The sequence below is a fragment of the Prescottella equi genome (assembly GCF_020171745.1).
Taxonomy (GTDB): Bacteria; Actinomycetota; Actinomycetes; order Mycobacteriales; family Mycobacteriaceae; genus Prescottella; species Prescottella equi_A.
The window spans coordinates 1-112,018 of sequence record NZ_JAIVAH010000012.1 but is presented as its reverse complement, the minus strand read 5'-3'; the positions used below and the strand labels follow the sequence as shown (position 1 = coordinate 112,018).

Below are 112,018 nucleotides of genomic sequence, written 5' to 3'. Positions count from 1 at the left end.
TGCGGTCTGCTCACGATGATCGTCGGCATCCTCGGTGCCATTGCGCAGAGCGACATCAAACGTCTGCTGTCGTTCACGCTGGTCAGTCACATCGGCTACATGATCTTCGGTGTCGCGTTGTCGACGCAGTCCGGCCTGTCCGGCGCCGTCTACTACGTGGCGCACCACATCGTCGTGCAGACGACGCTGTTCCTGGTGGTCGGTCTCATCGAGCGGCAGGCCGGCAGCTCGTCGCTGCGTCGCCTCGGTGGTCTCGCGGCCGCCAGCCCGGTGCTGGCGATCGTGTTCCTGGTGCCGGCGCTCAACCTGGGCGGCATCCCGCCGTTCTCCGGGTTCATCGGCAAGATCGCGCTGCTGCAGGCCGGTGTCGCGCACCCGAGCGCGCTGTCGTGGATGCTGGTCGCGGGCGGCACCGTCACGAGCTTGCTGACCCTGTACGTGGTGGCCCGCGTGTGGACCAAGGCGTTCTGGCGGGCCCGCGCCGACGCCCCCGAGGGCGACCTGGCCGACGTCAGCCCGTCGGCGCTCATCGACGAGTCCGAGGAGGACATCGCCTTCGTCGACCGCAAGGACGTCGGACGGATTCCGGTGTTCATGCTGCTGCCGACGATCGGACTGGTCGGCGTCGGCCTGGCGCTGACGATCTTCGCCGGACCGATGATCGGGATCAGTGACCGCGCCGCGCAGGACCTGCAGAATCGAGACGTCTACATCACTGCCGTCCTCGGCGAGGGAGGTGACCGATGACCCGCGAACGCGTACTCCGCGTCGGCATCCTCGCGTGGCTGACGGTGGTGTGGATCCTGCTGTGGGGCACGTTCAGCATCGCGAATCTGTTGGGCGGCATCGTCGTCGGACTGCTCATCATGTGGCTGCTGCCGCTGCCGCGGGTGCCCGTCGAGGGCCGCGTGCACGTGCTGTCGATGGTCAAGCTGGTGTGGATGATCATCTTCTACGCCGCGCAGTCCAGTGCGCAGGTGGCGTGGCTGGCCGTCCGGCCGGGGCCGCCGCCGGTCACCGGGGTGCTGCGCTGCAAGCTCGGCATCAAGTCCGACCTGGTGCTGACGCTGTGCGTCGACGTCCTCAATCTGATCCCCGGCACGATGGTGCTCGAGGTGGACCAGGCACGCCGCGCGGTGTACGTGCACGTCCTCGACGTCGGGACCACCAAGGCCGTCGACCAGTTCTACCGGACCACACGACAGCTCGAACGATTGTTCATCGCGGCGTTCGAACGGGATTCGGAGTGGCAGCCGGCGCCGTGGCATCTGCGCGACTACGAGTACCACGAAGAGGGCAGGGAGGATCGCGCATGACCGCCGTGCTGATCATCGCCGGAGTGATGCTGGTGGTGGCCGCGCTGCTCACCACCTACCGGCTGCTGGCCGGGCCGGGCAGCCTCGACCGTCTGGTCGCGATGGACACCCTCATCGCCACCGCGATCTGCGGGCTGTCGGTGTGGGCGGCCTACAGCGGCGACACCACGATCGTGCCCGCCATCGTCGCGCTCGCCCTGGTCGGCTTCGTCGGCTCGGTGAGTGTGGCCCGATTCCGGGTGAGTGACGACTCGTGAACACCTTCCTCGACGTCCTCGCCGCGATCTGCATCCTCGTCGGATCGTTCCTCGCGCTCACCGCCGCGATCGGCATCGTCCGCTTCCCCGACACCCTCTCCCGCATGCACGCGGCCACCAAACCGCAGGTCGTCGGCCTGGTGCTGGTGCTGATCGGTGCAGTGATCCGGCTGCACGGCAACGTCGACATCTGGATGCTCGTGCTCGTCGGCCTGTTCACGCTGCTGACCGCGCCCGTCATCGCGCACAGCGTCGGCCGCGTCGCCTACCGCGAGCAGCGCGGACGCGACGGGCTGCTGATGAACCACGACGACGATCCGGGCACCTTCCGCTGACCCGCCTTCCCCACCCCCGCGTTTTGCGCACTTAGCGCGCCGACGCGGCCCTCACCCCCGCGTTTTGCGCACTTAGCGCGCGGTCGGGGCGTCCTCCGGGAGCGCTAAGTGCGCAAAACGCGAGGAGGCCGGGGCACGGTAGAACGTGCGCCAGTACGCGTAGGCGAAGAGGGCCGGGACACCGAGGAGCAGCGGCGCGGAGACGATCGGGTACTCGGCGATCTCCACGGCCAGGAACCGGTAGCTCAGCAGCAGTGCGGCCAGCAGCACCGCGCCGCCGGCGACAAGGCGCACCCGGAACGCACCCCAGCCGCGCTCGGGGGCGCGCAGGGCGGACTCGAGCGTCAGCGTCAGGACGACACCGGCGATGAGGTCGACGCCGTAGTGGTAGCCGAAGCCGAGGGTCGCGCTGAGCGTGCACACCAGCCAGAACGTGCCGCCCCAGCGCAGCCAGCGCGGTCCCTGCCGCGAGTGCAGGAACAGCGCGAGCGCCCACGCGGTGTGCAGGCTGGGCATGCAGTTGCGGGGGGTGGCGTCGTCGAACGGCATGGCCGACGGCGTCAGGTCGAACGGCACGACGGACGGCCAGAAGTCGCCCACTTGGAAGCCGTTGCCGTCGGCGCCGAACGCGAAGATCGGCCCCACCACGGGGAACAGGATGTAGAACACCGGCCCGATCAGCCCGATCAGCAGGAACGTGCGGACCAGATGGTGCGACGGCCAGCCCTTGCGCAGCTGGTACAGCGCGACGACGATCGCGGCCACGGGCAGCTCGATGTACACCCAGTGCAGGACGGCGTAGCCGACCGACCCCGTCGCGTCGACGATGTTGCCCATCACCCACGACGGGTTGCCGAGCGCGTGGTCGGCGAGCTGGACGTACTGGTCGAGGACCTCCGGGCCGGCGAGGACGGTGATGTGCAGCCACACGTCGCCGAACTTGGTGGCGACGATGAGCAACGCGCCCAGTCCGACGCCCATGAGTGCGTTGCGGCGCTGCTCGCCGGACCATTTCCAACCGGCCCAGACGCCGATCGCGGTCAGCACGATCACCGCGCCGTTGCCGACGGTGAGCGGCCCGCCCGCGAGGTAGCGGATTGCGGCGATCACGACGTCGATGCCCACCGCGCTCGACAGCGCCAGCACCCGCTGCCGGTTGGTGAGCCCCACCATCGCGAGCGCGAGCCCGGCCCACGGCACGGATGCCGACTTGGGGGTCCCGACGAAATCGTTGAGCAGACTCGTCAGAGGTCCCTCGAAACCGTGGGACGACGCGAACATCTGCAGCGCGATCAGGATTGCGACACCGGCCGCGACGACGCCGCCGATCAGGTAATTGCGGGTCCGGTCGGAGAGCCGCACCGGCTCCGTCCGCGCACCACCGTCCACCAACACGCCGTTCATAGTAAACGGCGGGTGAATTCGAACTTACGTGTCCAGTTCGTCGACGAGGGAGCCGACGACGGCGCGCAGGTCGCCGCCGGTCGCGGCGGCCACCTTGCGCTGACGCTGATACGACGCCCCGCGGCGCGGGATGTCGGCGACGCGGGCCAGTTCGTCGGCGCAACCCAACCGGACGGCGGTGGGGGTGAGCTTCTCGAGGAGGTCGTGGAGGTCGTCGGTGACGAGCCGTTCGCGGTTGTCGGCGCCCAGGATCACCTCGGCGTCGATGCCGTAGCGGGCGGCGCGCCACTTGTTTTCCTGCACGTGCCACGGCGGCATCGACGGCAGCGTCTCCCCCGCCTCGAGCCGCTCGTCGAGGTGCACGATGAGGCAGTGGATGAGGGCGACGAGCGCGGACAGTTCGGTGCGGGAGGAGATGCCGTCGCACACCCGCACCTCGATGGTGCCCCAGCGCGGCGCGGGCCGGATGTCCCAGTGCAGGCCGCCGAGGTTGTCGATGACGCCGGTGGTGAGCTGGTCGTCGACGTAGCCCTCGAACTGCGTCCAGTTCTCGAACTGGAACGGCAGCCCTGCGGTGGGCAGCTGCTGGAACATCAGTGCCCGGTTGCTGGCGTATCCGGTGTCGACCCCGGTCCACATCGGCGACGACGCCGAAAGTGCAAGCAGGTGAGGATATTTCAGCAGCAACGCGTTGAGGATCGGGAAGACTCTCTCCTTCGACGAGATCCCGACGTGCACGTGCACGCCCCAGATCAGCATCTGCCGCCCCCACCACTGGGTGCGTTCGATGAGTTCGTCGTAGTGCGGGGTACGGGTGATCAACTGGGTGGACCACTGCGCGAACGGATGGGTGCCCGCGCACATGAGGTCGACGCCGAGCGGATCGGCGGCCCGGCGCACCAGCGACATGGTCTCCGACAGGTCGTCCATCGCCTCGCCGACGTTGTCGCAGATGCCCGTCACGAGTTCGACGGTGTTGCGCAGCAACTCCTTGGTGACTCGGGGTTTGTCGGCCAGACCACCGACGGCGTCGAGCACCTCGGCGGCGGTGTTGGACAGATCGCGGGTGGTCCGGTCGACCAGCGCGATCTCCCATTCCACCCCGATGGTCGGACGCGGTGAACCTGCGAAGGGTACTCCCACAGAACCGATCCAACCACAGCGATCTGGAGCCCGCACGACTCCGGAAAAGGCCTGGCAGACGCGGAACGGCGGGGCCGTGATGGCCCCGCCGTTCCGGTGGTTCTCGTGTTGGCGTCAGCCGCCGATGACGCCGCAGGCGACGCGTCCGCCCGCATCACCGGTGGACAGCGTCTGCTGGTCCGGCACGGCCGCGTTGTCGGGCAGCGTGTAGCGGGTGGGGATGTTGCCGAAGTTGTCGGCGTCCGCGTGGATCATCAGCGCGGTGCCCTTGCCACCGTTCTTCAGATCCTCGAGGGTGAAGGCGTCGGTGGTGGTGACGAGGTAGCCCTTGCCGTCCTCGCGGACCTCGAGCGAGGTGAGGTCGCCGCTGGCCGGGTGACCGGTATGGCCCTGGACCTGGAAGTGGCCGCCGGCGGAGAGGAAGTTGCCGGGCTCGCCGCCGGTGGGGGCGACGGAGTTGGGCTCGCACTTGCCGACCGAGTGCACGTGCAGGCCGTGGAAGCCGGGCTTCAGGCCCTGCGCGTCGACGGTGATCTGGACGAAGCCACCGTTCTCGGCGAGGGTCGCGGTGCCGACCTGGGCGCCCTTGGCGTCCTTCAGCGTCACCGAGACGTTGTCGGCGGATGCGGTGGTGGTGGCGTGCTCGGAGCCGCTCTCACCGTGCTCGCCTGCGGGAGCGGGGGCACCGGTCCACACCGGCGGGGTGGTGCCGGGGACGTCGGTGGGCTCCTCGTTGTTCGAGCACGCGGTCAGGCCCAGCGCGGCGATCGCGACCAACGGGGTCACGACACGCCAGGACTTGCGACGGGAGAATTGCGAGGCCATCGAACCGCTCCTTCGAGGTGGTTGAAATCTGCTGATGATCATAACCAGCGGGTCCCGCGGAACTATCCGGAGGTGACGATCACGATCACGCCGGGCGACGCACTGTCGATGCCGGCGAAACGGGGTTCGGCCTTGACGCCGAGTTCGGCGGCGATGGCCTGCGCGGCGGCCTTCTCGGATGCGCTACTGCCGTAGTAGACCGTGGTGGTCTGGATCTGCCCGTAGCTGTAGTTGCCGGTCTCGGAGACGTTCCAGCCGCCGGACGTCAGCTCGTTGGCGGTCTGCGCGGCCAGGCCCGAGACGGTGCTGTTGTTGAACACCCGCACCGGGACGGACTTGTCGACGCGTGCGGACGTGGTGGCCGAGGCACTGGTGGTCGACGGGGTGCTGGTCGCGGCCGTGGTGGTCGTGGGCGCCGGAGCCGTCGTCGTGCGCGCTGCCGCGGGCGCGGCGGCCGCCGACGTGGTCGTGGTGGCGGACGCCTCGGTGGCCGTCTCGTCCGAATCGGAGCCCCCCAGGGAGGCCGCGCCGAGGCCTGCGAACAGGATCGCGAGGGCGATCAGCACCATCGCGATCGCGCGCAGCGGGGGGCCTGACGACTCTGGATTCGGGGTGGTCACGACTCACGACCTTAATCGGCGCGCCGGGCGCGGGGCTAGGAGGTGAGGGCTACGTGCTGAGATCGAAGCCCAGACGGCGGGCCGCGCGGGCCTTCTGGCGGCTGGCACGCAGGCGGCGCAGGCGCTTGACCAGCATGGGGTCGGCCGCCAGCGCCTCGGGGCGATCGACGAGCGCGTTGAGAACCTGGTAGTAGCGAGTGGCCGACATCGCGAAGAGTTCCTTGATGGCCTCTTCCTTGGCCCCGGCGTACTTCCACCACTGCCGCTCGAAGGACAGGATGTCGTGCTCGCGGCGAGACAGACCGTCCTCGCCCACTTCGTTCCCCGACGTGCTGTCGGGCCGCTCAGATTGGTTCCGCGCTACTGCGCCGTCCATCTCACTCCTCGACTGCTCGATGACTTCCGGTTCCGCCCGACGTCAGCGCACCCTCCGCGCCCCGTTGGACCCGGCAGGATCAGGCCGAGCGGCGTGCCCGGCCACTGAGACATCGCTGGAGACCGGTCACGAATTACATCTGTGTTCTTCCTGGTCAATTGAACCACGGTCACGACTGCACCGTCGGGCTTCCGGGGGGACGCGCCGCGGATATCACGCCCACTATCCTTGGTGACCATGGCAATTCTTCCGATCCGCATCGTCGGCGATCCCGTCCTGCACGAGCCGACCAAGCCCGTGACCGAGTCGCCCGCCGAACTCGCCGATCTGATCCGCGACATGTACGAGACGATGGACGCCGCGAACGGTGTGGGTCTGGCCGCGAACCAGGTGGGCGTCGCCAAGCGCCTGTTCGTGTACGACTGCCCCGACGTCGACGAGAACGGCAAGTCTGCCCGCCGCCGCGGCTGCGTGGTCAACCCGGTGCTCGAGACGTCGGAGATCCCGGAGACCATGCCGGACGAGGACGACGACGTCGAGGGCTGCCTGTCGGTTCCCGGTGAGCAGTTCCCCACCGGCCGCGCCGACTGGGCCAAGGTCACCGGCACCGACGAGGACGGCAATCCGGTCGAGATCGAGGGCCACGGCTTCTTCGCACGGATGCTGCAGCACGAGACCGGTCACCTGGACGGCTTCCTGTACGTGGACGTGCTGATCGGCCGCAACAAGCGCGCGGCGAAGAAGACGATCAAGCGCGAGGGTTGGGGCGTGCCGGGCCTGAGCTGGACGCCGGGCACCATGGACGACCCGTTCGGTCACGACGAGGACGATGACGAGGACTGACCCACCGCCGGGTCCGCCGGTGATCGGCGGCCGGGTGGTGGTGCGGTATCGCCTGCCACCCGGGGGCTCGCATCCGCTCACCGACGTGATCGGAACGCTCGAGCAGCTCGAGCCGACGGTGGTGGTCCGCACCGCCGACGACCGCGTGGTGGAGATCGGGCGCGCCGACGTGGTGCGGCTCAAGGCGCTGGGCCCCAAGCCGGTGCGCCGGTCCGACGGCCGGGTTCGGTGACTGTCGGAGTAGCTGACTACCCTCTCCGGTGTGCGTATCGCGACGTGGAATGTGAACTCGGTCCGTGCCCGAACCGACCGGATCGTGGACTGGCTGGCCCGCACCGACACCGATGTGTTGGCGATGCAGGAAACCAAGTGCAAGGACGAGCAGTTCCCGTACGAACGGTTCACCGAGGCCGGCTACGAGGTGGCGCACGTGGGCCTGAGCCAGTGGAACGGCGTCGCGATCGCGTCGCGCATCGGGCTCGAGGACGTGCAGGTCGGGTTCGCGGACCAGCCCGGGTTCAACAAGGATCCGGAGGCGGAGGCCACGCGGGAGGCCCGCGCGATCGGCGCGACGGTGGGCGCGGTTCGGGTGTGGAGCCTGTACGTGCCCAACGGCCGTGAGCTGACGGATCCGCACTACGTCTACAAGCTGGAATGGCTCGCGAAGCTGCGCGCGGACGCGGAGGGCTGGCTGGCCGGCAACCCGGACGCACAGATCGCACTGATGGGCGACTGGAATGTGGCCCCCACCGACGAGGACGTGTGGGATCCGGCGTTCTTCGAGGGCAAGACGCACACGTCGCAGCCGGAGCGGGACGCGTTCGACGCGTTCGCCGACGCCGGTTTCGCAGATGTGGTGCGCCCGCTCGCGCCGGGCCCCGGCGTCTACACCTACTGGGACTACACGCAGCTGCGGTTCCCCAAGCGGCAGGGCATGCGCATCGACTACGTGCTGGGCTCCCCCGCGCTTGCGGCGCGGGTCACCGGCGCGCACATCGACCGGGACGAGCGCAAGGGCAAGGGCGCAAGCGATCACGCGCCGGTCGTGGTGGATCTGGCCTGATCAGGGTCGCTGCTCGTCGAGCAGGTCCAGGCACTCGGTGTGCGCGCCGAGGAACCGCGTGACGTAGGTGCACACCGGGCGGATCCGGGTGCCCTCGCTGCGGGCCCGGTCGAGCACGGCCCGGACCAGTACCGCTGCCCAGCCGCGGCCGCTTCGATCCTCACGGACGACGGTGTGCAGCAGGGTGAGCACGTCCCCGGACGGCCCGGCACTGTCGCGGCGGTAGCCGAGGATGCCGACGAGGTCGTCGCGCACCCACAGTTCGTAGCGCTCGTGCGGCGGGCTGTCGACGATACGGACGGCATCGGCGACGGCGCCCGCGGTCCGGGGCGATTCGGTGTTCACGTTCCCCATGAAACCGGCCGAACCGCCGGCACCGGGTCCGTTTCGGGACGGGTGGGGCGGTTCGATGCCGATCCTTGACCGCGGCGTGGCCGCGCGGCGATCAGTTCAGCGAGATCGCGTCGGACGCCTCGGGCGGCGCCATGAGATCCAGGTACTCCGGATTGGCCTCCACGAACCGCTGCACGTACGTGCACACCGGGCGCACGCGCCAACCGTAGTCCCGGGCCCGGTCCAGGGAGCGCCGCACCATGACGGCGGCGAGCCCACGGTGGCCGAAGTCCTCGACGACGACGGTGTGCATGAACGACACGACCGGAGTGGGTTTCCGCGCGCCGCGACGACGGGCCGGTGAGGTGTCGTAGTAGCCGACGATTCCCACCAGGTCTCCGTTGAGCCGCAACTCGAAGCGGTTCTGGTCGGTATTGTCGGTCACGTCGGCACTGGGCGAATCGGCGAACACGACACCTCCTCGGGACGCTTTCGATGCAACAATGTGATCCACGCCACTATTAGTACAGGCGTTCGGGGCAACCTGTCAGGCATTTGACCGAATCCGTTCGACGCGAATTCCGGGCCCCTTCAGATCGCATACATAAGCACCGGAGACGCATCCCGGATACAGCGCGGAATCCAATACCACCCGACCGGTTCTTCTTGCAGTCGGCACAATCGATTCACCCGGCCATCCGATACAGATAGGCAAACACATCAGAGCCACCCGGCCGATCCCCTGCACCACCAAAGCGCACCACCGAACGGTCGCTTCTCGAAAAGCCTTCAGCTGAATACTTTTCGAACTACGACAGCTCCCATCCCGCGGCGTTGTAGACGGAACTGGTGGTGGAGAGGGAATTGCCCGCACCACCCGACGGCAGGCCGGCCCGTTGATTGACGGCCCAGTTCAGCGAGCCGAAGAGCCCACATCCGGTGGCTCCGGGCACCGAAAAGTTGGTGGCCTTGTGTGTTGCCTGGGGCCAGACCCCGCCCGGAACGCCGGGAACCGTATCCGAAATCCACTGCGCAGCACCAGCATCTTGGAGCGCCAGCGAAAGCCGAATCGGATTGGAGGCAGAACCGATGTAGCAGTTGTTCCCCAGCAACGAGTTGGAGAGCTTCAACCGAACCGGAAGTTGCACACCGAGGTTGTAGGGATCGACCACAGGCAGCGCCACAGCCTCCACGGTCGCCTGGATGGCGGTCGGGCCGAAGTCCTCGGCCGAACTGGTCCCGAGTGCGCCGCCGGGGACGCTGAGCGACTTCGAATACACACCGAACTTGCCATCATTGGCAGCGGGAACAAAGACCTGATCCTGCGCGACACCGCCGGCAATCATCAGGCTTCCGTCCGGAATCTGGACGTTGAGGCTGCCCACTCGCATCGTGCCATCCCGAATCACGACCGTCATACAGGTACCCACGCCGGTATCGGGGTCGTAAACCTTGTCCAGCTGACAGGTGTCCCAATTCTTGAAGTCATACTTCGCCCCCGATACCGGGGCGGCCGCGTTCGCCACACCACCCCCCACCAGAGCCAAAGTTGTTGCCGCGCCAAGGATCACGGAGCGGGTCATGAGTTTTCTCACGTAGAACCCCCATTCGGGTACTCACCCGGCCAGATTCGATTCGAGCAGGACTCGACATCGCCGGTCGAGTGCATTTCTCACGGAAGCGCATCGGCTCGATATGCACTGCACCTCGAGCACGATGCATGACGTTGGGGTGAGTCGGGTGCGCTGCTGGCGTAAGTCCGGAACGAGCGGGGTTGTGCCCGTTCCTGATCTCCCCCGAGATTCCCCATCCTGAGCCGGACCTGATGTCGGCCCGACTGCGTGCGCGTAACAGATCGTCACACGCACGATGCCCTTGCGTGACAGTTTCGACGATTCCCACGGCCGTCGCCAAGTACGGCCCCAGCTGGACGGTCGTTCAGTATATGTTGCGTCCCTTACCATTTCCGGGTTCACACGGGTCGACAGTCCGAGATACCGGTCAGCCGATATTCGACCGGGCGCACGACTTCCCGCTGGGGTCTGGCCCTGGCCGTGACGACACCCGGCCGTTCAGGTCACCTCTTGGGTCAATGCCAAAGTTTGTACTGCAGTACAGTTTCGGTGTACCGCAGATAGATTTCGCCGATCCTCCCGAAACCGGCACACGACATCCGCTGTGTGTGTGACGATCTGTTACACGCTCGCAGTCGGACTGCAACAAGGTCCGGCTCTGGACGGGGAAAATCGGGGGATTCGGATGAGCGCATCTGCGCCCCATCTCGATCCGGGGCACGCCCGACTCACCCCGACGCCAGGCGTCGCATAGGCCCATGCCAGGGCGGCGCCACTCTGTCAGTCGTGCACTCGGGCAGTCACAGCTGGGTTCGACCGAACCTCCTGGCCGAGTCGAAATCCATATGGGGGTATTACGTGCGAAAGAACACCACCCGCTCCGCCGTGCTGGCGGCCACCGCCGCGCTGGCCCTGGTCGGCGGCGGCGTCGCGAACGCCGCCGGATCGGCCGAAGGCAGCTCCGGTAGCAGCGGCAGCCTGTCCAGCTCCGAAGGCAGCAGCGGCTCGTCCGGCAGCAGCGGCTCCTCGACCGGATCGTCGGCCGCACCCGGCACGCCGTACGAGTTCGAGAACTGGGACACCTGCCAGCTCGATCTGGTCTACGACGTCGAAATCGGCGGCACCTGTATGACGGTGATCATCCGGGACGGCAACATGCGCATCGGAAACCTCGACGTCGCAGTCCCCGACGGCAGCCTGATGATCGCCGGCGGCGTGACGGGCGAGCAGGTCTTCGTCCCCGCCGCCGACGACGGCAAGTTCGGCGTATACGCCAACCCGATCACCGTTCCCGGCGGAGCATTCGGCGCCGCGTCGGCGGAGAACTTCGGCCCCACCGCCATCCAGGCGACCGTGGAGGCCGTCGCCCTGCCCGACGTCGATCCCTACAACCTCGCCGTGCAGCTTCCCGTGCGGCTCAAGCTCTCCAATCCGCTCCTCGGCGACAACTGCTACATCGGCTCCGCCGCCACCCCGATCAACCTGTCCCTCGCACTCGTGGGCAGCGCCGGACCGGCCGAATGGATCTCGACCAACGGACCCGATGTCCCGGGTGGCGTCTGGACCCAGGCACCCCACACGGCCACCGACTTCGCCGTCCCCGGAGCCTCCGGTTGCGGCCCGCTCGGATCGCTGAACTGGGCCGTCAACCTGCGGGCGGGCCTGCCCTCCGCCGGCGCCGGTAACTCCCTGTCCACCACCAGCGCCGTCTACAACGTCGCCGGCTGGGAGCTGGACGAGTACCTGAACACCCCCACCCCCTGATCCACCGCTGACCTCGTCCCGGTGCCGGTATCCCGCCGGCACCGGGACGAGTCACGCCGTGACGTCCCAGCACTCGAGCTCACCGCGCCCCTCACACCACCGTCCGTCGCACCCGATCACATGGGTAGGCTCGAGGCCGTGAACTACCTGCCCTTGACGCCGACCGGCCAGACCCCGATCCGCGCCCTCACCATCGCCGGCACCGACTCCGGCGGCGGCGCCGGCATCCAGGCCGATTCGCGCACCATGGCGATGTGCGGGGTGCACGCGTGCGTCGCGGTCGCCGCGGTGACGGTGCAGAACTCGGTGGGCGTCAGCGGATTTCACGAGATCCCGCCCGAGACGGTGGCCGCGCAGGTGCGCTGCGTGGTCGAGGACATCGGCGTGTCCGCCGCCAAGACCGGCATGCTCGCGTCCACTGCGATCATCGAGGCCGTCGCGCAGGTGTGCGGAGAGGTGGGCATCGGCCGCGACGGCTCCATCCCGCTGGTGGTGGACCCGGTGTGCGCGTCCATGCACGGCGATCCGCTGCTGCACGCCGAGGCACTCGACGCCGTCCGCAACACCCTCATCCCCATTGCGTCGCTGGTGACGCCGAACCTCGACGAGGTGCGCCTCATCACCGGCATCGAGGTGGTAGACGACGCCACCGCCCGCCGCGCCGCCGAGGCCCTGCACGAACTCGGCGCGCAGTGGTCGATGGTCAAGGGCGGGCACCTGCGCTCGTCGACGTCGAGCACCGACCTGCTGTTCGACGGCGACACCTTCCACGAGTTCACCAGCCCGCGGATCGACACCGGCAACGATCACGGCGGCGGCGATACCCTGGCCGCGGCCGTGACATGCGCGCTCGCCAACGGCTACGCGATGCCCGACGCGGTCGCGTTCGGCAAGGAATGGGTCACCAAGTGCCTCGAGGCGGCGTACGACCTGGGCGCCGGACACGGTCCCGTGTCGCCGCTGTGGCGACTGGATCCGAAAAACGCCTGATCAGCGCGAATAGTCGCGCAGGGTCATGACGAAACCGACCGCCACCACCGGCACCGCGAGGATGTAGACGGTAATCCGGAACCACGTGGGCCCGTAGTAGCTCACCGCGATCGCGGCCGCCAGCGCCGCGATGATCATCAGCACCCCGTAGAAGGGTGTGCGCTGCGGATGCCCGGACTCGGTCATGGTCCCCAGTGTGCGCGCCGGGCATCGGGGGCGGCAACGGTTTCCCGAAGTCGTCCGAATGGTCCGCTACGGCGCTCCGGAACTCGCGATGCGCCCTCGGTCGTCGGGCACGTCGCCATCGCGGAGTCGCGCCCACGCCGCGCGTACTTCCCCGAGCGCGCTCGCCGCAGTGACGTCACCGAGTCGGGTTTGACCGGCGAGCTGGGACCGCCACTCATCCTCTCCGGGTGCGGCCGCGAAGTCATGCGCCGCAGGAAGCTTGTTTGTCGGTCCGTGACGCCGATACAGCGCGGCCGCGTCGGTGTCGATAGCGCCGATTCGATTGAGCGCCCACAGGTCCCACAAGTCTCGCGGTGCACGCCTGTTCTGCCACGTCGCTGTCTTGGATGCGGCGAAAGCTGCGCGAATGGGCACATGTAGCCGGGCTGGTGGCGCATCGCCGTAGCGCTGTTCGAGTTCGCGCAACTCTGTCGGCCACCGCGGATATCCATTGGAGGCGAGCAACTGGATCTTGATCGCCAGGCCCTCACCGGTTGTGAGGTACGCGGCCGTCGTGTCGGGCACGTCGCTGAGCGCGTCGACCCATGTGAGGCGGCCGTGAGTGCGCTGCAACGCACGTGGAATCAGACGGTCGAGATCCGCCGCGACAGCGTTTCGCCTGTCGAGCGCAATGAGGTCGATGTCTTCGCTCAACCTGCCTTCAGGCAGATGAGTACGTGCGAGCGCGGTACCGCCGATGAACACCACCCGCTCACGAAAGTTCTCGCTGAGAAGGGCGAGCAGATAGGAGATCAGGTGATCACGCTCCACCTGGGAATCGGCGACGCCGAAACGCTCCGCAATGGCAGCGAGCTCGTCAGCGTTCACGTCCGCACTCCCACCCAAGCCTCCGCGCGGTGCAGTGCTGCGACGAGTCGTTGCTCAGCGGCGATCTCTGCCAGACGCTCGGGATCGCTGTGCCGATAGAGCACCTCGACAGCGGACGGCACGTCGCCTTCGGCCCGGCCCAACGACGGGCGGCGCGCAAGGTCGAGAAGGGTCTGCTCCGGTGTCGTGACCAGGGCAGGACCCAATGGTGTCTCGATCCTCTCGGCGTCGAGACGCGCGGTGTCACGTTTCACGAACTGCACGACGGCGGTCCGATCCGCCAGTTCGATCGGTTGATGCTGCCGGGGCACCGCGACCACGGCTGTGGCCAGCGCACGAGGAATCGCGTGATGAACTCGGGCAGCGCTGACCCCCATCAGAATGGCGTTGTCAGGCCCGTAGATGGCGGAAGCAATTCCACAGGCGGCGGCTTCGAGATTCGGCAGCCATGGCCGGCCGACGTGTTCCTGCGGCACAGCCACGTAGTAGCCGTTGGCGACACGGTGCAGCACGCCTCGCTCGGTGAGGCGTGCGAATTCGGGGCGCGGATGCGCGTAGGTGTCCGCGGCGTCCTGTGGGCGTACGGTACGCAGTGGTCGACGCGCGAGGCTCGCCGGCAATGCGGTAGTCCGACTGTCCGACATCCCACCCCCGAGGCGTCAAGTATGCGTTCCGTAGGCTTGTAACCTACGAAACACATACTTTATCTCGAGATGGCATGCCTGCACGGGAGTTCGACTGCGATAGGCGGCCCGGGGACCGAGAGGTCCGAGCTCACCGCGGTGCCGGCGCCGGGCGCAGCACGTAGACCCGCAGGTCCTCGGGCACCCCGCGCTGCGGCGCCGCCAGCAGCCCGCGCCGGTAGCGCCGCGCGACCAGGCCCAGTTCGGCGAGGCGCTCCTCGCCGATCGCGTCGTGCGTGTTGCCGGAGACGACGACGTTGCCGTTCCCGCCGAGCTCCATCATGCGCGCGGCCACGTTGACGTCGACGCCGAACCAGTCCGCACCGATGGGCTGCGGGGCGCCGGTGTGCAGGCCGACGCGCATCCGGGGGCGGTAGCCGGTGTGGTCGAGGGTCGCGAGCGCCGCACGCGCCGCGAACACCGCCTCGACGGCCCGGTCCGGGTGATCGAACACCACCATCAGCCCGTCGCCCAGACGTTTGACCACCTGGCCGCCGCGCTCGATCATCGGCGGCTCGATCGTGGCCGCGACCTCCCGCAGCAGCGACAGCGTCGCGCCGTCGCCCACCTGCAGCGACCAGCTGGAGAAGCCGACCAAGTCTGTGAACACGATGGTGACCTCGCCGTCCGCGGGGCTGCCCCACGTCTTCTCGAGCACCGCCTGCAGCACCTGCAGCGCCGCCATGCTCACCTCGCGCGACGCCCCCGAACCGGTTGATCCGGTGTCGATCATGCGCGCCGCGGCCCGGGCGCCGCCGGGACCGGTGGTCGAGAGGGGGTCACCGAACGCGGGATCACCGGGCAGTGAGCGCCTGATCCGCCGCACGGCGTCGACCAACTGGGGTTGCCGGTCCGCGTCGCGTACCCACTTCGCCACCGAACCGGTGACCTTGGCGTAGCCGCCCTCCGTGCCGGAATCCGTGGGGGCCGGTTCCGGTGTGGCGTCGCCCTCCGGGTCGTCACTCACCCCGGCAAGAGTAATCGTGGCCGGGTCGTCTCGCAGAAGTGCCGCGTGACGCCGGTTTCGGCGCCTACTTCCCCACATCGGCCCGCGCCGCGCTCCGGGCGTCGCCCGCGGGCGGCACCCCGTTCACGCCGTCGGTCGACTGCGCGTAGTGCCCGATGCCGTACCCGATCGCTTCTGCATTCAGGGCCAGCGCGGTGCGGTCGACGTTGCCGACGGTGTCCTGCGCGGTGTGGTAGTTCGGGTCCAGCATCGCGTCGGCCTCGCCACCCCACTGCCCCGCCTGAGCAGGTGTCTTCTTCTCCTCGGCCCCGGTGAACAGGCCGCCCGCCGGGATGCCGGCCGCGATGAACGGGCCGTAGTCCGAGCGCCCATCGAAGTCCGTTCCCCCTGGCGTCACCCCCAACTGCAACACGATCGCCGCGAACGTGCGCTCGATCCCGGCCGACCCCTCCGGCCCCGGCCCTTCGCCCACGTTGTCGGAGTTGTCGCCGTCGTAGACGAAGTAGCCGGCGTTGTGCGAGCCCACCATGTCGAAGTTGAGGTACAGCGCGATGTCGGCGCGGGCCGCGTCGTCGAGGCCGTCGACGTACGCCGTCGATCCGTTCAGCCCCTCCTCCTCGGCACCCCAGAAGGCGAACCGCACCGCGTTCGCCGTGTTCGGCTTCGCGCCGAGCTGCCGGGCCGTTTCGAGCAGCGACGCGACACCCGAGCCGTCGTCGTTGATGCCGGGGCCGTCCGGCACCGAGTCCAGGTGCGCACCCGCCATCACCACGTTGCCGGAATCGCCGGTCTTGGTCTGCGCGATCACGTTGCGGGACTTGACCGTTTCGACGGTGGTGTCGAGTGTGAGGGTCACGTCGCCGCCCTGTCGCAGCGCGACGCCGTCGGCCTTGCTGACGCCGCCGGTGGGGATTCGCGCGTCCGCCTTCGCTCCCAGTGTGCCGCCGGGAAGGCCTTCGTCCTCGTTGTCGGCGACGAGCACGGCCACCGCGCCCCGATCGGCCGCGACCTGCTGCTTCTGCGCGAAGGGGCACGCGCCGCGATCGACCAGTACCACCGCCCCCGTGACGTCCAGGCCGTCGTAGTCGGTGGCCTCGCAACCCGGGGTGTCGTCCGACGGCGCCGGAACCAGCCGGGCGGTGAGCCCGCCCTGCGGTGTCGCCGGCGAATACGTGAGAGCCTCGACCGGCACGTCGCGGCCACCGAACGCGAGTGTCTGGGTGTGCGCGTCGAATCTGTCGACGTCGAATTCCGGTGTCTCGACGTCGAATCCGGCGCCCTCGAGCTGTCCGACGACGTAGTCGACGCTGGCGTCGTAGCCGGGGGTGCCGACGGAGCGGTTACCGCCGTTCGCGTCCGCGATCCGCTGCAATTGCTCGAGATCGCCCATCACCGCGTCGGCGTCGATCGCCGCGGCCAGGCCCGGACCGTCCACGGGTGGGCTGCCCTCGTCGGGATCGCTGCATCCCGCGAGCAGCAGCGCACCGGACAGACCCGCGACCAACCCCACCCTCACCCGCATGCGGGCAGAGTACCCCGATCGGACCCGGCTCCTCAGTCCCTCAGCCGCATGGCGAGGAAGGTGAGGATCTCGTCCCGCGCCGCGACGGTGGGCTGGCCGGCCTCGTCGATCAGGTGCGCCGTGACGACGCTGTGCGGACTCGCGATCGCGTGCTCGAAGAACGGCGACGTCTCCGGGTTGGCGGCGCTGTCGGGCAACACCCGCGCCTCGAACCGGTCGCCGAGCGCCTGCTCGTACGCCGCGAACCGCTGTGCGCGGCAGAACTTGTCGCCCTGGAACCGGTAGGCCAGCACCGTCAGGTCGTCCTTCTCGAGACGTTTGCGCACCGACGCGAGTTCCTCGGGGCCGCTGTCGATTCCGTCCGGATCGTCGAGCGGCAGCGACGGCTGCGAGAGCACCGGCGCCAGCATCGCGGGCTCGAGCATCATCGACAGCGCGAAGTTGCCCGTGAAACACATGCCGATCGCCCCGACGCCCGGTCCGCCGCACTCCCCGTGTGCGCGGCGGGCGAGCGCGCGCAGCCACGCGACGGCCGGGGTGGTGCCGTCGGCGCCGAGCGCCCGGAACTCCGCGCTCACACACGCCCGGCGGAGCACCGCCACCCCCTCCTCGACGCCGGGCACAGCGCCGTCCCGGCCGAACAACGACGGCAGGTACACGGTGAATCCGGCGTCGCGCACCCACCGCCCGAACCGGGCGACGTGCGGGCTGATCCCCGGCATCTCCGGCATGACGATCACCGCCGAGCCGGCGCCCGCGACGTACACGGTCTTGGTGACGCCGTTCTCCTCGATGCTGCGCCGCTCGAAGTCGTCGAGCGGATCGTCCTCGTGCAGGCTGCGTTGGGGCACTTGTGTCCTCCGTGACCGATCGATGGTGGTCCGGTCAGTCTGTCCGGGCCCCGCCACGTCGGGGAGAGGCGACATCGCCACCATTGGTGGCTACATCGCCACGGAGCTTGCGTCGCCATGGAACTTCCGGCGGTAGTCGGCCGGATTCATCCCCACCTGCTCGACGAACAGGCGCCGGAACGTGCCGGCGTCCCGGTACCCGACGCGTTCGATGACCCGGGCCAGCGGCAGGTCGGTGGTCTCGAGCAGGTTCCGCGCCGCCCGCACCCGGGCCCGGCGGAGGAAGTCGAGCGGCGACTCCCCCGTCTCGGCTCGGAACCGTCGCAGTAGCGTCCGGGTGCTCACGTGGAACGCGTCGGCGAGGCGGCCCAGGTCGTAGGGTTCGGCGAGTCGCTCCACGAGCCATGCCGCCACGTCGTCCGCGAACGGACCGCGCGCCGACGGCAACATGGCGTCGACGACGTACGGCGCCTGGCTGGTCCGGTTCTCGGCCGCCAGCGTGATCCGCGCCGTGGCGCGGGCGATGTCGTCGCCGAGGTGTTCCCGGACCAGTGCGGTCGCAAGGTCCAGCGCGGCACTGAAGGCGGCCGTCGTCGTGATCGTCCCGTCGGTGACGATCAGCGCCTCGGGGCACACGGTCGTCCGCGGATAGCGCCGGGCCAGGCGGGACGCGAACAGCCACGACGTAGTCGCCCGCCGCCCGTCGAGCAGACCGGCCTCCCCCAGCAGGAACGCGCCGACGCACACCGACGCGACGCGGCTTCCCCGGTCTTCCGCCGCCCGCAGGAACGTCGTCTCCCGCCGAAGAGAGTCCAACCGCACGGCGACATCCTCGGACGGCACCAGTTCGAAGCCGGGGACGATCACCCGATCGAACCGGTGGTGCCAGCGCTTCGCACCGATCGGAAAGCCGCCCGCTGCCGCGACCGGTTCGGCGGACGCCGCGATCACCGACACCCGGAACGGATCCTCGGTGGCCGCACCCGTCTCCCGCGCAACGCGATTGGCGATCCGTAGCAGATCGGTGAACACGAAGATCTCCGCCGCCAGACAGCCCTCGTACGCCAGCACCCCGATCCGCATCGCGTCACCCTTCTGTCGTCAGGGCCGAAGATAGCCGAAGCGCCCGGCCGAAAAACTTCGACCGGGCGCTTCGAGAGCGGTACTCAGGCGTCGCGCTTGTTCACCACGAACAGGCTGGCGCCGAACACGATCGCGACGAACGCCGCGAAGTAGAGCAGCGCGCCCCACGGACCCCAGTGGAAGTCGTACATGCCATTGTTGCCGAGGAAGTACGTCACGTTGTTGAACGGACCGAACTCGCCGATGTACTTGCCCACCTTGGGGATCATCGTCGCGAGGCTCTCGATCACCAGCGGCCACAGCAGCAGCAGCGAGATAGCACCCGCCGACTGACGGATCAGCGTACCCACACCGACCGCGAGCACGGCCAGAAGCGCGAAGTAGATCGGGATGCCGAACAGGATGCGCGCGTTGTCACCACTGATCGACAACGACACCCCCGACATCGCCTGTGCCACGAGGAAGGACGCGAGTGCGATTACGAGGCCGAGGACGGCCGCGACCACCGCGAGCAGCAGCGCCTTGCCACCGATCACCTGCGTGCGATTGGGGATGGCCTGGAACGTGGTGCGGATGACGCCGAACCGGTACTCGGTGGTGACCGCGAGCGCCGACATGATCATGACCAGCATCGCGCCGAACTGGGCGGCGCCCGCCTGGGTCAGGGACATCGAGAACTCGCCGAACGAGTTGTCACCCGACGACTCGGCGGCCTTGTACGCGGCACCGATGATGGCAGCGAACCCGACGCTGACCACGACAGCGATGAGACTGCACCACATCGGCGACTTGGTGGACGTGAGCTTGATGCGCTCGGCATTCAACACGCTCATCGGAGCGCACCTCCCATGTTCTGCGCGGCGTCGGCCGGCTGTCCGCCGATCTGCGCCTGGTACTGCACGTCGTGGCCGGTGAGCTTCATGAACGCTTCCTCGAGCGAGCCCTGCTTCGACGCCAGCTCGTGCAGCACGATGCCGTTGGCACCGGCGAGGGCGCCGACGTCGTCGGTGCGGACGCCCGCGACCAGCAGCGCCGGCTGATGATCGGTGCCCGGGTCCTCCTGGACCGCGAAACCCTGCGCGGTGAGCACGCCGCGCAGCGCGTCGAGCTGCGGGCTGCGCACCCGCACCGACGCACCCGAGGCGCGGTCGACGAAGTCCTTGACGCTGGTGTCGGCGATGAGGCGACCGCGGCCGATCACGACGAGGTGCTCGGCGGTCTGCGCCATCTCCGACAGCAGGTGGCTCGACACGAGGACCGTGCGGCCTTCGGCGGCCAGGCTCTGCATGAACTTGCGGATCCAGACGATGCCCTCGGGGTCGAGGCCGTTGACCGGCTCGTCGAACAGCAGCACCTTCGGGTCACCGAGCAGCGCGCCGGCCAGACCGAGTCGCTGCGACATGCCGAGCGAGAAGCCACCGGCCTTCTTGCCGGCAACCTCGGACAGGCCCACCAGGCGCAGCACCTCGTCGACGCGCGACATCGGCAGCGAGTTGGCCGCGGCCATCCACTGCAGGTGCGCCTTCGCGGAGCGGTTGGGGTGCACCCACTTGGCGTCGAGCAGCGCGCCGACCGTGCGCAGCGGCTGCTTGAGCTGGTGGTACGGCACACCCTCGACCAGTGCGGTTCCCGACGTCGGTGCGTCGAGGCCGAGGATCATTCGCATGGTCGTCGACTTGCCGGCACCGTTCGGGCCGAGGAAGCCGGTGACGATTCCCGGCTTCACGGAGAACGTGAGATCGTCCACCGCTCTCGTCGACCCGTAGGTCTTCGTCAGTCCCCTCACTTCAATCATGGGCACCACTCTGCCCGAAACGTCCCTACCTGCGCATCGGTCTCGGGTCTACTCGCGTGTCATACCCAGGGATGACACGCACCCCGAGGCGTGTGGGGGATCACCCGGAGTCAGTCCCTGACGGCGCCGTCCGGCATCGTCACGTCGGTCATATCCGCGCCGCTGACGTCGGCGGTGGACAGCCGCGCCCCGGTCAGATCGGCGTGCGCGAGGTACGCGCCCGTGAGCCGCGCCCCGGTGAGATCGGCGTCCTCGAGATGCGCGCCGGTCATGTACGCGCCGGACAGATCCGCGCCGGTCAGGTTGGCATGCGCCAGGTACGTCGACGTCAGGAACGACAGCGTGAGCACCGCCCCGTTGAGCTTGGCGTTGGTGAGGTACGCCTTGCTGAAGTCGGCGTCCGCGGCGACGGCGCCGGAGAGGTTCGCACCCGTGAGGTTCGCGCCGCCGAGCTCCGCGAACGTCAGGTCCGCCCCGGAGAGATCCGTGCCCTCCATGTTGGCACCTGTGAGATTGGCCCCAGCGAGGTCCGCACCCGACAGATCGAGGCCGTGGAGGTCGGGCGCATCGGGCAGTTGGTCGCGTCGGGCGTTCCACGCCACGACGTCCGAGCGGAGCAGATCCAGAAGGTCGGTACTCAACGTCGTCATGGCATGCCCTCCAGGCACTCGAACCAACGGAGCAAGTTGTTCTCGAGCCTAGCCTGAATCCGCGCCGGGCCTGGGATTTCGATCAACCCGTGACCCGCGGCGTGCCGCACCTACATCGGCGACGACGCCTGCGCCCAGAACCGCTTGGGGATGCGTCCGGCATGCCGGGCCTCGAAGCCGGCGGTGACCGCGCCGCGCATCGCCGACGCCATGAGCACCGGATCCTTCGCGCGGGTGACGGCCGTCGCGAGCAGCACCGCGTCGCAGCCCAGTTCCATCGCGAGCGTCGCATCGCTCGCGGTGCCGATGCCGGCGTCGAGGATGACGGGCACGTTCGCGGCGTCGACGATCATCTCGATGTTGTGCGGATTCGAGATACCCAGGCCGGTGCCGATCGGCGAACCCAGCGGCATCACCGCGGCGCAGCCGACGTCCTCGAGCCGCTTCGCGAGCACCGGGTCGTCGGTGGTGTACGGCAGCACGGTGAAGCCGTCGTCCACCAACTGCTCTGCTGCGGAAACCAATTCGATGGCGTCGGGCAGCAGGGTGCGCTCGTCGGCGATCACCTCGAGCTTCACCCAGTCGGTTTCGAGCGCCTCGCGCGCGAGCTGCGCTGTGAGCACGGCCTCGGCGGCGCCGCGGCAGCCGGCAGTGTTCGGCAGCGGTGCGATGTCGAGGCGGCGCAGCAGGTCCAGCACGCCCGTGCCGCCCGCGGCGTCGACGCGGCGCATCGCGACGGTGGTCAGTTCCGTGCCCGACGCGACCAGCGCCTCCTCGAGCACCGCGAGGTTGGCGGCGCCGCCGGTGCCCATGATCAGGCGCGAGCCGAAGGTGCGGTCGGCGATTGTCAGCTTGCCCATGTCAGCCACCCTGCACCGCCGTGAGGATCTCGATCTCCCAGCCGCGGCCCACCGACTCGGCCCAGCGACCGCGCGGGAACACCGCGCCGTCCACCGCGACGGCGATGCCGCGCTGCGGCAGCTCCAGCCGCTCGAGCAGCTCCGTCACCGTCAGGGGCCCGTCGAATTCGCGGTCCTCACCGTTGACGGTGATCCCGATCAACTCACTCATCCAAACCTCACTCATGCCTTCGCGGGTGAAAATCGTTCGGCGGTGGCACTTTCCGCCTCCGCCAGGGGGTTGCCGTCCAGGATCGCGACCGTCGCGTCCGCGGTGACCGGGGTCATCAGGATGCCGTTGCGGCCGTGCCCGGTCGCCAGCACCACGCGGTCCGAGACGCGTCCGATGATCGGCAGGTTGTCCGGACTCATCGGGCGCAGACCGGCTTTCGCCTCGTACAGCTCGTACTCGCCGATCGCGGGCATCAGAGCCTCGGCGTCGGCGATGAGGTCGCGCACCCCGGCGACGGTGACCTGGGTGTCGTGTCCGGACTCGTACTGCGTGGCGCCCACGACGATGCCGTCGGCGCGCGGCACCAGGTACGACGGCCGCCCGTGCACGCTGCCACGGATGGTGCGCAGCGGCGCCGGCGTCACACCCGGCCGGGCCCGCAGCCGCAGGATCTCGCCCTTCACCGGGCGCACCGGCAGGTCCGGCCACAGCTGCGCCGAGTTCGATCCGGCCGCCAGCACCACCTGATCGGTGGTGAGCTCGCCGAGGTCGGTCACGGCGCGTTCGATCAGCTCGACGCCGGCCGCCACCGCCGCGGTCCGCAATGCCTGCACCAGCAGCCGGTTGTCGACGGCCAGTTCGGTGGGCGCCTGCAACGCCAGCCGGATGCCGCGGCCCAGCGACGGCTCGAGCTCGCGGATCTGCGCCCGGTTCAGGATGCGCAGCTCGTGGCCCTGCTCGGCCACCCAGTCCGCGATCGTGTGCAGGTCGGCGGCGTCGGCGGCGTCGAGCGCGACGGTCAGCGAGTCGTCGGAGGTGAACAGCTCCAGGTCCGCGATGCGCTCGAGTTCGGCGCCGAAGCCCGGCCACCGCTGCAACGACGCCGCGCCCAGCGCGAGCGCCTTCTCCTCACCGGGCCAGCCCTCGGACAGCGGGGCCAGCATGCCGCCGGCCACCCACGACGCACCGCTGCCGGGCGCCGGGTCGTACAGCCGCACCGCCCAGCCGCTCTGCGCGGCACGCCACGCGACGGACAGGCCGATGACACCGCCTCCGACGACGGAAACCGATCGGGTCACTTCTCTCCACCTCACTCCCTGCGCCGGCATGATCCGGGTCAGGTATGACGGTCGGGGCCGGCAGGCCCCCTCTCAGCCCCGTATCCCTCGGGACTCCCGTGTTGATTCGTCCGCATTAGAGACTACCGTTCGAGGTGTGCATGCTTCCCAGTCCGTCAAGCACCTCACCCCGCGCGAACGCCTCGCCGACGCGCGCCTGTACCTGTGCACCGACGCCCGCCGCGACAAGGGCGATCTGGCCCAGTTCGTCGACGCCGCCCTCGCCGGGGGTGTCGACATCGTCCAGCTCCGCGACAAGGGCTCGGCCGGCGAGCGCGCGCTCGGGCCGATGGAGGTCAAGGAGGAGCTTGCGGCGCTGGCTGTGATCGGCGCCGCGGCCCGCCGGCACGGTGCGCTGCTCGCCGTCAACGACCGCGCCGACCTCGCGCTCGCCGCGGGCGCCGACGTCCTGCACCTGGGCCAGAACGACCTGCCCGTGCACTACGCGCGGCAGATCGTCGGACCCGACGTCGTGATCGGCCGCTCCACGAACAACCGCGCGCAGGCCAGCCTCGCCGCGATCGAAGAGGACGTCGACTACTTCTGCACCGGTCCGGTGTGGGCCACCCCCACCAAGCCGGGCCGGGCCGCGTCGGGCATCGAACTGGTCCGCAGCACGGCCGAGGCGCAGCCGTCCCGCCCGTGGTTCGCGATCGGTGGCGTCGACCAGGAGCGGCTGCCGCAGATCCTCGAGGCCGGGGCCACCCGCATCGTCGTGGTCCGCGCCATCACCGCGGCCGACGACCCGGAGGCCGCCGCGCGGGCGCTGTCCGACGCCCTGCGCGGCTGAGAGCCGTCAGCAGCTCCCGGCGATACCGGACTCCACCGACTGCTCGATGAGCTCACGGGCCTCGGCCGGCACGTCCTCCCACGTCGCGGTCGCCGGGTCGAGCGTCGGCTCACCGGCCGCCGCGGCCTGCTCGTTGTACGCCGCCACGACGGTTCCGCCGTTCGCCTTCAGCGTGTCGAGGAACTCCGCGCCCTTCGCCTCCCGGTCGAACGGCTGACCGGCCATTTCGGCCTGCTGCGCGGTGGCGTCGAGGTAGGCGACCACCTGCGCGCACATCACCGAGACCGCGGTGTCCTGCGCGTCGGCGCCGGCCTCGGCGGTGATGGTCGTCTTGCCCGCGTCCTTCGTGTCCTTCGAGTCGGAGTCGCCACCGTCACTGCAACCGGTGAGAACCAGCAGGGCGACGGGGACGGCGGCGATCAGATGTCGAATGCGCATGCCCCGATGGTGGCATCACACCGGTTCGGGCTCGCGCACGGGTGTCGACTCCTCGATCGCCGGCCCGGGTGCGCCGCGGAAGGCGATCACCGCCGCCCCGGCGAGAACGGCGACGTAGACGAGCAGATAGATGTTCATGAGGACGTCCGCGATCGTCCACCACGGCGGGAACAGGAACAGCCCCACGACGACGACCTCCTCGTCCCAGCGGTAGGGCCACGCCCCGGCCGCGAGGTAGACGACGGCCGCGGCGAGCCACCACCACCGGTTGGTCATCGCGCGGTGCACGATGTAGACGAGCAGCGGGACGAACCACACCCAGTGGTGGCTCCACGAGAAGGGCGAGACCGCGGCGGCGGTGAGCCCGGCGACCGTGATGGCGAGCAGTTTCTCCCCGCGCCGGTGCAGGCGCACGACGATCCACATGCTCACCGCGACCGCGCACAGCGCGAGCATCAGCCACAGCGCCGTCGGCGCGGGATCGCCGCCGAGGTGCGCGATCACTCCGCGGATCGACTGGTTCGACGGGTGCGAATCCAGCGCGATGCGAGTGGACTCGAAGAACGTCTCGGTCCAGTACTGCCACGAATCGTCCGGCAGCACCAGCCAACTGACGGCGATCGTGGCGACGCCGGTGCCGACCGCGACGGCGGCCGCGCGCCACTTCCGCAGCACCAGGTAGTAGAGGACGAAGTAGGCGGGCGTGAGCTTGATACCCGCCGCGATGCCGACGCCGATGCCCTTGAGCCGGCTCGCGTCACCGCGCGAGGCGTCCCACAGCACCAGCGCCATCAGCACCAGATTGATCTGTCCGTAGAACAGTGTGGTCCGGACCGGCTCGAGGAACGTGCACGACGCGGCCACCAGCGCCGACACCCCGACCACGTACGGCGTGATGCGGTAACCGAGGATCCGCCAGCACAGTGCGACGATCGCGATCAGCAGCGCGACGTTGACCGCCATCCACAGATACTTGTCGACGCCGCCGGGCAGCAGTCCGAACGGGATGAAGGTCAACGTCGAGAACGGCGTGTACGTGTAGAGCAGACCGTGGATCACCGGCTCGGTGTAGAGCGGAAGATCCGCCATGACGTGGCGAGCGCCATCTCGGTACACATCGAGGTCCGCCCCGCCCGCGAACAGCCCGATCGTCGGCATCCACGGCCGCACAGTCGTGAAGAGCAGCACCACGGATGCGACAGCCCACAGCGCAAGGATCACCAAAAACCCTGTCCGACGCGGCATCTCGCGTCCGCGGACAAGAATGTTCCTCAGCACGGCCAGCCCTCCCGATCGCGGTCCCACCCCAGAACCTCGCAGCCTCGATACCCAGCCTAAGCAATTTCGCCGGTTCGGACGAACCCAGCACCCGCTCACCGAGACTCCCCACGTGGTGTCGTCGGCGTACCGCCCACCCGTTACCGCGACCCCGCAACACGGCCGGAATCGCGCCTGCACGTCCGCGGGCGCCTCGCTGGTTAGACTCCGCCGAGGTCGACGATCCGACTCCCCGAGATCGCGCCCCGCGGTCGACACGAAAGGCCCCGAACATGATTCGTTTCCTCATCCGGACGGCAATCTTCCTCGGGTCTGCCGCGATCGGGATCCTGGCCGCCGTGTGGTTGCTGCCGGACGTGCACGTCACCGCCACCGGGTTCGTCACCGCGGCCATCGTGTTCGCGATCGCGCAGAGCCTGCTGTCGCCGTTCATCATGAAGGTCGCGGCCCGCAACGCCCCCGCCTTCCTCGGCGGCATCGGCCTGGTGTCGACGTTCGTCGCGCTCGTCGTCGCGTCGCTCATCACCGGGCTGTCGATCACCGGGTGGCAGACCTGGATTCTCGCGTCGCTCGTCGTGTGGCTCGTGACCGCCCTCGCGACGGTGCTGCTGCCGATGTTCCTCCTCAAGGACGAGATCGCGGACCGCAAGGAGAAGAAGAACTCCGGCGCCTGACCCTCTCGCCTCTCCCTCTCCCTTCTCCCCCTCTTCTCCCCTTCCCCCGCGCCCTCCCTTCCCCCGCGTTTTGCGCACTTATCGCGGAATTCGAGGCCCTCGGAGCGCGATAAGTGCGCAAACCGCGAGTGGGGGGGGTGGGCGTCAGGCCCGGCGCATGGCGCGGCGGGCCTGCTCCTCGGTGACGTTCGGGATCACCCGCAGCTCCTCCAGCGGCACCTGACGTCCCGATTCGCTGCGCACCTCGACGTGCACGGGTTCGCCCGACGTGTCGTCCGCGAGGTCGAGCGGACCACCGCGGTCGCCCTGCAGATACTTGTCGCCCCACTGCATCAGCGCGAGGACCGCCGGCAACAGGTCACGCCCCTTCTCGGTGAGCACGTACTCGTGCCGCGTGCGCAGTAAGTTTCGCCCCCGCGTTTTGCGCACTTATCGCGGAAATCGGGGCCTCCCGAGCGCGATAAGTGCGCAAAACGCGAGGGGTGGGGGGACGCGGGACGCGCGGACGCGCGGGGACGAACCGAACAGCCGTGCAGCGCAACTCACACCACTGGTGTCTGGCACGAGCGTCCGGCAAGGGGCAGAGTCGGAGGTGACACTCACCGAGGATCGGAGGAGACATGCCGGACCGGACCGCACCTGTCACGACGCTCACCGAACAGGAATGCCTGGACCTGCTGGCCACCGAGCGCCTCGGACGGCTGATCCTCGTGGTCGACGACCGCCCCGACATCTACCCCGTCAACTATGTGGTCCACGACGGCAAGATCTACTTCCGTTCCGCGGAGGGCGACAAGCTCACCGAACTCACGCTCCGGCCAATGACGACGTTCCAGGTCGACCACGCCGACGCCACCGCCGGCTGGAGCATCGTGATCCGCGGCATCGCGCGCACCCTCACGAGGTTCGACGAGATCAACGCCGCCGAGGAACTGGACCTGCAGTCCTGGATTCCGACGGAGAAGTTCAACTTCGTGGAGATCCGGCCCACCGAGAGTCACGGTCGGCGGTTCGTCCTCGATCGGGGCTGACGGCGGCCGTCAGTCAAGCCAGGACAGCACGGTCGACGGCGACAGCGCCAGCACCGACGTCGGCAGCCGGCCGCGCAGTCCGCGGTCGGCGGTCACCACCGCGGTGAGCGTGTCGGCGGCGGACGCCAGACGGGCCAGCTCGTCGTCGCCGCTGCCGTCGGCGACGTGCACCGGCACGCGCGCGTCGGCGTGGTCGACGGCCCGTGCCTGACCCTCGAGCACGGCTTCGATCCGCGGCAACCAGCCGAATCCGCCGTCGGGCAGTTCGACGGTGCGCGGCAGCACCTGGGCGATCCGGTCGAGCAGTTCTCCGGTCGCGCCCGCGCGGTCCCGCCACCAACCGGTCGGTCGTGAGCCGAGCACGTTGGCGGTGTCGAGCAGCACGCGGATCTCGGTCGTGCGCAACGCCGGCCACGCGTCCGCGAATCCCGGGTGCAGCGGCATGTGCTCCACCTCGAACTCCGGCACCCAGCGCAGCTCGGTGCTCTCCCCGTTGGGCACCAGGGCCAGGGTCTTCTCGGCGTCGGCGACCACGGTCGTGTACGTCCAGCCGCCGTCGACGCTGGCCGTGACCCGTTCGGTCCGCACCCGCACGGCGCCGGCGTCGATACCGGTCTCCTCCTGCGCCTCGCGGACCGCGGCGTGGATCGTGGTCTCGTGGCTGTCCCGGGCACCGCCGGGCAGCGCCCACGTCCCACCCTGGTGGCTCCACGCGGCGCGATGCTGCAGCAGGACCGCCGGCGACCCGTCCTCGAGCGGGGCGCGCAGGAGCAGGCCCGCCGCGCCGTGCCGGCCCCAATGCCGCACCCCGTCGGGCGTCGTCGCCCAGCCGTCACCGTCACCGCGCATGGAGTACCTCTCACCTGCCCTGTCCGCCGAGCCGCTCACCTGTCCCCACAGTATTCCCCGCGGCATCGCAAAACGGCGGAACATCCCCGCGGTGCTGCTTATATGCTCGAAACTGCGGAACGGCGAACCATTCCGGACGGCGAACCGAGGTACCAGCCCGTGGCAATGCCGGAAACGAAAACGGCGGACGAAGGCGAGGCGACGCCCACCACCACCGCTCGCAGGATCTGGAGCGGCCTGGCGACCAACGGCGCCGGTACGCGGCCGCGCCAGATCACCGGTCACGACCTGCTGCGCTCCACACCGGCCCGGCTCCTCGCGATCGGGGTGGCGCTGCTGCTCGGCACGCTCGCGGTCGGCATGATCGCCTCGATGGTGGCGGGCGACCGCAAGCAGGACATCGACACCCTGCTGTCGACCACCGAACCGCTGGCCCGATCGTCCCAGAACCTCTACGCGTCGCTGTCGGTCGCCGACGCCGCCGCGGCCACCGCGTTCCTGTCCGGAGGTGTCGAACCCAGCGAGGCCCGCGACCGGTACGCGCAGGCGATCGGGACCGCGTCGGCCGAGATGGTCGCGACGTCGGACGGGCTGCCCGGCGACGACCCCAGCCGACGGCTGCTCACCGAGATCGCGACGAAGCTGCCCGTGTACACGGGACTCGTCGAGACGGCGCGCACCAACAACCGGGTCGGCAATCCGGTCGGCACCGCCTATCTCGCCGAGGCGTCGGCGCTGATGCAGACCGATATCCTTCCGGCCGCGCAGGCGCTGCACACCGAACGTTCCGCGGCCGCGCTCGCCCCGCAGTCGGGATTCGGCCGGCCGCCGTGGCTCGCGATCGGACTGCTCGTGACGCTGATCGTGGGGCTGGTCGCCACGCAGGTGGTGCTGTCGCGACGAACGCGGCGCACGCTGAACCCCGGCCTGCTGTTCACGACGGCCGCGATGGTGGCGCTGCTGGTGTGGATGCTGATCGCCGGAATCATCTCCGCCACGAGCGCGCACCGCGCGATCCGGGACGGGTCGGAACCGCTGTCGACGTTCGCGACCGCGAGGATCCTCGCCCAGCAGGCCCGCACCCAGGAGATCCTGCAGTTGGTGCGCCGCGAGGAGAAGGCCGAGCACGCGCAGCTGTACCAGGACGACACCGGCGAACTGCGGCAACTGCTGGCCGGCTATTCGGGCCAGGTGGGCCGCGACGACACCGCCCGGGCGTCGCAGGCGATGGACAACTGGACCACCTCGCACCAGCGGATGCTCGACTCGCTCGCCACCGGCGACTGGATGGCAGCCGCGATGACGACCGTCGGGTCCGACCCGGACGGGTCGTCCGCCCAGTTCGACACGGTGGACGCCGCACTGGCCGCGGGTGCGGACACTGCGCGGACCGAGCTGCGGGACGACGTCGCGCAGTCGTCGCGGGTGCTGTCCGCGCTCGGACCCGGAGCCGCCGTCCTCACCACGCTGGCCGTCATAGGGATCCCGGTCGGCCTGTGGCCCAGGCTGCGGGAATACCAGTGACCACGACCGCGACACTCGGCGCGGCGGTCACCGCGATCGGCGTCGTCGCGGCGACGGCCACCGGATGCTCGGCCCCACCGGAGCCGTACACCGTGCCGCCGACCGAGACGTACAGCCTGGCCCCGCTCCCCGAGGGTGCCACCGTCATCGCGCCCACCTCCCTGCCCCCACCCGCCGAGTGCGGCGACCCCACCGCGAGCCTGCGACCGTTCCCGGCCGGGCAGGTTCCCGACAGCGCCTCGCTCGACGCGATCCGGGCACGTGGCCGCCTGATCGTCGGGCTGGACACCGGTAGCAATCTGATGAGTTTCCGCAATCCGGCGAACGGTCAGATCGAGGGGTTCGACGTCGACATCGCGCGGGAGGTCGCCCGCGATCTGCTCGGCGATTCGGACAAGGTGGAGTTCCGTGTCCTCAACTACGACGAGCGCGAGCAGGCCCTCGAGGACGGGAAGGTCGACATCGTCGCCAAGACGATGGCGGTCACGTGCGAGCGGCGGCAGCGGATCGACTTCTCCACGGTGTACTACGACGCGTACCAGCGGATCCTGGTGATGGCCGGCTCCCCGATCCGCGACGTCTCCGACCTCGCGGGACGACGCGTCTGCGTCGGCGAGGGCACGACGTCGCTGGAACGAGTGGAACGCCAGCAGCCCGACGCGACGGCGGTGACGGTCCCGCTGTGGTCGGACTGCCTGGTGATGCTGCAGCAGAACCAGGTCGATGCCATCAGCACCGACGACACGCTGCTGCTGGGACTGGCCACGCAGGACCCGCACTCGCGACTCGTGGGGCCGAGCATGGGCGACGAGCGATACGGCATCGGGATCGCCCAGGGCAACGACGATCTGGTCCGGTTCGTGAACGGCACGCTGGAAAGGATCCGCCGCGACGGCAGGTGGGAGAGGATCTACGACAGATGGCTCACCGGCCTGGGGCCGCCCCCTGCTCCGCCCCCGGCCACCTACCGGGACTGACTCTGCACACGAACGGAGGATCATGACGGGAGAGGTTGCGGGAGAGAACAATACGGAGGACGCCGGCGAGGTCGCCCAGACGCGCGCAGCGCCACCGCCCGACGACGAACCGATGCCGACGCGCGAGAGCATGCCCACCACGGGCAGGCGCGCGCGGACGCAACGCACTCGCACGATCTCCCGCCGACGCCTCGCCGACGGCCTGGTAGAGGTGCCGCCTGTCCCCAAGCGCGAGCCTCAGGACGCCGTCCTCACCGATCCGCATGTGCCCGAACGGAAACGGTTCTGCTGGAGATGCGGCAGGCCGGTGGGCCGAACCACCGAGGCGGGCCCCGGCGCCCCGTCCGGCATCTGCCCGCACTGCGGCGCCAGCTACGAATTCTCCCCGCTGCTCTCCCCCGGCCAGGTGGTCGCCGGGCAGTACGAGGTCCAGGGCTGCATCGCGCACGGCGGGCTGGGCTGGATCTACCTCGCGATCGACCGCAACGTCGACAACCGCTGGGTGGTGCTGAAAGGACTGCTCCAATTGGGTGATGCCGAGGCGCAGGCCGTCGCGGCGGCAGAGCGCCAGTTCCTCGCCGAGGTGGAGCATCCGAGCATCGTGAGGATCTACAACTTCGTCGAGTACCGGAAGGAAGGCCATCCGCCGGCCGGCTATCTCGTGATGGAGTACGTCGGCGGAAACTCGTTGCGCGACATCCTCAAGGCGTGCCGACCCGACCGCCTGCCCCTCGAACAGGCCATCGCCTACATCCTCGAGGTGCTGCCGGCGCTCGAGTACCTCCACTCGCTGGGGCTGGCCTACAACGACCTCAAGCCGGACAACGTCATGGTCACCGACGAGCAGGTCAAACTCATCGACCTCGGTGCCGTCGCGCCGCTGGAGAGCTATGGATACCTTTACGGCACGCCCGGTTTCCAGGCCCCCGAGATCACCGAGACCGGACCCACCATCGCGTCGGACATCTACACCGTCGGACGCACCCTCGCTGCCCTCACGCTCGATCTCCCGTCGGAGAACGGCCGCTACGTCGACGGGCTCCCCACCCCCGAACAGGCCCCGCTACTCGCCGAGAACGAGTCGTATCGGCGACTGCTACTGCGTGCCATCGAGCCCGACCCGGATCGCCGCTTCCGGTCCGCGCCCGAACTCGCGGCGCAACTGACCGGGGTGCTGCACGAGATCGTGTCCCGCGACTCGGAGCGCGAACACCCCTACCTGTCCACCGTGTTCGGGCGTCAGCGTGCGACGTTCGGCGCCGACGAGTTCGTCGAGCAGACCGACGTGTTCGCGGACGGCGTGGAGCGGGAACGGAAACTGAATCCGCGCAGCGTCGCCCAGTCGCTCGCGGTCCCGCTCGTCGACGTCGACGATCCGGGTGCCGCCCTCGTCAATGCGACCGCGCACAGCGATCCGCAACTCATGCTCGACGTCCTCGAACGTGCCCGGGACAGTCCCGAGCGCAGTGTTCCCGACTCACTCGAGCTGGGGCTCGCGGAGATCCGCGCGCACCTGGATCTCGGTGACGCGGGCAAGGGACGGCAGCTGCTGCGCGCGCTGGCGTCGGCGCACCCCTTCGAGTGGCGGATCGACTGGTACCGCGGCCTCGCCGCGCTGCTGTCCGACGAACTCACCACCGCGTACGCGGCGTTCGATGCCGTCTACTCGGCGATGCCCGGCGAGGTCTCCCCCAAGCTGGCGCTCGCCGCCACCGCGGAACTCCTGCTCGAGCATCGTAGCGAGAGCGGCACGGACCGCTGGCGGCTGCCGTCCCGCGAGTACTACCGCACGGTGTGGCGGATCGACCGCAACGTCGTCACGGCCGCGTTCGGGCTCGCCCGCCGACTGGCCGCGGACGGTGACGTGAACGCGGCCGTCACCGCCCTCGACCAGGTTCCGGCCGGGTCGCGCAGCTACGGCGCCGCACGGATGACCGCGGTCCTGACGTATCTGTCGGTGCGTCCCATCGGGGCCATCGACGAGGCGACGCTCCGTGAGTCGGCCCGCCGTGTCGAAGCCCTGCCCCGCACCGAGATTCGTGAACCACAGATGCGAACCGTCGTGCTCGGCACCGCGCTCGAATGGGTTCTCTCCGGGAACACCGCCACAACCGCACGCGAGCCGCTACTCGGTGTGCCGTTCACCGAGCGCGGCCTGCGTGCGGGTACCGAATCGTCCCTACGAGCTATGGCGCGGGGCGCACCTACGCCCACCCATCGCTATACGCTCGTCGACCTCGCGAACGCGGTGCGTCCGCAGAGCCTGTTCTGAGCGTCCCCCCGGCGGAACGGATGTCGCTGCCGCTCTCCTGGATTCGCGAGCCGAACCAGGCCAGGGCGGCGAGGATCAGGACGACGGCCACGGGCACCGGCAACGCCAGCGGGGTGGCCAGTGTCAGCGCCACGGTGAGCAGCGGCGCCAGCAGCCGGCCGGGCTCGGGCCGGTGTTCCGGCTCGGCCGTGGCGTCGACCATCCAGTTCCGGGACCTCGTGCCGTCGTCCATGATCAGACCTTCGTCTCGGTGAGTTCGGCGGCCTTGTCCTTGCCGTGGCCGAGCCCGACGTGCGCTTCCTCGCGCATGCGCTCCACCATGTGCGGGTAGTGCAGCTCGAATGCCGGACGCTCCGAACGGATCCGGGGCAGCTCGGTGAAGTTGTGCCGCGGCGGCGGGCAGGAGGTGGCCCACTCGAGCGAGTTGCCGTAGCCCCACGGGTCGTCGACCTTGACCACGGGCCCGTAGCGGTAGCTCTTGAAGACGTTCCACAGGAACGGCAGCGTCGAGGCGCCCAGGATGAACGAGCCGACCGTCGAGATCGTGTTCAGCGTGGTGAACCCGTCGGTGGGCAGGTAGTCCGCGTAGCGACGCGGCATGCCCGAGGCGCCGAGCCAGTGCTGCACCAGGAAGGTGGCGTGGAAGCCGATCAGCGTGGTCCAGAAGTGCCACTTCGCGAGGCGCTCGTCCATCATGCGGCCGGTCATCTTCGGGAACCAGAAGTAGATACCCGCGTAGGTGGCGAACACGATGGTGCCGAAGAGCACGTAGTGGAAGTGCGCAACCACGAAATAGGTGTCGGTGACGTGGAAGTCGAGCGGCGGGCTCGCGAGGAGGACGCCGGACAGACCGCCGAAGAGGAAGGTCACGAGGAAGCCGACCGAGAACAGCATCGGCGACTCGAACGTCAGCTGGCCGCGCCACAGGGTGCCGATCCAGTTGAAGAACTTCACGCCGGTCGGGACCGCGATGAGGAACGTCATGAACGAGAAGAACGGCAGCAGCACCGCGCCGGTCGCGTACATATGGTGCGCCCACACGGCGATCGACAGGGCCGCGATGCCCATGGTGGCATACACCAGGCCGCTGTAGCCGAAGATCGGCTTACGCGAGAAGACCGGGAAGATCTCCGAGACGATGCCGAAGAACGGCAGCGCGATGACGTACACCTCCGGATGGCCGAAGAACCAGAACAGGTGCTGCCACAACATCACTCCGCCGGTCGCGGGGTCGAAGATGTGCGCACCGAGGTTCCGATCCACCCACAGACCGATCAGCGCGGCGGCGAGCAGCGGGAACACCAGCAGGATCAGCAGCGACGTGATGAAGATGTTCCACACGAAGATCGGCATCCGGAACATGGTCATGCCGGGGGCACGCAGGCACACGATGGTGGTGATGAAGTTGACCGCGCCGAGGATCGTGCCGACACCGCCGAGCGCCAGGCCGATGATCCACAGGTCCGCGCCGACACCCGGGCTGTGCAGGCCGTTCGACAACGGCACGTACGCCGTCCAACCGAAGTCGGCCGCGCCACCCGGGGTGATGAAGCCGGCCGTCGCGATCAGACCGCCGAACAGGTAGAACCAGTAGCTCAGCGCGTTCAGACGCGGGAAGCTCACGTCCGGCGCACCGATCTGCAGCGGAACGATGTAGTTGGCGAAGCCGAACACGACCGGCGTCGCGTACAGCAGCAGCATGATCGTGCCGTGCATCGTGAACAGCTGGTTGAACTGCTCGTTCGACAGGAACTGCAGACCCGGGATCGCCAGCTCGGTACGCATCAGCAGCGCCATGAGGCCACCGATGAGGAAGAACGCGAACGCCGTGACCAGGTACATGATCCCGAGCACCTTGGGGTCGGTGGTCGTGATCATCTTGTAGATGAACGAACCTTTCGACCCGGTGCGGGCGGGGGCCGGTCGCGACGCTGTCAGCGTTCGTGGTGGAGCTAGTTCGATCTCGGGGTTGGCAACCATACCGACATGGTCGGACGTCCGAGGGTTCCGTCGCGAGGGCCGAAGGTCCCGACAGTTCCCGCCGACGGACACCAATTCTCCCGATCCCGGCTCGTGCCGGATCTCGGTGTGCTGCGCCCGTGCGGCCGTCAGGCCAGCGCCACCGCCTTGCGCGCGATCGCGAGTTCCTCGTTGGTGGGGACGACGAGCACCTCGACCGCGGAACCCTCCGCGCTGATCCGTCGCTCGCCCCGCTGCGGCGACTCGTTGCGGGTGGCGTCCACCACAATACCCAGACTCCCCAGTCCCGCAAGGGCATCGCGCCGGACGTCGACGTTGTTCTCCCCCACCCCGCCGGTGAAGGTGATGACGTCGACGCCGCCGAGTTCGACGAGATACGCACCGATGTAACGGCGCAGCCGGTGCACGTACACGTCGTACGCGAGCTTCGCGTCCGGGTTGCCGTCCGCGACCATTCCCAGGACCGACCGGAAGTCGTTCTCCCCGCACAGCCCCTTGAGCCCGGAGTGCCGGTTGAGCAGGTCGTCGATCTGGTCGACGTCCAGTCCCGCGTTCCGGTTGAGGTACAGCAGGATTCCCGGGTCGAGGTCACCGCTGCGGGTGCCCATCACCAGCCCCTCGAGTGGCGTCATGCCCATCGAGGTGTCGACCGCCCGGCCGCCGCGGATCGCCGACGCCGACGCCCCGTTGCCCAGGTGCAGCACGATCTGGTTCAGGTCCCCGGGGTCGCGGCCGAGGAACGCGGCGGCCCGGCCGCTCACGTACTCGTGCGAGGTCCCGTGGAAACCGTAGCGGCGCACCCGGTTCGCGCGCGCCACCTCGGCATCGATCGCATACGTCGCCGCGGCCTCGGGCAGCGTGTGGAAGAACGCCGTGTCGAACACCGCGACGTGCGGGACGTCGGGCAGCTGGGCCATCGCCACCTCGATGCCCACGACGTTCGGCGGGTTGTGCAGCGGCGCCAGCGTCGACAGCCGGCGCAGTTCGCGCAGGACGCCGTCGTCGATGATCGTCGGTTCGTGGAACACCGCGCCGCCGTGGACCACGCGGTGCCCGACGGCCACGATGCCGCGCTCACGCAGCGGCGGGCCGGTCTCGGCGATCACGTCCTCGGCGGCGTGCAGTCCGGCGGTGTGGTCGGCGATGTGCAGTTCGCGGTCGATCTCCCCGCCCGGGTAGCGGTACACGATGCGCCCGGCGGCCTCGCCGATCCGTTCCACCAGGCCGGTGCCCACCGATTCCCCGGCCGCGGGGTGCACCAGCTGGAACTTGATCGACGACGATCCCGAGTTGATTACCAGCACAACGGGTTCGGTCACGGAAGCTCCTCCTGCGCCTGGATCGCAGTGATCGCGACGGTGTTGACGATGTCCTGGACCAACGCGCCGCGCGACAGGTCGTTCACCGGCTTGTTCAGGCCCTGCAGCACCGGCCCCACCGCCACCGCACCGGCGCTGCGCTGCACGGCCTTGTAGGTGTTGTTGCCGGTGTTGAGGTCCGGGAACACGAACACCGTGGCCCGGCCGGCCACCTCCGAGCCGGGCAGCTTCGCGTCCGCCACCGAGGGCTCCACCGCCGCGTCGTACTGGATCGGACCCTCCACCAACAGGTCCGGTCGCCGATCGCGGACCAGTGCGGTCGCGGTGCGGACCTTGTCGACGTCGGCGCCGGTTCCGGAATCGCCCGTCGAGTACGACAGCATCGCCACCCGCGGCTCGATGCCGAACCGGGCCGCGGTCTCGGCCGACGACACCGCGATGTCCGCGAGTTGCTCCGCGGTCGGGTCCGGCACGACGGCGCAGTCGCCGTACGCGAGCACCCGGTCCGACAGGCACATCAGGAAGATGCTCGACACCGTCGACACCCCCGGCCGGGTCTTGATGATCTCGAGCGACGGGCGGATGGTGTGCGCCGTGGTGTGCGCGGCGCCGGACACCATGCCGTCGGCAATCCCTCTGTGCACCATCATGGTTCCGAAGTACGAGATGTCGGTCATGATCTCGCGGGCTCGGTCGACGGTCATGCCCTTGTGCGCCCGCAGTTTCGCGTACTCGACCGCGAACTCGGTCACGTAGTCCGACCGGCGCGGGTCCAGCACCACGGCCGTCGACAGGTCCACGCCCAGTTCGGCGGCGCGCCCGCGCACCTTCGCCTCGTCGCCGAGGATCGTCAGGTCCACCACCCGCCGGCGGAGCAGGCGTCCGGCCGCCCGCAGGATCCGGTCGTCCTCGCCCTCGGGCAACACGATGTGCTTGCGGTCCGCGCGGGCCCGGTCGATCAACTGGTACTCGAACATCTGCGGCGTCGTGACCGACGGGATCTGCAGGCGCAGGCGCTCGATCAGCGTCGGCGCGTCCACCCGGCGCTCCACCAGGCTCAGCGCGGTATCGACCTTGCGCAGCGAACCCACCGCGACCCGGCCGCGGGTCTGCGCCGCCGTGTGCGCGGTGTCGAAGGTGCCCATCTCGGTGGTGAGGATCGGCAGCCGCGGGTTCAGTCCCGCCATGAGCTTCGCGATCGCCGGGTGCGGCGCGATCCCACCGTTCATGATGATGCCCGCCAGCGACGGGAATCCCTGCGCCTCATGTGCGCTCACCATCGCGAGCAGGACGTCGGAGCGGTCACCCGGCACGATGACGACGGTGCCCTCGGCGAGCCGTTCGAGGATGTGCTCGGCGGTCATGCCGCCCACCATCACCTTCAGCGCCTCCCGCTGCAGCAGCGCCGTGTCCCCGCTGTACAGCTCACCGTCGACGGCCACCAGCAGTTCCGCCATCGTCGGCGCCACCAGCAGCGGGACCTCCGGCAGACTCCACGCCGGCACCCCCAGCGGTTCGAGGGCCGCGGCGTACTCGTCGAGCATCTCCGGCGCGCAGCGGTTCGCGACGATCGCCACCAGGTGCGCGTGCTGCGACGCCAGTTCCACCGCGCACATCTGCGCCAGCTGCCGCACCTCGTCGGGGCTGCGGTGCTGGCCGCGCAGGGTCAGCAGCACCGGCGCCTCGAGGTTGGCGGCGATGCGGGCGTTGTAGCCGAGTTCGCTGGGGCTCGCGACGTCGGTGTAGTCGCTGCCGACGATCACCACGGCATCGCACTCGGCCGCCACGTCGTGGTACCGGGAGACGATGTCGCTCAGCGCGCCGTCCGGGTCGGCGTGCACCTGCTCGTACGTCACGCCCAGGCACTGCTCGTAGCTGAGGTCCGCCGTCGTGTGGTCGATCAGCAGTTCGAGGATGTGGTCGGTCTCGTCGGCGGCGCGGGCGATGGGGCGGAACACGCCCACCCTCGCCGTCGACGCGCACAGCATCTGCAGCACTCCCAGCGCAACCGTCGACTTGCCGGTGTCCCCCTCCGGGGAGGCGATGTAGACGCTCGACACGGTGCCCGAAACAGCCATGCGCCACAGCCTAGTGACGATCGCGCATAATCGGCGTCCATGAGCGACTCAGTGAGCGATACGGGATTCCCGGACGTCCGGTGGGGATCGGAGAACAGCGTGCTGCGCGGGCCGGCCACCGCCTTCGCGTCCACCAAGCTGGGGTCGTGGACCATCCGTCGGATGGCCCCGTTGGACCGTCGGCTACTCGAACGCAGCAAGGGCCGCTTCACGGCCCTCGGTCCCATCGGCGCCCCCACCGTGCTGCTGAACACGATCGGCCGCAAGTCCGGGCAGCGCCGCACCAGCCCGCTGCTCTACGTCCGCGACGCCGACCGCCTGGTGGTGGTCGGTAGCAACTTCGGGCAGGAGCACCACCCGGCGTGGACGTCGAACCTGCTCGCGCAGCCCGAGGCCAGCGTGACGATGGCCGGACGCGACATCCCCGTGCTGGCGACCCGGGTCACCGGCGACGAGAAGGACCGGTTGTACAAGCAGTTCATCGAGCTGGCCGGCGTCTACGCCGTTTACCAGGGTCGCACGGACCGCGACATCCGGATGTTCGCGCTCACCCGCCGCTGATCGTCCCCCCTTGATGGCCGAATGTCACACACGTCCACTCCAACTGAACGTATGTGACATTCGGCCAGAGCAGACGGGCGGTCAGACCACCGACGCGCGGTCGATGTCGGACACGTCGGCGCCCGCCGATTCGAGTCGCTTGAACAACTCGTCGGTGCCGTACTTCGAGGCGAACTGCAGTTCCGAGTCGGTGATCGGTACCGCCTGCAGCCACGTGGTCACGTCCTCGTCGCGGTCGACGAGGATCTCGAGCGTGGCCCAGATGAACGGGACCACGAGCAGCACGTGCCGGGTCGACCGACCCGGGTCCGCCGCGTGAACGGCGTTGGGAACGACGGTGTTCGGGGTGACGTGCAGCGAGCCGGACGCCACCTGGAAAGCACACTGCGCCAGGACGTCGGACAGCAGGCGGTAGTCGGCGCGGCCGACGGTGATCAGTTCGGTGCGGATCGGGCGGCCGTCCTCGGTGGTGACGTTCGTCGGGAACCGGGACATGTCGAGGGTCGCGTAGGACGCGTAGCCCGGGCCGGGGCAGCCGTCGCCGACCGCGATCGACACCTCCGCCGGCTCCTCGCCGTCACCGTCCTCGTCCACGGGCGCGCGGAACCGCAACACCTGCGGCGACACACCGAAAACTTCACCGATTCGGTGTGCCGCCGCCCGGACTTCTTCACTCGCTTCCATGGGAACGAGCCTAGAGGCCCATTGCCGTGGAACCCGCGTCAGGCCAGTGCGCGCAGACGCGGTGCGAGGTCGCGCTCGAACAGGTCGAGGAATCGCTTCTGATCATGGCCCGGCGCGTGGAACACCAGGTGGTTGAGGCCCGCGTCGAGGTACGGCTTGATCTGCGCGACGGCCTCGTCCGGATCGGACGCGACGATCCAGCGCTTGGCGACCTGCTCGATCGGCAGGGCGTCGGCCGCCGCCTCCATCTCGATCGGATCCTCGATGCTGTGCTTCTGCTCCGGCGTCAGCGACAGCGGCGCCCAGAAGCGGGTGTTCTCCAGCGCCGCCGCAGGATCGGTGTCGTACGAGATCTTGATCTCGATCATCCGGTCGATGTCGGCGAAGTTGCGCGCCGTCTTCTCCGCACCCTCCTTCACCGCCGGGATCAGCTTCTCGGTGTACAGGTCCATGCCCTTGCCGGACGTGCAGATGAAGCCGTCACCCGCGCGGCCCGCGTAGCGCGCGACGACCGGGCCGCCGGCCGCGATGTAGACCGGGATGCCGCCCTCGGGGACGTCGTAGATCGACGCGCCCTTGGTGCGGTAGTACTCGCCCTCGAAGTCGACGCGGTCGCCGGTCCACAGGTCGCGCATCAGCTGCACCGACTCGCGCAGCCGCGCGAAACGCTCCTTGAACTCCGGCCATTCACCCGTGAAACCGGTCGCGATCTCGTTGAGCGCCTCACCGGTGCCGACACCGAGCATGACGCGTCCCGGGTACAGGCAGCCCATCGTCGCGAACGCCTGCGCCACGACCGCCGGGTTGTAGCGGAACGTCGGGGTCAGCACCGACGTACCGAGCTGCAGCCGCTGGGTGCGCTCACCGACCGCCGTCATCCACGCGATCGAGAACGGCGCGTGTCCGCCGTTGTGCCGCCAGGGCTGGAAGTGGTCGCTGACGGTGACGCTGTCGAGGCCGTGTTCCTCGGCCATCACGCCCAGCTCGACCAGATCGCGCGGCCCGAACTGCTCCGCGGACGCCTTCAATCCCAACTTCAGTCCCTGTGCCACCGGTTCTCCGATCGTCTACCTGATTCGATTGGGTTCGAGTATGCCCCGCGTCACCCTCGCGCTGTAGCCCTGTCTCACCCGTCGACGTCGGTGGGGCGTCCGATTTCGTGTTCGACGAGGTCCGGGGACGGCGTCCAGTCGTAGACGACCGACGTCCGCAGCAGGATGTCCTGCAGCGAGCGCCGGCGCCCGTCGAACGCCGCCCAGAACAGGCCGAACCCGAACAGCACACACAGCACCGCACGGGCCGCGCACCGGGGGAACCGGACGAGGCGGCCGTTGCGGCTGACGAGACGCAACCCCATCGCGACCGCCCCGACGGTGCGGCCGCTGGTGGACCAGCACACCGTGAGATACAGGACGGACAGCGCGACGAACGTCGTGGCGGACAGCAGGAACTGCGCCTGCGGGAACCGAAACTCCTGCGGCGAGAACAACAACCGGGTGAACATGAGCCCCAGGTAGATCATGCACATCAGGAACAGCACGACGCCGATGTCGATCAGCGCGGCCAGACCACGCGTGACGATCCCGGCCGGGCGATGCTCGGGATCCGCGTGCCGGACATCGGTCATGCCTCACCGCCTTCGCGACCCTCGCGACCGAACAGACGACCGACGAAACCGGCGACGGCGTCGTCGGCCGCCATGCCCTGCGACCGGGCACCGCGCACCGCCTCGGTCGACATCGTGCTGGTCGATTCCCGGATGATCCGGGGCAGGTCGACGCCCTCGATGACCTCGTTGGACAGCCCGACCAGGTCGACGCGTCCGATCACGGCGTCCACGTCCACCTCCGCGGCGATCTTGTCCACATCCACCTTCGCGGCGATCGCGTTCACGTCGACCCGGTCGATGATCCGCTCGATGTCCACGCGCGCGGCCACGTCGTCGACATCCACCCGGTCCAGAATCGGCGCGATGTCCACCTTCGCGGCGATCGCGTCGACGTCGACGCGGTCGATGATCCGCTCGATGTCGATGCCCTCGGCGATCGCGTCGAGGTCGACGTGATCCCGGACCACGGCCGTGATGTCCACTTCCGCGAGCGCGGCCGCCACCACGCGTCGCACGACCTCCCGCAGCACGCGTTCGGTAAGGGCGTCCGCCGCCCGCAACGTCTCCGCACCGCGCGACTCGAGCGCCGCCAGACCGGCATCCACCCCGGGCACGCGGCGCGCGAGATCCAGCGTGGTGCCCGCCGCGAAGCGCAGTGCGTCGCCGAGGAATGCGACGGATCCGGCCACGACGCGGGCCGGATCGGGTGTTCGGTTGCCGTCCATACAGAACATCCAAGACCGAACGGGCGCAAAATGCACGCACCGGGTCCCGACGGCGCTCGGAAGCGCCACCCCAGCACCTCCGCCGCGGATATGCTGGCGTGAGCTTCATTCAGCCAGAAAGCAATTCAGGCCATCAGGCCGGAGGTGCGCGATGCGAAGCTCTGGGGCGACGGCCGGTGCCCGGCACCGGATCCTCCACTCACTCACCCTCGTCGGGATACTGGTTGCCTCGCTGCTCGGCGGGACACTCACCGCGCGTGCGGCCCCGTCGGGCGCCGCCTACGTGGCCGGCATGGTCCAGGTGAGCGACCGGGTGACCCGCATCTCGGTGTACTCACCGTCGATGGACCGGGTGGTCACCAGTGACGTCATCCACCCGACCGGAGGCGGCCCGGCGCCCACGTTCTATCTGCTCACCGGCATCACCGGCGGCGAGGACGGCGTCTCCTGGTACAACAACACCGACGTCACGAACTTCTTCGCGGACAAGCACGTCAACGTGGTGCTGCCGGTGGGTGGCAAGTACTCGATGTACACCGACTGGGACAACGACGACCCCGTGCTGGGCCGCAACAAGTGGCAGACGTTCCTCACGCGGGAGCTGCCGCCGGTGATCGATCGTCAGTTCGGGACCACCGGTGTCAATGCACTGGGCGGGGTGTCCATGGCGGCCGGCCCGGTGCTGGACCTCGCGATCCAGGCACCCGACGTCTACCGCGCCATCGGCTCGTACAGCGGGTGCGCGGGGACCAGCGACTTCAACGGGCAGGCGATGGTCCGCTCGATGGTCGAAGTGCGCGGCGGCGGCAACGTCAACAACATGTGGGGTCCCGGCGGCGGGCCACAGTGGATCGAGCACGACCCGGTGGTGCAGGCAGAACGGTTGCGCGGCAAGGTGTTGTTCCTGTCCGCCGCATCCGGAATGCCCGGCGCCATCGACCGCCTCGATCCGCTGATCGCGATCCCGCAGGGCTTCGTGGGCGGTCTGCTCGAATCGATCACGATGCGCTGCACCGCGGTGATGGACGCCCGGCTGCGGTCGCTCGGCATCCCCGCGACCGTCGTCTACCGCGACGTCGGCAGCCACACGTGGGGCGTGTTCGAGGCCGAGATGCGCGATTCGTGGGCGGTGATCGGTCCGGCCATCGGAGCATGACGGATACTGGAGCCGTGAGCACCGAAGAGCGGAACCCCGGCTGGACGTACCTCATGGACATGGACGGGGTTCTCGTCCACGAAGAACACATCATTCCCGGCGCCGACGACTTCCTCGCCGAACTCCAGGAGGCCGGCACGCCCTTCATCGTGCTGACCAACAACTCGATTCGGACACCCCGCGACCTGCGGGCGCGGCTGTTGCGCAGCGGACTCGACATCCCCGAGAAGTCGATCTGGACCTCGGCGCTGGCGACGGCGACGTTCCTGAAGAACCAGCGACCCGGCGGAAGTGCCTACGTGGTGGGCGAATCCGGGCTCACCACCGCGCTGCACGAGATCGGCTACGTGCTCACCGACAACGACCCGGACTACGTCGTGCTCGGTGAGACCCGCACCTACTCGTTCGAGGCGATCACCACCGCGATCCGGCTCGTCGAACGCGGCGCGCGGTTCATCGCGACCAACCCGGACGCCACCGGACCTTCCCGCGAAGGTTCCCTTCCCGCAACGGGTTCGGTCGCGGCGCTGATCACTCGCGCGACCGGCCGCGAACCGTACTACGTGGGCAAGCCGAACCCGCTGATGATGCGCTCGGCGCTGCGCGCGATCGGGGCGCACTCGGAGAACACGCTGATGATCGGCGACCGGATGGACACCGACGTCGTGTCGGGCCTCGAGGCCGGCCTGCAGACCATCCTGGTGCTCAGCGGCATCTCCACCCGAGCATCCGTCGGGACGTTCCCCTACCGCCCGACGCTGGTGCTCGAGTCGGTCGCCGACCTGGTGGGGCGCACGGCGGACCCGTTCTGAACCCGGCGTCTCACGCGATCGCCGCGTAGGCGGCGTCGACGAGCCGGTGCGCCCGACGGTCGCCGGCGAAGTAGTCGCGCTTGAGATTCGGGACGAACGCGATCGCGAGGCCGCTGTCGGGATCACCCAGCCCGACGGCGCCGCCCGCACCCGGGTGCCCGAACGCGCCGACGGCCACATCCGGAAGCTCGAAACTCTGGGCGGGCCGCATGAAACCGAGCCCGTACGCACTGTCGGTGAGGAGCACCCGGTCCCGGCCGCGCACCCGCACCCGGATCGCGTCGTCCAGCGTCCGGTGGCTCAGTGTCACCCCGTGCACGAGGTCGCGGTAGAACCGCGCGAGTGCGCGCGCCGTGGTGACCATTCCCGCCGCGGGCCAGCCGCCGCCCAGCAGTGCCGGGTCGTTGTACGACGCGGCAGGATTGGCGGTGGCCCGGAAGATGAGCGAACCCGGTTCCGCGTACGCCGCGCCGATCCGAGTCTGCGTCGCGATGTCGGTCAGCGCCGATTTCGGTTCGCCGCGCTTCGGGACGCTGATCCGCGCGGCCCGCGCGATGGTCCCCGCCGGGGCCCCGATCCACAGGTCCGAGCCGAACTCCTCGTGCACGAACTGCCCCACCGACCCGCCGGTGTGCCGTCGGACCAGTTCGCCGAGCAGCCACCCGAACGTGAGCGCGTGGTAGCCGAAGTCGGTACCGGGTTCCCATTCCGGGCGCTGCCGGGCCAGCCGGTCCGCCATCGCGACCGGGTCCGAAGCCTGCGCCACTGTCACGTGCCCGTCGAAGGCCGGCAGCCCGGCCCGGTGGGTCAACAGATGTTCGACGGTGGCGCCGCCCTTGCCGTGCTGCGCGAACTCCGGCCACCAGTCGGCGACGGGGTCGTCGAGGCTCATGTAGCCGCGATCGACGAGCAGCAGCGCCGCCGCCGACGTCACCGCCTTGGTGCACGAGAACACCACGCACGGGGTATCCCACGACCACTCCCGACCGGTCCGCCGATCGGCGATGCCGCCCCACAGGTCCACGACGGGCCGGCCGTCGGCGTACACGGCCACCGCGGCGCCCAGATTCTGCCCGTTTGCGAAGCTCTCCTCGAACACTTCGCGGACACTGTCGAACGCCGAATCACATTGACCCTGAACAGATGCCATGAATGCCTCTAATCGGTCGCGCCCCACTGCGGTCCCGGTTGCCAGGCTAGGACGCACCCCGCGTGTGCTGCGCCGGTTCTCCCGATCGAGCCCAGAATGCGTGGTGCGCGGCGGCATCGGGTCGACGACTCGTACCTCGAGCGTCGGGGAGACGCCTCCAAGGATTTCACCCGGTGTGAGCCAAGGCCGCGGGAACAGGGTGAGGACGGCGCGAGAGCCCTCGTGCCGTCCCACGAGACACCGAGGACACCCGATGCCGGTCGAGACAAGTCCCCCGAAGAGCGCCGCAACGCGACGCGCAACCCTGATCGTCGTCTGCGTGACCACGGCGATGTTGATGCTCGACATCGCCGTGGTCAACACCGCCCTGCCCTCCATCGCGGTCGATCTCGACACCGGCGTGGGCGGACTGCAGTGGGTCGTCGACGCCTACACGCTGGCGTTGGCGACCGTGGTCCTCAGCGCCGGATCCTGGGCTGACCGGCGAGGGCGGCGCTACGTGTTCGAGGTCGGCATCGTACTGTTCACCGTCGCCTCGCTGATCTGCACGGTGGCACCGGGCATCTGGGTGCTCGACCTCGCACGCACCGTGCAGGGAGTCGGTGCCGCCGTCCTGTTCGCGTGCTCGCTCGCCCTTCTCGCGGACGTGTTCGAGAAGGGACCCGCGCGGGCGACCGCGCTGGCCGCGTACGGAGCCACGATCGGCGGAGCGTTCGCGATCGGTCCGCTGGTCGGCGGGCTGCTGACCGAGCTGCTGCACTGGCGGGCCATCTTCCTGATCAACGTCCCGATCGGACTGATCACGCTCGCCGTCACCGTCCGGTGGGTGCCGGAATCGCGGGACCCGAACCCTCGCGGCACCGACGTGATCGGACAGATCCTCGTCTGTGTCGGGTTGGGTGCGCTCGTCTTCGGACTGTTGCGCGGCAACGAGGTCGGATGGACGTCGCCGGCGACGGTCGCCGCCCTCGTGGTCGGCGCCGTCGCGCTGATCGGATTCATCGGATGCGAACTGCGGACGCGGGAGCCGATGCTGCCGCCCCAGCTGCTGAAGAACCGGGCATTCGCGGGCGCACAGGTCGCGGCCTTCGCGATCTCGGCGTCCTTGTTCGCGGTGTTCGTCTACACCACGATCTACCTGCAGAACATCCTGCACCTGTCGCCCACCTCGGCGGGGTTGGTGTATCTGCCCGCAACGGTCGCCATGTTCGTCGTCGCGGGCGCCACCGCGAAGCTCGACGGCCGAATCCCGGTGTCGGTCACGCTGACCGCGTCACTGGCGTTGGTGGCTGCGGGGCTGGTGATGATGACCGTGGTGGACGTTTCCAGCTCGAAGTACGCGATCCTGCCCGGGTTCGCCGTCGCTCTGATCGGCGCCGGAGTGTTCAATCCGGTCATGAGCGGGCTCGTACTCGGGGAGAGCACTGCCGACCACGTCGGGTTGGCCGCCGGCATCAACGACGCGTTCCGCCAGACCGGGATCGCGGTGGGCGTCGCCGCTCTCGGCGCCCTCCTGCCCGCGCAATCGATGCTGCCGGGAGGATCACCGGAGGACTTCGTCGCCGGCCTGCGCGCCGCGCTGATGGTCGCCGCACTCGTCGCGGCGCTGGGGGCGCTGGTCTGCGCGGCAACCTTGCCCGCGCGACGTTCTGTGCGCCGGACCGTCGACGGTGCCGGTGAGGTCGTGTCGGCACTGCGATGATCGGTTCGTCGTACATCGACGCCTCTCGGTCCTTACACTCGTGCCGTCCTCAGTCACCAGGCACGAGGAGTCCACGGATGATCTATCGGCTGCTGGGACCGCTGGAGGTGGCCCACACCGACTCCGGTGACGAGATCCTCGATCTGGGGCCGCGCAAGCAACGCGCGGTCCTGGCTGTCCTGCTGCTCGGTCGGGGGCGGGTGGTGTCCATCGCCCGCCTCGTCGACGCCCTCTGGGGCGACGATGCACCCACGAGTGCCATGGCGAGCATCCAGGCGTACATCTCGAACCTGCGCCGGGTGCTCCGCGGCGAGACCGGAGCCACGTCGCCGATCGTGCGGCAACCGCCGGGTTACGTCCTCGACATCTCGGCCGACGAGGTCGATCTGGTGAGTTTCCTCGACGACGCCGAGGACGCGCGGAGTCTCGCTGAGGACGGGGCGTGGGAACCAGCGCTGAAGACCGCCGACCGAGCGCTCGCGGCAGTCCGGGGGCCGTTGCTCGAGGACCTGGCCGACGAACCGTGGGTTCAGCTGGAGGCCGCGGGATTCGACGAGGTACGGACCGAATGCAGGGAGACTCGGATCACCGCGCTGCTCGCGTTGGGGCGGATCCCGCCCGCCCTCGTGGAGACAGCCCAGTTGTGCAGCGAATTCCCGTACCGGGACCGAACCTGCTGGCTCCGGATGCTCGCGCTGCACCGGGCAGGCAGGTCGTCGGAGGCGCTGGATGGATTCCGGATGCACGTCGATCGGCTCGACGCCGAGTTGGGGCTCGAGCCCGGGACCGAGCTGCGCGCACTCCAGAGCGCGATCCTGCGCCACGATCCAGGTCTCGCAGCCTGGCCCCGAACACCGGGATGGACTGGTGCGGAGCAGGTTCCACTACCCGACTCCCCGGCGTCGGGCGTCGCAGCACCCGGGGCGGCCGACGCGGTCGGCGAGGTGAAACCGGGCCGCGTGTTCGTCGGGCGCCGAAGCGAAACCCTCGTGATCGAGCAGATGCTCGACGACGTCCTCGACGGGTCGACGCGGTGGCTTGCACTCACCGGCCCCGCCGGGATCGGGAAGACACGGTTGGCCGAGGAGTGTGCTGCGCGGACGGTGGCTGCCGGTGGGACGGCGGTGTGGGCGCGGTGTCCGGAGGACGACGGCGCACCGGCCTGGTGGCCGATCCGCCGACTGGTGCGTGAACTCGGCGGCGACGCGGACGCTGTGTTGATTCCGCCGACCGGCGTCGACTCGGACGAGGCGCGGTTCGCCGTGTACGAACGGGTGCGGGAAGTGATCGAGGCAGCGGTCGCGGGCAAACCCGCTCTGACTGTCGTCGTCGACGACATACAGTGGGCCGACCCGACTTCGCTGCGGTGCCTGTCGTACCTGGTGGGCGCGCTCGTCCACCGCCCGGTGTGTTTCGTGTTGACGCTGCGTGACACCGGAATCGGAACGGTCGGCGCGCTCGTCGATGCGGTGCTGCGCGGGGAAGGCAACCGGCACGTCACGGTGCCGCCGCTGGAACCAGCCGAGGTCGAGGAGCTGGCCAGCCACGTCGCCGGTGAGCGGATCGGTCCGGCCCAGGTCCAGGTCCTGACTGACCGGACCGGGGGAAACCCGCTGTTCGTCTCGGAATACGCGCGGTTGCCGCGCGACGAGCGACTCGGCGACGAGATACCGATGGCCGTCCGGTCTGTGCTGGGCAGACGACTCGCAGCCGTGAAACCGGCGGTGTTGCAAGTACTTCGAGTTGCGGCCGTGCTCGGCGACGCCATCGAGATCGACCTCCTGGCCGCGGCGTCCCGTCTCGACCTGGACACACTCGCCGACTGTCTGGACGAGGCAGCGGACGAACGGATCATCGTGACCGCGCCCGGGGCCCGCGGGTACGTCTTCGCGCATGGACTGCTGCGGCACGAGGTCCTCGAGGACATGCCCGCGTTGCGGCGTCAGCGCATGCACGCCCGGGTCGCCGAGATCCTGGCGGAGTCCTCCGACGCGGACCGCGCCAGCCGACGTGCGCAACACCTGTGTGCCGCACTGCCGCTGGTGGATCCACGCGAGGTAGTCGACGCGTGCACCGTCGCGGCCCGGGAGGCGACGGAGCGATGGAGTTCGGAGACCGCCGCGCACTGGTGGGAGACCGCAGTGCAGATCTTCGATCGGCTACCCGCGTCGGAACGCTCGCCCGACGAGCGTGACGACCTGCTGGTGGCCCGGGTGGAGGCACTGGCCCGCGCCGGTCGCGGACAGACCGTTCTCGACGTCGTGTGCGCCGGTCTGCTCGACGCGGTGCGCGAAGAACGTACCTCGGGTGCCGGGCGACTGGCAGCGGCACTTCTGCGGGCCGCCGGCGGGTGGCCGTGGGTGTCGTACGGTCGTGATCCCGGGCCGCTGCTCGAACGCCTCGTGGCACTGGAGCCGTTCGTCGCTTCGGACCCCGTCGCGCACTCTCGGGTCCTGTCCGCGCTCGCGGTCGGCAGCTGCTACCACCCGGATTCCGCGGTACCCGACGACATGAGCCGGCGCGCGCTCCAACTGGCTCGCGCCCAGGGTGATCCGGACGTGATCGCCGACGCACTGCTGGGCCGGATCCTCCTCTTCTCCGGGGTGGCGCGGCACGGTCGGGAATCGCTCGACCTGCTGACCGAGCTTCTCGAACTGCCGCACCAGCAGTCGCGGGTCGACAACGTCATCGTGCACACGGTCGCGAGTATGACGCAGATGAATCTCGCGAACGTCGAAGCCGCCGCCGCGCACGTGCGCCAAGGGATCATCGGGTGCGACCTGTTGCGACTACCCGTGGTCCGAGTCCAGCTCCGGTGGATGGAAGGCACGCTCGCGGAGTGGCGTGGGGACCTCGAACAGGCTGCGCGGCAATACGACACGGCACGGCAGATCCATCTGCAAACCGAGTTGTACACAGCGGGCAGCGCCGACCTCGCGCAGAACACTCTGAAGTGGGAGCAGGGCGAGCTGGCCGGCACGACACCCGGTTTCGTCGAGCCGCGGGCGTGGAGTATCGCGATCGCGGCGGCGCGGGGCGACCGACGTGCCGCGGTAGACGGCATCGCGCGCTGGACGTCGGACCCGGGGCCGGACGTGTGGACCACGCTGGGGCACCAGACGCTGCTCGCCCATATCGTCGCCGATCTGTCGTTGGTCGAGTACGCCGACATGTTCCGCGACCTCCTCGCGCCCTTTACGGACCGGATCGCGACCGTGGGGCAGGTGGGGGTCGTCGGTACGGTCGCCGAGGCCTCCGCACGCCTGCACGCCATGTCGGGGCAGACCGATCAGGCCTCGGCCATGCTGGAGCAGGCGGAGCGGATCGCCCACCGATCGTCGGGCACGCCGACGCTGCTGCGGTGCAGACTGCTTCGCGCGCAACTCGAGCCCGACTCGACCGGTCGCGCCGGTGAGCTGTCCGCCGTCGCCGAGGAATCGGAACGCCGCGGGATGCACGGGCTGGCGGCGCAGGCACGGTCGCTGCTCGTCTGAGTCCCGGCCCCGTCGTCGACGGGTCTCGCGCTTGGCGAAACCTTGGAGCCACGGCCTCGCGGCGCACAAGAACCACCCAAGCGGGTCCGGACATTCTTTCTTTCACGCCCCGAAAGCGGACGACGAAAGGAAGTTTCCATGAATCTCCAGACCCAGGTCAGCGACGAGACGATCGCGTCACTCCGTGCATGCCTGACCGGATCGGTTGCCCTTCCCGGCGAACCGGGATACGAACTGACGACGCCGTGGAACCTGGCGGTCCCGGTCACCCCCCGCGCGGTCGTCTCGGCCGCGAATGCGGAGGATGTGGCGACCACGGTCCGCTTCGCGGGGCAGCACGGACTCAGGGTTGCCGTGCAGCGCACCGGACACGGAGCGGTTGCCGTCAGCGGTGACGTCCTGTTGGTGCACACCGGGCGACTGAACGAATGCGTCGTCGATCCCGACGCCCGCACCGCGCGCATCGGCGCCGGCGTGATCTGGCAGGACGTCCTCGACGCGGCGGCACCGCACGGCTTGGCGCCACTGACGGGCTCCTCCGCCACGGTCGGAGTGGCAGGCTTTCTCACCGGCGCGGGTATCGGCCCGTTGGTGCGAACCTACGGGCTGTCCTCCGACCGCGTACGGGCATTCGATGTCGTCACCGGTGGCGGTGAACAGTTGCACGTCACCCCGGACGAGCACGCCGAGCTGTTCTGGGGCCTGCGCGGCGGCAAGGCGACACTGGGAATCGTCACGGCGGTGGAGATCGATCTGCTACCGGTCTCTGAAATCTACGGTGGTGCTCTCTATTTCGACAGCGTGGACGCCGCGGTGGTTGTGCACGCCTGGCTCGACTGGTGCCACGACCTGCCCGAGCACAGCTCGACGTCGATCGCGATCCTGCAGCTCCCTCCGCTGCCACAGATCCCACCTCCACTCGCGGGACGACTCACTGTTTCCGTCCGATTCGCCAGTGTCGCAGACGAGCCCGAGGCCGAGTCGCTGATCGCGAGACTGCGCGCGGTGGCCACGCCGCTGATCGACGCCGTGGGTCCGATGCCGTACGCGGCGCTGCCCGCGATCCACGCCGATCCGGTCGACCCGATGCCGACCCACGAGTTCAGCGCGCTCACCCATGCGTTGTCACACGAGGCCGTCGACGCCCTGCTCGCGGTCGCCGGACCGGGTTCCGGATCGCCGCAGACAATGGTCGAGCTCCGACTGCTCGGCGGTGCGCTGGCCCAGGAGCCTCGCCATCGCAGCGCCTTCTGCCACCGCGACGCCTCGTTCGCGCTGATGACCGTGGGTGTCCTCGCGCCGCCACTCGCCGGAGCGGTCGTCGAGCACGCTCGCGCCGTCGAGCAGGCTGTGGCCGCCTGGGCCACCGGAGGCACGCTCCCCAATTTCGCCGCCAGCGCCGACCCGGACCGGATCGCCCGGTCCTACGACGAGGACACCTGGCATTGGCTCGCGGCACTGGCGAACGACCTCGATCCGCACGGTGTCCTGCACGTCGGTCAGGTCGTGCGCATCCCGACGTAGGAGCGCCCCAGCGGACGACTCGAACTGAGAACCGAAACGAAAGGACCCACAAATGAGGATGATTCGGACCACCACCTGCGCGATCGCGGCGTGCGCCACGCTCACGCTGGCCGCCTGCAATACACCCGCACACTCGCTCGGGCACGGCGGGTTCAGCAGCTCGAGTGGATCGAGTGGATCGAGCGGCTCGAGCGGCTCGAGCGATGGCCCGGGGATCCAGTCGGGCGAACCGCGCCCGCTCGGCAACGGAACGTCCCGAACCTACGTCATGCGCGACGAGGCCGGCGAGCCCACCGAGGTCGGCATCCGGATCTCCGCGTCCGCGCTCGACGGGTTGCCGGACGGACCCGACGCGCAGATGCAGATGGTGATGCTCGACCTGCCCGCCGGTGCACAGGACACCGGGTTCGACAACGTCATGCTCGACTGGAACCCGCACGGGCACGAGCCGGAGGTGCTGTTCGGCGATCCGCACTTCGACATGCACTTCTACATGGACGACGTTCAGCACGACATCGACCCTGCCTCAACGGATTTCGCACAGCGGGCCGCGCGACTCCCGGATGCGAAGTACATTCCGGAGGGCTACGTGCCACCGCCCGGTCCCGCCGAGGCGAACACGGTTCCGTTCATGGGTCTGCACTGGACCGACAGCGCGGACAACGTCGTTCCCGGGGAGTTCGACTTCACCGAGGTGCTCCTCAACGGATCATGGGACGGAAAGTTCACCTTCATCGAACCGATGATGACCCGGGAATGGCTCGAGGCCCGGCCCACCCTGAGGGAAGAGATGAAGCAGCCACAGTCCTATCAGCGCACCGGGTACTACCCGAGCGTCTACTCCGTCCACTTCGACGAGACCGCACAGGAGTACGTCATCGCTCTCGGCGGCATGACGATGCGCCAGGCGTCGTGAGGTCAGGCAGTAAGGCCCGACCGCAGCGGCGTCGCCACGCCCGCGACCACCAGCACGACGGATTCGGACTCGGCGGCGACGGCCGAGTTCACCCTGCCGAGCAGGTCCCGGAACCGGCGACCCGCGGGGGTCGGCGGCACCACGCCGCTGCCCACCTCGTTGCTGACCACGACCACGGGCACAGTCGCGCCGCGCAGCGCCGCGAGCAGGTCGGTGACGTCGGCGTCGACGGCCGCCCAGTCGCCGCCGGTCCAGACGCCGTGATGGTCCAGCCGCGCGGTGAGCCAGGTGCCGAGACAGTCCAGCAGCACCGGCTCGCGGACGTCCCGCAGCAGCGCCGCCGCCTCCGACGTCTCGACGGTGGTCCACCCGGACGGGCGCCGGGCCCGGTGCAGCGCGATCCGTTCCGCCCACTCCCGATCGCCCTCCCGGACGCCCCCGGTGGCCAGGTAGGTGACGCGCGGTTCGGCGGCCAGCAGCGCCTCGGCGTACGTCGACTTGCCGGCGCGGGCGCCGCCGAGGACCAGCGTGCGCGATGCCTGTCCCGATCGCACGATCGGTTCGCCGACGCACACCGCCGTACCGTCGGCCACGACGCGAGCACCCCACGGCGCCAGGCGTTCCGACAGTTCGGGCGTCGGCGGGTTGTAGTGGCTCAGGTGCACCGCGACGACGTCGGTGGTCGCGGTGACCGCGCCCGCGTCGCGCAGCGCGGCGAGGGTGCGCGGGAACGTCGTCAGATCGTGGTGTCCGGCACCGAGATCGGTGCGGGTGCCGAAGGTCTCCTCGAGGAACACCGCGTCGTAGCGGGCAGCCCGGACCGCGTCCAGCGTGGACGCCGGCAGCGGCCCGGTGTCGGTGGCCCACAGCAGCCGTCCGCCGTCCGGACCGGTGACGTCGTAGAGCACGCTGTCGCCGTCGCGGAACACTCGGTGCGCGGCCTCGAGCACCCGGATCTCGTACCCGTCCAGCACAATTCGCTCGCCGGGGACGACCGGGACGAACCGCACCGGATCGTCCGGGCCCACCCAGTCGCGGCACAGGTCGAGCGCGTCGGCCGGGCCGACGACGTCGAGCGGCTGGTCGCGCCGCACCCACGACCGGAACAGCAGCGCCGCCGGATTCAGGTGGTCGGGGTGGGCGTGGGTGAGCAGGAGGTGCCGCACACCGGCCAGCGAACGTCCGGCACGCACGGCCGCGCGCGGCACGTCCGGGCCGCAGTCGAGCAGGATCGCGTCGTCGATCAGGGCCGCGGTCTGCCCGCGGATCTCACCGCGCTCGGCGGCGATACGGCACGACGCGCACACGCAGAAGGGGTTGGGCCACCCGTCGGCACTGCCGGTGCCCAGCAGTACGACCTCGATGGTCCAACCCCTTCCGTGCGTGTCAGCGCAGCGCCTGCGCCAGGTCCTCCAGCAGATCCTCGGGATCCTCGAGGCCCACCGACAGGCGCACGACGCCGTCGGACAGGCCGATCGCGGCACGCCCCTCCGGTCCCATCGCGCGGTGCGTGGTGGTGGCCGGGTGCGTGATGAGCGACTTGGCGTCGCCGAGGTTGTTCGAGATGTCGATGACGCGCAGCTTGTTCAGCAGCTCGAAGGCCCGCTTCTTGCCCTCACCGTCGGCCGAGTCCAGCTCGAACGTCACGACCGTGCCGCCGCCGCTCATCTGCGACTTGGCCAGCTCGTACTGCGGGTGCGACTCGAGGAACGGGTACTTGACCCAGCGCACCGACGGCTCGGCCTCGAGGAACCGCGCGATGCGCAGTGCGCTGTCCACCGAGTGGCCGACGCGCAGCGGCATCGTCTCGAGCCCCTTGAGCAGGGTGTGCGCGTTGAACGGGCTCAGCGCCGGACCGGTGTGCCGGATCAGCTGCTGCACCGGGCCGTCGATGTAGTCCTGCGGGCCCAGGATCGCGCCGCCGAGGACGCGGCCCTGACCGTCGATGTGCTTGGTGCCCGAGTACACGATGACGTCGGCGCCCAGGTCGAGGCTGCGCTGCAGGATCGGCGTCGCGAAGACGTTGTCGATGACCACCTTCGCGCCCGCCGCGTGCGCCATCTCCGACACCCTGCGGACGTCGACGAGGGTCTGCATCGGGTTGGACGGCGTCTCGAAGAACACGGCCGTGGTCGGCACCGACAGCGCCTGCTCCCACTGGTCGAGGTCCTCGCCGTCAACGAAGACGGTCTCGACGCCCCAGCGCGGCAGGATCTCGTTGCACACCACGAAGCACGAGCCGAACAGGCTGCGGGCCGCGACCAGGCGGTCACCCTTGGCGAGCAGCGCACCCAGCGCGGTGAACACCGCGGACATACCGGACGCGGTCGCGTAGCAGCCCTCGGCGCCGTCGAGCAGCCGCAGCCGCTCTTCGAACATCTTGACGGTGGGGTTGCCGTAGCGGGAGTAGACGAAGTGATCGACCTCGCCGGTGAACGCCTGCTCGGCGGCCTCGGCGGACTCGTACACGAAGCCCGAGTTGAGGTAGATCGCCTCGGACGTCTCCTCGAAACCGGAGCGCAGCGTGCCGCCGCGGACACCTAGGGTGGCCGGACGGACGGACTCGGGAAGCTGCTTACGGAACGATCCGCCCTGCGGAATCGCGCTCACGACTGCGTCCAGGGCAGGCCCACGGCCCGCCAGCCCGAGGTGCCGCGACGGCCGTCGCCGCCGAGTCCACCCTCGAAGCCGTCCAGCACGTTGTACGACGGCCCGATGCCGGCGGCGGTCGCGGCCTCGGCCGCGCCGATGGAGCGCTGACCCGAGCGACACAGGAAGATCACCGGTCGCGAGGCCTCCTCGCCGGCACCGCCGACGATTCCGGCCTCGACGAGCTGGTCGACGAAGGACTCGTTGCGCGCACCCGTGGGGTAGCTCACCCATTCGAGGAGCACGGTCCGGCGGTCGATGGTCGACGTGTCGGGCACCCCGACGTATCGCCATTCCGCGTCGGTCCGCACATCCACGAGCACGGCTTCCGGATGCTCGCGCAGCAGCTCCCAGGCTTGCTGCGGCGTTATGTCACCTGCGTAGCTCACCGCACCAGCTTTCCACAGAGTCCGATCGGACGTAGCACGCGGATGGCGCGATACGCGCGAGCCGCACCGGCTGGCGCGTCAGTTGCAGACGAGCCAGCGGTCGTCGCCCTGCACGAACGTCCACGTCGACGTCGCCGCGCCCTTGTCGTCGCCGGCGGAGATCCGGACATCGGCGGTCGCGGCGTCGCCGTTCACGACGGCGTTGTCGAGTCCCTCGACAACCACCTCGCCCTCGCGCCCGGCGAGCGGCGAGCGGTCCTCGGCGAACCCGTCGCACACCATGCGGTCGAGGGCCTGGGCGTCGTCGTTGTTGCTCGCGCGGACGAAGTCGGTGGCGGACGCGTTCAGTCGATCGGCGTCGGACCGGCTCTCGTCGGCGGGCCGCAGCATCGCCGAGACGACAATTCCGATCATCAGGATCGCAACTATTGACACCGCGAGGATGAACGGCTTAGCCGTGGTCCGCGAGGGATCGTCGACAGGTGCGTGTTCGTCGCTCATACCTGCGATTTTCGCCTGTCCGCCCGCGCTCCGCGCACCCGGGTCCCACACAACGCGGGGCACAAATTCTGTTTGTGACCCCTCAATTCGGAGCGTAGTACCCTGCGCACCCCAACCCGCCAAGCATGAGGTGTGAGTGGTCTCCGGGTTCTAGCATGAAGGCGGGGACACCGTGAATTCCTGGGAATTCGCACCCGCCCCCACTCTGTGGCACACCAGGTCAGGTGGGGCTCAGTTTAAGCTGGAGCCTCACGCATCCGTGTCGCAAGCACACGTACGTCCGTCCAATCGAAAAGGTAGTTCGCCTCAGATGACTGACCAGACTCGTCCACTGCGCGTGGCCATCGTCGGTGCCGGCCCGGCCGGAATCTATGCCGCCGATGCGCTCATGAAGTCCGACACCGAGGTGAGCATCGACCTGTTCGAGCGGATGCCGGCGCCGTTCGGTCTCATCCGGTACGGCGTCGCGCCCGACCACCCGCGGATCAAGGGCATCATCACCGCCCTCCACAAGGTGCTCGACAAGGATCCGGTCCGCCTGCTCGGCAACATCGACTACGGCACCGACATCACCCTCGAGGACCTGCGCCGCTTCTACGACGCGGTGATCTTCTCGACCGGCGCCAACGCCGATCGCGCGCTGAACATCCCGGGCATCGACCTGGACGGCTCGTACGGCGCAGCGGACTTCGTGTCCTGGTACGACGGCCACCCGGACGTCCCGCGCACCTGGCCGCTCGAGGCCGAGAAGGTCGCGGTGCTCGGTGTCGGCAACGTCGCGCTGGACATCGCCCGCGTGCTCGCCAAGACCGGCGACGAGCTGCTGCCCACCGAGATCCCGGCGAACGTCTACGAGGGCCTGAAGAACAACAAGGCCGTCGAGGTCCACGTCTTCGGCCGCCGCGGCCCCGCGCAGGCCAAGTTCACGCCGCTCGAGCTGCGCGAGCTGGACCACTCCCCCACGATCGAGGTCATCGTCGACCCCGAGGACATCGACTACGACGAGGGCTCCGAGATCGCCCGCCGCAGCTCCAAGCAGGTCGACATGGTCGCCAACACCCTGCAGGACTGGGCCATCCGCGACCAGGGCGACCGCCCGCACAAGCTGTTCCTGCACTTCTTCGAGTCGCCCACCGAGGTGCTCGGCGAGGACGGCAAGGTCGTCGGCCTGCGCACCGAGCGCACCGAACTGGACGGGACCGGCAACGTCCGCGGCACCGGCAAGTTCAACGACTGGGACGTCCAGGCCGTCTACCGCGCCGTCGGCTACCTGTCGCAGAACATCCCGTCGATCCCGTTCGACGAGCAGGCCGGCACCGTGCCCAACGAGGCCGGACGTGTCATCGGCGACGACGGCAAGCACATCGACGGCACGTACGTCACCGGCTGGATCAAGCGCGGACCCGTCGGCCTGATCGGCCACACCAAGGGCGACGCCAACGAGACCATCGCGTGCCTGCTCGAGGACGCCCCGAACTTCGCGGGTGCGGCCGAGCCGAGCACCGACGCGGTGATCGAGTTCCTCGAGGGCAAGGGTGTCCCGTACACCACGTGGCAGGGCTGGTACCGCCTCGACGCCCACGAGCGTTCGCTGGGCGAGCCCGAGGGCCGCGAGCGCATCAAGGTCGTCGAGCGCGAGGACATGCTCCGCGCCAGCGAGCCGAACAAGGGCTGACGCCCGGCTTCCGATCTTCCGGCCGAATGTCACATCGGTTCAGTCCAACTGACCGAATGTGACATTCGGCCGGTGTCGTTCTGGCCGGCCGGGGCATGATGAGAAGCGTGTTTGACGCGCACGTGCACATCATCGACCCGCGGTTCCCGCTGGTGGAGAACAACGGCTACCTGCCCGACCCGTTCACGATCGACGACTACCGCGCCCGGATGGCGGGGTTCGGGGTGGACGGCGGGGCGGTGGTGACGGCGTCGTACCAGGGCACGCTCGGCGGGCCGCAGTTGCTGGCGGCGCTGCGCGAACTCGGTGACGGCTGGGTGGGCGTCACCCATCTCGATCCCGACGCCACCGACGACGACATCCTCGAGCTCGACCGGGCCGGGGTGCGCGGCATCCGGTTCAACCTCCGGCGCAGCGCCACCGACGTGCAGATCCTGACGACGCAGGCCCTGCGCGCCTACGAGCTGGCCGGCTGGCACGCCGAGTTCTACGTGGACGCGACGCTGCTGCTCTCGCTCGAACCGGTGTTCGCGAAACTGCCCGCCGTCAGCATCGACCACCTGGGGATGTCGACGCGCGGGCTGCGCTACCTGCTCAATCTCGTCGACCGCGGCGCCAAGGTGAAGGCCACCGGCTTCGGGCGGACCTCGATCGACGACGTCGGTGACGTCATCCGGCAGATCCACGCGGTCAACCCGAAGGCGCTGATGTTCGGCACCGACCTGCCCGGCACCCGCGCCCGCCGCGCGTTCGAGGCCGCCGACGTCGACATCATCGCCGACGCCGTCGGGGACGACCTCGAGGCCGTCCTCGGCGGCAACGCGCGCGAGTGGTATCGCTGCAACTCCTGAGTCAGAGCGCGAGCACCGCGCCCAGCCACAACCCGACGGCGAGCAGCGCGCCGAACAGTTCGACGAGGATCGACAGCCCAACCGCCTTGGTGGCGTGCACCGTCGACGCCCACGCGTCCCGGTGCGTGCGATGCCGGGCGGCCTCGGCGGCGTAGGTGCCGAGCAGGAAACCGAGCAGCAGTCCGACGACGGGGACGACGAAGAACCCGACGATCCCCACCAGTCCGCCGAACACCACCGACCGGTTGGGGACGCCGGCGTCGCGCATCCGACGGCCCGGCCACGTGTACTTGACGACGCCCGACGCCACGAGCAGCAGCAGCGCCACCGCGAACACGCCCCATCCGGCGGCGGTGGCGTCGAGGATCGCCCACACCAGCAGCGCCCCGGCGATCAGCAGCGTGCCGGGCAGGATCGGCACCACGATGCCGACCAGCCCGACGAGCATCACCAGGCCGAGCAGAACCTCGACGCCGGCGCTCACGTCACTCCGGTACGACGACGCGCACCCGGGAGGCCGCCTCGCGGGCGCGCTCGCGGGCCGTCTCGACGTCGGGTCCGGTGGACACCGCGACCCCCATCCGACGACGCGCGAACGCCTCGGGCTTGCCGAACAGTCGCAGATCGGTCTCCGGCACCGCCAGTGCGTCGGCGACGCCCTCGAACGCGACGCCGACGGACTCGACACCGCCGTAGATCACCGCGGACGCGCCCGGCGCGGCGAGCGTGGTATCGACGGGCAGGCCGAGGATCGCGCGGGCGTGCAGTTCGAACTCGGAGAACCGCTGCGAGCGCAGCGTCACCAGGCCGGTGTCGTGCGGGCGCGGGCTCACCTCGGAGAAGTAGACGTCATCACCCTTGACGAACAGTTCGACGCCGAAGATGCCGCGGCCACCGAGCGCGGTGGTGACCTTCTCGGCGACATCGCGGGCAGCAGCCAGCGCGGCCGGCGTCATGGCCTGCGGCTGCCACGACTCGATGTAGTCACCGGAGTCCTGCAGGTGCCCGATCGGCTCGCAGAAGTGGGTGCCGTCGACGGCACGCACGGTGAGCAGAGTGATCTCGTAGTCGAAGTCGACGAAGCCCTCGACGATGACACGACCCTTGTTCACCCGGCCACCGGAAAGCGCGTATTCCCAAGACTTTTCGAGGTCGTCGACGCAGCGGGCCACGGACTGACCCTTGCCGGACGACGACATCACCGGCTTGATCACGCACGGGAACCCGATCCGCTCGGCGGCGGCACGCACCTCGTCGAGCGAGTCGGCGAACGCGTACGGCGACGTCGGCAGCCCCAACTCCTCCGCGGCGAGGCGGCGGATGCCCTCGCGGTTCATCGTCAGCTGCGTCGCACGCGCGGTCGGGATGACGACGGCGGTGCCGTTCGACTCGACCTCGGCGAGCGCCTCGGTGGCGATGGCCTCGATCTCGGGCACCACGAAGTGCGGGCGCTCGGCCTCGATGACGCGCAGCAGTTCGGCGGCATCGCCCATGTCGATGGTGTGCGCGCGGTGCGCCACCTGGTGCCCGGGGGCGTCGGCGTAGCGGTCGACGGCGATCACCTCGACGCCGAGTCTCTGCAGCGCGATGATCACCTCCTTGCCCAGTTCGCCGGAGCCGAGCAGCATCACGCGGGTGGCGCTGGGGCTCAGCGGGGTGCCGATGCGGGCGGGGACGTCTGCGGGGGTGTCGGGGCGCATGGATCGGACTATATGCGGTCGTCACTGGCCATACTGTCGCGATGACCCTGGGACTCGACACCCGCCTGACCCTGCTCGCCGCGGGGCTGATCTTCCTGCTGGCCCTGCTCCTCGGGGTGTGGAAGTACCGGCAGATGGCGACGTCACCGGATCATCTGGCGCACCCGTACGTCGACATCGCGCACCGCTCGGCGCTGCTGTACTCGTTTGCGACGCTGCTCGTTTCGGTGTTCGTCGAGCTCAGCGACTGGCCGACGGCCGTGAACGCGACGTGCGCGGGGATCCTGGTGTTCTTTTTCGTCGCGGCGATCGGCAGCTACATCGCGCACGGCGCCCGCCGCGACACCACCAACCAGTTCGAACGCCCCGACGCGGCGCTGCGTGTGGCGATGATCGCACTGATCATCGGCGAGGTGGGCGCGTTCGCGGTGCTGCTCGCGGGCTTCACCGCGGCGCAACTGTTGTAGCCGTCAGTCGTGCGCCTCGATGTGCGCGAGGAAGTCGAGAACGGCCGCGTTGAACACGTCGGGTCGCTGCTCGGCGCACGCGTGCCCGGCGTCCGGCACGTACATCAGCTCGGCGTCGGGGATCGAACGCGCGATCAGTTCGGTGTGCCGTCGCGGGATCGCGTCACGCTCCCCGACGATCACCAGCGTCGGCACGGCGATCGAGGCCAGGTCCGCGGCCGGGATGTGCGGGTGCCGGACCATCAGCTCGAGCAATTCGTGTTGCCGGCGCACCTTCGCGGACAGCGGCGCGACGACGCCGCCGACGAGCCACGCGAACGTCGCCGGAACCCGGAACCGGGCACCGAGTCCGTGCGGATCGAGGTTGGCGCCGTTGACGATCAGCGACCGCACCCGGCCCGGGTCGCGCAGCGCCAGGGTGAGCGCGGTGTTGCCGCCGTCGCTGTAGCCGAGGACGTGCGCGCTCTCGACCCCGACGGCGTCGAGCACCGCGCACACGTCGTCGGACAGGCGCGCGAAGTCGAGCGGACCGTCGCCCCGGGTCGATTCACCGTGCGCGCGGGTGTCGAGCGCGAGTACCCGATAGCGCTCGGCGAAGACGGGTATCTGCTTCGCGAAATAGCCGAGGTTCTCGCTGTTGCCGTGCAGCAGCACCAGCGGTTCCCCGTCGCCGTGCTCCTCGTAGTGCAGCCGCGCGCCGGCGGCCTCGACGAATCCCACCCGATCAGCTCGGCGGCTGGTGGATCGAGAGCACGTTGCCGTGCGGATCGTGGAACCACGCGACCCGGGTGCCGTCCGGCGCGGTCCACGCGGCGTGATCGTCCTGATCCATGCCCTGGTAGCGCAGGAAGTCGACGCCCTTCTCCCGCAGCTCGTCGACCGTGCCGGACAGGTCTGCCGTGCGCCAGCCCAGCACCGTGTAGCCGGTGTCGGCCTTCGACTGCACGAGGGTGATGCGCAATTCCGTTCCGCCGCCCCCGTCGACGACGAGTGCGAACGGGGTTCGCTCGGTGACCGTCAGACCCAGGGTGTCGACGTAGAACATCGACGACACATCCAGGTCGGTACTGGCCAGGAACGCGACGAGTTCTCCGGGGAAGGCCATGCCGTCAACTGTGCGCCTCGACCGCGGTCGGCGACAAGTCACCGCAGCCCAGTGACCCGGACCACATCAGACGTAAGGGACGGGTTACCGTCACAGGAACGGAGGTTCGACCATCACCCAGGAGGAATTACGTGACTACTGCCGGAGCTGAGCGGAAGGGCCCGTTGACGGGCGTCCGCGTCGTCGAATTCGCCGGAATCGGACCGGGCCCGCACGCCACGACGCTACTCGCCGACCTGGGCGCCGACGTGGTGCGCATCCAGCGGGCGGGACTGATCCCCGCGGAGGGCACGGTGGGCGACCAGACCGCGCGCAACCGGCGCGTCGTCGAGGCCGACCTGAAGAACCCCGACGACGTCGAGAAGGTGCTCGACCTGCTGGGCCGCGCCGACATCCTGATCGAGGGCTTCCGTCCCGGCGTCATGGAGCGCATGGGCCTGGGCCCCGACGTCGTCCTGGAACGCTGCCCGCGCCTGGTGTACGGCCGCATGACCGGCTGGGGCCAGGACGGCCCGCTCGCGCAGTCCGCCGGCCACGACCTCAACTACATCTCCCTGACCGGCGTGCTGCACGCGATCGGACGCAAGGGCGAGCGGCCGGTCCCGCCGCTGAACATGGTCGGCGACTTCGGCGGCGGCTCTATGTTCCTGCTCTTCGGCCTCCTCGCCGCGCTCGTCGAGCGGCAGACGTCGGGCAAGGGTCAGGTCATCGACGCCGCGATGATCGACGGCACCCTCGCGCTCTCGCACATCATCTGGAACTTCCGCCGCATCGGCATGTGGTCCGACGAGCGCGGCGTGAACTTCCTCGACGGCGGCGCCCCGTACTACGACACCTACGAGACCTCCGACGGCAAGTACATGGCGGTCGGTGCGATCGAGCCCCAGTTCTACGCCGTGCTGCTGAAGGGCCTCGAACTGGACCCGGAGACCCTGCCCGGCCAGCAGGACGCGGGCCGCTGGCCCGAACTGCGCCAGATCCTCACCGACAAGTTCCTGAGCAAGACCCGTGACGAGTGGACCAAGATCTTCGACGGCACCGACGCCTGCACCACGCCGGTCCTGACGTTCTCGGAGGCTCCGAACGATCCGCACATCGCGGCGCGCGGCGGCATCATCGAACTCGAGGGCGTGCCGCAGCACGCACCGGCGCCGCGCTTCTCACGCACGCCGACGACCACGCCGCAGCCGCCCGCCCGGGTGGCCACGGATGTCGACAGCCTCTGGCGCTGAGCATCTTTCACAACTGAACATCGATCTTCCACGGGCCGGACACCACCTGGTGTCCGGCCCGTCGGCATTTCCAAGACGGGCCGCCACATCCACGCGATCGCGCCACGACCACCCGGGAAAACTGGGCTGTTCACCCAGTTTTATGAAACAGGTTCTCGACCCCGATTCGGTAGCGCAACCGGGGCAATTCGACGCCCCCACCTCGACGCCGGACCGATTTCCTACTCTCGAGTCATGTACCTGCACAGTCGATTTCAGGCCAAAACGAGCCGGACGGTCGTTCAGTTTTGCTCTTGATCGATCAAGCGTCAATTCCGCTTATGCCCGGTTTCAAATGCGTGTTAGGTGAAACACGTTCCACTCCAAAATCGAGAACGCTCGCATTCCGAATCCAGGAGTCTCACCTATGACGAACCGATGGCGCCGAACAGCGCTCACGACAGTGGCCGCCGCAGCCGGCACCCTGCTCTTCTTCACGGGCAGCGCCACCGCAGAACCCGCACCGAACGTCCAGACCGGCTCACCGACCCTCCTCGCCGACGAACCCGGACCGACCGAGTTCGCGACCCGCGTCGATCTGACCATGCCGACCCAGATCAAGACCGGCATCGAGATCGACCTCAAGTCACAGACATTCGGTGTCGACGCCAACAAGGGCGTCAACGGCGGCATGGTCCAGTTCCTGGTCGACGGCGCCCCGACCGGTGCGCAGATCAAGGCCGGAAGCACCGGACTCGCCACGCTCAAGCACACGTTCACGACGGCCGGACCGCACACTGTCACCGTCCAGTACCTGGGTGGCGGCAAGATCACCGGCGTCACCGAAACCGCCGCGACGAGCAGCACCCAGGGGACCATCACCGCCGTCGACCAGGACGTGGCCACGGTCGTCGAGGTCCTGCCGGTCGACGGCGTCGTCGAGACCGGTGTCCAGGCCACCCTCAAGGCCAAGGTGTCCCTGCAGTCCGGCGGAATCCTGCCGATCCGCACCAACGGCAAGGTGACCTTCTACGACGGCGAGGACCCACTGGGTACGGCCACGTCGATCCTCACGGACGGCACCGCCAGCATCAAGGCGACCTTCCTGCACTCCGGCACCCGGACCGTCACCGCGAGGTTCTCCGGCAACACCGGGTTCGCCCCGTCCACCTCGGCGGATACCCCGCTGGAGGTCCAGCACAAGGATCTGGCCACCAGCACCACCCTGCTGGCACCCAACAGCGGCCGGGCCGGTCAGCCGGTCACGCTCACCGCGACCGTGACGGCGCAGCTGCCGGCCGGCGGAACCGTCCAGTTCCTCTCGGGCACCACGCCGCTCGGCACACCGGTGCCGGTTGTCGACGGTATCGCCACGGCCGCACACATCTTCGAGGAGGCCGGCGAACACTCGGTCACGGCGGTGTTCACGGGCACCGGATTCGTCACATCGACGTCCGCGCCTGCACCGCTGAGCATCTCGGCGGCCCAGCCCGGGGACACCACGACCACCGTCACCGCCCCGGCGGCCACGATCCCGGGCATCCCGGTGACCCTGACCGCGAACGTCGCGCCGGCGCCCTACGGCGGCACCGTGCAGTTCTACGTGGGTGACACCCCCATCGGCGAACCTGTGCCGGTCGTCAACGGCTTCGCATCGATCGGTCACACCTTCGCCGACGCCGGGACCTTCCAGGTCACCGCGCGCTACAGCGGCCACATCGCGGCCAACCCGTCGACGTCGGCCGCGGCCACCGTCACGGTCATCGGCCCCGGCGGCGGGAACGGCTCCGTGGAACTGCCGTCGTTCGGTTCTCTCACACTGCCGTTCGGCTCCTGACCGGGCACTCCCTCCCTCCCCTACTGCGATTGCCAAGGAATGCAACATGACTGAAAATTCGGCCAGGCGATATCTCGTCCCCTTGTGCGCAACCGGCATCGCCGCCGGACTCGTGCTGTCGGGGTCCCCGGCATCGGCCGCGACCACGACCACGCCGTTCAACGCTCAGTGCCGCGCTGCGGCGCTCCTCACCGTCGACAAGACCGCTCAGCACGCGTTCACCGTCGACGCACCCTCGCGGGTCGATCCGGGCGAGACGTTCACGTACCGCGTCCAGCCGGCGCCTTCGGCCTACCCGGACAAGGACACCGGTGCCACCACCACCAACGTGTCCCGGATGAAGCTCGACTACCAGTTGCCGGACAACGCCACGTTCGTCGGCGCGGAGGTCGTCCCCGGTAGCGGCATCGGCCTCTCCGGAACAGCCGCGAACGTGCTGCTGGTCAACGAGGACGGCGACGTCGACGAGGCCGGCACGATCCTGCGCCTGTCCGGCGACAACGAGGTGATCGGCAACAGCCCCAAGGCCGACAAGAAGAGTGTCGGCGGTGTCGTCGCCGCGAAGACCAAGCAGTACCTGGACGGCACCCCCAGCACCGACGGTTCGACGTGGTTCCAGCTGCCGGCGATCGACGTCACGCTGACTGCGGGGGCCGGTGGCGAGATCGCGCCGAAGCTGCGCACGGCCGGGGCCGCCGCGAACCTGGGGAACGAGGGCAACTACAACACCTTCCTCGCCCTTGCCGTGTTCGGCGGCAACCAGTGGGCACCCACGAGGTGCGTGCCGAAGGACGCCAAGGAGGACTCGGCGCCGCTGAACCGGGGCGGCGGACCGCTCGCCACGATTGCGGTCGGCGAGCAGACCGGCAACGTCACGACCACCGAGATCGCGGTGCCCGAGACGGCGAATGCCGGTGAAAAGGTCCAACTTTCGGCCACCGTCTCCCCCACCCCGAACAGTGGCAACGTCGCATTCCTCGTCGACAGCGTCGTGGTCGGCGAGGCGCCGCTGATCGATGGCAGGGCGACCATCACCCACGAGTTCACGGGTGGTTCGCACAACGTGTCCGCGCGGTACGTCGGCAACGGCACGTTCCGGCCGTCGTTGTCCGCGGACGCCGCGATCGCGGTCGCGGGCGGTGGGTCCGGCAGCGCGATCGGCTCCCTCGAGCTGCCGTCGCTGGGCTCGCTGACGGCGCCGCTCGGTTCCTGATCGACTGATTCGAACGGTGGTGGGTGGGACATTCGATGCCCCACCCACCACCGTCCTCACACCACGAGCGCGGGTTCGACGGCCTCGGCGCCGACACCCAGCGCCGAGTACGCCGCGGCCACACCGGCCACCGCCCGTCGGAGTTCGTCCACCGGGCGTGCGTACGGCAGGCGGATGAAACGCTCGAAGGCGCCCTCCACGCCGAAGCGCGGGCCGGCCGCGAGCACGACGCCGTGACTCGGCGCGGTCGCGGCCAGCGCCGTGGACACCGGCGCGGGCATCCGGAGCCACAACGACATACCGCCGGTCCCGACGGTCGGCACCCAGTCCGGCAGCCGCGACGACAGCTCGTCGAGCAACGCCGCACGCTGCGCCCGCAACAGCGCCCGGCGCTCCGCGATCGGCTCGTCACCGAGCGCCAGCAGGTGCGCCGCGGCCAACTGATCCATGACCGGCGTGCCCAGGTCGAGGGCCGAGCGGGAGCCGGCGAGTCGCGTGATCAGCTCCGGATTCGCGCGAATCCATCCGACCCGCATGCCGCCCCAGTGCGATTTGGAGATCGAGCCGACCGTCACCACGTCGGCACCGGACGTGTCGCGGGCGAGGGCCGCGACCGGCGGCGGCGGTGGTGCGTCGAGCCAGACGTCCACCATCGTCTCGTCCACCACCAGGGTCATCCGGGTCTCGCGGGCGATCCGCGCCAGTTCCGCACGCCCCGGCTCGTCCAGACAGAGCCCGGTCGGGTTGTGGAAGTCCGGCAGCAGGTACGCCATCCGAGCCGCCGTCTGCCTGGCGGCGCTCCGAATCGCATCGAGGTCCCAACCCCGCGACGTGCCGCCCTCGGGGCGCACCGGCACCGGAACCGGCCGCGCACCGACCCGCCGAATCGCCTCCAGCGCATTGGGATACGTCGGATGGTCGACGAGAACGCGCTCGCCCGGCGCGGTGAGCACGCCGAGCAGCAGCCGCAGCGCGTGCTGGGCGCCCGACGTGATCATGATCTGGTCCGTCGACGTCTCCAGTCCACGCGCGCGATAGCGGGCGGCGACGGCCTCCCGGAGCGTCGCGATACCCACCGGCTCCATGCCGTGCGTGGCCAGGAACGGCGGAAGCTGCTGCAGGGCAGCACTGTACGCCTCCTCGACCTCCACGACCGGTGCCACCATCGCCGCGTAGCTGAGATCGACGAGCGGTTCGTCCGACGGCGGGAGGTGACGTGGCCGCTGCTGCACCGCAGCGTGGTTCACCGAATCCGGCAGTGCGACGGTGGTCCTCGACCCCTGCCGGCTCAGCACGTAACCCTCGTCGCGCAGCACGGCGTACGCGGAGGTGACGGTGGTCCGGCTCAGCTCGAGTTCGGCCGCGAGTTCCCGTTCGCTGGGAAGCGCCGAGCCCAACGGGACCCGACCGTCGTGCACCAGCAGTCGGATGCCGTCGGCGAGCGCACGGTACGCCGGGCGGGACGCCCGCCGTCCACCGTTGTCGTGCCAGGCTCCGAGATCACGAGCCAGGGACCGCGCGCTCAGTGCATGCATCATCATGCAGTCCAGCGTGCCCGGTCTGGCCCTTCATTTCAAAGCCAATAGCTTCCCAGACTGGTCCACATGAGCACCCTGATCACCCTCGCCGCCCTCGCCGCACTGGCCGGATTCGTCTACCACTACATGCCCAAGGATCGTCCGGGAAAGCTCTTTCGTCTCGAACAGTTCCGTCCAGCAGCACCTTTGGCGGGAATCTTCGACGAAGGCGCCGACGCCTCGAAGTCGGACGGGCGCCCCGACACCAACCCGATCCAAACCGAGGACATGCGGTCCAGCAACCGCGCACTGGACTGATTCCACACGGGCCTCACGCGGGCAGCCCTGCCGGAACGGCGACACTCTCCCGATGGAGCTACTTTATCGATCCAGAGAAGATTCACCCATATGTCCATGTCTACAGGTGTTTAGTGATCACTGTTTCCCCTACCAACACTCGAAACACCAATACAGGAGCATTCATGTGTCGACGGAATTGCGCCGCACATCCGCGTCTCGGCCCGGATCGTCAAAACATTCCATCGGTGCAGAAAGTGCACGTCCACAGCCCGTGAATCGAGTTCCACGGCACTGAGAGTTACAAACATGGAATTCCCCGGGCAGTCAGCGTGGGGCCACTTTCTCGATCAGAGAATTGCGACTCCAGTTCGCGCCCGATCATCCCACGGCAAATCCGCGTTCCCCTACCGAAACCCCACCCCAGTGAAGGAGTCGAGAATGCCGAGAAGACTGAGCGGTAGAACGATCGCCATCGCATCCACCATCGCAGCAGGCGCGTTCTTCCTGCCGGCGACCGCCGCCGCGACGGGCGCCCCCGGCTACGAGGACGACGTGACGATCTGGATCCAGGACGAACCCGGCAACGTCGAGGAAGTGCCGAAAAAGGTGATCCTCGAGGACCCCAACGGTGTCCAGATCAAGGACTACGTCATCGTCGAGGACCCCAACGGAGGCCAGGTCAAGGACTACGTCATCGTCAAGAACCCCAGCGGTAACGAGGTCAAGTACTACGCCGTCGAAAACGAACCGATCGGCGGCCAGAGCGAGAACTACGTCATCGTCAAGGACCCCAACGGTAACGAGGTCAAGTACTACCCCGTCGACGAGGACGACAACGAGGTCGTCGTCACGCCCAAGCCCGATACCGGCGGTGGCGAGACCGGCGGCGGGGTCGAACCGGGCGAAGGCACGGGCACGCCCACGCCGGGCGACGGTACCGACGAGACCACGACGCCGGAGAACCCGCTCGCCGGCCTGTTCGACGTGCTGAAGTTGGCATTCGGTTCCTGACCGAGTTCGCTCCGATCGACCCGACGTGGGGAAGCGGCGGGTGGGTCAACGAACCCCACCCGCCGTGCCGATGTCGGGTCCACCCGAGTCAGAAATCTTTCACCAGCGAAGCTTCCATTTCGCTTCATTCCGATCCGGTGTCATCCGGATCGCGTTCACCTCTACCGGAAACCAGCTCAACGTCGGGAAGGCAGAAAACATGTCGAGAAAGTGGTATCGCGGAATCGTTGCCGCGACCGCAACCGTGGCCGCCGGAACGGTGGTCTTCGCCGCGCCGGCGATGGCCGAAGAGCCAATCGTCAAAGCCGATCCGTGCAACCCCGGAACCATCATCGTCGAGGTGTCAGATCCGGATTCGTTGACAGCCGAGGAGCTCGCGCAGATCCTTGCGAACTACCAGAACCAGAATGGCGGCAACAATTCCCAGAACGGCCCGGGAGACCCGGGAGGCGACGGCACCATCCCCGTCGAGAATCCCGCTCCCGGCGGCAACGGCAACGTCGAGAACGTCGAGGTCGTGATCATCGTCAAGCCCAAACCCAAGCCCACGCCCCCGCCGGGGCCGATCGTCGTGAATCCCGCGGCTCACGCCTCCGCCTTCACCGCCGCCACCTGTGGAACCGACGATTCCGGGGTCACTCCGGAGGATCCGAACGACACCGACACCGATGTCGGTGCGGTATTCGGGTCGCTGGAGTCGGTGTCGTTCGGCTCGCTGGAGCAGTTGCTCGGCCTGTGACCACCTGACACCGGGCAGCGGCGGATGGGACCGTCGGGGGCTCATCCGCCGCTGCCGATATCGTGACGGCGTGAGTGAGAACGGGATCGAGGCCGTGTTGGATGGCCTGCGCGACGTCCTGGTCGGCCGCCTGTCCGACATCGGCCGCCGGTTCTCGGCGCTGCTCGCCGACACCGTGCCGCACACCGCGCTGGTGATCTTCACGCGGGAGTGCACCGGCCGACCCCGCAAGGTCGCCGGCGACCCCGACATCGTGGACCGGGTGACGATCGCCGAATTGGATTCCCTGCGAGCAGATCTCGAACCCGGACAGATCTTCCGCGGGCCCGCAGCGATCGCGGGGCGGCCGCGCGAGGTGTACGCGATACTGGACCGCACCGACACGCTGCTCGTGATCGTCCCGGCGGGCACACCGTCGCGAACGCGGCCGCTCGAGTCGGTCCGGTCGATGTTCGGCATCGTCGCCACCGGCATCCAATTGCAGGTGCAGGGCGCCAGCCCCGCCTACCTCGCCGAGTCCCGCGCCGCATCGGCCGAGCGTGCCCGCACCATCGCCGAACTCACCGAGGTCCACGCCACGACGCTGGAAACCCTGCTCGCGACGCTGCGGTCCGGCGACCTCGACGACACCCGCGCCCGAACGGCGGCCCGCGAGGCGGCGTCGAATGCCCTCATCCGGCTGCGGACGACGGTCGATACGCACCGCGAGTTCGCCGAGGAATCCGTCGTCACGGCGTTCGCGCGGCTGCGCGGGGAACTGCGTGGGTTGCTGCGGCACCGCGATCTCGAACTGGACCTCGTGGAACCCGCGGTCGACGGCCGTGCCGTGCCGGGCGAGGTCGCGCACGGCGCCCGCGCGGTGGTTCGCGGCGCGGTGCTGTCACTGTCCACGCAGACCGACCTCACCCGGATCCGCGTCGCATGGGTGTGCTCGGAATCCGAACTCGTGGTGGACATCCGCGACGACGGTCGAGGCCTGGCCGACACCGCCGATCTCGAACGCCAGCTCCGTCCGCGGGTGGACACCCTCGACGGCACCCTGACGGCGGAGTCGACGTCGGGCTGGGGTTCCCGCGTCGTCGCGACCCTGCCGCTGCACACACCGACGACGGCGCCGCCGGCACACCACGCGCTGAGCGATCTCGGACCGCGCGAACTCGAGGTCCTGGGCCATCTGGTCGCCGGCCGCCGCAACCGCGCCATCGCAGAGCGCCTGAGTGTCAGCGAGAGCACCGTGAAGTTCCACGTCGCCGGCGTCCTACGCAAGCTCGATGTCGCCACGCGCGCCGAGGCCGCCGCGCTCGCCGGAGAGGCCGGCGTCCGACCCATCCCCTGACCGTTCGGCCAGGTCCACCTCTCCGGTCGACCAGTCCCGGTCCCGCCCGCCGGTGACTAGCCTCGTAGTCGGATGCGCACCTCACCATGTGTGCGCGTGCGTTCACGTCGACCGAATTGGAGTGGAGAAACCATGCCGCAGCAGGTACGGGGCGTCATCGCCCGCTCGAAGGACGCCCCCGTCGAACTGGTCACCATCAACATCCCGGATCCGGGCCCGGGCGAGGCCGTCGTCGCGATCGCGGCGTGCGGCGTCTGCCACACCGACCTCACCTACCGTGACGGCGGCATCAACGACGAGTTCCCCTTCCTCCTCGGCCACGAGGCCGCGGGCATCGTGGAAGCCGTCGGCGAGGGTGTCGACACCGTCGAGGTGGGCGACTTCGTCGTCCTGAACTGGCGCGCGGTGTGCGGCAAGTGTCGCGCCTGCAAGCGTGGTCGCCCGCAGTACTGCTTCGATACCCACAACGCCAAGCAGAAGATGACCCTCGAGGACGGCACCGAGCTGACCCCAGCCCTGGGCATCGGCGCGTTCGCCGACAAGACCCTGGTCGCGGCCGGCCAGTGCACCAAGGTCGACCCCACCGCCGATCCGGCCGTCGTCGGACTGCTCGGCTGCGGCGTCATGGCCGGCATGGGTGCCGCGATGAACACCGGCAACGTCACCCGCGGTGACTCGGTGGCCGTCATCGGCTGCGGTGGCGTCGGCGACGCCGCCATCATGGGTTCGCGCCTGGCCGGCGCCAACAAGATCATCGCGATCGATCGGGACCCCAAGAAGCTCGAGTGGGCCGTCGAACTCGGCGCCACCCACACGATCGACGCCTCCAAGGTCGAGGACGTGGTCGAGGCGATCCAGGAACTCACCGACGGCTTCGGCACCGACGTCGTGGTCGACGCCGTGGGCCGTCCGGAGACCTGGAAGCAGGCGTTCTACGCCCGCGACCTGGCCGGCACCGTCGTCCTCGTCGGTGTCCCCACCCCGGACATGACGCTCGAGATGCCGCTCGTCGACTTCTTCTCGCGCGGTGGCTCGCTCAAGTCGTCGTGGTACGGCGACTGCCTGCCCGAGCGTGACTTCCCGATGCTCGTCGACCTGTACCAGCAGGGTCGTCTGCCGCTCGAGAAGTTCGTGACCGAGCGCATCAAGCTCGAGGACGTGGAGCAGGCGTTCGAGACCATGCACCGCGGCGAGGTGCTGCGCTCGGTGGTGGTCCTGTGAGCGGCAAGCTCAGGGTCGACCGGGTCGTCACGTCGGGCACGTTCGAACTCGACGGCGGCACCTGGGACGTCGACAACAACATCTGGCTCGTCGGTGACGACGACGAGGTGCTGGTGATCGACGCCGCGCACACCGCGCAGCCGATCATCGACGCCGTCGGCGGCCGCAAGGTGGTCGGCATCGTGTGCACGCACGGGCACAACGACCACGTCACGGTCGCGCCGGAACTGTCCGAGAAGCTCGACGCCCCGATCTACCTGAACCCGGCCGACGACGTGCTGTGGCAGATGACCCACCCGGGCGTCCGCCACCTTGCGCTCGAGGACGGCCAGCGGATCTCGGTGGCGGGCACCGACGTCCAGGCCATCCACACCCCGGGCCACTCCCCCGGCTCCACGTGCCTGTACCTGCCCGAGGCCGGTGAGCTGTTCTCCGGCGACACCCTGTTCTCGGGTGGACCGGGCGCCACCGGACGCTCGTTCTCGGACTTCCCGACCATCATCGGGTCGCTCCGCGACAAGCTGTTCGCGCTGCCGGCGGAGACCCGCGTCCACACCGGCCACGGCGACGACACCGCCCTGGGCACCGAGGCGCCGCACCTCGAGGAGTGGATCGCGCGCGGTCACTGACACCCTGCCCGGCCGAATGTCACATGCGATCAGTTGGACTGAACGCGTGTGACATTCGGCCACGGCACGATCAGGCGAGGGCGTACCGGTCGAGCCAGTCGACGCCCGGCCGCCGGATGCGGGTGATGCCCTTGTACTCGGCCATGTCGTCGGGCAACTCCGCCAATACCGACCGCAGCCGCCGCGCCCACTCCGGCACCTGGGCGATATCGGCGAACGACAGCAGATGCGTGCGGACGAGGAACATGATCGCCCCGGACTGGCCGAGCCGGATCAGATGCTGGACCTCGACGCGCAGGTGCAGCCGATCCCCCACCTCCGAGAGCGGGCCCTCGGCGAGCGTGCGGCGGTCCCGTCCCCACTCCGGGTAGGTCTCGGTGGAGGTGTCCAGTCGCCCGTCCACTGTCAGAGTCCAGTTGGTGCGCCGGTACCGCTCGCCGGTCTGCAGCCGCATCAGGAAGTTCTGTGCGCGCGTGACGACACCGTCGGTGTGGACCCGCGGAACCGGTCCGTGGATCTGTAGGAAGCTCATCCCGACGTCGAACCGCAGCGACCAGTCGGCCGCGAACGTCACCAGCCCCGCATCGCCCCACAGTTGCCCCTCGCGCTGATCGAGCAGCACGACGTCCTCCTGGATCTGCCGGCCGATGAAACGCAGCGGCGGTTCCGGCAGCGTCGAGCGCTCGCCGTAGACGAACGCCTGCTCGACGTCCAACGCCCGGTTGGTCCACCGCCACATCCGTCCGTCCCGCTCGAGCATCATGGTGCGCGGGTACGCCGCCGCGAGCCCGCGCATGATCTCGAGCAGCGCGTCCCACTGCGCGATCTCCATGTGCGGCAACGCCTGGAACCGGGTGGGGTCGACCGCCAGGATCCGCTCCCGTTCGGCGATCTCCGCGTGATAGCTCTCGCCGACGTCCAGGAAGGCCGCGCCCGCGGGCTCGACGTTGGCGGTGTACCGGTAGGTGTCCCGGGGGAAGGGAAAGGGGAACGACGCGATGCGCGCGGCCACCCGGTAGTCCGTTGCCGTACTCACAGTTCCAGCTCCAATCGTGCTCCGGCGGCGCGGGAAACGCACGGCATCATGCAGTCCCCCGCCGCCTTCTCGTCGTCGGACAGATACAGGTCACGGTGCTCCACGGCGCCGCCGGTGACGGCGGTGCGGCACTCGCCGCACACGCCATGCCTGCACAGATTCGGGACACTCACCCCGCGCCGTTCGAGTGCCTCGAGCGCACTCACGCCGGCCGGTACCTCGACGTCGATGCCCGAGCGCGACAGCCGGACGACGAACGGCCGCCCGGGATCCAGGTCGCCGATCCCGAAGTGCTCGAGATGGATTCGCGCGCCCGGCCAGCCCACACCCCGAGCCCGCCGCGCTGTCTCCTCCATCAGCGACGTGGGCCCGCACGCATAGAGGTGGGATCCGAGTGGACGGTCGAGCAGCGCCCGACCGAGGACCGACCACAACGCGTCGGCCGAACGGTAGGTCGCGAGGCGACTCCCGCACACCGCGGCCAGGTCGTCCACATGCGGTCCGTCGTCCTCCCGGAACACGTAGTGCACCTCGAACGATCGGCCCCACCGTGCCGCCGCCCGCGCGTGCGACAGGATGGGGGTGACACCGATGCCACCGGCGACCAGGACATGGTGCCGCGCCGTGAGGACGGGAGCGAACGCGCTGCGCGGGCCGCCGACGTCGACGCTCTCGCCTCGACTGAGTCCGTGCATCCACCGCGATCCGCCACGTCCGGAGTCGTTGCGGCGAACCGAGATCGAGTAGGAATCGGGTTCGACGCCCGCACCGGTGAGCGAGTAGGCATTGCGTCGCGCCCGCCCCTGTGGATCGATCCCGCAGGACACGACGACGTGGCTGCCCGGCGTGAACGAGAGCAGCGGACCGCCGTCCGGATCGGTCAAGCGGATCTGACGCACGCGTCCGGGTAGGTCGGTGACGGCGTCGACGACGAGCATCGTCACGGGCGCTCCTCCGCATCGCACAGATACCCGAGGTAGGCCCCGTGCAGGCGCGAGACATGTTGGTAGATCACCAGGTTCGCGGCACAGGACGGGCACGCACTGGTGCCGCCGAGCACCGCGCCGGTCGAGTGGATCCGTTGACAGTGCGCGCAGTACACGCGGCGCAGTTCCGTGTCGACGACGTCGGCGAGGATCTCCTGCCCCAGCGCTCCCGCCTCCACTGCGAACGCCCGCGCCTGCAGCACCGTCACCTCGTCGCCGACGAGGGCGAGTCGCCAGCCGACGCGGGCTGCGGTGAGTTCACGGGAGAGCACCGCCTCCGCACCCGCCGTCCAGCCCGGCGGCATCCTCAGCCAGCTGACCCTGCGCCCCGTGAGCCCGGTGACCAGCGTCCTCGCCCGCGGTTCGGCGGCGCCGCCGAACGACAGCACGGTGACGTACCGCCCACCGTCGACGGGCCCACCCGGCTCGACGTCCCAGCGCGGCACGCTGGTCGTCTCCATACACACGCTCATCGCCGGCCCCTACGGCGCGAACGACCGCAGGCCGACGTAGAACGCCAACGCCCGAGTTCTGAGTACCCGACGGCCCTCGCCGAGCCGTCCGGGTTGGGGTAGACGTCGGCAATGAAGCCCTCGGCGCCCGGGAAGTCGTCCGGCGGCATCGGTGGGAGCGACTTCCAGAAGTCGGCAGTGACCCGGAAGGCGGGCGCGGTGGTCGTTTCGGACATGACTGCTCCTCGGATGGGAAGTCGGGAGAGAACGCCGATCGCTGGCGTGAAACGCACGATAGTGAGATGAAACCCATCGACGATTACACGTCGGTTAATCCTTGTAACCGAATTCTCCTCGCGCCCAGCCCTTCCCGAAAAGTCGACGAGTGGAGCGGACGCCGGAGGAGACGTCACCACAACCTCACCCGCCCGTAACGCACTCGTCATGGATGCTATGTTTCCTGACATGCAACAGCGATTCACTTAAGGAAACATCGTCGGACCACCCGAGGAGTTCACATGGCGCTCGACCCCGCAGATCTCACCGTGATGCGCCTGCCCGGCGCAGACACGGCGGACATCCCCGATCTCGCGACGCTCGCTCGGTCCACCGACACCCGCTTCATCCTGGCCGTGTTCACCAACCTCGCCGGCAAGCCGTGCGCCAAACTCGTCCCGGTCGAGGCCGTCGACGAACTGCAGGAGGACGGCGTCGGCTTCGCCGGATACGCCGCCGGGGCGATGGGCCAGGTTCCGAAGGACCCCGACCTGGTCGCCGTCCCAGATGCCACGTCCTTCACCCCGATCCCGTTCGTGCGCCCCGGTCTCGCCCTGGTGCACTGCGATCCGCACGTGCAGGGCGAGCCGTGGCCCTTCGCGCCGCGCGTGATCCTGAAGAAGGTGCTCGAGCAGGCCGCCGACCTCGAACTCGAGGTCAACGTCGGCACCGAGATCGAATACTTCCTCGTCGACCGCGACGAGCACGGCGGCCTGCGCACCGCCGACACCCTCGACACCTCCCGCCGCCCCTGCTACGACGCCCGCGACGTCACCCGCATGTACGAGCACCTCACGGCCATCTCTGCCGCGATGAACGAGCTCGGCTGGGGCAACTACGCCAACGACCACGAGGACGGCAACGGCCAGTTCGAGCAGAACTTCCAGTACGCCGACGCCCTCACCACCGCCGACCGCGTCGTGACGCTGCGCTACCTCATCTCGGTGCTCGCCGAGCAGCGCGGCATGACTGCGACGTTCATGCCCAAGCCGTTCGCCGACCGGACCGGCAGCGGCATGCACATGCACCTGTCGCTGTGGCGCGGCGGTGCACCGGTGTTCCCCGACCGCGCCGACCCGCGCGGACTGGGCCTCTCGCCCACCGCGTACGCGTTCATCGGCGGGATCCTCGAGCACGCCGGCGGGCTGCAGGGTGTGCTCGCCCCGACGGTCAACTCCTACAAGCGAACCGGGGCGATCTCGACGAGCAGCGGCGCGACGTGGTCGCCGCGCCGGCCCACGTACGGCGGCAACGACCGCACCCACTACCTGCGGGTGCCCGACGCCAACCGCGTCGAACTACGCGGCGGCGACGGCTCCGCCAACCCGTATCTCGCGTCGGCGGCAACCATCGCGGCCGGGCTGGACGGCATCCGCCGCGGCACCGACCCCGGCGAGCCCGGCGGCGGCATCTGCCCCGACGACCTGCCGATGACGCTGCTGCACGCGATGGATGCGCTCGCGCAGGACTCCGTCGTCGCCGGCGCCCTCGACGCCGCGGGCCCGGGCGTCGCCGACTACTTCACCGCCCTCAAACGGGACGAGTTCTTCGAATGGCACAGCACGGTCACACCGTGGGAGGTGGACAGCTACCTCACTGCCTTCTGACAGCCACAGGAAATCAAGGGAGACAACACATGTGCGGAATCGTCGGGCTCCACCTGCGGGAGCCCTCGCTGTATCCGCGGCTCGGTGAGCTGCTCACCGGGATGCTCGGCCAGATGGTCGACCGCGGGCCGGACTCGGCCGGCATGGCCATCTACGGCGACCCGACCTGGTCGCCCGCCGGACATGCGACGGTGTCGCTGCTGGGCGCCGGCGTCGCGGCGGAGTCGTTGGCCGCCAGGGTCGGCGACGCGCTGGGCGTCGCCGTCACCGGCATCGACGTGGGCACCAACTCGCTGTTGCACGCACCGGTTCCGGCGTCGGCGCTCGCCGACGCCGCACTCGCAGAGGCGACAGGCGCGGTACTCATCGGGTTCGGCGACGACGTCACGGTCCTCAAGGGCATGGGCGATCCGGTGGACCTCGCGCACCGGTTCGGGCTGCCCGCGGCGTCGGGCTGGCAGGGCGTCGCGCACACCCGCATGGCCACCGAATCCGCGGTCACCGCAACCGGATCGCACCCGTTCGCCGTCGGCCCGGACCAATGCCTGGTGCACAACGGATCGTTCTCCAACCACCTGAGCGTCAAGCGGGAACTCGAGGCCGAGGGCGTCGCGTTCGACAGCGAGAACGACACCGAGGTGGGCGCCCGCTTCGTCGCGAAGCAGCTCGCCGAGGGCGTCGACCTGGAGAAGGCGCTGCGGCTGCTCGGCGAGCGGTTCGACGGCTTCTACACGCTGCTCGTGTCCACGCAGGACTCGTTCGCGGTGGTGCGCGACCCGATCGCGTGCAAGCCCGCGATCATCGCCGAGCATGCCGACTACGTCGCGATGGCGTCCGAGTACCGCGCGCTCGCCGGCCTGCCCGGCATCGAGGGCGCCCGCATCTTCGAACCCGAACCGGAAGAGGTTTACGTATGGCACCGCTGACCGCCACCCCGACCACCACGTACGACGTCTCCGACGTCGGCACCCGCGCCCTCAACGCGGCGCTGCAGGCCACCGCGGCCCCGGCGTCGGTCGGCGTCGTCGAACCGGCCGGTGCACACGCCCTCGCGTGCGGCCTGGACGCACCGATCGACGTACGCATCGAGGGCCACGTCGGCTACTACGCGGCCGGCATGAACCAGCACGCGAGCGTGACGATCGACGGCAACGCCGGCGTCGGCGTCGGCGAGAACATGATGTCGGGCACCGTCCGCGTCACCGGCAACGCGTCGCAGTCCGCGGGGGCCACCGCGCACGGCGGACTGCTCGTGATCGAGGGCAACGCCGCCGCCCGCTGCGGCATCTCGATGAAGGGCGTCGACATCGTCGTCGGCGGCAGCATCGGCCACATGAGCGCGTTCATGGGTCAGGCCGGACGCCTCGTCGTGCTCGGCGACGCCGGTGAGGCACTCGGCGATTCGCTGTACGAGGCCCGGATCTACGTGCGCGGCACCGTCGCCTCGCTGGGCGCCGACTGCATCAAGAAGGAGATGCGCGACGAACACCTGACCGAACTGCGGGAACTGTTGGACGCCGCCGGATTCGACGCCGACCCCACCGAGTTCACCCGCTACGGCTCGGCCCGCAAGCTCTACAACTTCCACGTCGACAACGCCTCGTCGTACTGACGCACCACTTCCAGGAGGCCCCATGACCACGCACACCCCCGGTCTGCGCGAATCCGCGACGTTCGACCGCGACGTCATCCACGAGATCCAGCGCGCCGCCGAGACCGGCATCTACGACATCCGAGGCTGGGGCGCCAAGCGCAAACTCCCGCACTTCGACGATCTGCTGTTCCTGGGCGCGTCGATGTCCCGGTACCCGCTCGAGGGTTACCGCGAACGCTGCGACACCGACGTCGTGCTCGGCGACCGGAACGCGAAGTATCCACTGCACCTGGACATCCCGATCACGATCGCGGGCATGAGCTTCGGCGCGCTGTCCGGCCGAGCGAAGGAGGCCCTCGGGCGCGGCGCAAGCGAGGTCGGCACCTCCACCACCACCGGCGACGGCGGTATGACCACCGAGGAGCGCGGCCAGTCCAAGCACCTCGTCTACCAGTACCTGCCGTCGCGGTACGGCATGAACCCCGACGACCTGCGCAAGGCCGACGCCATCGAGATCGTGCTGGGCCAGGGCGCCAAGCCGGGCGGCGGCGGAATGCTGCTGGGCCAGAAGATCACCGACCGCGTGGCCGGCATGCGCACCCTGCCCGTCGGCGTCGACCAGCGCAGCGCCTGCCGGCACCCGGACTGGACCGGTCCCGACGACCTCGCCATCAAGATCATCGAGCTGCGGGAGATCACCGGCTGGGAGAAGCCGATCTACGTCAAGGTCGGCGCCACCCGCACGTACTACGACGTCAAGCTCGCCGTGAAGGCCGGCGCCGACGTCGTCGTCGTCGACGGCATGCAGGGCGGCACCGCGGCGACGCAGGACGTGTTCATCGAGCACGTCGGCATCCCCACCCTCGCCGCGATCCCGCAGGCGGTGCAGGCGCTGCAGGAGTTGGGCGTCCACCGGGTACCGGGCGGAGTTCAGCTCATCGTCTCGGGCGGCATCCGCTCGGGCGCCGACGTCGCGAAGGCCATGGCCCTGGGCGCGGACGCCGTCGCAATCGGCACCGCCGCGCTGATCGCGTTGGGCGACAACCATCCCCGCTTCCAGAAGGAGTACGAGGCACTCGGCTCGGCGGCCGGGTTCTACGACGATTTCCAGGCCGGCCGCGACCCCGCCGGGATCACCACACAGGACCCCGAGCTGCAGAAGAACTTCGACCCCATCGAGGGCGGACGCCGGCTCGCGAACTACCTGCGGGTGCTGACCATGGAGGCGCAGACCCTGGCCCGCGCGTGCGGCAAGTCGCACCTGCGCAACCTCGAACCGCAGGACCTCGTCGCGCTGACCGTCGAGGCGTCGGCGATGGCCCGGGTCCCGCTCGCCGGCACCGACTGGATCCCCGGCCGGCTCTGACACTCGCCCACTGCGCCCCGTCCACTGCCAGTGGACGGGGCGCTACTGTGAGGCAATGAGCCCGTCCAAGCGCCCCGTGCACCACGACACCGCCCAACGCGAGGTGCCGGCCGACACCCCCACCGGCGTCGACCTCGAGCGCGTCATCGCCGCGCAGGTCCGCAAGCTGCGCCTGGCGAGCGGACTCTCGGTGGGCGACATGGCCGCGAAGGTCGGCATCTCCAAGGCGATGCTGTCGAAGATCGAGAACGCGCAGACGTCGTGCAGCCTGTCGACGCTCGCCCGCCTCGCGGCCGGACTCGACGTGCCCGTCACCTCGCTGTTCCGCGGCGCCGACACCGCGCGGGACGCGGTGTTCGTCGAGGCCGGCAGCGGTGCGGTGATCGTCGGGCGCGGCACCCGCGTCGGCCACCACTACGAACTGCTCGGCGCGCTCCGTGGGCAGCACAAGCGCCTCGAACCGGTGCTCGTCACCCTCACCAACGCCAGCGAGGTGTTCCCGCTCTTCCAGCATCCGGGCACCGAGCTGATCTACATGCTCGAGGGCGAGATGGTCTACGGGCACGGCGAGAGCGAGTACCGGTTGAAGCCCGGCGACTCGCTGCTGCTCGACGGCGAGGGTCTGCACGGGCCGAACGAACTGGTGCAGTTGCCGATTCGCTTCCTCGCGGTCACCGCGTACCCGGACAACCATCAGGAGTAGCCCGGACGGTGACGTCCCACCACGCATCGCGAACTTTCATTTGAGTTGAAATTACAGCAAAGGTAAGCCTATGCTCACCGGCGCAACCTTGCCGTGTCGAAAGGCTCCCCCATGAGATTCGCTCGATCAGGGACCGCTCGCCGGTCCGCCCTGCTGTCCGGCCTGGCAGCCGCGGCCCTCGTCCTCGTCGGCTGCAGTTCGAGTGAGCCGGAAGCAACGCCGAGCAGCACCGACTTCGAGACCGTGACGATCGAGCACGCCCTCGGCAAGGCCGTCATCACCGAGGAACCCGAGCGCATCGTCACCCTGGGCATGGGTTCGGCCGAGACCGCGATCGCCCTGGGCACCGTGCCGGTGGGCATCGAGGCGTACGAGTGGGGCAGCGACGACACCGGCTACCTGCCGTGGATCCACGACGCGGTCACCGAGCGCGGCGCGCAGTTGCCGGAGCAGTTCACCGGCGGCAGCGAGATCGACATCGAGGCCATCGCCAAGTTGGACCCGGACCTCATCCTCGCGCCTTGGTCGGGCGTCACGCAGCAGCAGTACGACGCCCTCAGCGCCCTCGCCCCCACCGTCGCGTACGCCGAGAAGGCGTGGACGACCACGTGGGAGGACCAGATGAAGGTGATCGGCAAGGCGATGGGCAAGTCCGCCGAGGCCGACGCGGAGATCGCGAAGATCAAGGCACAGTTCGCCGATGCCACGGCGGCACACCCCGACTACGCGAACGTGTCGTTCTCGTTCATCTACAACACCGGGCTGGGCACGCTGGGCGTGTTCTTCCCGGACGAGCAGCGCGTCGCGATGGTGCGCGCCCTCGGCCTGCAGGTCGATCCGATCGTGAACACCCTGCCCGAGACCGACGGCACCGACTCGTCGGTGATCGGGCTCGAGAACGCGCACCTACTGAAGGACTCCGACCTGCTGTTCACGTTCTACTCGGACGCGGCCAACCGCGCCGAGACCGAGGCGCAGCCGGTTTACGCCCAGATCCCGGCCGTCGCACGCGGTTCCGTCGTCGCACCGACCAACCAGCCGTTCGTCACCGGGTCGTCGATCATCAACCCGCTGACCGTGCCGTGGTCGCTCGAGCGCTACGTCCCGATGATCGACGAGGCCGTCGCCAAGCTCGACAAGCCCGCCGGCACCAACTAGTCAGGCAGTCCCGGCCTCGTTGCCACCGGATGCTCCGCCGTCACGTTCCGCCTTGAAGCGGTTCCACTCGCTGCGGAGCATCCGGTTGTCGATGATCCACCCCATGTAGTCGCGCATGTTGAGCACCCGAATGTGCGCCGGCCCCTTGGGATTCGTATGCGCGAGCGCCTCCGTCGCCAGCCGTCGCTGGTTCTCCAGGTACGCGTGCTCGTTCTCGAGGAACCCACCCCACACGTCCGAATCCATTGCGTAGTAGTGGGTTCGGTCGCGCGGTTTGCGGATCAGCTTGACGAAGCCCCGGTCGATCAACCGGCGCACGTACGTCGACACCGAACCCCGACTCGCACCGAGTTCGGTGGCCAACTGCTCGGCCGTCACACCCGGCGACTCGTCGATGAGCAGGTACCCGGCGATGCGCCCCTCGATCCGTGAGGCTCCCGCCGACTGCCAGTAGTCGGCGAACCGTTCGACGAACCACCGCGAGAAGTCCTCGCCGGTCGCGGGACCGCCGCCGTCGATGTCCCTGCCCTCGCTCATGCGTGCCTCGACATCCCGTCTCTCGAACAACCCTGCCGTCGAACATTATGCCGACGACGCACGGGCCGCTGCGACACGGCAACGCGACCGTTGCCCGCCGGGTGACGACGGGCAACGGTCGCGCCGGGACCGCCCCTACGTGCGCGGTTCGGCCGACGACACCCGACCGGCGAGCGCCTCCGCGGCGTCCGCGACGGCCGCGGGATCGACGGGGCCGGAACCGGTCACCGTGACGGCCATCGTCTCGGTGACGTACGCGGTCTCGCCGTGCTCGGTGACGTCGAGGCCCTCGTGCTCGTCCTCGGGGCGCACCCGCAGACCGATCGTGACCTGGATCGCCTTCGCGATGAGCCACGTGACCGTGAACGAGTAGGCCAACACCACGACCACCGCGAGTGCCTGCTTGCCCAGCAGGCTCAGGCCGCCGCCGTAGAACAGGCCCGCGACGCCGTTGGGGGCGTCCTCGGTCGCGAGCAGGCCGATCAGCAGCGTGCCCAGGATGCCGCCGACCAGGTGGATGCCGACGACGTCGAGGGCGTCGTCGTAGCCGAGACGGAACTTGAGCGAGACCGCGAAGCAGCACAGCGCACCGGCGGCGGCGCCGATGATCAGCGCGCCGATCGGCGACACCGCGCCACACGCGGGGGTAATCGCGACCAGTGCCGCAATCAGGCCGGACGCGGCGCCCAGCGACGTCGGACGACCCTCCCGCACCCGCTCCACCAGCAGCCACCCGCAGATGCCGGCACACGCGGCGGTGACGGTGTTGAGCACGACGACGGACGCGGCGTTGTCGGCGGCGAGCGCGGAGCCGCCGTTGAAGCCGAACCAGCCGAACAGCAGGATGCCCGCGCCCAGCAGCGTCAGCGGGAGGTTGTGCGGCCGAGGCATGTTCGGGAACGCGTGCCGCTTGCCGAGCACCAGGACCATGGCCAGCGCGGCGATGCCGGCGTTGATGTGGACCGCGGTGCCGCCCGCGAAGTCGATGGCCCCCAGCTTGTTCGCGATCCAGCCGCCGATCACGCTGCCGTCGTCGGAGTCGAACGCGAACACCCAGTGCGCCACCGGGAAGTACACGAGCGTGACCCACAGGCCGGCGAAGAGCATCCACGCCCCGAACTTGATGCGGTCGGCCAGCGCGCCCGAGATGAGCGCGACCGTGATGGCCGCGAACAGCATCTGGAATCCGGCCACCAACGCCGGCGGCAGGCCGGGCTCCGCGGCAGGTTCGAGCAGCTGCCCCAGCCCCACGAACTCGAGCGGGTCGCCGAGAATACCCAAGCCACCCAACGAGTTACCGAGAACCGTGGAGTAGCCGAAGAGCACCCACAGCACACCGACGACGGCGAACGACCCGAACGTCATCATCATCATGTTGAGCGAATTGCGGATGCTGACCATGCCGCCGTAGAACAGCGCGAGGCCGGGAATCATCAGTGCCACGAAAGTGAAGGCCGCCAGTAACCATGCGGTGTCGGCGGCCGCGAGAGCCTGCTCCATATCTGCCCACCTTGCGTCGGCCCGTCTTACACGGGGAATCGAGGTCACCCGAGAGTGAACGGCGGCTGTAAGGCCTGCAAGTAGCTGCGGTGAACAGTGCGTAACGGGGTCCGCACAGCCTCCGGAGGTTGCCGATGTTTCATTTCATGCAACACTGTCTCTCACCAAGAAACACTGCGACTGGAGGTCGGAGATGACAGGAAACACGACGGAGCGCGCGCGGATCGTGATCGTCGGCGGCGGACTCGAGGGACTGTCGATCGCATGGCAACTCGCCGAACGCGGCGAGACCGACGTGCTCGTGCTCGAACGGGACACCCTGTGCGCGGGCATGACCGGCAAGTCCAGCGGAATCGTGCGCTGCCACTACGGAGTTCCGTCGCTGGCCGCGATGGCCTGGTACGGCGTCGAGGTGTTCGGCCGTGCGGACGAGATCTTCGGCACCGACATCGGATTCCGGCAGACCGGCTACGTCGTCGGGGTCGGCGAGAACAACGTCGAACCGCTGCACGCCAACGTCGAGATGCACCGCGCGCTCGGCGTGCCCGTCGACCTGATCGACGCCGACGCCGTCCGGTCCCTGTGGCCCGGCATCCACCTCGACGACTTCGCCGGCTTCGCGTACGAGCCGCTCGGCGGCCACGGCGACGCCTACATGACCGGCATGGCGTACGGCGCCCGCGCTCGCGCGCTCGGAGTGCGGATCCGGCAGTCCACCAACGTCGTTCGATTGATCTCCGACGACTTCGGAGCCGTCCGCGGCGTCCTGTGCGACGACGGCACCGAGATCCTCTGCGACACCGTCGTACTCGCGACCGGTGTGTGGAGCCCCGCCCTAGCCGCGACCGCGGGCGTCCCGCTACCGATCCGGGCGCAGCGCGAGCAACTGGTACTGGTGGATCAGGGCGAGCCCACCCCCGACGTCCCGACGTTCTCGGATCTGGTGAACCTGCAGTACGTCCGGCGCGAGCCGAACGGTCATCTCCTGGTCGGCAACAGCGACCACTCGGACCCCGAGATCGCCGACCCCGACGCCTACCTCAACCGCGCGACGGAGGACTTCGTCGAGACCGCGATCGGCAAGCTCGACCGCATCCTGCCCGACATGCCGGACCCGCGGCTCGCGTCGTCCTACGCGGGCTGTTACGACATCACCCCCGACTACAACCCGATCATCGGGCCCTCCCCCGCCGCCGGGCTGTTCCTGGCCGTCGGCTTCAGCGGCCACGGGTTCAAGATCTCGCCCGCCGTGGGCCGGCTCGCGGCCGATCTACTGCTCGACGGGATCAGCAGCGACCCCGCCGTCGACGGAAACGACTTCCGCTACAGCCGCTTCGACGAGGGCAAGCCGCTCGCGAGCCTGCACCCGTACGCCGGGGCCGGCGAGATGCGCTGACCCGAATCAGCGCACCGTCGCGAGAACGCCTCGGCCACCGTCCCATTCGCCGAGCAGCACGGGCCCGGTCGGCTCACCGTCGACCGGCCGGTGATGCACGACGACGGTGGTCCCGCCCGCCTCGATCACGCTGTCGGTGCCGTCGGTGGAGACCCGCACGTCGGTGACGGCCGGCACCTGGACGCCGGTGACACCGGAGCCCCAGGCGTGCGCGGAGTTGTCGATCTTGCGCGGCTCGGCGCCGTCGACGTGCACGAACTGGTCGGCCTCCCGACCGCCGCCGTAGACGGTGCCCAGCAACTGCTGCACGAAGACCGGGTCGGTGGTCGCGTCGTAGACGTACCGGCGGCCGAGCACCGAGTGATCCATCTCTCCGGCCGGGCGGGCACCGGGCAGCGGCGCCGACCGATATGTCAGCGGCACCTGGTAGACCGTGCCGCCGGCGTCGCGCACCAGGTGCACCTCGATGCCGACCTCACCGTCCGGGTCGTCGAACCGGTACGCCCCGACCGGCTCGATTGTCGGCGTCGCTCCGTCGTAGTACGGGGACGACGGGAGCCAGCCCGCGATCAGTTCCGGCTTGGTGGGTGACAGCTGTGCCGCGTACAAGAGGGCCATGCCCCGATGGTATCGGCCGGGAACCGCACCACCCCGAAATGCCGAATGTCACATGCGTTCGGTCGAAGCGAACGCATGTGACATTCGGTCACACGAGCGGGTGGGTCAGGCCAGGATGTCGCGGCGGACGATGGTCTCGTCCCGGCCCGGGCCGACGCCGATGCACGACATGAACGCGCCCGACAGCTCCTCGAGCCGCAGCACGTAGTTCTGCGCGGCGACCGGCAGCTCCTCGAAGGTGCGCGCCCCCGAGATGTCCTCGGACCAGCCCGGCATCTCCTCGTAGATCGGCTTGGCGTGGTGGATATCGGTCTGCGTCATCGGCATCTCGTCGACCCGCACGCCGTCCACGTCGTACGCGACACAGATCGGGATGGTCTCCAGGCTCGACAGCACGTCGAGCTTGGTGAGGAAGTAGTCGGTGATGCCGTTGACGCGGGTCGCGTAGCGGGCGATCACGGCGTCGAACCAGCCGGTACGACGGCCGCGACCGGTGGTGACACCGACCTCGCCGCCCTTGTCGGCCAAGTACTCACCGAACTCGTCGAACAGCTCCGTCGGGAACGGGCCCGAGCCGACGCGCGTGGTGTACGCCTTGAGGATGCCCAGGACCGTCTCGATCTTGGTGGGGCCGATGCCCGAACCGACCGATGCACCACCGGACGTCGGGTTCGACGAGGTCACGTACGGGTACGTGCCGTGGTCGACGTCGAGCAGCGTGCCCTGCGAGCCCTCGAGCAGCACGGTCTCGCCGCGCTCGAGCGCCAGGTTGAGCTGGAGACGGGTGTCGGCGATCCGGTGCTTGAAACCGGCGGCCTGCGTCAGGACCTCGTCGACCACCTGCTGCGGGTCGAGGGCCTTGCGGTTGTAGATCTTGACGAGCACCTGGTTCTTGAACTCCAGGGCGGCCTCGACCTTCTGGGTGAGGATCTTCTCGTCCAGGACGTCGGCCACGCGGACACCGACACGCGCGATCTTGTCCTGGTAGCAGGGGCCGATGCCGCGGCCCGTGGTGCCGATCTTCTTGGCGCCGAGGAAGCGCTCGGTGACCTTGTCGATGGCCACGTGGTACGGCATGATCAGGTGCGCATCGGCGCTGATCAGCAGCCCGCTGGTGTCGACGTTGCGGGCCTCGAGACCCGCCAGCTCCTGCAGCAGCACGCCCGGATCCACCACGACGCCGTTGCCGATCACATTTGTGACGCCCGGAGTGAGGATGCCCGACGGGATCAGGTGCAGCGCGAACTTCTCGCCGTTCGGCAGAACCACGGTGTGTCCGGCATTGTTGCCGCCCTGGTACCGCACGACCCACTGCAGGCGTCCGCCCAGTAGATCGGTAGCTTTGCCCTTACCCTCGTCGCCCCACTGGGCACCGATGAGGACGATTGCCGGCATTTCGCTGTCTCCTACGGTCGACGTGCAGCCTTGTACGACTGCATGGTCCTGCCGTGGTGTAGGCAGTGGCCGGAGGCACAGTCTAGCCGAGACCGGCCGTCGTCCAGCCCCCGAGGTCTCCGCACGCGCCCGGAAACGGCTTCCGACCACTCGGACTGTTTGCAGCGGCCGCGTCGGTTCGGGTAGACATCGAAATGCCCTTGCGTGCGGTGGTCGCGTCGTGCTCGCCCACCCTCCGCAACGCCACGATCCGAACGGCAGCGTCGGAGACAAGCAAGGAGTGTCATGGTTCCCGTAGTGCTCAAGTGCGGCAACGCGCCGCTACCGCTGGCGCTGCGGTCGCTCGACGTCCTGAACGTCCCGGCCCTGCCCGACAAGGACGACTTCGACGAGGCGTTCGCCAAGATCGAGACCTGCGAGAAGCCCCGGCTGATCGTCGTCGGCGACGACGCCGCCTTCGCGGCCGCGCTGACCCGGCTGATGCGCACCGATCGCCTGCACGTCGAACTCGCGTACGTGCCCGAGGAGCGGACCGACGCCACCCACGCCTACGGCCTGCGCACCGGCTCCAAGGCCGCCACGATCGCCGTGTCCGGCGTCGCCCGGCCGACGCCGCTGATCCGCGACGACGCGGGTATCGCGCTCGTCGGCGAGGCCCTCGTCTACGGGTCCGAGCACGCCGGCGAGCTGGTCGGCGAGGCCTACGTCGACGACCAGCGCCTGTTCTCCGGCACCGTGCCCGGCATGCGCATCGTGCCCAGCCCCGAACTTCCCGGCCTGCGCGCCACCGTCGACAAGCGCCGCTGGTTCGGCGGCCACCGGTGGCTGACCGGCCGCGCCGTCCAGCTCGGCTCGCCGGCCGCGGTCCTCACCCGCGACGGTGTCCGCACCCCGCGCCCCGTCAAGCGTTCGACGTTCTACCGCCACGACCAGGACTGGCTGCTCGTCTCCGCCTCCTGAGCCCGCTTCGCCCTTCTGAGCCCGCTTCGCCTGGATACTGGGGGGATGTACCCCGACGCGCGCCCCCGCGCCAGCCTCGTCCGACCGAGCCCGGTGTTCCTGGGCATCGTGGCGATCGCCGCAGTCGGCGGCGTCCTCGCCTGGCGCGCGACCGGCAACGAGGCGTCCGGACGCATCGGCGTGTTCCTGCTGGTCGTCGCGGGCTGGGTCGTCACGCTCTGCCTGCACGAGTTCGCGCACGCGTTCGTGGCGTGGCGAAACGGCGACCACGACGTCGTGATGCGCGGCTACCTGACGCTCGACCCGCGCAAGTACACCCAGCCGCTGCTGTCGATCGGACTGCCGGTGGTGTTCCTCGCGCTCGGCGGCATCGGACTGCCCGGCGGCGCGGTCTACCTGCAGACCGGACTGATGTCGCCGCGGGCGCAGACCCGGGTCAGCCTCGCCGGTCCGGCGGTGAACGCGGTGGCCGCGGTGGTCCTGCTCGTGGTCATTCGGCTGTTCGGCCTGGACGGCGACCACCAGGTGTTCTGGTGGGGGCTGAGCTTCCTGGCGTTCCTGCAGGTGATGGCGACCGTACTGAATCTGCTGCCGGTGCCCGGCCTGGACGGCTACGGCGCCCTCGAACCCCATCTGCAGCCGAGCACGCGGGCCTCACTCGACAAGGTCAAACCGTTCGGACTGCTCCTGCTGATCGCGCTGCTGTTCGTCCCACAGATCAACACCGTCTTCTTCGACGCGATCTACTGGTTGTTCGAACTGTCCGGTGTGCCCGACGTCTACGCGATGTTCGGCAACTACCTCATGCAGTTCTGGCGCAGCTGAGCCGCCCGATGCGTTGGGCGTGACCGCGCCGGCCCCGATCGGTTCCTGATCGAGGCCGGCCGGTCACATGGCATGACCCAGGCGCCCCCGCCCGAGCCTGAGGAGCAACAGCGCGAGCGTGTGTCCCTCCGGCCCCAGGTCGTCGAAACGCGACAGCACCCTCATTTCTCGGGTGTGCACCAAGCGGGTGCCGCCGCCGAGCATGCGTACCTCACCGATCAGGCGGGAGAGTTCGGTGCGCTGCTGAATTGCCGCGAGAATCTGTGCGTCCAGGCGATCGATCTCGCTGCGAAGCTGCTCGATGTCGACGTCCGATCGACGGTCTGCCGAGGGGGTGGCCGACATGTTCGTTACCTGTGCGCTGGTCATGCCGTAAACGCTAGGTACGCGTCCACGTAGGCACGTAGGTAGTTCACTACCCGATCTCGCGCGGCGGGTATCACTGCAGGTAGGACACCCAGCCGCGGCCGTCGTCGGAACGAAGTGCCGCCGCGTGCCGCTTGCGCAGCACCTCGCACACCGGCCCCGGCACGCCCTCCCCGACGGTGCGCCCGTCCACCTCCACCACCGGGGCCACCCCGGCCGACGTCCCGGTCGCGAAGACCTCGTCGGCGATGTAGAGCTCGGTGAGGTCGACGGTCCGTTCCACGACGGGGATCCCCTCCTCCGCGGCGAGGGTGAGCACGGTGCGGCGGTTGATGCCGTCGAGGATGTCGCACGAGACGTCGGGGGTGATCAGGGTGCCGCCGCGCACCAGGAAGATGTTGGCCGCGCTCAGCTCGCACACGTGCCCGGCGCCGTCGAGGAAGATCGCGTCGTCGTAGCCGGCGTCGATCGCGCCCTGCTTCGCGAGCACCGAGTTCACGTATGCGCCGTTGACCTTGGCCCGCGACGGGATCGCGAAGTCGGGGATCCGGCGCCACGTGCTGGTCCCGAGTCGCATCCCGTCCTGCGGCACGATCGGCACCGCGTCGTAGACGAACATCGAGACGACGGTGCGGCAGCCGCGCACGCGGGTGCCCGGGATCGACTCGTCGACGTGCACGGTGGCGCGGACGAAGACGTCGGACGCGGGCGCGTTCGCGGCGACGAGTTCGGTGGCCGCCGCCACGAACCGGTCGAAGCTCCACTCGTCGGCGAATCGGTCGATGCCGATGATCCGGCAGGACTCGACGAGCCGCCGGTAGTGGTCCTGCAACCGGAACGCCGAGCGGGCGCCGGCGTCGATGTGCACCGGGAACACCGTGTAGACACTCAGCCCGTACAGGACCGCGGACGTCGCGACGCCCAGGGTGGCCTCGTGCGCGGGCACCAGACGGTCGCGGTAGTACACGTGGGGATGCGGATCAGCCATGGCGCGATCGTAGGGAACCCGGCCGTCCGGGGACACCGAATTTGCGAACCACCCTGTCGTACGAACAGCGGGCAGACACCGACATCCATTCAGGTTACGTTGTGCTGCATCACGATTCGATGACCTCTCGGCGGCTGCCGGTGTCGGGCCGACGCGCCGCACCGACCTGCGGGCCCCGCACTCCCGCATGCTCCCCGAAAGGACCTGTCATGCACAGACAGTCACAGACTCGCAGTTGCAGCACCCGCCGCCGAATGGCGTTCGCCGCGATCGGCGTCGCCGGAGTGGCGCTCGCCCTCGCGACTCCGGCCGCCGCCTCCGCCGATCCCCTGTCCGACGTCGAGGGCGCGATCGGCGGCAGCGTCGCGGGTGCCACCACGGAATTCGACCGGGTCGCCGCGGGTGTCACCGGCGCCGTCAACGATCTCGGCGCGAGAGCGGCAAGCGGATCCGCCGCCATCAATCCGGGCGACGTGGCAACCGCCCTGATGGCCAACACCGGCAGTGCCGTCGAAATCGTCGACGGACTGGCCGCGCGAGACTCGGGCGCCGTCCTCGAGGGCATCATCCACGGCATCCAGGGGGTCGGCGCCGCCACCGGCTCCCTCGCACCGACCCAGGGATGCAACGCGACGACGATGGGCGGCGGCGCCGGCGTCACCAGCACCAAACACGAGATCGGACGGCCCGGTCCGACCGCCTTCGTACTGCGTCACGAGACCTACTCCATCCCGGACCGGATCGAGGTGTTCTACGAGGGAAATCGGATCCACGACACCGGCTACATCGGTGACGACACCAACCAGGGAACCGGCCAGGTCGTCGTCGGCGTCCCGCCCGGCCTGTCGACGTCCGTACTCGTCCGGATCACCGGACCCAACAACACCGAGTGGGACTACACGGTCAACTGCCCCACGCCGTGATCTCCGGTGCGGGCGGAGTGGAGTCGCAGCAGCCCTCGGGCCGCAGTCGCCAGAGCCTCGCGCAGGGTGGTCGGGGCCAGTACCTCGACCCCCGGCGCGAGGGTGAGCATCTGGTCGGCCGCGACGTCCTCGCCCTCGAGCATCAGATCGACCGTCACCCAACCCCGTTCGTCCGGATCCGACGGCGTCACCTTGGCGGCCTCCTCCCCCACCACCGACGACAGCCGACGCCACGCGAACGGCGAGAGCCGCACCCGGCACGGATAGCGCAGCAGCGCCCGGTCGAACTCCGCCGTCGACGCCGACCACCACGCGGCCAGGTCGAACGACTCCGGTCGCCGCGCCGGATCGTCCAGCACCTGCGCGGCGTCGATCCGCGACACCCGGTACGACAGCGTCCGATCCCGATGCCGCGCAACGAGATACCAGACGCCAGCCTTGGCCACCAGGCCCAGCGGGTCGAGCGTGCGCGATGTCTCCCGCGCCCCCTTGCGGTAGCGGATCCGCAGCCGTCGTCCCTCCAACACCGCCGCCGCGATCGACGCCAGCTCGCCGGTGTCCGACGTCCTCGCGAACCAGCCCGGCGCATCGATGTGCAGGCGCTCGCGCCACAGCAGCGCTCCGGCCCGCAGCGGAAGGGGCAGCGCGCCCAGCAGTTTCGACTCCGCCCGGGCGGTGACGTCGGCCAGACCCAGGTCGTCGGCGAGCCCCGGGATCCCCAGCAGCATCAGCGCCGACGTCTCCGCACCGGTCATCCCGCTGAGCTTGGACTGCCAGCCGTCGAGCAGACGGATGCCGCCGCCCGGACCGCTCTCGGTCCACACCGGCACGCCCGCTGCCTGCAGCGCCGCGACGTCGCGGTAGATCGTCCGGACCGAGACGTCGAGGTGCTCGGCCAGGCGCGCGGCGGTGGTGCCGGGGCCGCCCTGCAGTCGCAGCATCAGGTCCAGGAGTCGGCTCGAGCGCATGCCCGGAGCCTACGGAAAATTACTGACACAAGATGTCAGCGATGCGGCCGCACACTGGTGTCATGGCAACCTGGCAGGAATTCACCGAACAGGCCCCCGCGCTGGCCGACGCCGTCCGCGCGCGGCTCACCGCGCACAAGCACCACGTGATCGCGACACTGCGCGCCGACGGGTCGCCGCGCGTGAGCGGCACCGAGGTCGAGACCTTCCGGGGTCTGCTGGTGCTCGGATCGATGCCCGGCGCGCGCAAGGTCCGGGATCTGCAACGGGACCCTCGGTACTCGCTGCACTCCAATCCGGGCCATCACACGATGGAGGGCGGCGACGCCAAGATCTCCGGCCGGGCCCGCGAGCTGACCGGCACCGAGAAGCAGGCGATCCTCGACTCCTACCCGGAGAACCCGGGCGACGACGCGCAGATCTTCGAGCTCGGCATCGACGACGTCGTGCTCACGACCGTGTCGGACGATCGCCTGCACGTCGACCTCTGGCGCCCGGGCGCCGACGTCACGAGGACCAGCCGATGAGCACGCCGGACCTCACCGGAAAGGTCGCGCTGGTCGCCGGGGCGACGCGCGGCGCGGGCCGGGCCATCGCCGTCGAACTGGCCCGCGCGGGCGCCACCGTCTACGCGACCGGACGCAGCAGCCGGGTCGACGGCCGTTCCGAGATCGACCGGCCCGAGACCATCGAGGAGACCGGCGAGCTCATCGCGGCCGCGGGCGGCGACGGCATCGCGCTGCGGGTCGACCATCTCGACCCCGATCAGGTGCGCGCGCTGATCGACCGGATCGACGCCGACCACGGCCGCCTCGACATCCTCGTCAACGACATCTTCGGCGGCGACCGCTACGCCCAGTTCGGCACCACGCTGTGGGAGCACGACCTGGACGGCGGCCTGCGGATGCTGCGGATGGGGATCGACACCCACGTGATCACCAGCCGCTTCGCGCTGCCGCTGCTGATCCGCCGGCCGGGAGGCCTGGTGGTCGAGATGACCGACGGCACCGCCGAGTACAACGTCGCCTACCGGCACCACGTCGGCTTCTTCTACGACCTCGTCAAGGCGTCGGTGCAGCGGATGACCACCGCGCAGGCGTACGAGATGGCCCCGCACGGCGGCGCGGCCGTCGCGGTGACCCCGGGCTGGCTGCGGTCGGAGAACATGCTCGATGCCTTCGGCGTCACCGAGGACAACTGGCGCGACGCCCTCGAACAGGTGCCGCACTTCGCGATCTCGGAGACCCCGACGTTCGTCGGACGGGCGGTCGCGGCGCTGGCCGCGGACCCGGACGTCGGCGAGTTCAGCGGCAAAGTGGTCTCCAGCGGACAGCTCGCGCAGCGCTACGGCTTCACCGACGTCGACGGCTCCCGGCCCGACTGCTGGCGGTACCTCGTCGAGGTGCAGGACCCCGACCTGCCGGCGAACACCGACGGCTACCGCTGACCGCGCCTCACCAGGTGAGGTCCTCCTGGCACCGCGACCCCTCGACACCCGACTCGACCTGAACGGTGGCGTGGCCGAGTCCGTGCGCGTCGAGCACGGCCTTGGCCGCCGCCAGCACCCGCTGCGAATCCGTGCCCTCGCGGTCCATGGTCAGGTGCACCGTCGCGACGTCCATCCCGGTGGTGAGCGTCCACACGTGCAGGTCGTGGACGTCGGCGACGCCGGGAACGGCCCGCAGGTCGGCGCGGACGGCGTCGACGTCGACATTGGCGGGCGAGGCCTGGGTGAGGATGCGCAGCGCCGACCCGGCGAGCTTGAGCGCGCGCGGCACGACCCACAGCGAGATCAGGACACCGACCACGATGTCGGCGTACGTCCAGTCGAACAGCACCAGCGCGGCGCCGGCGATCAGGACACCGACGCTGCCGACGGCGTCGGCGAGCACCTCGAGGTACGCCCCGCGGACGGCGAGGGAGTCCTTGGCGTCGCCGCGCAGCATCAGCATCACGACGATGTTGGCGGCCAGGCCCGCGGCGGCGGTGAGCATCAGCGGGACGCCGGGGATCTCGGGGGCGTCACCGATGCGGCCGATGGCCTCGTACATGACGAACGCGGCGACACCGAGGAGCAGGACGGCGTTGGCCATCGCGGTGAGCACCTCGGCGCGGTGCCAGCCGAACGTGCGGGCCGCGGCCTTGGAGCCCTGCTTCGCGAGCAGCAGCGCCACGAGCCCCATCGACATGCCGACGACATCGGTGAGCATGTGGCCGGCGTCGGCGAGCAGGGAGAGGGATCCGATGGCGAGCGCGACGACCGTCTCGAGGACCAGGAAGCCCACCAGGATGGCCAACGCGATCACCATCTTGCGGATGCGCGTGGGCGTCGGCCCTACCCCGTTCGCGGCAGCGGTGTTGCCGTGACTGTGCCCGTGACCGGCTCCCATGATGGACCTCCTCGTCGGTTCGGCCCATCATATGCATGTATTCGCATATATGAAAAGGGTGTCAGAGGTCGGGGCGGTACGCGGGGTTGGGCACCGTCGGCGGCAGCGTCGCGATCGCCGAGATCCGCTCCAGCCCCGCGACCCGCAGCAGATCGACGATGAGCGAGCGGATCTGCGCGAACACCACGGTCGCGGAGATGCCCGCGCCCTCGACCAGTTCGGGCTTCATGCCCGACGCCGCCGTCCGCAGCACCCGGGCCGCCTCGGCCTGATCCGGCTGCTCCCCCGGCTCGGCGAGGATCATCCGGCGCAGCACGTCCAACGCGTGTGAGAGTTTCTCGATCTCGTCGACCAACCGGGGGTCGAGGATCTCGTCGTCGCGCACCAACGAGAGCGACCGGCGCGACAGGACGCGGATGTTGCGCATCGCGTTGTCGATCGGGTCGGCCGTCGCGGTGAGCCGCGCCAGCCGGGCACGACTGCCCCAGTACAGCGGGGAGATGCGGCTGATCTCCTTGCCGCCGGACAGATTGCTGCGGAGCGAATCGATCGCCGACTGCGTCTCGCGCGCCTTGTGCAACGCCTTCTCGATCGGCTTCGGGTCGTTCTCGATGAGCCCGTCGGCGACCAGTTGCAGCACGTCGGCCGCGGTCGCGAGAATCCCGGCGGCGTCGCGCCGGGCGCGGCGCACCGGGTGGGTGGGGACGACTGCGACGACGGCGATGCCGACCAGGCCACCGACGAGGGCGTCGACCATCCGCTCGATCCCGGCCACGTCACCGGGCGGCAGCAGCGTCGCCACCAGCACCGCGGACGTGCCCGCCTGCATCGAGAAGATGGGTCCCGAGCCGATCAGCACGGCCGTGCCCATCGCGAGGGTGACCACCAGCGTGATCTGCCACGCTCCCGTACCGATCACCGAGATCAGCAGGTCGCCGACGCCGATGCCGACGGTGACACCGCACACCAGTTCCACCGACCGGCGCATCCGTGCCCCGAGGGACAGGCCCAGCGAGACGACGGCCGCGATCGGGGCGAAGAACGGCCGCGTGTGCCCGACGACCTCGGTCGCGAACCACCACGCGAGCCCGGCCGCGAGGCCGCACTGCAGGATCGGCAGCGCCGAGGCGCGCAGGCGACGGACGTTCGCCGCTGCGCGCGCTCGGCCCGCTGCCGGGGTGGGAACGAAGCGGTTAGCCGAGACCAAGTGCTTCGGCTGCCCGCGGATCGCTGTCCTCGAGCAGGTCCAGGCAGCGTGCGTACTCGTCGTTCTCGCCGATGGCTCGCGCGGCCTTGGCCAGCACGGCGACACAGCGCAGGAATCCGCGATTCGGCTCGTGGCTGTAGGGGACGGCGCCGAAGCCCTTCCACCCGTTGCGGCGCAGCTGGTCGAGTCCACGGTGGTAACCGGTACGCGCGTATGCGTACGCCGTGATGGTCTGCCCCTGCTCGAGCGCGGCCTCCGCGAGGTACGCCCACGCGATCGAGGCGGTGGGGTGCTCGGCGGCAACCTTCGCCGGGTCCTCGTGGTTGAGCAGCGCCGACTCCGCGTCCTCGTCGCCGGGGAGCAGGGTGGGCTGTGGTCCGAGAAGATCACCGAATGACGTCATGCCGTCCATTGTGCCGTCACCGGCCGGGGGGCCGATAGGCTGCCCACCAGTTGATCTCGCTCCCGGACCGAGAGGCGTCACGTGCCCGACCAGAACGACAATCCGACTCGCCCGGCCGCCGGTCCGCAGCGCATCGAAGCTGCGGCACCGAGCACCAAGCCCCGTCCGCGCCGCAACAACCGCGGATGGGTCGTCGCGTCGACGCTGGCCGTCGTCGGCGTGCTGGCCGCGCTCGGCGTCACCGGGTTCGTGATCGCCCGCGCCGGAGCCCACGACCCGGACGAGTCCCGCGTCCGGGATGCCGTCGACACCTTCGCCCAGGCCCTCGACTCCGGGAATCTGACCGCGCTGCAGTCATCGACGTGCGGCGACCTGGCCACCTTCTACCGCGACATCCCGCCCGCCGAGTTCTCCGGCGTGCACCGTGACGTCGTCACACACGGCGGCGTCCCGGTCGTCACGAGCATCGACACCGTCCAGATCACCGGGGACTCCGCGATCGCGCAGGTCACCGCGCACACCGCGGCCAACCCGTCCGACGCGTCGCCGCGCACGCTCGACCTCGAACGCGTCGACGGCACGTGGAAGGTGTGCGACCGCGAGTAAGTACCCCCCCCCGAAACGCGTTTTGCGCACTTATCGCGGGTTTCCCGTCCCGGGAACCGCGATAAGTGCGCAAAACGCGAAAAGGGGTGACGCGTGACTAGCCGGCGGAGACGGAACGCCCCGCGGACTTGAGGTCGTTGCAGGCCTCGATGACGCGAGCGGTCATGCCGGCCTCGGCCTTCTTCAGGTAGCTGCGCGGGTCGTAGACCTTCTTGTTGCCGACCTCGCCGTCGACCTTGAGGACGCCGTCGTAGTTGGCGAACATGTGGCCGGCGATCGGACGCGAGAACGCGTACTGGGTGTCGGTGTCGACGTTCATCTTCACGACGCCGTAGCGCAGCGAGTCCTCGATCTCCGACTTCAGCGAGCCCGAGCCGCCGTGGAAGACGAAGTCGAACGGCTGCGAGCCGGCGGCCAGACCCAGCTTGGCGATGGCGGCCTCCTGGCCCTCCTTCAGCACCTCGGGCTTCAGGACGACGTTGCCCGGCTTGTAGACGCCGTGCACGTTGCCGAACGTCGCGGCCAGCAGGTACTTGCCGTTCTCGCCGACACCGAGCGCGTCGACGGTCTTCTCGAAGTCCTCGCGCGACGTGTACAGCTTGTCGTCGATCGCGGCCTCGACGCCGTCCTCTTCACCGCCGACGACGCCGATCTCGACCTCGAGGATGATGTTCGCGGCCTTCGACAGCTTCAGCAGCTCCTGCGCGATCGCCAGGTTCTCGTCGATCGGCACGGCCGAGCCGTCCCACATGTGCGACTGGAACAGCGGGTTCCGACCGGCGTTGACGCGCTCCTGCGAGATCGCGAGCAGCGGGCGGACGAAGGTGTCCAGCTTGTCCTTGGGGCAGTGATCGGTGTGCAGCGCGATCGTCACGTCGTACTTGGCGGCGATGACGTGCGCGAACTCGGCGAGCGCGACGGCACCCGTCACCATGTCCTTGACACCCAGGCCCGAGCCGAACTCCGCGCCACCGGTCGAGAACTGGATGATGCCGTCACTGCCGGCGTCCGCGAAACCCTTGATCGCGGCGTTGATCGTCTCCGACGACGTGCAGTTGATGGCGGGGAAGGCGAAGGAGTGCTCCTTGGCCCGACCGAGCATCTCGGCGTAGACCTCGGGAGTTGCGATAGGCACGGCGGCTGTCCTCCATGTGACGGTTCGGGGGCGCGGCCGACTGTGACGGCGCACCGGTTGTCTATGCAGTATGGCAACCCGGACGCGTCGCCGCCTCCCCTGGTGCCGACTCCGTGTCGGCCCGGTGTCGAGCCCGGTGTCGGCTCACCCGACTCGGTGGACTCAGCGGTCTCTCAGCGGCCGCCGGTAGTCTGGTGCGCGTGAATGTGCTGGCAGCCTCGGAGTCCGTGACCACGAATCTGGCATTGCTGCCGGGATTCCTCGATCCAGTGAACCTGCTGAACTCGTTCGGCACCTGGATGCTGATCGGACTTCTGCTGGTCGTCTTCATCGAGTCGGGTCTGCTGTTCCCGCTCCTCCCGGGCGACTCCCTGCTGTTCACCGCGGGTCTGATCGCGGCCTCGAAGTCGGCGGAGGTGGAGCCGTTCGCGCCGCTGTGGGTGCTGATGGTGACCATCCCGATCGCCGCGGTCCTCGGCGACCAGGTGGGCTACCTTATCGGCGCGAAGGGCGGGTCGGCCCTCTTCAAGTCCGACGACGCCAAGCTCTTCAAGAAGAGCTACATCGACGAGTCCCAGGCCTTCTTCGAGAAGCACGGCCCCATCACCATCTTCCTGGCCCGCTTCGTTCCGATCGTGCGCACGTACGCGCCGCTCGTGGCCGGTGCGTCGAAGATGAAGTACTCGACGTTCATCACCTACAACGTCATCGGCGGCATCGTGTGGGGCGCCGGCGTCACGCTGCTCGGCTTCTGGCTCGGGCAGATCCAGTTCATCGCCGACAACATCGACTACATCTTCATCGGCATCGTGCTGGTGTCGGTCATCCCGATCATCGTCGAGGTCGGTAAGCGCTACTTCGGTTCCCGCAAGGCGTCGAAGGCCCCCGTCGAGGCCGCCGAGCCCGTCCGGACCCCGAACGACCCGACCGTTTGACCATGACCGTCGCGGCCGGAACCTTCGGTCCGCTCGAATCGGCCGGTCCCGCACTGGTCTGGATCATCGTCCTCACGTTCGTCTTCCTCGAATGCGCACTGATCATCGGGCTGTTCCTGCCCGGTGACTCGCTGCTGGTGACCGCGGGCATCGTGCTCGCGACCCACGAGGCCGGCGCGCAGCACACCTGGGCACTGTCCGCGGGCGCGATGGGCGCCGCGGTCGCCGGTAACCAGGTGGGCTACGTGATCGGCAAACGCAGCGGACACCACCTCGTGGCCCGCCGCAACGGCCGGTACGTCAATGCTGCGAACCTGCACAAGGTGAACGTGCTGCTCGATCGGCACGGCTTCTGGGCGGTCCTGGTCGCCCGCTGGATCCCGTGGGTCCGGACGCTGTGCCCGATGGTCGCGGGCGCCGCGAACATGGACCACCGCCGCTACACGATCGCCAGCACCATCGGGGCGATCGTGTGGGCGCCGGTGCTGCTGATGATCGGTTTCTACTGCGGTTCGCTGCTCGAACGGGTGCCGTGGCTGATGCCGCTCGTACTCGGCGTCCTGGTGGCGTTGCTCGTGATCGGCACCGCGGCGGGCGTGTGGGGCTACCGGCGGGAGATGGCGAAGCCGGCCGAGGACGTCGTCGTCGACGACGTCCACCACTGACGCTCACTCACCTGACGGCCCGTCACCGCCGCTTCGGGTAGCCGGCCGCCGACACCAGGTACGCCGACTCCATCAACAGCCAACCGCCCAACTGCACCGACAGGTCCCGTTCGGCGATGTCCGACGGGTGCACCGACCCGTCGGAGAACGTCGCGATGCCCGCGCCGAGGCCGGGCAGCTGCGCGGGGATGCTCCAGTCCTTGCCGAACAGCGGCAGCTCCTCGACCTGGAGCCGGTTCTCCCACGCCGCTTCCGCCGAGCCGAGCACCAGTTGCGCGGCGAGCTGCCGGGCGCGCACGTCCTCGGGGGTGTCGCCGGGCAGCATGAGCGCCACCAGGGCCAGGTACCGGGCGAGCAGCCCGTTGAACAGGCCGCCGTCGCCGCCGCCCCCGTCGCGGATCACTCCGCCGCGGGTCAGTCGTTCGTCGATCGCATCGACCAGCCGGTGCACCCGGAGCCGGTGCCGCGGCGCGCCCATCCGGACCGCCAGTTCCGTCTCGAGGCTGAGCACCGTGCCCTGGCAGTACGAGTAGATGTTGCGTTCGATGGTGCCGTCGGCGCGGATGCCGTCGAAGATCAGTCCCGTCTCCGGATCGCGCAGCGTGTCGTCGATCCAGTCCGCGATCGCCTGCGCCCGCCACAACCGGCCGAGCCGGGCCAGCACCAGCCCGGCCGGCCCGTTCGCCGGGGTGTTGAAGAAATCGGAGTGCTTGCGCCACGGGATGCCGCCGCCGGAATCGGGTGACCACGCATCGAACAGCTGCGACTCGAGCGTCGACAGCGCCTTCCGGCTGTCGATCAACTGCATCCGCTGCGCGCGTTCGAGAGCGAGCGCGAGCCACGCCATGTCGTCGTAGTAGGCGTTGGTCCAGCCCGAGATGTTCCGGAAGCGGTGACCCCGAATGAGTCTCGCGAGCCGACGCCGGCGTCGCGCGGTGGGGTTTCGTTCGGCGGCGTCGACAGTGCAGTTGATGAGGTTCGCCTGCCACCAGTAGTGCCAGTTGACGAACATCCGTTCCCGCCGCACCGCAGGCCACGCCACCACCGCGAGCGCGGTCCCCGGCATCCCCCACACGCGGCGAATGTGCCGGGTCATGACCGCCTCCTCGGCGGCATCCGCCCGGGCAGACCATTCGCGCTGCATGTTTACCGATCTTGCCTGGGCGTCGGTGCTTTTGCTACCGGACTCGCTGGTACGACGACGGTGTCTGCGCTACCAGGCCTGGTCGAGGTCGGCGTGCTGCCGGATCCAGGCGTGCATCGCGATCCCCGCCGCGACACCGGCGTTGATGCTGCGGGTGGAACCGAACTGGGCGATCGACACCGTCATCGATGCGACCGCGTGTCCCTGATCGGTGACGCCGGGCCCCTCCTGGCCGAACAGCAACAGGCAGTTCCGCGGCAACTCGACCGTCTCGAGCGGCACCGATCCCGGCGTGTTGTCGACCGCGACGACCGTCAGCCCGTTCTCCTGCGCGAACACCGCCAACTCGTCGAGGTCGGTGTGGTGGACCAGGTGCTGGTAGCGGTCGGTGACCATGGCGCCGCGCCGATTCCAGCGTCGCCGCCCGACGATGTGGACCGCGGCCGCCGCGAACGCGTTCGCCGTGCGCACCACAGTCCCGATGTTCGAGTCGTGCGCGAAGTTCTCGATCGCCACGTGCAGCGGGTGCCGCCGGGAGTCGATGTCGGCGACGATCGCCTCGCGCGTCCAGTAGCGGTACGCGTCGACAACGTTGCGGCGGTCGCCCTCCGCGAGCAACTGCGGGTCGTAGCGCTCGTCGGTCGGCGGCGGGGTGTCGTGCTCGTCGGTCCACGGGCCGACGCCGTGCGGGTGCTCGCCCCACTCGGTGGGCCCCGCCACGTCGGCGTCGTCGGCGGCCGGGGAATGCATCTTGGGTTCTTCGGTGGTCAAAACGTCTCGTTCGAATCGGGGGCGACGGTGAACCCGTGCCCGGTCTCGTCGTTGGTGCATGTCACCGACGACGCCGTCGTCTCGCAGGTGTACCCCAGCTTGGCGAGCGGGGTCCCCGGCGCGAGCACCGGTTCGGTCCCGGCGCCGGACGTGTAGACCTGCCCGCCCGAGCACATGAACGCGCCGCGGCCGGTGTTCTCGACGCGGATCCCGTTCCCCCAGCTGACCATGCAGTCGTCCGGCCGCGGCGGCACCGGTGTGGTGACGCCCTCGCAGCCGGCCTCGGTGCGGCCCGGCAGCCGCACGATCCCGCACGTGAAGGTGCCGTCGGGTGAGGAGAAGAAGTAGGACTCGTTGCGCTGGAACTGCACGTCGGTGAGTGTCGTGGTGGCCGCCGCGGTGGTCGTGGGTGCCGTCGTGGTGGTCGTCGGGGCCGTCGTCGTGGTGGTGGGCGCGGCCACGGATGTCGTGGTCGTCGGCGCTGCGACGGTGGTGGTGGGTTCGGCCGCCGGTGTCTCCGCCGGACTTCCGCATGCAGTCAGTGCGAGCACGGCGGCCAGCGCCGCACCCACTCCCAGACACGGCAGCGATACCCGACGCACAACCCACTCCTGACCGATTTCCCGACGCGATCCGTCGTCACCGAACTCTAGTCGTCCGCACCGTCACTCGATTCAGGCGCGGCTGAGCACCTTGTTCGACAGCCGCGCCAGCCACGCGGGCGAGATCGCCGACGCCGCCGCGAGGACCCGGGCTTGGACGCCGACCGGGTAGTGCACCTTCGGGAACCGTCGGCGGTGCTGGGTGGCGTCGACGATCGCGTCGGCGACGTGCTGCGGGGTGAGCCGCACCCCGAGCGAACGGGTACTGCCGATGGACATTCCGCGGATCATCCCGGTCCGCACGAACAGCGGCCACACGTCGAGCACCCGGATGTCGTGGCCCCGCCACTCGAGTTCCAGCGCCTCGGTGAGCCCGCGCACCGCGAACTTGGTGGCGCTGTAGGTGGCGAGTTCCGGCTGGCCGTAGATCGCGGACGCGGACGCGAGGTTCACCACCTGCGCGCCCGGCGTCTCCTTCAGATACGGATACGCCGTGTGCAGGCCGTTCATCGTGCCTACGACGTTGATGTCCACCATCCGGCGCTGCGCGTCGAGCGGCAGGTCCTCGAAATGCCCCGACGCCAGGACACCGGCATTGTTGATCAGAACGTCGAGTCGGCCGTCGCCCGAGGTGAACTCGGCCAACCGGAGACGCCACTCGTCGGCGTCGGTGACGTCCAGGATGCCGGTGCGGACCCGGCCGCCCTGCGTGAGGATCTCCTCACGCAGGGCGCCGAGTCCGTCTTCGTCGATGTCGTACGCGCCCACGAAGTACCCGCGGCGGGCGAACTCCACGGCGGTCGCGCGTCCGATCCCCGCCGCGGCGCCGGTGACGAACACGGTGGGTCGAGGTGTCGGTGCCATGCCGTCAGGCTAAGCGCTGCGCGACGAAACCGGGTGTACTCAGGCCGAATTCGCCACCGGTCGCTCGCCGGCCGCTGTGTCCAGCGCGGCCGTCGGGCGCGGGACGGTGAACGTCGCGGCCACACACGCGATCGCGACGGCGAAGCACGCGACGGTGTACCAGAGGTTGCCGATCGGGTCCCCGTTCGTCGTCACGCCGTCGACGGCCCCGAAGAAGTCGGGCAGGGCGCTCAGCCACAGCACCCCCATCACCGTGAGGTACACGATGCTGTAGACCCGGACGAAGTCGTTGGAGTAGGCCGGGGCGTCGGACGTTCCCGAACGCAGCCGCGACCACTGTTTGACCAGCAGCGGAATCGCGACCACCGTGACGGCGATCAGTTCCGCCGCGTAGAGGACGCCGCGCACCGTGTCGCTGCCCATGCCGAAGACCGTCGCCGGCAGCGGCAGGACGAACACGCCGACCGACGCCACCAGCCCGACCACGATTGTGCGCCAGACCAACTGGAGCCCGGAGAAATGCCGTCCCCCGTCCACGTGGCGGCCGACGAAGAACTGGACGCACAGCGCAAGCGACATCGGCCACAGCGCCGCGAACACCACCACGCTCGGCAGCGGCACCGAATCGAAGAACGGCAGGTTGACCTTGTTGTCGAGGGTCCACTCCCACCACCGCAGCTGCGGCCCGAGCTGGTCGAAGATCTCGTAGAACGCGTGGTGGACGAACCCGACGCACACCGCGCCGAGGAACACGCCGTAGCGGCGGAACACGCCGAGCATCCGGACGAGCTCGAACGCCAGCGTCGCCATCAGCGGATAGATCGCGATGATGTACAGCGGCAGTCTGCCCCACAGGAATTCGACGGTGAACACGTTGTGGGCGAACATCGTGCCCAGGTATTCCTCGGTGCCGAACGTACCCGGGAAGTAGATCGGCGGTTCGATCACGAACAGGAACGCGGTGGCGCCGAACCACAGCACCAGATTGGTGGGGTCGCCGTGCCGACGCAGTCGCACGATCGCGTAGACGAGGGCGAGCACCGAGCCGAGCACGATGGTGAGCTCGAGGACCGGCAGCGTCCAGTTCTCCAGCGCCGTCGGGCTGCGCAGCTCGAAGAGGCCGCCGGCCTCCTCACACGAGAAGCCGAGCCGGGTCGCCAGGTCCTCGAAGGTCGGCGTACACAGATCCGACATCAGTTCACCCCCGACGCCACGGACTCGGCCGTGTACCAACGGGTGCAGTCGTCACCGGCGTCGTAGCGGGTGAACCACTCGTCGGCGAGGACCGGCAGGTTCTCGTGCGTCGGGTTGTGTCCGGGCATCTGGCTGCGGACGGCGCCGCGCAGCGCGATGAGCTGCTCGCCGATCGGCAGGCCGTCGAACGCGCGCGGCATCGGCCCCTTGGTCAGGTACGGCGCGAGGGTGGTGAGCACCCGCTGCTTGACCCGGTGCCGGGCGAACATGGACAGCGAGTCGACCTTCCGCTCGGACAGCGGAACGTGCTGATTGAAGCCGGCACACGCGATCCGGATCGACTTCATCACGTGCGCGAAGATCGAGGGCGCCATCCGCATCCGGTAGAGCTCGTTGCCGACGATGGAGTTGTAGATGATCAGCGCCGAGCTGCGGTGCTCGACCTCCTCGACGAAGTGCCACAGGAACAGCGACGCGACCCGGTCGTCTCCGGGCGCGAACAGCGTGGCCTCGTTGTCGAGCATGAGCTTGAAGACCGGCGTGAACGTCGCCTCGAGGTCGGCGGTGTACGCGAGCCGGTAGTTGATCGAGGTGCGCTCGGTCAGCAGGTCGAACTCGCCGACGACCGCGTCGAGCGTGTTCTGCAGTCCGGGGTAGCTGCGGATCAGTCCGTTCACGTGCTGGCGGTGCGCGGTGGAGTGGTGGCCCTCCTGCCGCATGAACGCGACCGCCTCCTCCGCGACCTCGGGGTCGGTGATGAGCGGCTTGGCCTGCAGGATCAGCTTCACGATCATCTTCTCGAAGCCGATGGCCAGGAACGACACCGCGTTCGACATGCTCGACCAGGCCGGGTTCTCGGGGTTCCACAGGAACGGCACGTCGCCGTCGTCGAACCCGAAATCCATCTTCCGGGGCTTGAGATCCGTCATGCGCACTACCTCGTTCGTCGTCGGTGCGGGCCCGTCCGGGCAGGCCGGGGCCACGATCGCCGCCATCATACGATCGAGTCGTCATTTGTATGATTGGTTTCGGCGAAATCGCTGCCACCTGCACGGGGACCCACTGGACTGCTGGTACGGTCCGCCCGTGGCACGCAGACGCGGATGGGGCGGCAAGCCGCCGGTCGACGACGAGGAGGCGGCGCGGCGGATCGTCGAGGCCGCAGTGGAGACGATCGCCCGCACCGGTTCGGCCGTCAGCATCGCGGACGTCGCCGAGTCCCTGGGCGTCATCCGGCAGACGGTGTACCGCTACTTCCCCAGCGCCGATGAGCTGATGCGGGCATCGGCAATCGCGTCGGTCGGCGCGTTCCTCGACCGCCTCACCCAGCACGTGCAGGGCCTCGGCGACCCCGCGGACGCCCTGGTCGAGGGCGTGATCTACACGCTCGACGACGTCCGCCGCACCCCACACCTGGGCATCATGCTCGGGACCCCCTCGCACACCGACGGGATCACGTCCGAGGAGGCCCGAGCCTTCGGCATGACGATGATCCGGCGGTTCGACGTCGACTGGGAGCGGCACGGCTACGACGACGCGTCGCTGGGCGAACTCGTCGAACACCTGCTGCGGACGATGCAGTCGTTCTTCGTCTCCCCCGGCAGCCCGCAGCGCTCGGACGACGAACTACGCCGCTACCTGCGCCGATGGCTCGCGCCGGCGATCGTCGCGCAGCCCGGCTACAGGCCAGCCGGGTCCCCGTCGGACGACTAGGCTGGGTTGCGTCACGGGAAGAAAGCCATGAACCACCCACGCATCGTCCGCACCGTCTGCTTCATCACCGTCAGCTACGTCATCGTGCTGGCGGTCTGGCTCGGCTGGCTCGTCGACCACACCCCCGAGGGCACGATCCCGTACCAGATCGGCGGCCTGCTCGCGGCCTACGGATCCGCACTGGGACTGGGGATGATGTGGGCCGACCGCCCCACTCGCGCCGAACGGAAACTGGCGCGACACGGCCTCGAGGGGTGGGCGACCATCCGCCGCGCGCAACCGCTGCGCCGGACGGTCGACAACGGTCAGCTCACCGAACTCGACCTGGCGCTGACGGTGCCCGGCTCCGAGTCGTACACCGGCACAGTGGTTTACGAGGTGGCACGAGAATTCCGGGAGCACTTCCTCCCGGGTGAGACGATCTCAATCCGCGTCGACCCGCACAACCGCGATCGAATCCTGATCTACCCCTAGCCGATTCGCTTCTTCGCCCGACGGCCCAGCTCGACCATCCCCTCGACGAGCAGCAGCTGGGCGGCCGCGTACGACGCGAGGATGGCACCCTCGGCCACGGCCCGCGACTTCTCGCCGCGCAGGAACAGCTTGCGCACCACGATCGTTCCGTCGGAGGCGGTGAACAGCAGGCCACCGAGACCGAGCCAGCTGCGACGGTCGCGACGGTTCGGCATCGGCAGGCCCGCGACGTCGGAGGCGCCGGGCGCCAGCGCGGGATCGGCGGCGAGCGTCGCGGTGGTGCCGAGCAGCGCGCCGTACCCGGTGAGGGTCTTCGCGACCGTCGGCGCCTTCGCGTGCAGCAGCCCCGACGCGCCGGCCCAGGCACCGATTCGCGGCAGTGCGGCGGCGAGGCGCGGGCGCGCACCCCGGCGGACGAGCAGCGACGAGTACGTCGTCTGCATGACGCCGAACGAGGTGGCGCCGCGGCGCAGGCGCGCGTCGACGTCGGGGTCGATCATGAAGACGTCGCCGACGGTGGCGGCGGCCAGACCCGCCACGAGCAGCGCGGTGTCGGCGGTGTCGAGGTCGTCGCGACGGCGCAGCACCCGGGTCGCGAGCGCCGGCGCGATGAGCGGCTTCGCGACCTGCTGGACCCGCTCGCGTCCGGTGACCGCGCCGTAGATCGTCGCCGCCGTCGCACCCAGGAACACCGCGTGTTCGAGTCCCCACTTCTTGCCGCTCGCGAATGCCATGCCCACTCCTCGTGTCCGATTCGGCACGACTGCTCTCGTTGTGTTCGTCGCGTTCGCCGTGTCCGATTCCGCACGACGGTACCGCCGCCGCCCTCCCCTCCCCGCGTTTTGCGCACTTGACGCGCCCCCGGGACCCGTTTCGGCGCGACAAGTGCGCGAAACGCGGAGGGTAGACATAGATAGTTAGCTTATGTAATTATTATCTTCCGTGAGTTCGAACGATCCTCAGTTCCGCGACCTGCTCGTCGAACTGGTGAGCAACGCCCACCGGTTCACCCGACTCGCGTCCGCGCTTTCCGTCGACGACCGACCCCGGCCGTGGATGCGGGCGCTGTCGCTGCTCGAGGAGCAGGGCCCGATCCGGATCAGCACCTTCGCGAGACTCGACCGCTGCTCCCAACCGTCGGCGACGGCGCTGCTCAAGCGCCTCGGCGAGGAGGGGCTGGTGTCGCGCGAGACGGACCCCGACGACTGCCGCGCCGTCCTCGTCGGCATCACCGACGACGGCCGACGCTGGCTCGCCGACGCCCGCCACGACGTCGCCGACGCGCTGACGCCGCACTTCGCGCATCTCGAGCCCGAGCAGGTCGCCCGGATCTCGGACGGACTGGGCGAACTCCGGGCGATCATCCGGACCGCCGCAGCAGAGCGCTGACCACCACGACATCACCGAGGAGGGATACGTGAGCACCACGACCGCACCGGCCGCGAGCAAGCCGAGCATCCTGCACCAACCGAAAGCGGTGTGGGCCGTAGCCTTCGCCAGCGTCATCGCGTTCATGGGCATCGGGCTCGTGGACCCGATCCTCAAGCCGATCGCCGAACAGCTCGACGCGACACCGTCGCAGGTGTCGCTGTTGTTCACCAGCTACATGCTGGTCACGGGCGTCGCCATGCTGTTCACCGGCGTGATCTCGAGCCGCATCGGCGCGAAGAAGACGCTGCTGTGGGGTCTGGCGATCATCGTGGTGTTCGCCGCCGCCGCCGGCACGTCGGACACCATCAACCAGATCGTCGGCTTCCGCGCCGGCTGGGGCCTGGGCAACGCACTGTTCATCGCGACGGCGTTGGCCGCGATCGTCGGCGCCGCCAGCGGCGGTGTCGCGCAGGCGATCATCCTCTACGAGGCGGCACTCGGCATCGGTATCGCGGTCGGTCCGCTGGTCGGCGGAGTGCTCGGCAACATCAGCTGGCGCGCACCGTTCTTCGGTGTCGCGACGCTCATGGCGATCGCCTTCATCCTCATCATGGTGATGCTGCCCAAGGCCCCCAAGCCGCAGCACCGGACCTCGCTCGCCGCACCGTTCCTCGCGCTGCGCCACCGCGGTCTGCTCACGGTCGCGATTACCGCGCTGCTCTACAACTACGGCTTCTTCACGCTGCTCGCGTACACCCCGTTCCCGCTCGACATGGGCGCGTACTCGATCGGCTTCATCTTCTTCGGCTGGGGTGTGGCGCTGGCGATCGCGTCGGTGTTCCTGGCCCCGCGCCTGCAGCGCCGCTTCGGCACGCTGCCGATGATGATCGCCGCGCTGACACTGTTCGCCCTCGACCTGGCGGCCATGGCACTGTTCACCGACTCCAAGCCCGCGCTCATCGTGTGCGTCGTCCTGGCCGGACTCTTCCTGGGAGTCAACAACACCCTCATCACCGAGACCGTGATGATCTCGGCGCCCGTCGAACGTTCGACGGCGTCGGCCGCGTACAGCTTCGTCCGGTTCGTCGGCGGTGCCGCGGCCCCGTACGTCGCCGGCAAGCTCGGTGAACACAACGCCCACGTGCCGTTCTGGGTGGGCGCCGCGTGCACCGTCCTCGGCATCCTGGTCCTCGCCTCGGGCCGCAAGGTGCTGGCGCACATCGACGATCACGACCCCGAGCCGCACAGTGTCGACGAGGCCGTCGCGGTCACCGTCGGCGACGCGGACTGACGCTTCCGCCCTCCCCTCCCCTCGCGTTTTGCGCACTTGTCGCGGGATTCCCGGCTCCCCGGTCGCGACAAGTGCGCAAAACGCGGTCGGGGGGTCAGGTGGCCGGGGTGTGGACCAGGTCGATGTACTCCTGCGGCAGTTCCTCGAACGCCAGCTTGGTGACGCTCGACGGACCCGAGTGGTACGAGTCCTCGCCCTGGATCAGGCCGTTCTCGTCGACCGGCCACAGGATCAGCTGCCGGAACGAGACCAGGTAGTCGGCGGCCTCGTCGTCGACCGGGATCCCGATCTGCGCGGCGTACGAGCCGGGGTAGATCTGCTTGAGGAAACCCTCGGTGACCAGGCAGTGGTCGTCCACCACGAGTCGGTCGAGCTCGTACTCGAGGATGTTGGTGCGGGTCGCGAGGAAGTCGATGTAGTACGTCTTCACGCCCTCGGTGCCCTTGGGCCCGACGTCCCGGCCGCCGTTCCAGAAGTGGTAGTCGGGAGCGGGATTCAGCGTCGCCATCAGCCGGTCCAGGTCCGGGGCGGCCTCGGCCTTCATGTGCTCGATCACCGCGCCGAGGACGACGCGGTGGCGGGCGTTGGTGGTGACGGCGAGACGCTGCTCGAGCAGTTCCCACGTGCGATTTGGGTCGATCACGGCCATGTGCGAATTCCCTTCCGATGAAACGAACTTCGTCACGATGGTGTCCCATCGGGCGGGTCCGGGTCACCCGACGGGCGTCGACCGTTCCGTCCCTCGGACCCGACGGGCGTCGGGCTCAGAACCCCGGCCCGAAGACCTCCGACGCCGCGAGTTCGGTCGACGACAGCGCCATCCGGCGGATCATCAGCACCAGCGTCGCCATGAACCGGTCCATCGAATCCTCCAGGTCCCAGCCCATCTCGGCCTCGAGGTGGGCGAGGCGCGCGGCGACGGTGCTGTGGTGGACGTGCAGTTCGGACGCCGTCCGGCGCAGCGACCCGAACACGCAGAATGCCTCCAGTGTGGCCACCTCCTGGGCGCCGGTCGCCGACGCCGCGAGCGCATTGATCCGCGCGACGTCCCGATCGTTGAGCAGACGTTCGAGGGGCAGTTCGACGAGCAGTTCGAGCGAACTCAGCCGGCTGTAGGCAACCGCACGACGCCCGTACCCGGTGGACGACGCGAAGCGCAGCGCCCGACGGGCCTGCTTCCACGACGTCGGCGCCGCATACACACTCATCCGTTCCCCGATCCCCACCCAGGGCCCGCGATCGGTGCCCGACGTCGGATGCGCGCCGACGATCGCGGCGTGCAGATCGTCCGCGAGGAAGCGGCTGTCGGCGGTGTCCTGCAGCAGCACCGCCGTCAGGTTGCCGACGTCGACCGACCGGACGAGTCGGCCCGCGCAGGTCCGCGAGATCACCTCGACCGCAGCCGAACTCGCGGCCGACGACACCGCCAGCACCCGGACGTCCCGGGCCGGATCCAGTCCGAGCAACCCCACCGCCCGGACCCGGTCCTCGCGACGCTCCCTGTCCGACAGCACCACCTCGAGCAGCGCGGGATCGCCCATCCGTAGACCGTCCCTCGGCCCCGACCGCGCTGCCGCGACGCGCAGCGTGTGGCGCAGGCGATCCAGCAGCACCGAGTCGAGTGGGCGTTCGGCGCCGTCGCGGTCCAACCACACCACGGGGTCGTCGTGCGCCGGTGCCGCCGGACTCATGTCGCTTCGTGGGTTCCCGAGCGCGTCGTACCCGATCACGGTGCCGGACGCCCAGCCCGCGCCGACCGGGCACTCCGCGAGCAGGGCCGCCGCCCGGACGACGGTGTCCGCGTTGGCCGCCGACTCCCCGAGCTCGTCGAAGTACGCGATGATCCGCAGCACCGACACCGAGTCGGAGCCCAGTTCCGACATCCGCACCCGCTCCTGGCCCACCGTCGCTCCGTTCCTCGTCACCCTCCGCGAATGACTCACGCACCTCCGAGAATGTCTCGGCACCGCCCGGAGGGGACCCTTCCCTCCCGATCCACGGGACTCGACCCCTCGCGTTTTGCGCACTTATCGCGCTTCCGAGGGACTCGGAGCCGCGATAAGTGCGCA

Annotated in this window: 118 protein-coding genes, 1 pseudogene and 1 riboswitch (1 of these 120 cut by a window edge); of the genes and pseudogenes, 53 read left to right on the top strand and 66 right to left on the bottom strand. The window is 69.2% G+C overall.

Translation table 11 applies throughout. The annotated features are described in order from the left end of the window. The 4 genes in view from LCL87_RS09270 to mnhG are tightly spaced (each overlapping or abutting the next) and all read left to right on the top strand, a layout consistent with a single transcriptional unit that may run on beyond the window. A protein-coding gene (locus LCL87_RS09270; RefSeq protein WP_225018912.1) for a Na+/H+ antiporter subunit D crosses the window boundary here: on the top strand, positions 1-747 show its 3' end. 855 nt of this gene lie to the left of the window's left edge; the window shows 747 of its 1,602 coding nt (coding positions 856-1,602); the start codon falls outside the window, past its left edge; the stop codon is at positions 745-747. Then, positions 744-1,316 (top strand): Na+/H+ antiporter subunit E, encoded by a 573-nt coding sequence (locus tag LCL87_RS09265; RefSeq protein ID WP_225018910.1) that lies wholly within the window; start codon positions 744-746, stop codon positions 1,314-1,316. Before LCL87_RS09270 ends, LCL87_RS09265 begins: the two co-directional genes overlap by 4 nt. Next, positions 1,313-1,573: a monovalent cation/H+ antiporter complex subunit F gene (locus LCL87_RS09260; RefSeq protein ID WP_225018908.1), complete on the top strand. Its 261-nt coding sequence runs from the start codon at positions 1,313-1,315 to the stop codon at positions 1,571-1,573. Before LCL87_RS09265 ends, LCL87_RS09260 begins: the two co-directional genes overlap by 4 nt. Continuing rightward, positions 1,570-1,908: a monovalent cation/H(+) antiporter subunit G gene (gene mnhG / locus LCL87_RS09255; protein ID WP_225018906.1), complete on the top strand. Its 339-nt coding sequence runs from the start codon at positions 1,570-1,572 to the stop codon at positions 1,906-1,908. Before LCL87_RS09260 ends, mnhG begins: the two co-directional genes overlap by 4 nt. A 72-nt stretch (positions 1,909-1,980) precedes the next feature. Here mnhG and LCL87_RS09250 read toward each other — a convergent pair whose 3' ends face one another. The 5 genes from LCL87_RS09250 to napA form a co-directional block, all read right to left on the bottom strand. Next, on the bottom strand, positions 1,981-3,312 hold the full coding sequence (locus LCL87_RS09250; protein ID WP_225018903.1) for a phosphatase PAP2 family protein: 1,332 nt from the start codon (positions 3,310-3,312) through the stop codon (positions 1,981-1,983). A 24-nt stretch (positions 3,313-3,336) separates the two neighbouring features. After that, on the bottom strand, positions 3,337-4,455 hold the full coding sequence (locus LCL87_RS09245; protein WP_225018901.1) for a glutamate--cysteine ligase: 1,119 nt from the start codon (positions 4,453-4,455) through the stop codon (positions 3,337-3,339). A gap of 114 nt (positions 4,456-4,569) precedes the next feature. Further along, on the bottom strand, positions 4,570-5,280 hold the full coding sequence (gene sodC, locus LCL87_RS09240; RefSeq protein WP_225018899.1) for a superoxide dismutase[Cu-Zn]: 711 nt from the start codon (positions 5,278-5,280) through the stop codon (positions 4,570-4,572). Positions 5,281-5,342: 62 nt separating this feature from the next. Beyond that, complete coding sequence (locus LCL87_RS09235; protein WP_225018897.1) at positions 5,343-5,900, bottom strand: LytR C-terminal domain-containing protein; 558 nt, start codon at positions 5,898-5,900, stop codon at positions 5,343-5,345. A gap of 49 nt (positions 5,901-5,949) precedes the next feature. Further along, on the bottom strand, positions 5,950-6,276 hold the full coding sequence (gene napA, locus LCL87_RS09230) for a nucleoid-associated protein NapA (RefSeq protein WP_225018895.1): 327 nt from the start codon (positions 6,274-6,276) through the stop codon (positions 5,950-5,952). A 237-nt stretch (positions 6,277-6,513) separates the two neighbouring features. Between napA and LCL87_RS09225 the strand changes: the two genes are divergently transcribed. Genes LCL87_RS09225 through LCL87_RS09215 form a run of 3 tightly spaced genes read left to right on the top strand, consistent with a single transcriptional unit; the run spans position 6,514 to position 8,182 of the window. Next, on the top strand, positions 6,514-7,119 hold the full coding sequence (locus tag LCL87_RS09225; RefSeq protein WP_225018893.1) for a peptide deformylase: 606 nt from the start codon (positions 6,514-6,516) through the stop codon (positions 7,117-7,119). Continuing rightward, the gene (locus LCL87_RS09220; RefSeq protein ID WP_225018891.1) at positions 7,106-7,351 is read left to right on the top strand and encodes a putative acetyltransferase; all 246 of its coding nucleotides are present in this window, start codon (positions 7,106-7,108) and stop codon (positions 7,349-7,351) included. Before LCL87_RS09225 ends, LCL87_RS09220 begins: the two co-directional genes overlap by 14 nt. Before the next feature lie 30 nt (positions 7,352-7,381). Beyond that, the gene (locus LCL87_RS09215; protein ID WP_225018889.1) at positions 7,382-8,182 is read left to right on the top strand and encodes an exodeoxyribonuclease III; all 801 of its coding nucleotides are present in this window, start codon (positions 7,382-7,384) and stop codon (positions 8,180-8,182) included. Here LCL87_RS09215 and LCL87_RS09210 read toward each other — a convergent pair whose 3' ends face one another. The 3 genes from LCL87_RS09210 to LCL87_RS09200 form a co-directional block, all read right to left on the bottom strand. Continuing rightward, complete coding sequence (locus tag LCL87_RS09210; protein WP_225018887.1) at positions 8,183-8,536, bottom strand: GNAT family N-acetyltransferase; 354 nt, start codon at positions 8,534-8,536, stop codon at positions 8,183-8,185. It lies immediately after the preceding gene. 91 nt (positions 8,537-8,627) lie between these two features. Further along, on the bottom strand, positions 8,628-8,987 hold the full coding sequence (locus LCL87_RS09205; protein WP_022597673.1) for a GNAT family N-acetyltransferase: 360 nt from the start codon (positions 8,985-8,987) through the stop codon (positions 8,628-8,630). Between the two features lie 337 nt (positions 8,988-9,324). After that, positions 9,325-10,098, bottom strand: a complete 774-nt coding sequence (locus LCL87_RS09200; RefSeq protein WP_225018885.1) for a hypothetical protein — start codon at positions 10,096-10,098, stop codon at positions 9,325-9,327. An 849-nt stretch (positions 10,099-10,947) separates the two neighbouring features. Here LCL87_RS09200 and LCL87_RS09195 point away from each other — a divergent pair. Continuing rightward, positions 10,948-11,853, top strand: a complete 906-nt coding sequence (locus LCL87_RS09195; RefSeq protein WP_225018884.1) for a hypothetical protein — start codon at positions 10,948-10,950, stop codon at positions 11,851-11,853. A gap of 138 nt (positions 11,854-11,991) precedes the next feature. After that, complete coding sequence (gene thiD, locus LCL87_RS09190; protein ID WP_225018883.1) at positions 11,992-12,843, top strand: bifunctional hydroxymethylpyrimidine kinase/phosphomethylpyrimidine kinase; 852 nt, start codon at positions 11,992-11,994, stop codon at positions 12,841-12,843. Here thiD and LCL87_RS09185 read toward each other — a convergent pair whose 3' ends face one another. From LCL87_RS09185 to thiO, 13 genes are all read right to left on the bottom strand, one after another. Beyond that, the gene (locus tag LCL87_RS09185) at positions 12,844-13,029 is read right to left on the bottom strand and encodes a hypothetical protein (RefSeq protein WP_005517890.1); all 186 of its coding nucleotides are present in this window, start codon (positions 13,027-13,029) and stop codon (positions 12,844-12,846) included. 66 nt (positions 13,030-13,095) lie between these two features. Beyond that, positions 13,096-13,896, bottom strand: a complete 801-nt coding sequence (locus LCL87_RS09180; protein ID WP_225018882.1) for a nucleotidyl transferase AbiEii/AbiGii toxin family protein — start codon at positions 13,894-13,896, stop codon at positions 13,096-13,098. Beyond that, positions 13,893-14,408, bottom strand: coding sequence for a type IV toxin-antitoxin system AbiEi family antitoxin (locus LCL87_RS09175; protein WP_510850727.1), 516 nt, complete (start codon positions 14,406-14,408; stop codon positions 13,893-13,895). The genes LCL87_RS09180 and LCL87_RS09175 overlap by 4 nt, the downstream gene beginning before the upstream one ends. Positions 14,409-14,670: 262 nt before the next feature. Then, positions 14,671-15,546: an adenylate/guanylate cyclase domain-containing protein gene (locus tag LCL87_RS09170; protein WP_225018880.1), complete on the bottom strand. Its 876-nt coding sequence runs from the start codon at positions 15,544-15,546 to the stop codon at positions 14,671-14,673. A gap of 64 nt (positions 15,547-15,610) precedes the next feature. Next, positions 15,611-17,068, bottom strand: coding sequence for a M28 family metallopeptidase (locus LCL87_RS09165; RefSeq protein ID WP_225018878.1), 1,458 nt, complete (start codon positions 17,066-17,068; stop codon positions 15,611-15,613). Positions 17,069-17,100: 32 nt separating this feature from the next. Then, a complete protein-coding gene (locus tag LCL87_RS09160; protein ID WP_225018876.1) occupies positions 17,101-17,919 on the bottom strand; it encodes a dienelactone hydrolase family protein in 819 nt (272 codons plus the stop codon). Between the two features lie 90 nt (positions 17,920-18,009). Next, a complete protein-coding gene (locus LCL87_RS09155) occupies positions 18,010-19,002 on the bottom strand; it encodes a helix-turn-helix domain-containing protein (RefSeq protein WP_225018874.1) in 993 nt (330 codons plus the stop codon). An 83-nt stretch (positions 19,003-19,085) separates the two neighbouring features. Next, positions 19,086-19,835, bottom strand: a complete 750-nt coding sequence (locus LCL87_RS09150; protein ID WP_225018872.1) for an ABC transporter permease — start codon at positions 19,833-19,835, stop codon at positions 19,086-19,088. Then, the gene (locus LCL87_RS09145) at positions 19,832-20,797 is read right to left on the bottom strand and encodes an ATP-binding cassette domain-containing protein (protein ID WP_225018870.1); all 966 of its coding nucleotides are present in this window, start codon (positions 20,795-20,797) and stop codon (positions 19,832-19,834) included. Before LCL87_RS09145 ends, LCL87_RS09150 begins: the two co-directional genes overlap by 4 nt. A 110-nt stretch (positions 20,798-20,907) precedes the next feature. Beyond that, positions 20,908-21,447 carry a pentapeptide repeat-containing protein gene (locus tag LCL87_RS09140; RefSeq protein ID WP_225018867.1) on the bottom strand — a complete coding sequence of 180 codons (540 nt, stop codon included), beginning with the start codon at positions 21,445-21,447 and terminating at the stop codon, positions 20,908-20,910. Positions 21,448-21,557: 110 nt separating this feature from the next. Then, on the bottom strand, positions 21,558-22,307 hold the full coding sequence (locus LCL87_RS09135) for a thiazole synthase (protein WP_237691934.1): 750 nt from the start codon (positions 22,305-22,307) through the stop codon (positions 21,558-21,560). 1 nt (position 22,308) lies between these two features. Then, positions 22,309-22,518 carry a sulfur carrier protein ThiS gene (thiS, locus tag LCL87_RS09130; RefSeq protein ID WP_225018863.1) on the bottom strand — a complete coding sequence of 70 codons (210 nt, stop codon included), beginning with the start codon at positions 22,516-22,518 and terminating at the stop codon, positions 22,309-22,311. A gap of 11 nt (positions 22,519-22,529) precedes the next feature. Beyond that, positions 22,530-23,627 carry a glycine oxidase ThiO gene (thiO, locus tag LCL87_RS09125; protein WP_510850726.1) on the bottom strand — a complete coding sequence of 366 codons (1,098 nt, stop codon included), beginning with the start codon at positions 23,625-23,627 and terminating at the stop codon, positions 22,530-22,532. Further along, a riboswitch (TPP riboswitch) is annotated at positions 23,596-23,707 on the bottom strand. Its footprint overlaps the gene before it by 32 nt. A 26-nt stretch (positions 23,708-23,733) precedes the next feature. Between thiO and thiE the strand changes: the two genes are divergently transcribed. Further along, positions 23,734-24,426 carry a thiamine phosphate synthase gene (thiE, locus tag LCL87_RS09120; protein ID WP_225018860.1) on the top strand — a complete coding sequence of 231 codons (693 nt, stop codon included), beginning with the start codon at positions 23,734-23,736 and terminating at the stop codon, positions 24,424-24,426. A 6-nt stretch (positions 24,427-24,432) separates the two neighbouring features. On the opposite strand, the gene LCL87_RS09115 is transcribed toward thiE, so the two are convergent. Then, positions 24,433-24,864: a hypothetical protein gene (locus LCL87_RS09115; protein WP_225018858.1), complete on the bottom strand. Its 432-nt coding sequence runs from the start codon at positions 24,862-24,864 to the stop codon at positions 24,433-24,435. 15 nt (positions 24,865-24,879) lie between these two features. Beyond that, on the bottom strand, positions 24,880-26,085 hold the full coding sequence (locus LCL87_RS09110; RefSeq protein WP_225018856.1) for a glycosyltransferase 87 family protein: 1,206 nt from the start codon (positions 26,083-26,085) through the stop codon (positions 24,880-24,882). 329 nt (positions 26,086-26,414) lie between these two features. On the opposite strand from LCL87_RS09110, the gene LCL87_RS09105 reads away from it, so the two are divergent. After that, on the top strand, positions 26,415-26,816 hold the full coding sequence (locus LCL87_RS09105) for a phage holin family protein (protein ID WP_225018854.1): 402 nt from the start codon (positions 26,415-26,417) through the stop codon (positions 26,814-26,816). Positions 26,817-26,960: 144 nt separating this feature from the next. On the opposite strand, the pseudogene LCL87_RS09100 reads toward LCL87_RS09105, so the two are convergent. Then, positions 26,961-27,215: pseudogene (locus tag LCL87_RS09100) on the bottom strand (winged helix-turn-helix transcriptional regulator); the annotation flags it as partial. A 221-nt stretch (positions 27,216-27,436) separates the two neighbouring features. On the opposite strand from LCL87_RS09100, the gene LCL87_RS09095 reads away from it, so the two are divergent. Continuing rightward, positions 27,437-27,847 carry a pyridoxamine 5'-phosphate oxidase family protein gene (locus tag LCL87_RS09095; RefSeq protein ID WP_225018852.1) on the top strand — a complete coding sequence of 137 codons (411 nt, stop codon included), beginning with the start codon at positions 27,437-27,439 and terminating at the stop codon, positions 27,845-27,847. Between the two features lie 9 nt (positions 27,848-27,856). On the opposite strand, the gene LCL87_RS09090 is transcribed toward LCL87_RS09095, so the two are convergent. Further along, positions 27,857-28,696, bottom strand: coding sequence for an NUDIX hydrolase (locus LCL87_RS09090; protein ID WP_225018849.1), 840 nt, complete (start codon positions 28,694-28,696; stop codon positions 27,857-27,859). A 165-nt stretch (positions 28,697-28,861) separates the two neighbouring features. Between LCL87_RS09090 and LCL87_RS09085 the strand changes: the two genes are divergently transcribed. From LCL87_RS09085 to LCL87_RS09075, 3 genes are read left to right on the top strand one after another with little or no spacing between them, the layout of a single operon-like run. After that, positions 28,862-30,220: a GlnX family signal transduction membrane protein gene (locus LCL87_RS09085; protein WP_225019256.1), complete on the top strand. Its 1,359-nt coding sequence runs from the start codon at positions 28,862-28,864 to the stop codon at positions 30,218-30,220. Beyond that, complete coding sequence (locus LCL87_RS09080; RefSeq protein WP_510850735.1) at positions 30,211-31,197, top strand: glutamate ABC transporter substrate-binding protein; 987 nt, start codon at positions 30,211-30,213, stop codon at positions 31,195-31,197. Before LCL87_RS09085 ends, LCL87_RS09080 begins: the two co-directional genes overlap by 10 nt. A gap of 22 nt (positions 31,198-31,219) precedes the next feature. Beyond that, positions 31,220-33,469 (top strand): serine/threonine-protein kinase, encoded by a 2,250-nt coding sequence (locus LCL87_RS09075; RefSeq protein ID WP_237691933.1) that lies wholly within the window; start codon positions 31,220-31,222, stop codon positions 33,467-33,469. 234 nt (positions 33,470-33,703) lie between these two features. On the opposite strand, the gene ctaD is transcribed toward LCL87_RS09075, so the two are convergent. The 3 genes from ctaD to pta all read right to left on the bottom strand — a co-directional run bounded on the left by ctaD (position 33,704) and on the right by pta (position 38,846). Continuing rightward, positions 33,704-35,449 carry an aa3-type cytochrome oxidase subunit I gene (ctaD, locus tag LCL87_RS09070; RefSeq protein ID WP_225018846.1) on the bottom strand — a complete coding sequence of 582 codons (1,746 nt, stop codon included), beginning with the start codon at positions 35,447-35,449 and terminating at the stop codon, positions 33,704-33,706. 128 nt (positions 35,450-35,577) lie between these two features. Continuing rightward, positions 35,578-36,768, bottom strand: coding sequence for an acetate kinase (locus LCL87_RS09065; protein WP_225018844.1), 1,191 nt, complete (start codon positions 36,766-36,768; stop codon positions 35,578-35,580). After that, positions 36,765-38,846 carry a phosphate acetyltransferase gene (pta, locus tag LCL87_RS09060; RefSeq protein ID WP_225018842.1) on the bottom strand — a complete coding sequence of 694 codons (2,082 nt, stop codon included), beginning with the start codon at positions 38,844-38,846 and terminating at the stop codon, positions 36,765-36,767. Before pta ends, LCL87_RS09065 begins: the two co-directional genes overlap by 4 nt. Positions 38,847-38,897: 51 nt before the next feature. Between pta and LCL87_RS09055 the strand changes: the two genes are divergently transcribed. Beyond that, a complete protein-coding gene (locus LCL87_RS09055) occupies positions 38,898-39,407 on the top strand; it encodes a nitroreductase/quinone reductase family protein (RefSeq protein ID WP_225019252.1) in 510 nt (169 codons plus the stop codon). An 81-nt stretch (positions 39,408-39,488) separates the two neighbouring features. Here LCL87_RS09055 and LCL87_RS09050 read toward each other — a convergent pair whose 3' ends face one another. The 4 genes from LCL87_RS09050 to LCL87_RS09035 form a co-directional block, all read right to left on the bottom strand. Beyond that, the gene (locus tag LCL87_RS09050) at positions 39,489-40,091 is read right to left on the bottom strand and encodes a suppressor of fused domain protein (RefSeq protein ID WP_225018840.1); all 603 of its coding nucleotides are present in this window, start codon (positions 40,089-40,091) and stop codon (positions 39,489-39,491) included. 38 nt (positions 40,092-40,129) lie between these two features. Next, on the bottom strand, positions 40,130-41,143 hold the full coding sequence (fgd, locus tag LCL87_RS09045; RefSeq protein ID WP_225018838.1) for a glucose-6-phosphate dehydrogenase (coenzyme-F420): 1,014 nt from the start codon (positions 41,141-41,143) through the stop codon (positions 40,130-40,132). 74 nt (positions 41,144-41,217) lie between these two features. Then, positions 41,218-41,718 carry an RDD family protein gene (locus tag LCL87_RS09040; RefSeq protein ID WP_225018836.1) on the bottom strand — a complete coding sequence of 167 codons (501 nt, stop codon included), beginning with the start codon at positions 41,716-41,718 and terminating at the stop codon, positions 41,218-41,220. Continuing rightward, positions 41,715-42,425, bottom strand: coding sequence for a hypothetical protein (locus tag LCL87_RS09035; protein ID WP_225018835.1), 711 nt, complete (start codon positions 42,423-42,425; stop codon positions 41,715-41,717). The genes LCL87_RS09040 and LCL87_RS09035 overlap by 4 nt, the downstream gene beginning before the upstream one ends. 151 nt (positions 42,426-42,576) lie before the next feature. On the opposite strand from LCL87_RS09035, the gene LCL87_RS09030 reads away from it, so the two are divergent. Then, on the top strand, positions 42,577-43,581 hold the full coding sequence (locus tag LCL87_RS09030) for an alpha/beta hydrolase (protein WP_225018832.1): 1,005 nt from the start codon (positions 42,577-42,579) through the stop codon (positions 43,579-43,581). A gap of 53 nt (positions 43,582-43,634) precedes the next feature. Then, entirely contained in the window at positions 43,635-44,393 is a 759-nt protein-coding gene (locus LCL87_RS09025; RefSeq protein ID WP_225019249.1) for an HAD-IIA family hydrolase, read from the top strand. A gap of 10 nt (positions 44,394-44,403) precedes the next feature. On the opposite strand, the gene LCL87_RS09020 is transcribed toward LCL87_RS09025, so the two are convergent. Further along, positions 44,404-45,543 (bottom strand): serine hydrolase domain-containing protein, encoded by a 1,140-nt coding sequence (locus tag LCL87_RS09020; RefSeq protein WP_225018830.1) that lies wholly within the window; start codon positions 45,541-45,543, stop codon positions 44,404-44,406. 253 nt (positions 45,544-45,796) lie between these two features. Between LCL87_RS09020 and LCL87_RS09015 the strand changes: the two genes are divergently transcribed. From LCL87_RS09015 to LCL87_RS09000, 4 genes are all read left to right on the top strand, one after another. Beyond that, the gene (locus LCL87_RS09015; protein WP_225018828.1) at positions 45,797-47,245 is read left to right on the top strand and encodes an MFS transporter; all 1,449 of its coding nucleotides are present in this window, start codon (positions 45,797-45,799) and stop codon (positions 47,243-47,245) included. A gap of 77 nt (positions 47,246-47,322) precedes the next feature. Continuing rightward, the gene (locus LCL87_RS09010) at positions 47,323-50,739 is read left to right on the top strand and encodes a BTAD domain-containing putative transcriptional regulator (protein ID WP_225018826.1); all 3,417 of its coding nucleotides are present in this window, start codon (positions 47,323-47,325) and stop codon (positions 50,737-50,739) included. Positions 50,740-50,877: 138 nt separating this feature from the next. Beyond that, positions 50,878-52,263 (top strand): FAD-binding oxidoreductase, encoded by a 1,386-nt coding sequence (locus tag LCL87_RS09005; protein ID WP_225018824.1) that lies wholly within the window; start codon positions 50,878-50,880, stop codon positions 52,261-52,263. A 52-nt stretch (positions 52,264-52,315) separates the two neighbouring features. Continuing rightward, on the top strand, positions 52,316-53,179 hold the full coding sequence (locus LCL87_RS09000) for a DUF5602 domain-containing protein (protein WP_225018822.1): 864 nt from the start codon (positions 52,316-52,318) through the stop codon (positions 53,177-53,179). 2 nt (positions 53,180-53,181) lie between these two features. Here LCL87_RS09000 and LCL87_RS08995 read toward each other — a convergent pair whose 3' ends face one another. The 4 genes from LCL87_RS08995 to LCL87_RS08980 all read right to left on the bottom strand — a co-directional run bounded on the left by LCL87_RS08995 (position 53,182) and on the right by LCL87_RS08980 (position 56,718). Continuing rightward, positions 53,182-54,543 carry a bifunctional adenosylcobinamide kinase/adenosylcobinamide-phosphate guanylyltransferase gene (locus LCL87_RS08995; protein ID WP_225019247.1) on the bottom strand — a complete coding sequence of 454 codons (1,362 nt, stop codon included), beginning with the start codon at positions 54,541-54,543 and terminating at the stop codon, positions 53,182-53,184. Between the two features lie 22 nt (positions 54,544-54,565). Continuing rightward, entirely contained in the window at positions 54,566-55,789 is a 1,224-nt protein-coding gene (locus LCL87_RS08990; RefSeq protein WP_225018820.1) for an O-succinylhomoserine sulfhydrylase, read from the bottom strand. Next, positions 55,786-56,217, bottom strand: a complete 432-nt coding sequence (locus tag LCL87_RS08985) for a rhodanese-like domain-containing protein (protein WP_225018818.1) — start codon at positions 56,215-56,217, stop codon at positions 55,786-55,788. The genes LCL87_RS08990 and LCL87_RS08985 overlap by 4 nt, the downstream gene beginning before the upstream one ends. A 78-nt stretch (positions 56,218-56,295) precedes the next feature. Then, on the bottom strand, positions 56,296-56,718 hold the full coding sequence (locus LCL87_RS08980) for an Rv0361 family membrane protein (protein ID WP_225018816.1): 423 nt from the start codon (positions 56,716-56,718) through the stop codon (positions 56,296-56,298). 310 nt (positions 56,719-57,028) lie between these two features. On the opposite strand from LCL87_RS08980, the gene LCL87_RS08975 reads away from it, so the two are divergent. Together LCL87_RS08975 and LCL87_RS08970 are read left to right on the top strand one after the other, a co-directional pair. After that, positions 57,029-58,393, top strand: a complete 1,365-nt coding sequence (locus LCL87_RS08975) for an FAD-dependent oxidoreductase (RefSeq protein ID WP_225018814.1) — start codon at positions 57,029-57,031, stop codon at positions 58,391-58,393. Positions 58,394-58,500: 107 nt separating this feature from the next. Beyond that, complete coding sequence (locus LCL87_RS08970; protein ID WP_510850725.1) at positions 58,501-59,244, top strand: amidohydrolase family protein; 744 nt, start codon at positions 58,501-58,503, stop codon at positions 59,242-59,244. Position 59,245: 1 nt separating this feature from the next. On the opposite strand, the gene LCL87_RS08965 is transcribed toward LCL87_RS08970, so the two are convergent. Both LCL87_RS08965 and purT read right to left on the bottom strand, forming a co-directional pair. Next, complete coding sequence (locus LCL87_RS08965) at positions 59,246-59,728, bottom strand: DUF456 domain-containing protein (RefSeq protein WP_225018813.1); 483 nt, start codon at positions 59,726-59,728, stop codon at positions 59,246-59,248. Between the two features lies 1 nt (position 59,729). Continuing rightward, positions 59,730-60,944 (bottom strand): formate-dependent phosphoribosylglycinamide formyltransferase, encoded by a 1,215-nt coding sequence (gene purT / locus LCL87_RS08960; RefSeq protein WP_225018810.1) that lies wholly within the window; start codon positions 60,942-60,944, stop codon positions 59,730-59,732. Between the two features lie 41 nt (positions 60,945-60,985). Between purT and LCL87_RS08955 the strand changes: the two genes are divergently transcribed. Beyond that, entirely contained in the window at positions 60,986-61,411 is a 426-nt protein-coding gene (locus LCL87_RS08955) for a hypothetical protein (RefSeq protein ID WP_225018808.1), read from the top strand. Positions 61,412-61,414: 3 nt separating this feature from the next. Here the strand turns inward: LCL87_RS08955 and LCL87_RS08950 are convergent, their stop codons facing one another. Together LCL87_RS08950 and LCL87_RS08945 are read right to left on the bottom strand one after the other, a co-directional pair. Next, on the bottom strand, positions 61,415-62,131 hold the full coding sequence (locus tag LCL87_RS08950) for an alpha/beta fold hydrolase (RefSeq protein ID WP_225018806.1): 717 nt from the start codon (positions 62,129-62,131) through the stop codon (positions 61,415-61,417). A 4-nt stretch (positions 62,132-62,135) separates the two neighbouring features. Further along, positions 62,136-62,516 (bottom strand): VOC family protein, encoded by a 381-nt coding sequence (locus LCL87_RS08945; protein ID WP_225018803.1) that lies wholly within the window; start codon positions 62,514-62,516, stop codon positions 62,136-62,138. Between the two features lie 131 nt (positions 62,517-62,647). Between LCL87_RS08945 and LCL87_RS08940 the strand changes: the two genes are divergently transcribed. The 3 genes from LCL87_RS08940 to LCL87_RS08930 all read left to right on the top strand — a co-directional run bounded on the left by LCL87_RS08940 (position 62,648) and on the right by LCL87_RS08930 (position 66,777). Beyond that, positions 62,648-63,748: a CaiB/BaiF CoA transferase family protein gene (locus LCL87_RS08940; RefSeq protein WP_225018801.1), complete on the top strand. Its 1,101-nt coding sequence runs from the start codon at positions 62,648-62,650 to the stop codon at positions 63,746-63,748. 406 nt (positions 63,749-64,154) lie between these two features. Further along, positions 64,155-65,564 (top strand): Ig-like domain-containing protein, encoded by a 1,410-nt coding sequence (locus LCL87_RS08935; RefSeq protein WP_225018799.1) that lies wholly within the window; start codon positions 64,155-64,157, stop codon positions 65,562-65,564. A gap of 46 nt (positions 65,565-65,610) precedes the next feature. After that, a complete protein-coding gene (locus LCL87_RS08930; protein ID WP_225018797.1) occupies positions 65,611-66,777 on the top strand; it encodes an Ig-like domain-containing protein in 1,167 nt (388 codons plus the stop codon). Positions 66,778-66,833: 56 nt separating this feature from the next. On the opposite strand, the gene yczR is transcribed toward LCL87_RS08930, so the two are convergent. Further along, positions 66,834-68,318, bottom strand: coding sequence for a MocR-like transcription factor YczR (gene yczR, locus LCL87_RS08925; protein ID WP_225018795.1), 1,485 nt, complete (start codon positions 68,316-68,318; stop codon positions 66,834-66,836). 63 nt (positions 68,319-68,381) lie between these two features. On the opposite strand from yczR, the gene LCL87_RS08920 reads away from it, so the two are divergent. The 6 genes from LCL87_RS08920 to LCL87_RS08895 all read left to right on the top strand — a co-directional run bounded on the left by LCL87_RS08920 (position 68,382) and on the right by LCL87_RS08895 (position 73,530). Continuing rightward, positions 68,382-68,612 carry a hypothetical protein gene (locus LCL87_RS08920; RefSeq protein ID WP_225018793.1) on the top strand — a complete coding sequence of 77 codons (231 nt, stop codon included), beginning with the start codon at positions 68,382-68,384 and terminating at the stop codon, positions 68,610-68,612. Between the two features lie 420 nt (positions 68,613-69,032). Further along, positions 69,033-69,605: a hypothetical protein gene (locus LCL87_RS08915; RefSeq protein ID WP_225018791.1), complete on the top strand. Its 573-nt coding sequence runs from the start codon at positions 69,033-69,035 to the stop codon at positions 69,603-69,605. A 40-nt stretch (positions 69,606-69,645) separates the two neighbouring features. Further along, positions 69,646-70,344 (top strand): hypothetical protein, encoded by a 699-nt coding sequence (locus tag LCL87_RS08910; RefSeq protein WP_225018789.1) that lies wholly within the window; start codon positions 69,646-69,648, stop codon positions 70,342-70,344. A 70-nt stretch (positions 70,345-70,414) separates the two neighbouring features. Then, positions 70,415-71,680 carry a LuxR C-terminal-related transcriptional regulator gene (locus LCL87_RS08905; RefSeq protein ID WP_225018787.1) on the top strand — a complete coding sequence of 422 codons (1,266 nt, stop codon included), beginning with the start codon at positions 70,415-70,417 and terminating at the stop codon, positions 71,678-71,680. A gap of 132 nt (positions 71,681-71,812) precedes the next feature. Continuing rightward, on the top strand, positions 71,813-72,901 hold the full coding sequence (locus LCL87_RS08900) for an S-(hydroxymethyl)mycothiol dehydrogenase (protein ID WP_225018786.1): 1,089 nt from the start codon (positions 71,813-71,815) through the stop codon (positions 72,899-72,901). Continuing rightward, positions 72,898-73,530 carry an MBL fold metallo-hydrolase gene (locus LCL87_RS08895; protein ID WP_225018784.1) on the top strand — a complete coding sequence of 211 codons (633 nt, stop codon included), beginning with the start codon at positions 72,898-72,900 and terminating at the stop codon, positions 73,528-73,530. The genes LCL87_RS08900 and LCL87_RS08895 overlap by 4 nt, the downstream gene beginning before the upstream one ends. Before the next feature lie 70 nt (positions 73,531-73,600). Here LCL87_RS08895 and LCL87_RS08890 read toward each other — a convergent pair whose 3' ends face one another. The 4 genes from LCL87_RS08890 to LCL87_RS08875 are packed head-to-tail and all read right to left on the bottom strand — an operon-like array spanning position 73,601 to position 76,240. After that, positions 73,601-74,566 (bottom strand): heme-dependent oxidative N-demethylase family protein, encoded by a 966-nt coding sequence (locus LCL87_RS08890; RefSeq protein WP_225018782.1) that lies wholly within the window; start codon positions 74,564-74,566, stop codon positions 73,601-73,603. Continuing rightward, entirely contained in the window at positions 74,563-75,504 is a 942-nt protein-coding gene (locus tag LCL87_RS08885) for a PDR/VanB family oxidoreductase (protein ID WP_225019245.1), read from the bottom strand. The genes LCL87_RS08890 and LCL87_RS08885 overlap by 4 nt, the downstream gene beginning before the upstream one ends. A 2-nt stretch (positions 75,505-75,506) precedes the next feature. Then, positions 75,507-76,013 (bottom strand): dimethylamine monooxygenase subunit DmmA family protein, encoded by a 507-nt coding sequence (locus tag LCL87_RS08880; protein WP_225018780.1) that lies wholly within the window; start codon positions 76,011-76,013, stop codon positions 75,507-75,509. 8 nt (positions 76,014-76,021) lie between these two features. Further along, positions 76,022-76,240 carry a hypothetical protein gene (locus LCL87_RS08875; RefSeq protein WP_225018779.1) on the bottom strand — a complete coding sequence of 73 codons (219 nt, stop codon included), beginning with the start codon at positions 76,238-76,240 and terminating at the stop codon, positions 76,022-76,024. Positions 76,241-76,522: 282 nt separating this feature from the next. Between LCL87_RS08875 and glnT the strand changes: the two genes are divergently transcribed. The 6 genes from glnT to LCL87_RS08845 all read left to right on the top strand — a co-directional run bounded on the left by glnT (position 76,523) and on the right by LCL87_RS08845 (position 82,708). Continuing rightward, complete coding sequence (glnT, locus tag LCL87_RS08870; protein ID WP_225018776.1) at positions 76,523-77,887, top strand: type III glutamate--ammonia ligase; 1,365 nt, start codon at positions 76,523-76,525, stop codon at positions 77,885-77,887. A gap of 29 nt (positions 77,888-77,916) precedes the next feature. Then, positions 77,917-78,813: a class II glutamine amidotransferase domain-containing protein gene (locus tag LCL87_RS08865; protein ID WP_225018774.1), complete on the top strand. Its 897-nt coding sequence runs from the start codon at positions 77,917-77,919 to the stop codon at positions 78,811-78,813. Then, the gene (locus LCL87_RS08860) at positions 78,801-79,499 is read left to right on the top strand and encodes a GltB/FmdC/FwdC-like GXGXG domain-containing protein (RefSeq protein WP_225018772.1); all 699 of its coding nucleotides are present in this window, start codon (positions 78,801-78,803) and stop codon (positions 79,497-79,499) included. The genes LCL87_RS08865 and LCL87_RS08860 overlap by 13 nt, the downstream gene beginning before the upstream one ends. A gap of 22 nt (positions 79,500-79,521) precedes the next feature. After that, positions 79,522-80,847: an FMN-binding glutamate synthase family protein gene (locus tag LCL87_RS08855; protein WP_225018770.1), complete on the top strand. Its 1,326-nt coding sequence runs from the start codon at positions 79,522-79,524 to the stop codon at positions 80,845-80,847. Positions 80,848-80,902: 55 nt separating this feature from the next. Beyond that, positions 80,903-81,550, top strand: coding sequence for an XRE family transcriptional regulator (locus LCL87_RS08850; RefSeq protein ID WP_225018768.1), 648 nt, complete (start codon positions 80,903-80,905; stop codon positions 81,548-81,550). Positions 81,551-81,661: 111 nt separating this feature from the next. Next, positions 81,662-82,708 (top strand): iron-siderophore ABC transporter substrate-binding protein, encoded by a 1,047-nt coding sequence (locus LCL87_RS08845; protein ID WP_225018766.1) that lies wholly within the window; start codon positions 81,662-81,664, stop codon positions 82,706-82,708. On the opposite strand, the gene LCL87_RS08840 is transcribed toward LCL87_RS08845, so the two are convergent. Next, positions 82,709-83,245 carry a MarR family transcriptional regulator gene (locus LCL87_RS08840; protein ID WP_225018764.1) on the bottom strand — a complete coding sequence of 179 codons (537 nt, stop codon included), beginning with the start codon at positions 83,243-83,245 and terminating at the stop codon, positions 82,709-82,711. Between the two features lie 135 nt (positions 83,246-83,380). After that, entirely contained in the window at positions 83,381-84,745 is a 1,365-nt protein-coding gene (locus LCL87_RS08835; RefSeq protein ID WP_225018762.1) for an ammonium transporter, read from the bottom strand. 193 nt (positions 84,746-84,938) lie between these two features. On the opposite strand from LCL87_RS08835, the gene LCL87_RS08830 reads away from it, so the two are divergent. Next, positions 84,939-86,141: an FAD-dependent oxidoreductase gene (locus LCL87_RS08830; protein ID WP_225018760.1), complete on the top strand. Its 1,203-nt coding sequence runs from the start codon at positions 84,939-84,941 to the stop codon at positions 86,139-86,141. 6 nt (positions 86,142-86,147) lie between these two features. Here the strand turns inward: LCL87_RS08830 and LCL87_RS08825 are convergent, their stop codons facing one another. Together LCL87_RS08825 and LCL87_RS08820 are read right to left on the bottom strand one after the other, a co-directional pair. Continuing rightward, entirely contained in the window at positions 86,148-86,759 is a 612-nt protein-coding gene (locus tag LCL87_RS08825; RefSeq protein WP_225018759.1) for a maltokinase N-terminal cap-like domain-containing protein, read from the bottom strand. A gap of 105 nt (positions 86,760-86,864) precedes the next feature. Next, positions 86,865-88,154, bottom strand: a complete 1,290-nt coding sequence (locus LCL87_RS08820) for an adenylosuccinate synthase (protein ID WP_225018756.1) — start codon at positions 88,152-88,154, stop codon at positions 86,865-86,867. A gap of 285 nt (positions 88,155-88,439) precedes the next feature. On the opposite strand from LCL87_RS08820, the gene LCL87_RS08815 reads away from it, so the two are divergent. Then, positions 88,440-89,114, top strand: a complete 675-nt coding sequence (locus LCL87_RS08815; protein ID WP_225018754.1) for a hypothetical protein — start codon at positions 88,440-88,442, stop codon at positions 89,112-89,114. 45 nt (positions 89,115-89,159) lie between these two features. Further along, a complete protein-coding gene (locus tag LCL87_RS08810) occupies positions 89,160-89,939 on the top strand; it encodes a site-2 protease family protein (RefSeq protein WP_225018751.1) in 780 nt (259 codons plus the stop codon). 63 nt (positions 89,940-90,002) lie between these two features. Here LCL87_RS08810 and LCL87_RS08805 read toward each other — a convergent pair whose 3' ends face one another. Together LCL87_RS08805 and LCL87_RS08800 are read right to left on the bottom strand one after the other, a co-directional pair. Continuing rightward, positions 90,003-90,308: a chorismate mutase gene (locus LCL87_RS08805; RefSeq protein WP_107982469.1), complete on the bottom strand. Its 306-nt coding sequence runs from the start codon at positions 90,306-90,308 to the stop codon at positions 90,003-90,005. Positions 90,309-90,378: 70 nt separating this feature from the next. Continuing rightward, entirely contained in the window at positions 90,379-91,293 is a 915-nt protein-coding gene (locus LCL87_RS08800) for an aminotransferase class IV (RefSeq protein ID WP_225018749.1), read from the bottom strand. 209 nt (positions 91,294-91,502) lie between these two features. On the opposite strand from LCL87_RS08800, the gene LCL87_RS08795 reads away from it, so the two are divergent. Beyond that, complete coding sequence (locus tag LCL87_RS08795; RefSeq protein ID WP_225018746.1) at positions 91,503-92,216, top strand: hypothetical protein; 714 nt, start codon at positions 91,503-91,505, stop codon at positions 92,214-92,216. On the opposite strand, the gene LCL87_RS08790 is transcribed toward LCL87_RS08795, so the two are convergent. Next, the gene (locus tag LCL87_RS08790) at positions 92,189-93,184 is read right to left on the bottom strand and encodes a helix-turn-helix transcriptional regulator (RefSeq protein ID WP_225018744.1); all 996 of its coding nucleotides are present in this window, start codon (positions 93,182-93,184) and stop codon (positions 92,189-92,191) included. The two genes, LCL87_RS08795 and LCL87_RS08790, sit on opposite strands and share 28 nt — an antisense overlap. A 62-nt stretch (positions 93,185-93,246) precedes the next feature. Here LCL87_RS08790 and LCL87_RS08785 point away from each other — a divergent pair, with 62 nt between their 5' ends. Then, positions 93,247-93,711: a pyridoxamine 5'-phosphate oxidase family protein gene (locus tag LCL87_RS08785; RefSeq protein WP_225018742.1), complete on the top strand. Its 465-nt coding sequence runs from the start codon at positions 93,247-93,249 to the stop codon at positions 93,709-93,711. Then, positions 93,708-94,631 (top strand): SDR family oxidoreductase, encoded by a 924-nt coding sequence (locus tag LCL87_RS08780; protein WP_225018741.1) that lies wholly within the window; start codon positions 93,708-93,710, stop codon positions 94,629-94,631. The genes LCL87_RS08785 and LCL87_RS08780 overlap by 4 nt, the downstream gene beginning before the upstream one ends. Positions 94,632-94,638: 7 nt before the next feature. Here the strand turns inward: LCL87_RS08780 and LCL87_RS08775 are convergent, their stop codons facing one another. The 3 genes from LCL87_RS08775 to LCL87_RS08765 form a co-directional block, all read right to left on the bottom strand. Then, positions 94,639-95,574: a cation diffusion facilitator family transporter gene (locus tag LCL87_RS08775; protein WP_225018739.1), complete on the bottom strand. Its 936-nt coding sequence runs from the start codon at positions 95,572-95,574 to the stop codon at positions 94,639-94,641. Positions 95,575-95,635: 61 nt separating this feature from the next. Further along, complete coding sequence (locus LCL87_RS08770; protein ID WP_225019243.1) at positions 95,636-96,709, bottom strand: FUSC family protein; 1,074 nt, start codon at positions 96,707-96,709, stop codon at positions 95,636-95,638. Between the two features lie 58 nt (positions 96,710-96,767). Next, a complete protein-coding gene (locus tag LCL87_RS08765) occupies positions 96,768-97,184 on the bottom strand; it encodes a DUF3151 domain-containing protein (RefSeq protein ID WP_225018737.1) in 417 nt (138 codons plus the stop codon). A gap of 81 nt (positions 97,185-97,265) precedes the next feature. Here LCL87_RS08765 and LCL87_RS08760 point away from each other — a divergent pair, with 81 nt between their 5' ends. Then, positions 97,266-97,790: an Rv0361 family membrane protein gene (locus LCL87_RS08760; RefSeq protein ID WP_225018735.1), complete on the top strand. Its 525-nt coding sequence runs from the start codon at positions 97,266-97,268 to the stop codon at positions 97,788-97,790. Between the two features lie 97 nt (positions 97,791-97,887). Here LCL87_RS08760 and fbaA read toward each other — a convergent pair whose 3' ends face one another. After that, complete coding sequence (gene fbaA, locus LCL87_RS08755; RefSeq protein ID WP_225018733.1) at positions 97,888-98,925, bottom strand: class II fructose-bisphosphate aldolase; 1,038 nt, start codon at positions 98,923-98,925, stop codon at positions 97,888-97,890. A 194-nt stretch (positions 98,926-99,119) separates the two neighbouring features. Here fbaA and LCL87_RS08750 point away from each other — a divergent pair, with 194 nt between their 5' ends. Continuing rightward, positions 99,120-99,860: a VTT domain-containing protein gene (locus tag LCL87_RS08750; protein ID WP_510850724.1), complete on the top strand. Its 741-nt coding sequence runs from the start codon at positions 99,120-99,122 to the stop codon at positions 99,858-99,860. 2 nt (positions 99,861-99,862) lie between these two features. After that, positions 99,863-100,525, top strand: coding sequence for a DedA family protein (locus LCL87_RS08745; protein WP_225018729.1), 663 nt, complete (start codon positions 99,863-99,865; stop codon positions 100,523-100,525). Between the two features lie 22 nt (positions 100,526-100,547). Here LCL87_RS08745 and LCL87_RS08740 read toward each other — a convergent pair whose 3' ends face one another. From LCL87_RS08740 to LCL87_RS08715, 6 genes are all read right to left on the bottom strand, one after another. Beyond that, positions 100,548-101,669 (bottom strand): glycoside hydrolase family 76 protein, encoded by a 1,122-nt coding sequence (locus LCL87_RS08740; RefSeq protein ID WP_225018727.1) that lies wholly within the window; start codon positions 101,667-101,669, stop codon positions 100,548-100,550. Positions 101,670-101,738: 69 nt separating this feature from the next. Continuing rightward, positions 101,739-102,419: a TrmH family RNA methyltransferase gene (locus LCL87_RS08735; RefSeq protein ID WP_225019241.1), complete on the bottom strand. Its 681-nt coding sequence runs from the start codon at positions 102,417-102,419 to the stop codon at positions 101,739-101,741. A gap of 17 nt (positions 102,420-102,436) precedes the next feature. Beyond that, positions 102,437-103,042 (bottom strand): DUF6636 domain-containing protein, encoded by a 606-nt coding sequence (locus LCL87_RS08730; protein WP_225018725.1) that lies wholly within the window; start codon positions 103,040-103,042, stop codon positions 102,437-102,439. A 72-nt stretch (positions 103,043-103,114) separates the two neighbouring features. After that, positions 103,115-103,906 carry an SDR family oxidoreductase gene (locus tag LCL87_RS08725; protein WP_225018723.1) on the bottom strand — a complete coding sequence of 264 codons (792 nt, stop codon included), beginning with the start codon at positions 103,904-103,906 and terminating at the stop codon, positions 103,115-103,117. Between the two features lie 39 nt (positions 103,907-103,945). Next, entirely contained in the window at positions 103,946-105,100 is a 1,155-nt protein-coding gene (locus tag LCL87_RS08720; RefSeq protein WP_225018722.1) for a hypothetical protein, read from the bottom strand. Next, the gene (locus LCL87_RS08715) at positions 105,100-106,029 is read right to left on the bottom strand and encodes a metal-dependent hydrolase (protein WP_225018721.1); all 930 of its coding nucleotides are present in this window, start codon (positions 106,027-106,029) and stop codon (positions 105,100-105,102) included. Before LCL87_RS08715 ends, LCL87_RS08720 begins: the two co-directional genes overlap by 1 nt. Before the next feature lie 157 nt (positions 106,030-106,186). Between LCL87_RS08715 and LCL87_RS08710 the strand changes: the two genes are divergently transcribed. Then, complete coding sequence (locus LCL87_RS08710) at positions 106,187-106,813, top strand: TetR/AcrR family transcriptional regulator (protein ID WP_225018720.1); 627 nt, start codon at positions 106,187-106,189, stop codon at positions 106,811-106,813. Between the two features lie 27 nt (positions 106,814-106,840). Continuing rightward, entirely contained in the window at positions 106,841-107,287 is a 447-nt protein-coding gene (locus tag LCL87_RS08705) for a hypothetical protein (RefSeq protein WP_225018719.1), read from the top strand. Here the strand turns inward: LCL87_RS08705 and LCL87_RS08700 are convergent. After that, positions 107,284-108,021: a lysoplasmalogenase family protein gene (locus LCL87_RS08700; RefSeq protein WP_225018718.1), complete on the bottom strand. Its 738-nt coding sequence runs from the start codon at positions 108,019-108,021 to the stop codon at positions 107,284-107,286. The genes LCL87_RS08705 and LCL87_RS08700 overlap by 4 nt on opposite strands. Before the next feature lie 208 nt (positions 108,022-108,229). Here LCL87_RS08700 and LCL87_RS08695 point away from each other — a divergent pair, with 208 nt between their 5' ends. Both LCL87_RS08695 and LCL87_RS08690 read left to right on the top strand, forming a co-directional pair. After that, on the top strand, positions 108,230-108,676 hold the full coding sequence (locus tag LCL87_RS08695; RefSeq protein WP_225018717.1) for a MarR family transcriptional regulator: 447 nt from the start codon (positions 108,230-108,232) through the stop codon (positions 108,674-108,676). 28 nt (positions 108,677-108,704) lie between these two features. Next, a complete protein-coding gene (locus LCL87_RS08690) occupies positions 108,705-109,949 on the top strand; it encodes an MFS transporter (RefSeq protein WP_225018716.1) in 1,245 nt (414 codons plus the stop codon). 94 nt (positions 109,950-110,043) lie between these two features. Here LCL87_RS08690 and LCL87_RS08685 read toward each other — a convergent pair whose 3' ends face one another. Together LCL87_RS08685 and LCL87_RS08680 are read right to left on the bottom strand one after the other, a co-directional pair. Next, a complete protein-coding gene (locus LCL87_RS08685) occupies positions 110,044-110,598 on the bottom strand; it encodes a nuclear transport factor 2 family protein (protein WP_225018713.1) in 555 nt (184 codons plus the stop codon). A gap of 115 nt (positions 110,599-110,713) precedes the next feature. Next, complete coding sequence (locus LCL87_RS08680) at positions 110,714-111,832, bottom strand: helix-turn-helix domain-containing protein (protein WP_225019239.1); 1,119 nt, start codon at positions 111,830-111,832, stop codon at positions 110,714-110,716. Positions 111,833-112,018 lie beyond the last annotated feature (186 nt).

Coding starts and splice junctions, on each gene's coding strand:
- LCL87_RS09265 (WP_225018910.1), top strand. CDS start 744: ATGACCCGCGAACGCGTACTCCGCGTCGGCATCCTCGCGTGGCTGACG.
- LCL87_RS09260 (WP_225018908.1), top strand. CDS start 1,313: ATGACCGCCGTGCTGATCATCGCCGGAGTGATGCTGGTGGTGGCCGCG.
- LCL87_RS09250 (WP_225018903.1), bottom strand. CDS start 3,312: ATGAACGGCGTGTTGGTGGACGGTGGTGCGCGGACGGAGCCGGTGCGG.
- sodC (WP_225018899.1), bottom strand. CDS start 5,280: ATGGCCTCGCAATTCTCCCGTCGCAAGTCCTGGCGTGTCGTGACCCCG.
- napA (WP_225018895.1), bottom strand. CDS start 6,276: ATGGACGGCGCAGTAGCGCGGAACCAATCTGAGCGGCCCGACAGCACG.
- LCL87_RS09225 (WP_225018893.1), top strand. CDS start 6,514: ATGGCAATTCTTCCGATCCGCATCGTCGGCGATCCCGTCCTGCACGAG.
- LCL87_RS09220 (WP_225018891.1), top strand. CDS start 7,106: ATGACGAGGACTGACCCACCGCCGGGTCCGCCGGTGATCGGCGGCCGG.
- LCL87_RS09210 (WP_225018887.1), bottom strand. CDS start 8,536: ATGGGGAACGTGAACACCGAATCGCCCCGGACCGCGGGCGCCGTCGCC.
- LCL87_RS09200 (WP_225018885.1), bottom strand. CDS start 10,098: ATGACCCGCTCCGTGATCCTTGGCGCGGCAACAACTTTGGCTCTGGTG.
- LCL87_RS09185 (WP_005517890.1), bottom strand. CDS start 13,029: ATGACCGAGTCCGGGCATCCGCAGCGCACACCCTTCTACGGGGTGCTG.
- LCL87_RS09165 (WP_225018878.1), bottom strand. CDS start 17,068: ATGCGGGTGAGGGTGGGGTTGGTCGCGGGTCTGTCCGGTGCGCTGCTG.
- LCL87_RS09155 (WP_225018874.1), bottom strand. CDS start 19,002: ATGCGGATCGGGGTGCTGGCGTACGAGGGCTGTCTGGCGGCGGAGATC.
- LCL87_RS09150 (WP_225018872.1), bottom strand. CDS start 19,835: ATGAGCGTGTTGAATGCCGAGCGCATCAAGCTCACGTCCACCAAGTCG.
- LCL87_RS09145 (WP_225018870.1), bottom strand. CDS start 20,797: ATGATTGAAGTGAGGGGACTGACGAAGACCTACGGGTCGACGAGAGCG.
- LCL87_RS09140 (WP_225018867.1), bottom strand. CDS start 21,447: ATGACGACGTTGAGTACCGACCTTCTGGATCTGCTCCGCTCGGACGTC.
- LCL87_RS09135 (WP_237691934.1), bottom strand. CDS start 22,307: ATGGGCAAGCTGACAATCGCCGACCGCACCTTCGGCTCGCGCCTGATC.
- thiS (WP_225018863.1), bottom strand. CDS start 22,518: ATGAGTGAGTTGATCGGGATCACCGTCAACGGTGAGGACCGCGAATTC.
- thiO (WP_510850726.1), bottom strand. CDS start 23,627: ATGCCGGCGCAGGGAGTGAGGTGGAGAGAAGTGACCCGATCGGTTTCC.
- LCL87_RS09115 (WP_225018858.1), bottom strand. CDS start 24,864: ATGCGCATTCGACATCTGATCGCCGCCGTCCCCGTCGCCCTGCTGGTT.
- LCL87_RS09105 (WP_225018854.1), top strand. CDS start 26,415: ATGATTCGTTTCCTCATCCGGACGGCAATCTTCCTCGGGTCTGCCGCG.
- LCL87_RS09095 (WP_225018852.1), top strand. CDS start 27,437: ATGCCGGACCGGACCGCACCTGTCACGACGCTCACCGAACAGGAATGC.
- LCL87_RS09090 (WP_225018849.1), bottom strand. CDS start 28,696: ATGCGCGGTGACGGTGACGGCTGGGCGACGACGCCCGACGGGGTGCGG.
- LCL87_RS09085 (WP_225019256.1), top strand. CDS start 28,862: ATGCCGGAAACGAAAACGGCGGACGAAGGCGAGGCGACGCCCACCACC.
- LCL87_RS09075 (WP_237691933.1), top strand. CDS start 31,220: ATGACGGGAGAGGTTGCGGGAGAGAACAATACGGAGGACGCCGGCGAG.
- ctaD (WP_225018846.1), bottom strand. CDS start 35,449: ATGGTTGCCAACCCCGAGATCGAACTAGCTCCACCACGAACGCTGACA.
- pta (WP_225018842.1), bottom strand. CDS start 38,846: ATGGCTGTTTCGGGCACCGTGTCGAGCGTCTACATCGCCTCCCCGGAG.
- LCL87_RS09050 (WP_225018840.1), bottom strand. CDS start 40,091: ATGGAAGCGAGTGAAGAAGTCCGGGCGGCGGCACACCGAATCGGTGAA.
- LCL87_RS09040 (WP_225018836.1), bottom strand. CDS start 41,718: ATGACCGATGTCCGGCACGCGGATCCCGAGCATCGCCCGGCCGGGATC.
- LCL87_RS09035 (WP_225018835.1), bottom strand. CDS start 42,425: ATGGACGGCAACCGAACACCCGATCCGGCCCGCGTCGTGGCCGGATCC.
- LCL87_RS09030 (WP_225018832.1), top strand. CDS start 42,577: ATGCGAAGCTCTGGGGCGACGGCCGGTGCCCGGCACCGGATCCTCCAC.
- LCL87_RS09025 (WP_225019249.1), top strand. CDS start 43,635: ATGGACATGGACGGGGTTCTCGTCCACGAAGAACACATCATTCCCGGC.
- LCL87_RS09020 (WP_225018830.1), bottom strand. CDS start 45,543: ATGGCATCTGTTCAGGGTCAATGTGATTCGGCGTTCGACAGTGTCCGC.
- LCL87_RS09015 (WP_225018828.1), top strand. CDS start 45,797: ATGCCGGTCGAGACAAGTCCCCCGAAGAGCGCCGCAACGCGACGCGCA.
- LCL87_RS09010 (WP_225018826.1), top strand. CDS start 47,323: ATGATCTATCGGCTGCTGGGACCGCTGGAGGTGGCCCACACCGACTCC.
- LCL87_RS09005 (WP_225018824.1), top strand. CDS start 50,878: ATGAATCTCCAGACCCAGGTCAGCGACGAGACGATCGCGTCACTCCGT.
- LCL87_RS09000 (WP_225018822.1), top strand. CDS start 52,316: ATGAGGATGATTCGGACCACCACCTGCGCGATCGCGGCGTGCGCCACG.
- LCL87_RS08980 (WP_225018816.1), bottom strand. CDS start 56,718: ATGAGCGACGAACACGCACCTGTCGACGATCCCTCGCGGACCACGGCT.
- LCL87_RS08975 (WP_225018814.1), top strand. CDS start 57,029: ATGACTGACCAGACTCGTCCACTGCGCGTGGCCATCGTCGGTGCCGGC.
- purT (WP_225018810.1), bottom strand. CDS start 60,944: ATGCGCCCCGACACCCCCGCAGACGTCCCCGCCCGCATCGGCACCCCG.
- LCL87_RS08955 (WP_225018808.1), top strand. CDS start 60,986: ATGACCCTGGGACTCGACACCCGCCTGACCCTGCTCGCCGCGGGGCTG.
- LCL87_RS08945 (WP_225018803.1), bottom strand. CDS start 62,516: ATGGCCTTCCCCGGAGAACTCGTCGCGTTCCTGGCCAGTACCGACCTG.
- LCL87_RS08935 (WP_225018799.1), top strand. CDS start 64,155: ATGACGAACCGATGGCGCCGAACAGCGCTCACGACAGTGGCCGCCGCA.
- LCL87_RS08930 (WP_225018797.1), top strand. CDS start 65,611: ATGACTGAAAATTCGGCCAGGCGATATCTCGTCCCCTTGTGCGCAACC.
- yczR (WP_225018795.1), bottom strand. CDS start 68,318: ATGATGATGCATGCACTGAGCGCGCGGTCCCTGGCTCGTGATCTCGGA.
- LCL87_RS08920 (WP_225018793.1), top strand. CDS start 68,382: ATGAGCACCCTGATCACCCTCGCCGCCCTCGCCGCACTGGCCGGATTC.
- LCL87_RS08915 (WP_225018791.1), top strand. CDS start 69,033: ATGCCGAGAAGACTGAGCGGTAGAACGATCGCCATCGCATCCACCATC.
- LCL87_RS08900 (WP_225018786.1), top strand. CDS start 71,813: ATGCCGCAGCAGGTACGGGGCGTCATCGCCCGCTCGAAGGACGCCCCC.
- LCL87_RS08885 (WP_225019245.1), bottom strand. CDS start 75,504: ATGCTCGTCGTCGACGCCGTCACCGACCTACCCGGACGCGTGCGTCAG.
- LCL87_RS08880 (WP_225018780.1), bottom strand. CDS start 76,013: ATGGAGACGACCAGCGTGCCGCGCTGGGACGTCGAGCCGGGTGGGCCC.
- LCL87_RS08875 (WP_225018779.1), bottom strand. CDS start 76,240: ATGTCCGAAACGACCACCGCGCCCGCCTTCCGGGTCACTGCCGACTTC.
- glnT (WP_225018776.1), top strand. CDS start 76,523: ATGGCGCTCGACCCCGCAGATCTCACCGTGATGCGCCTGCCCGGCGCA.
- LCL87_RS08865 (WP_225018774.1), top strand. CDS start 77,917: ATGTGCGGAATCGTCGGGCTCCACCTGCGGGAGCCCTCGCTGTATCCG.
- LCL87_RS08860 (WP_225018772.1), top strand. CDS start 78,801: ATGGCACCGCTGACCGCCACCCCGACCACCACGTACGACGTCTCCGAC.
- LCL87_RS08855 (WP_225018770.1), top strand. CDS start 79,522: ATGACCACGCACACCCCCGGTCTGCGCGAATCCGCGACGTTCGACCGC.
- LCL87_RS08850 (WP_225018768.1), top strand. CDS start 80,903: ATGAGCCCGTCCAAGCGCCCCGTGCACCACGACACCGCCCAACGCGAG.
- LCL87_RS08845 (WP_225018766.1), top strand. CDS start 81,662: ATGAGATTCGCTCGATCAGGGACCGCTCGCCGGTCCGCCCTGCTGTCC.
- LCL87_RS08840 (WP_225018764.1), bottom strand. CDS start 83,245: ATGAGCGAGGGCAGGGACATCGACGGCGGCGGTCCCGCGACCGGCGAG.
- LCL87_RS08835 (WP_225018762.1), bottom strand. CDS start 84,745: ATGGAGCAGGCTCTCGCGGCCGCCGACACCGCATGGTTACTGGCGGCC.
- LCL87_RS08830 (WP_225018760.1), top strand. CDS start 84,939: ATGACAGGAAACACGACGGAGCGCGCGCGGATCGTGATCGTCGGCGGC.
- LCL87_RS08825 (WP_225018759.1), bottom strand. CDS start 86,759: ATGGCCCTCTTGTACGCGGCACAGCTGTCACCCACCAAGCCGGAACTG.
- LCL87_RS08820 (WP_225018756.1), bottom strand. CDS start 88,154: ATGCCGGCAATCGTCCTCATCGGTGCCCAGTGGGGCGACGAGGGTAAG.
- LCL87_RS08815 (WP_225018754.1), top strand. CDS start 88,440: ATGGTTCCCGTAGTGCTCAAGTGCGGCAACGCGCCGCTACCGCTGGCG.
- LCL87_RS08810 (WP_225018751.1), top strand. CDS start 89,160: ATGTACCCCGACGCGCGCCCCCGCGCCAGCCTCGTCCGACCGAGCCCG.
- LCL87_RS08805 (WP_107982469.1), bottom strand. CDS start 90,308: ATGACCAGCGCACAGGTAACGAACATGTCGGCCACCCCCTCGGCAGAC.
- LCL87_RS08800 (WP_225018749.1), bottom strand. CDS start 91,293: ATGGCTGATCCGCATCCCCACGTGTACTACCGCGACCGTCTGGTGCCC.
- LCL87_RS08795 (WP_225018746.1), top strand. CDS start 91,503: ATGCACAGACAGTCACAGACTCGCAGTTGCAGCACCCGCCGCCGAATG.
- LCL87_RS08790 (WP_225018744.1), bottom strand. CDS start 93,184: ATGCGCTCGAGCCGACTCCTGGACCTGATGCTGCGACTGCAGGGCGGC.
- LCL87_RS08785 (WP_225018742.1), top strand. CDS start 93,247: ATGGCAACCTGGCAGGAATTCACCGAACAGGCCCCCGCGCTGGCCGAC.
- LCL87_RS08780 (WP_225018741.1), top strand. CDS start 93,708: ATGAGCACGCCGGACCTCACCGGAAAGGTCGCGCTGGTCGCCGGGGCG.
- LCL87_RS08775 (WP_225018739.1), bottom strand. CDS start 95,574: ATGGGAGCCGGTCACGGGCACAGTCACGGCAACACCGCTGCCGCGAAC.
- LCL87_RS08765 (WP_225018737.1), bottom strand. CDS start 97,184: ATGACGTCATTCGGTGATCTTCTCGGACCACAGCCCACCCTGCTCCCC.
- LCL87_RS08745 (WP_225018729.1), top strand. CDS start 99,863: ATGACCGTCGCGGCCGGAACCTTCGGTCCGCTCGAATCGGCCGGTCCC.
- LCL87_RS08740 (WP_225018727.1), bottom strand. CDS start 101,669: ATGCAGCGCGAATGGTCTGCCCGGGCGGATGCCGCCGAGGAGGCGGTC.
- LCL87_RS08735 (WP_225019241.1), bottom strand. CDS start 102,419: ATGCATTCCCCGGCCGCCGACGACGCCGACGTGGCGGGGCCCACCGAG.
- LCL87_RS08725 (WP_225018723.1), bottom strand. CDS start 103,906: ATGGCACCGACACCTCGACCCACCGTGTTCGTCACCGGCGCCGCGGCG.
- LCL87_RS08720 (WP_225018722.1), bottom strand. CDS start 105,100: ATGTCGGATCTGTGTACGCCGACCTTCGAGGACCTGGCGACCCGGCTC.
- LCL87_RS08715 (WP_225018721.1), bottom strand. CDS start 106,029: ATGACGGATCTCAAGCCCCGGAAGATGGATTTCGGGTTCGACGACGGC.
- LCL87_RS08705 (WP_225018719.1), top strand. CDS start 106,841: ATGAACCACCCACGCATCGTCCGCACCGTCTGCTTCATCACCGTCAGC.
- LCL87_RS08700 (WP_225018718.1), bottom strand. CDS start 108,021: ATGGCATTCGCGAGCGGCAAGAAGTGGGGACTCGAACACGCGGTGTTC.
- LCL87_RS08685 (WP_225018713.1), bottom strand. CDS start 110,598: ATGGCCGTGATCGACCCAAATCGCACGTGGGAACTGCTCGAGCAGCGT.
- LCL87_RS08680 (WP_225019239.1), bottom strand. CDS start 111,832: ATGTCGGAACTGGGCTCCGACTCGGTGTCGGTGCTGCGGATCATCGCG.